This window comes from Pseudomonas sp. MS19, from assembly GCF_013277615.1.
Classification (GTDB): Bacteria; Pseudomonadota; Gammaproteobacteria; order Pseudomonadales; family Pseudomonadaceae; genus Aquipseudomonas; species Aquipseudomonas marincola.
Window position 1 is genome coordinate 1 of record NZ_VBTO01000004.1, and the last position, 112,193, is coordinate 112,193.

Genomic DNA, 112,193 nt, shown 5'->3' on the forward strand with positions numbered 1-112,193 from the left:
TTATTTCGTAGCCTGAAAACTGAATGGATACCGACCGTTGGCTACATGAGCGCTTCGCTGGCACAGCAAGATATAGGACGCTTTTTGATGCAGCGCTATAACTGGCAAAGGCCGCATCAATTCAACAGCGGGCTGGCGCCCGCTGTTGCTGAAGAAAAACTTAAAACCGTGTCCGGGATTAGTTGACCACTACACTGGAATTCAACACGCAGGCAAAGAAAGAGTGGAGCAAACTAGGTAAAACAATCCAACTACAGTTTGCTAAAAAGCTAAAAGAGCGTCTTCAAAACCCCCGTGTCGAGGCTGACAAGCTTCGGGATATGCCCAATTGCTACAAGATCAAGTTGCGTTCAATCGGTTACCGATTGGTATATGAGGTGATAGATAGTCGTCTGATTGTTAGCGTGATCGCCGTAGGTAAGCGGGAGCGAAGTAAAGTGTATGGGAGTGCCTCGGATCGGCGTAGCTAAGTCATAGAACTAGATTGTTTAGTAAACTTTATAAATCTGAAGGTTTGGTGATTGAGGCTCTTTCAGATATTGAGGGGCTAGTTGTTCGCTGTCACTCCTATCAGTCTAAGGCGGCGACCAGGGCGTTCGTTTCAAGGGGGGCACTGCTTTCGTTCAGGTGGTGAATCTGATTACGTGCTTGAGCTTTGCCTACGACTGGTCTCTAGGCAAAAACACGGCTTATGAAGATTTCGTCGAGAGCAAAACCAAGTGGTTCTTATACAACTTCGAAATGTTCGAGAAGACGCAGTGCCAGATAGAGGAGGGGCAGAAGGTTGCATCCCTTGGCGGTGGGCAGGTTCTTGTCGGAAGCAAGGAAGGGGATGAAATATCTTTTGTAGTACAGCGATGCTCACCGTTGGTAGGCGCGCTGTAGTCACTGGATTAATTATCGAGCGCACACAAAAAAGGGCTTACCTTTCGGTAAACCCTTGTTTTGTTTGGTGGCTACGCAGGGACTTGAACCCCGGACCCCAGCATTATGAATGCTATGCTCTAACCAGCTGAGCTACGTAGCCGAGTGGCGCGCATTATTCTAGTCTCGGGCTTCTGTGTCAAGCATGTTTTTATAAAATTATTGCGCATGATCAAGTGCTTACGCGCAAGGCGTGGTGCGACGGCGGGTTGGTGCGGGTTTCTTTGCCTTAGGCAAGGGGGCTTTGGGGGTGTACCTGATTGAATGATCAGGTTTTTTGCGCTGGCATGGCACAATGACCGGCGGGATGCTTATTCCTTATGACTTTCTCTATCCGGTTCTGGCCATGGGCGATGTGTTTGTTCGTCCGCAGTTTGGCTGGGTGTGTATCTATGGGGGTTCTAATGCTTGATTGGCGATCATTGAGTGCACTTAGGCAAGTGTGTGTTGCTTGCTTGGGCAGTTGTGGGTGCATGACTGCTGCGCGCATAAGGGGCGTTGGTCATGCATAAGGTTGAGCGCGTTGGCGTTGTGGGTTGGCTGTTGCTGGTTGCGCTGGGCCTTAACCTGCGGCCGATTCTGACTTCGATCAGTCCATTGCTTGACTTCATTCGCGTGGACACGGCCATGAGCTTTCAGGTTGCTGCGCTGCTGACCACCTTGCCGGTGATTTGCATCGGGCTGGTGGCTTTGTGTGGCGCGTGGGTGGAGGCGCGGTTGGGTGAGGGCAGAGGCATTGCGCTTGGCTTGCTGTGTATTCTGTTTGCCTGCCTGTCGCGAGGGCTGATCGCGGATGGCAACTTGTTGCTGATGTCGGCGCTGCTGGGTGGGTTGGGCATCGCGCTGATTCAGGTTTTGGTGCCCGGGATGATCAAGCGCCAGTTTGTGGGTGGCGTTGCGTTGGCGATGGGCGTGTACTCGGCTTCGTTGATGGGTGGCGGAGGCCTTGCTGCGTTGATCAGCCCGCGTCTGGCGCATTCTTTTGGCCATTGGCAGGTCGGGCTGTGGGTTTGGCTGATTCCGGCGCTGCTGGCGTTTGTGCTGTGGCTCAAGATGCCTTGGCATACACCGCATTCGTTGGCGCAAAAGCTCTCGTGGAAAACCTTTATCGGAAATCGTCGGGCATGGGCGCTGGCGGTTTATTTTGGTTTTTGCAATTGGGGCTTCATGACGGTCGTGGCGTGGCTGCCAGCTTATTATCAACAGCTTGGTTGGACGCAGCAGGCAAGCGGGGCGTTGTTGGCCTGGATGACTATTTTTCAGGTGACGGCAGCGCTGTCGATGCCGGTGTTGGCGCATCGCATACAAGATCGCCGGCCGCTGTTGGGCGTAAGTCTGCTTGCGCAGCTGATGGGTTTCTCGGGGTTGCTGTTTGTGCCGCTGCTGGCGCCTGCGGTGTGGGTCGGTTTGATCGGCTTTGGGTTGGGCGCCTGTTTTGTGCTGTGCCTGCTGCTGAGCATGGATCACTTGCATGAACCGCGATTGGCTGGGCAGTTGGCGGCCTTCGTGCAGGGCTTTGGTTTTCTGATCAATGCGCTGGCGCCATCGCTTGGCGGCTTGTTGCGTGAGGTCACGGGCAGCTTTCAAAGTACCTGGCAATTTACCGTGTTGAGTTTGCTGGCGATGCTGCTGATGACTCTGCGTTTCAGCCCGGCAAGTTATGCGCGTATCGGCTCGTTCACTGCGCTTTCGACCGCGCTCGGCGGCCAGCGCTGAGCTTTGTTTTCGGGCAATAAAAAGCCCCGCATCAGTGGCTGAGTGCGGGGCTTTTGGTCAGGCAGTGATGCTTACACATTAAAGCGGAAGTGCATGACGTCGCCGTCTTTAACGATGTATTCCTTGCCTTCAAGGCGCCACTTGCCGGCTTCTTTAGCGCCAGCTTCACCCTTGTATTGGATGAAGTCGTCATAGGCGATAACTTCGGCGCGGATGAAGCCTTTTTCGAAGTCGGTATGGATGGCGGCAGCCGACTGCGGTGCAGTTGCGCCGACCCGCACGGTCCATGCGCGCACTTCTTTAACGCCGGCTGTGAAGTAGGTCTGCAAGTTCAGCAGCTGGTAGCCTGCGCGAATTACGCGGTTCAGGCCCGGCTCTTCAAGGCCCAGTGCTTCGAGGAACATGTCCTTTTCTTCGCCGTCTTCCAGTTCGGCGATTTCAGCTTCGATCTTGTTGCAAACCGGCACAACGATCGCGCCTTCGGCATCAGCAATGCCTTGCACGATGTCGAGCAGCGGGTTGTTCTCGAAGCCGTCTTCAGAGACGTTGGCGATGTACATGACCGGCTTGCTGGTCAGCAGGTGGAAGCCGCGAATCAGCTGCTTCTCGTCGTCGCCAAGGTCTTTCATCAGCGTGCGGGCTGGTTTGCCTTCGGTGAAGTGCGGGATCAGTTTTTCCAGCAGGGCTTTCTGCGCGACCGCGTCTTTGTCACCGCCTTTGGCGTTACGCGAGGTCTTTTGCAGTTGCTTCTCGCAGCTGTCGAGGTCGGCGAAGATCAACTCAAGGTCGATAATCTCGATGTCGCGCTTGGGGTCGACGCTGTTCGATACGTGGATGACGTTATCATCTTCAAAGCAGCGCACAACGTGAGCAATCGCGTGGGTTTCGCGGATGTTGGCGAGGAACTTGTTGCCCAGACCTTCACCTTTCGAGGCGCCGGCCACCAGGCCTGCGATGTCGACGAATTCCATGGTGGTGGGAATCACGCGCTCGGGCTTGACGATTTCGGCCAAGGCTTCAAGGCGTGGATCGGGCATCGGCACGATACCGGTGTTCGGCTCGATTGTGCAGAAAGGGAAGTTCTCCGCAGCGATACCCGATTTGGTCAGGGCGTTGAACAAGGTGGACTTGCCGACGTTTGGCAGGCCGACGATGCCGCAGTTAAATCCCATGGTGTGTCCCTCGCGGAGATGAATCAGAAATTAAGTGGGGAGTTGAGCTTTTTTGCTGTGCAGCGCGTGCATGGCTTTCGACCAGTTACCGGCGAGCATGTCGGGAAGCGATTCGAGCGCATAATCGATGCTGCTATCGAGTAACTCCTGTTCGCTGCGCGGTGCGCGGCCCAGTACAAAATTGGAAACCATGCTGCTGTGTCCCGGATGGCCGATACCCAGGCGCAAGCGGTAAAACTCATTGTTATTGCCAAGCTGGGCGATGATGTCGCGCAGCCCATTATGCCCGCCGTGCCCGCCACCCTTTTTGAGTTTGGCGACGCCTGGCGGCATATCGAGTTCGTCGTGGGCCACGAGTATGGCTTCTGGCGGAATTCGGAAAAAATTCGCCAGCGCGGCGACGGACTGGCCGCTGCGGTTCATAAACGTGGTGGGTATTAGCAGGCGAACATCGCGGCCTTGATGGTTGAATTTGCCCACCAAGCCAAAATACTTGCGATCAGCACTCAGGCTGACGCGCTGGCTGTCTGCCAGTCTTTCAACGAAAAGAGCCCCTGCATTATGCCGGGTCTGGTCGTATTCAGGGCCGGGATTACCCAGGCCAACGATCAGTTGTACGGCGGTCATATCAGGGGCCCTCTAAAACTACAGTGCTGGATATTGCTTGGTTAAAAAGCGTCTCAAGGTGCGGCTTACTCATGTAAACGGCGCTTTCATCGCTTTTTGTCTTGCACGCCCAGCGCTTGCTACGTTTTAAAAGCCTCTTTATCGGAGGCCCTTTCGTAGAAACAGCCCAGACGCGAATGCGGCTAGGCTGTTATCAAGCGAGTCGAGTAATTACTCGGCAGCAGGAGCTTCGCTCTCGCCTTCGCTGGTGTCTTCTTTAGCAACGCGCGAAGCGTGGATGTTAGCCACAGCCAGGTCGTTACCGTGAGACAGTGCAACCAGTTCAATGCCTTTTGGCAGAGTCAGGTCGGACAGGTGCAGGGTAGTACCCAGTTCAACTTTAGCCATGTCGACTTCGATGAACTCAGGCAGGTCTTTCGGCAAGCAGCTAACTTCTACTTCAACCAGGGTGTGCGAAACTTCGCCACCTTGCTGCTTAACGCCAACCGAAGTTTCCTGGTTAACGAAGTGCAGCGGTACGTGTGCAACCAGCTTCTGGCCAGCAACAACGCGGATGAAGTCTGCGTGCAGAACGAAACCCTTGGCTGGGTGGCGCTGCAGAGCCTTGATCAGTACAGATTCTTTCTTGCCGGCAACGTCGAGCGTCAGCACGTGGCTGAAAGCAGCTTCGTTGTTCAGCAGCTTAGCCAGTTCGTTGGCCAGCAGGCTGATCGATTGCGGGGCAGCTTCGCCACCGTAAATTACAGCTGGAACCAGGTTGGCGTTACGACGCAGGCGGCGGCTCGCACCTTTCCCCAGGTCAGAACGCACTTCAGCATTCAGGGCAAATTCAGTCATTTCATTTCTCCAAGATAGCCATGCCGTGATCAACGCTTGCGACCAGCGATCCTACGGTTAGGCAAAAAAGCCCCGCAGCACAGAAAGCATGAAACCCGAGTGGCCGAAGCTACCGGGTTTCATCACGCCTGTTTGGCGGGGCGTATTTCGTCAGGCAGTGTTCCGAATTAACGGAACATCGCGCTGATCGATTCTTCATTGCTGATGCGGCGAACCGCTTCAGCGACAATCGGGCCAATATCCAGCTGGCGAATACGCGGGCAGGATTGGGCGCTGGCAGAAAGCGGGATGGTGTTAGTCACCACCAGCTCATCCAGTACCGAGTTTTCGATGTTCTCGATTGCTCGGCCCGACAGAACAGCGTGAGTCGCGTAGGCGTAAACCTTGGCGGCACCGTGTTCTTTCAAAGCTTTGGCGCCGTGGCAGAGTGTGCCAGCGGTATCGACCATATCGTCAACCAGGATGCACGTGCGACCTTCCACATCACCGATGATATGCATCACCTCTGAGTGGTTGGCTTTTTCGCGACGCTTATCAATGATTGCCAGATCAACCCCGAGGGATTTGGCGACAGCACGCGCACGCACTACACCACCGATATCCGGGGAGACAATCATCAGGTTTTCGAAGCGCTGATCTTCAATGTCATCCACCAAAACTGGGGAGCCGTAGATGTTATCTACCGGAATATCGAAGAAGCCCTGGATCTGATCCGCGTGCAGATCAACCGTGAGAACACGGTCAATGCCGACGACAGTTAGCATGTCAGCCACGACCTTGGCGCTGATTGCAACGCGAGCGGAACGCGGACGGCGATCCTGGCGTGCATAGCCAAAGTAGGGGATAACAGCTGTGATTCGGGTTGCTGACGAACGACGGAAGGCATCTGCCATCACGACCAGTTCCATCAGATTATCGTTTGTTGGCGCGCACGTCGGTTGGATCAGGAATACGTCTTTACCACGAACGTTTTCATTGATCTCGATGCTAATTTCGCCGTCGGAAAATTTTCCGACTGAAGCATCGCCGAGGGGGATGTGCAGCTGACGTACAATACGTCGCGCCAGGTCGGGGTTTGCATTCCCCGTAAAGACCATCATCTTGGACACGCGCAGTACCTGCCGGCTGAGGGTATACCTGGATGAGTATAGAAAATGGCAGGGGCGGCTGGATTCGAACCAACGCATGGCAGGATCAAAACCTGCTGCCTTACCGCTTGGCGACGCCCCTGTATCGTGTTTTGTACTGAATGCTTCGGTTTGTAATACACCTACCTATAGGTGTAATGGCAGGGGCGGCTGGATTCGAACCAACGCATGGCAGGATCAAAACCTGCTGCCTTACCGCTTGGCGACGCCCCTAAATATTACAAACTAGTGTTACGCATTCACTTCCCGGCCAATGTTTCCAGCTTTCGGTGCAACATCGAGATGTTACGACCTTGAGCCACAAAGCTTGGCAAAGTGACTGGAAGTTGGCGGGCGACTTTATCAGCATCTGCCCGATTTGGGAAGCTCCCAAATACACAAGCTCCAGTGCCAGTTAGTTTTGCTTGAACAAATTTGTTCAGCAAGATCAAAGCGTTATGTACTTCTGGATAACGTTTTTGAACCACTGGCTGGCAGTCATTACGACCACCCCCCTCAAGAAGGCTGCGAACTTTAATGGGCGGAGAATCGCGTGTCAACTCAGGGTCAGAGAAAATTTCTGCAGTTGACACAAGTACTTGCGGAATTACGACGAGAAACCAGGGTTCCTCAAGCTCAATTGGGGTGAGTTTTTCACCCACACCTTCTGCAAAAGCAGCATGGCCGCGCACGAATACCGGCACGTCTGCGCCGAGCTTCAGGCCCAGTTCGGCGAGCTGATCTGCGCTCAAGCCCAGTTGCCACAAGTGATTGAGGCCAAGCAGGGTGGTAGCCGCATCGGAGCTGCCGCCGCCAATACCGCCGCCCATCGGTAATTTTTTATCGATCCAGAGATCGGCACCCAGTGTGCAGCCGGTTAATTGCTGCAACTGTTTGGCAGCGCGCACGATCAGGTTGCTATCGTGGGGCACACCAGCAATTTCTGTGTGCAAACGAATTTCGCCATCTTCACGCAGGGCAAAACCCAGCTCGTCGGCATAATCGAGAAATTGAAAAAGCGTCTGCAGTTCGTGATACCCGTCGGGGCGACGATTAAGGATGTGCAGCATCAGGTTGAGTTTGGCCGGCGCCGGCAGGGTTAATGTAGCGCCGTTCATTGCTGGCCAAGCTGGCGCGGTTGCCAGTCCTTGATCACCACTGTGACCTGGAGATCGTAACCGGTGATTTTCAGGCGCTCGGGCAGGGTGAAGCCGGCCTGATCAACGTAGCGCAAGTAGTCGACCTGCCAGCCATCCTGCTCCAGTTGGGCAAGGTAGCTGTCGGTATCGAGTTTGATCCGGCTTTTGCTGTCTGGCGCTGGCAGGCCGCGAATCCACCACAGCAGGTGCGAAACCGGAAGGTTGAGGTGTAGTTGGTCCTGCAACAGTTCTTCTGCCGAGCTGGCGGTATAGGTGCCACGGCTGGCGGCTTCGAGTTTAACTTCACCCGGTCGCCCGGTCAGGCGGGCGGCGCCGCGGCCCAGTGGGCCCGACAGGCGAATGTCGAAATAATCCTGACGTTGCAGCCAGTACAGCGTGGCGCTGCCTGAGTCTTTAGGCGCGCGAATGCCGACTTTGCCGTTGATTTCCCAGCCATCAAGCTCGGTGAGCTGTTGCTTGTGAGCTTTCCAGAGGGCGGGGTCGCCGCCGCCCTCGATCGATTCGCGTGAGGTCAGCCCGGCACAACCTGCAAGCAGGGTGATCAGGCTGATGACAACTAGGTTTCGCCACAGCATTACAGGTTCTCGGCTCCGGTCAGGCGCAATATCGTGCTGCGCAGGGGTTCGCTATCAGGATGGTTTTCCAGCGCCTCTGCCCACACTTTGCGGGCGTCGCGCTGCTTGCCTTGTGCCCACAATACTTCGCCAAGGTGAGCGGCGACTTCGTGGTCAGGAAAGTTCTGCAAGGCTTTGCGCAGGTACTTCTCGGCTTCATCGAGACGGTTCTGGCGATAGTTGATCCAGCCCATGCTGTCGAGAATCGCCGGGTCTTCGGGGTTGAGCCGGTAGGCCTGCTCGATCAGTTTGCGCGCCTCGCTGTAGCGCGTGGTGCGATCGGCCAATGTGTAGCCCAGGGCATTCAGCGCCATCGAATTTTCAGGATCGCGCTCAAGGATCTGGCGTAAATCGCTTTCGAGCTGGCCCAGGTCATCGCGTGACTCGGCCATCATGGCGCGGGCGTAGAGCAGGTTAAGGTCGTCGGGATTATCCTTGACCGCCTGCTGAATAACTTGCCAGGCGCGTTCAGGCTGCTGGTTGCTGCTCAGCGCTTCGGACTCGATCAGATAGAGCTGGGTCGCGTAATCCGGCTGTTCGTCGCGGGCCTTGGCCAGTAACTGGGTTGCTTCGGTGCCGCGCTTCTCGGCGAACAACAGTTCGGTTTGCGCTGCCTGTGCCGGCAGGTATTCATTGCCGGGGCCGACTTGCGCGTACTCGGTCAGTGCGCTTTCCGGCTCGTCGAGGTGCTCATAGGCACGCGCCAGATTGTAGTGCGCTGCGTCGACATGGCTGCCGCGCTCGACCAGCTCTTCAAGGTAGACGATGGCCTCTTTCCAGGCCTCGCCTTCCAGATACACCAGTGCCAGCGAGAAACGCAGGTCGTCGTCTTCCGGATATTGTTGGACCAGCGCCGAGAACTCGCTCTGCGCATCTTCGATTCTGCCTTGCTCAACCAGCATCCGCGCATAGGTTAGGCGTAGACGCTTGTCTTCCGGGTACAGCTTGATGCCCTGTTTGAGCAGGGGCATGGCTTCATCGCCGCGCTTGAGGCTTTGCAGCAGGCGCACGTGCAACAGCAGTGGAATGACTTCGCTGTCGATATTGGGAGAATCTTCGAGCAGCTGCAGGGCTTCTTCCGACTGGCCGTCTTCCTGTAACAGCAGGGCTTTACCGAAGGCCAGCTGAGTGTTGTCGGGGTACTTTGCCAGCAGGCGGTCAAAACTTTGCAGCAGCCCGGCGCGGGTTTGCTCGTCAGTTTCGGCGGCTGACAGCGCGAGGAAGTCGAAGTGGGTGTTGCCGTGCCCCTGCAGGACTTTCTCCATGTACGTCATGGCTTCGTCATGGCGACCGGCGCGGGCCAGCTGGATGGCTGCAGAGCGCTGCGCGTCGAGGTCATCCGGGGCGTTTTTGGCCCAGATCAGTGCGGTGTCGAGCGCCGCCTGATCAGCGCCCAGGTATTCGGCAATGCGAAAGCCGCGCTCGGCGACGCCAGCGTCCTGGGTCGCATTGGCTTGCTGCACGTAATTGCCCAGCGCGATGTCGAAGCGGTCGCGTTGCCCGGCCAGTTCAGCCGTAAGCAGGGCCAGCAGGGTTTCCCGGCTGAACGATGCATATTGCTCAGGCTCAGTCTTTTTCGCGATGACAGAGACATCCTCGACTGGCGGCGTGCCGTCAGTCGACGTGCTGGAGAGTGCTTGGCAGCCACTCAGAAATGCCACGGCTGCCAATGCGATATAAGTTCTATTCATAGGGGAAAAGACGACTAACCTGCGGTCTGATCATCATGACACAAGCCGCAGAGCAAGCCCATGGGGCTTGGCTTAATCGCAGGCGTGTGGCGTGGGAGATTAAAATGGGCTGATGCCTCGCAGCATAATGGATTCAATTGTGCGACAAAATGTCTTAGCCCGTCACGCGAGCCATACTGGGTTAGTCAGGGCCGCTTCTGCAAGGTTCCATCGGCAGCTTTGAGCAAGGTTGGCGCTGGTTTCGGTGCCGATTCTGACCGGTCAGTTGTCGACAATATAAAGGGGAGGTTGTTCTCAGTCGGTTGAAGTAGGACAATTGCCGGCTCCTTTTCTTGTCAGCGACGTTGCATGGCCTTTATTGCCCTCGGTATCAACCATAAAACTGCTTCGGTGGATGTACGCGAGCGCGTGGCGTTTACTCCTGAGCGTTTGGTTGAGGCGCTGCAATTGCTCTGCCAGACCACGGTGAGCCGTGAGGCGGCGATTCTTTCGACCTGCAATCGCAGCGAACTGTATCTCGAACAGGACGCCTTGAGTGTCGATGAAGTGCTCGCCTGGCTTGCCGGTTATCACCAGCTGAATATCGAAGACCTGCGGGCTTGCGCTTACGTTTATCAGGAAGCCGATGCGGTGCGCCACATGATGCGAGTCGCCTGCGGGCTCGACTCGATGGTGTTGGGCGAGCCGCAAATTCTCGGCCAGATGAAGTCGGCGTTTGCCGTGGCGCGTGAAGCCGGCACGATGGGGCCATTGCTCGGCCGCCTGTTCCAGGCCACCTTCAATACCGCCAAACAGGTGCGCACGGATACCGCGATTGGCGAGAACCCGGTGTCGGTCGCCTTTGCCGCCGTCAGCCTGGCGAAACAAATTTTCAGTGACTTGCACCGCAGTCAGGCGTTGTTGATCGGCGCCGGTGAGACCATCGGTCTGGTTGCGCGTCATCTTCACGATCAGGGCATTAAGCGCATTGTGGTCGCCAACCGTACACTGGAGCGGGCGAGCACGCTGGCCGAACAGTTTGGCGCGCATGCGGTGCTGCTGTCGGATATTCCGGCGGAGTTGGCCAAGAGCGACATCGTGATCAGTTCGACTGCCAGCCAGTTGCCGATTCTGGGCAAGGGTGCGGTCGAAAGCGCTCTCAAGCAGCGCAAGCACAAACCGATTTTCATGGTCGATATCGCCGTTCCGCGTGATATTGAGCCCGAGGTCGGCGAACTCGACGACGTTTACCTGTACACCGTCGATGATTTGCATGAAGTCATCGCCGAGAATCTCAAGAGCCGCCAAGGCGCTGCGCAGGCCGCCGAAGACTTGGTGTCGAATGGCGCCGATGACTTTATGGCGCGGCTGCGTGAGCTGGCCGCGGTGGATGTGCTCAAGGCTTATCGTCAACAGGCTGAACGGCTGCGTGACGAGGAGCTTGGCAAGGCATTGCGCGCACTTAACAATGGCGTTGCCGCTGAAGACGTTATGGCGCAACTGGCGCGCGGCCTGACCAACAAATTGCTGCATGCACCCAGTGTGCAAATGAAAAAACTATCCGCGGACGGGCGCATCGATGCGCTGACAGTTGCTCAGGAACTCTTTGCCCTCAATGAGGGTGCGTCGTCCAACAAAGGCCTGTAATGAAAGCTTCGCTTACGAAAAAACTTGAGTTGCTACAGGATCGCTTTGAAGAGCTGACTGCCATGCTGGGTGATGCTGAGGTGATCAGCGATCAGACCCAGTTCCGCGCTCTTTCAAAGGAATATGCCGAAATAGAGCCGGTGTATCAGGCCTTTACCGAACTGCAAAAAGTGCAGGGCGACCTCGAAGGCGCTCAGGCGTTGCTTAAAGACAGCGACCCCGAGATGCGTGAGATGGCTGAAGAGGAAGTCGACGAGGCGAAAACTCGCCTGATCGAACTCGAAGACAATCTGCAGCGCATGCTCCTGCCAAAAGACCCGAACGACGGTCGCAGCGTGTTTCTGGAAGTGCGTGCTGGCACCGGCGGTGACGAGGCGGCCATTTTCTCCGGTGATCTGTTCCGTATGTATTCGCGCTACGCCGAGCGTCGTGGCTGGCGGGTCGAAGTATTGTCGGCCAACGAAGGCGAGCATGGTGGCTTCAAGGAAGTCATCGCACGCATCGAAGGCGATAACGTATTCGGCAAGCTCAAGTTCGAGTCCGGCGCGCACCGCGTTCAGCGCGTGCCAGAGACCGAGTCGCAAGGCCGCATTCACACCTCGGCCTGCACGGTTGCAGTGTTGCCGGAGCCTGACGAGCAAGCGGCTATCGAGATCAATCCTGCTGATCTGCGGGTTGATACCTATCGCTCATCCGGCGCGGGTGGTCAGCACGTAAACACCACCGATTCCGCCATCCGCATTACCCACATCCCGACGGGCACTGTGGTTGAGTGTCAGGAAGAGCGTTCGCAGCACAAGAACCGCGCCAAGGCGATGGCCTGGCTCGGCGCCAAACTGAAAGACCAACAGGAAGCCGCGGCGCACAAGGAAATCTCCGATACCCGCCGCTTGCTGGTAGGCTCTGGCGATCGCTCCGAGCGCATCCGCACCTACAACTTCCCGCAAGGCCGGGTCACCGATCACCGTATCAACCTGACCCTGTATTCACTTAACGAGGTGATGGCAGGCGGTGTTGAGGCGGTTATCGAGCCATTGTTGGCCGAGTATCAAGCTGACCAGTTGGCATCGCTGGGCGACTGATACGCAGCGTGGCTAGCTGCGGGCGACAGTTGCTGATGTGATGTGGATTGATGCTGAGGAACCTCTGAATAGGTAGTGTGCCCCAATGGCAACCATCGAATCGCTGCTCAATGGCGCTGTTCTGGCCGACTCGCCCAGCCCGCAACTCGACGCCGAACTGCTCCTTGCGGCGGTGCTTGGCAAGTCGCGCAGTTATCTGCGGACCTGGCCCGAGCGAGAAGTCGAGGCGCCGATGGCCGAGCGCTTTCTCGCTAATCTGGCGCGGCGTCAGCAGGGCGAGCCGGTTGCCTACATTCTGGGGCATCAGGGCTTCTGGAGCCTCGACCTCGAAGTGGCGCCGCACACCCTGATTCCCCGGCCAGACACCGAATTGCTGGTCGAAACCGCGCTGACGACAATCCCTGCAACCTCTGCTGCTGTGCTTGATCTTGGTACGGGCACCGGTGCGATTGCGTTGGCGTTGGCCTCAGAGCGTCCCGCCTGGCAGGTTGTTGGCGTTGACCGGGTTGATGAGGCTGTGGCGCTGGCTACGCGTAATCAGCAGCGCCTGAAACTTGCCAATGTGCGTTTTCATGCAAGCCACTGGTTCAGCCAGTTGGCCGGGCAGCGCTTTCAGCTGATTGTCAGTAACCCGCCGTATATCGCCAGCGATGACCGCCATCTGGGCGAGGGCGATGTACGTTTCGAACCCAGCAGTGCGCTGGTCGCGGGTGCCGACGGGCTGGATGATATCCGTCTGATCATCGCCAATGCCGGGGACTATTTGCAGGCGGGCGGCTGGTTATTGCTTGAGCACGGCTATGATCAGGCGCACGCCGTGCGTGATCTCTTGACGGCAAACGGGTTTAGCGCAGTAGAAAGTCGCCGTGACCTTGGCGGTCATGAGCGCATCAGTTTTGGACAATGCACGCATGAGTGACGCAAACATGCTCAGTGATGAAGAGCTGCTGCGCTATAGCCGGCAGATCCTGTTGCAACAAATTGATGTCGACGGCCAGCTCCGGCTCAAGCAGCGCAGCGCGCTGATAATCGGGCTCGGCGGCTTGGGCTCGCCGGTGGCGCTGTATCTGGCTGCAGCCGGAGTCGGCACTCTGCATCTGGCCGATTTTGATACGGTCGATCTGACCAACTTGCAACGCCAGATTGCCCACGACACCACCAGCATCGGCGTGGCCAAGGTCGATTCGGCGGCGGCCCGGCTCAAGGCGATCAATCCGCATTTGAACATCCGCACTTATCCGCAAGGGCTGGATGCTGACTCGTTGGCCGCTGCGGTGGCAGCGGTTGATGTGGTGCTGGATTGCTCAGACAACTTCTCGACCCGTGAGTCGGTTAACGCTGCCTGCGTCGCAGCAGTAAAACCGTTGGTGAGTGGCGCGGCAATTCGCCTGGAAGGCCAGCTCTCAGTGTTCGATCCGCGCATGCCAAGCAGCCCTTGCTACCACTGCCTTTACGGGCACGGCAGTGAAGCTGAACTGACCTGCAGTGAGGCCGGTGTCGTCGGGCCGTTAGTCGGTATGGTCGGCAGCATGCAAGCACTCGAGGCGCTTAAACTGCTGGCCGAGTTCGGTGAGCCGCTGGTAGGCCGGTTGCTGTTGATCGACGCGTTAAGCAGCAAGTTTCGCGAGCTGCGAGTAAAGCGCGATCCGGCGTGCAGTGTGTGCGGAACCGCACATGACTAACAGCCAGGCCATCGGTGTATTCGACTCCGGTGTGGGCGGCGTCTCGGTATTGCGCGAGATTCGCACGCTGTTGCCGCAAGAGTCTCTGCTGTACATAGCCGACAGCGCCCATGTGCCGTATGGCGAGAAATCTCCCGAATACATTCGCGAGCGCTGCCGGCTGATTGCCGCGTTTTTGCTGGAGCAGGGCGCCAAGGCGCTGGTGCTGGCCTGCAATACCGCAACCGTGGCGGCGGTTGCCGAACTGCGCGAGTTGTACCCGCAATTGCCGATTGTGGGCATGGAGCCTGCGGTAAAGCCTGCGGTTGCCGCAACGCGCAGTGGTGTGGTCGGTGTGCTGGCGACTACCGGCACCCTGAAAAGTGCCAAGTTCGCCGCCCTGCTGGATCGTGTCGCCAGCGACGTAAAAGTAATTACCCAGCCGTGTCCCGGTTTGGTCGAGCAGATCGAAGCCGGTGAATTGCAGTCGTCACGCACCCGCGAATTGCTCGACGGTTTCGTGCAGCCATTGCTGGCGCAGGGTTGCGATACGCTGATTCTGGGCTGCACCCATTACCCGTTCATTAAGCCGTTATTGAACGACTTGGTCCCGGCCAATGTCAGTTTAATCGACACCGGCGCTGCAGTTGCCAGACAACTGCAGCGCTTGCTGCGTGAGCGCGATCTGTTGGCGTCTGGGCCTGCGCGAGCTGCGCAGTTCTGGAGCAGCGGCGAGGCGCAGAAATTGCTGGCGGTATTGCCAACCTTATGGGGTGAAAGCCAGGAAGTCTTGCAGTTCTGACAAGGCGGATGATTGGCCCCCTGCTTTGGTTGGATGGCGTTTTGCCGCTAGAAAATATAATCAAGCCTCAGGTGCATTTGTGGGAATGCACGGCTGTATATTAAAAATAAGGAAGTGGTATGCACAAGTTGGTTGCGGCAGTTTTGAGTGTGGCTGCACTGGGGGCAGCGAGCACGACTCAGGCCGCGAATATAAGCCTTTCGGTCGGACAGACCGGAGATTCCGCGCAGACCTACCGACTAGGTATGCAATTCGATTTCAACAAACGCTGGCTGGAAAGTGAGGTGGGCCATCTCGGCGGATACTGGGATGCGGCTTACACCTATTGGGACGCGGATGACACCAGTGGCAATAACAGCATCTCGCTGGCGCCTGTGCTGGTCTATGAGTTCAATGGCGACACGATCCGCCCTTACGCTGAAGCCGGTATCGGCGGGGCGTTCTTCTCGCAGACTGAAATTGACGACAGTGCAATGTCGACCTCTTTTCAGTTCGAGAGCCACATCGGCGCCGGCATTCGTTTCAGCGGGCAGGAGATTGGCGTGCGGGCGTACCACTATTCCAACGCCAGCATCAAACAGCCAAACGATGGCGTTGAGAACTACGCGCTGCATTATCGCTTGAGCTTCTGATGGTTCTGGCGCTGCTATAGCGCTTGCGGCTTTCTCGGTCGCGGTCACTCGCACGCTTGTCGCTTGCTGCGCTTACAGCAGGGCAAGCCGGGAGCGGGTGAGGCCAGAGCCGCGGCTTCTCTTATTTAACGCGCATAAAAAAACCGGCGTCTGTGCAAACAGCGCCGGTTTTGCGTTTCTGGGGCTGGCCGTTCAGGCCGCTTCTGCGTAGAGCTCAGGCAGGCTGAAGCCCGTGGTCGAGTCGATGTCCGGGAGGTCGTAATGCTCGTGGCCGCCCATCGTGCAATAGATCAGCCAGTGATAGTCCTGAACGTTGAAGGAGAGCTCGTCAATCACAGCGTCCACTTCGTCCAGCGAGTCGATTTGATAATCGTGATCTGCAGCTTGTGGGTTCAGCATGATGGTGTCCTCTACGTATGGAATAGAGCACTCCCGGCGACAATTGCCGGGTGCCTGATAAGAGAGGTATCAAACATTAGGCCAACAATATGACGATCTTAAGAAGTTTTTTTGATCAAATCGTCGCTCGTCGGATTGGAAACGCATATGGCTTTTCTCGCAGTAAAATAACCGCTCTATTCAGCGCGTTTTGGTCTCACCGCCTCTTTTGGGGCGCTGGCGAATCGGCTTTTTTCTCTGCTTGTCCCCGCAAAACTTGGCTTTTCTACCCCGCTCAGGCGGTATTTTTCGATCCTTTTCCGCGCTGGCAATGCACGGTTTTTTCCCTTTCATGGTGCACGGCGTCCGCACATGCACCAACTTGTAGTGGAGGTTGCGGATGAGTCTGCAAGCGTTTTGGTCCCTCGTATACAGCGATCCCGCGCAGTCTTTGAACGGGCTGGCGTTGTTTTTTGCCGCCGCAGGAGGCTGGTTGTTGGTTGCCACGCGCTATCGTCAGCAACGTGCGCTGGCGCGCTTGCTGGTGCAGTCAGAGTGCGTTGAGGGCAAGGTGACTGCTGGATTTGCAGAGACACCTACACAGCGGATCAATCGCTTCTTCTATTGCTTTGGCTTCGCCAGTCTGGCACTGGCGTTGGCCGTCTCCTGGGCCAGCACTCAGTTCTGAGCGTGCAGCCGAAGCAGGGCGGCTACACAGCTCATCTGATTAATCGCGGATTCATCTCATGCGTGCGCCGCTGCAAAGACATGGCCGCCCGCTTGGGCAGCCAATTGCTGGCGGATGTAGGCCGGATTAAAGCGGCAGGCCCGCTTTGACCCGGTACTGGTTACGTACCGGATTGGCGTACTGCACGATCAGGTAAGGACGTTGCTCTTGCGGGCATAACTCGAGCCGACGCTGCCATTCGACTTTGGCCACGGCCAACTCTGCGCCGGTGAACAGCAAATCAGCCTCTGGCACATTCAGTTCCGGTTCGCGCTCGTTCCACATGGCGTAAGCCAGATAGTGCACGGGGAACAGGCGGTAGCCCGTGAGGATGTGCTTGTCGACCTCGGTCGCCAGTTGCTTGCTGTCGTCCAGATTCTCAGTGATCGGCGTGCCGAAGTGCACATGCACGCGACCTTTGTATCCGGTAATGCCCAGGCCAATGCTCTGGTCATCTTCACCTTTGGCTTTCTCGTATGTGCCGGTGGTGGCGCGGATATAAAGCTCGCGTGCCTTGGCCTGATCGCAGGGATCGTATTCATAGCTGATCGAGACCGGCGTCAGATTGAGCGAGCTGATCACGTCCGCAAACGGCTCATCCTTGCGGCTCATATGAAACATTTTCAGGATCGCTGAGTCAGTACGATCATCACCGTCTTTTGCCCGGCCTTCGGCCTGAGCGATCCAGATGGACTGGCAATCGTTGCGGATCGAGTGATTGATGTACGCCGAAAGCAGCTGATAAGCCGCCAGGCGTTCACGGCGGCCGGTAAGCGAGCGGTGCACGATGAAGCTTTTGTTCAGGCGCATCAGATCGCTGACAAAAGGTTTCTGCAGCAGGTTGTCGCCAATGGCAATGCGCGGTGTGGGCAGGCCCGCGTGGTAAACCGCGTAATTGACGAATGCCGGGTCCATCACGATGTCGCGGTGGTTGGCCAGCAACAAATAGGCGCTGCCGTTCTTCAGATGCTCGACACCGGTGTAGGTAACACCGTCGGTAGCCTGCTCAATGCTATGGTCAACATAAAGCTCGACTTTGTCTTGCAGGGTCGAGACGCAAGTGACGTCTTTGAACTCTTTACGCAGCCGATGGGCTATAAGTGGTTTAAGCAACCAGCCAAATGCTTTGGCCAATTTCGGGAAGCGAAACTGGGTAAGTACGTCGAGAAACATATCGTCAGCCAGCAGGCGTGACAGCACGGCTGGCACTTCGGCGTCGGAATAGGGTCGGATGGCATCAAATTCGCCCATCATGATCTCTTGGTCTTGGCCGGCAAGGAGCTAACCGGCTGGGTAAAAAGTTTTAGCCCCGATAGAGGCTAGCAATAGACCGGCGATTATACGCGTAAGTCACACGGAGTCTTAAATGCTCGAAAACCAGATGATTCATTGCCCCTATTGTGGTGAACCGATTGAGGTTCTGGTTGATCTCTCTGCGGGCGATCAACAATACATCGAAGACTGCCAGGTTTGCTGCCGGCCGATTGTCTTCGATCTGGCTACAAACGGTGAAGAGTGGACGCTTGACGTGCGAGCGGAGGATGAATGATGCAAAGGATCTACGAGCCGCGAGACTTGATGGAAGCCGAATTGCTCTTGAGTATGCTCAATAGTGAAGGCATCGAAGCGCACCTGACCGGGCAACATTTGGCCGGTGCCGTCGGAGAATTGCCGACCAGCGGTCTGCTTGGACTGATGGTAAATAATCAACAGGCGGCGCGGGCACACCAATTGATCGGCGAGTACAATGCCGCCCAACCCCTGCCGGGCGATGAGCCTGAGAGTTATCAAGGCGAGTTGCTCTGCTAGCGCCGTATTGAATATGCCGCGCTGAAAAAGCACTGCTTTGCCGCGTGCAGGCAGACGGCGGATTGCGCCGTTTAAGCCGTGCGGTGAATCGCGCTGCCACGTATTGGTAGCCAATTTATCTGTTTATCGAGTTACCCATGTGTGGACGTTTTGCCTTTTTCCGCTGGAATGCAGCATTCGCAGGCTTGCCGGGTTTCCCGGATGACCAGCAGCCGCATTGGAGTATTTCGCCGCATGCGCAAGTGTTACTGCTGCGCGAGATAGAAGGTCAGCGCCAACTCAGCCGAGTGCGTTGGGGGCTCACTCCGCCGTGGCTCAAGGACTTATCGAAAACCCCCGCACAAGCGCGCGCGGAAACGCTGGCCGATCAGCCAATGTTTCGCGATGCGTTTCGCCTGCGTCGCGGTCTGCTCCCGGCCAATGGCTTTTACGAGTGGCGAGGCTCGGCGCGCAAGCGCCCCTACTGGCTGACTGCAGATGCATCGCCGCTGTATTTTGCCGCGATCTGGGAAGCGTATCCGGTTGAAGGGCATGTTTACCTGAGCGCTGCCGTGGTGACCCAGGCTGCCAGCAACCAACGCCGGCCGTTGATTCTTGATGAGCAAGGCCAGGCACTTTGGCTGGACCCGCAAACCCCTGTCGAACAATTGCGCGAGTTGCTGATTGCGCCGCAGCCGCAACTGCGCGAGCGAGTGCTGGCCAATCTGGTCAACGATCCCAAACTGGACGCCCCCGAGTGCCTGACGCCAGCGTAAGTCGCATGCAAATTAGCCGCGCTCAATGTGACTTCGTCGGCTGATTGATACGCAATCAAGTTGCTCAACTTGCAGTGTCGGCCTAGCATAGCCAGCCTAACGATATGGAGTTTGAACATGAGTAAGTTGTTGTCTTTGTCTGCGTTGGCTGCAGCGTTGGTTCTGGCGGGATGTCAGGCTGTCAACACCACCAGCGGCGGTGCCGTCGGCATTGATCGCAAGCAATACATGTTCAGCATGCTGTCGACCGATCAGGTCAATCAGTCCTATGCGCAGTCTTATCAGGAGACCGTCTCGGCGGCCTCGAGCAAAGGCAAGCTGGAAAAAAGCACTCCACAAGCCAAACGCCTGCAAGCCGTTGCCGATCGTCTGATCAAGCAGGCGCCGGTATTCCGTCCAGACTCCGCACAATGGGCGTGGGAAGTTAACCTTATCGACAGCCCCGAGCTGAACGCCAACTGCGGCCCCGGCGGCAAGATCATTTTCTATACCGGCCTGATCGACGAACTGAAACTGACCGACGATGAAATTGCCGCGGTCATGGGGCACGAAATCGCGCATGCCCTGCGCGAACACGGCCGTGAAGCCATGTCCAAAGCCTATGGGATCGAATTGGCCAAGCAAGGCGCGGGCGCGCTGCTTGGCGTCGGCCAGGACACCATGGCGTTGGCCGACTATGCAGTTCAGTACGGTATGACTCTGCCTAATAGTCGCAGCAACGAAAACGAGGCCGATCTGATTGGTCTGGAGTTGTCGGCCCGTGCGGGTTTCGACCCCAATGCTGCGATCAGCCTGTGGACCAAAATGGCCAAGGCCAGTGAAGGCGCACCGCCTGAGTTCATGAGCACTCACCCGGCCTCAAGCAGCCGGATTGCCTCTCTGCAGGCTGCTATTCCAAAAGTCATGCCGCTCTACGAGCAAGCCAAAGCTTCGCGATGATGTCGCCCCAGCGTGCGGTTGCTCATGCTGAGTAACTGCACGTTGCCCTGTTGTTTTGTCAGCAAGGAGACGCTGTGAAAATTGCTGTTTTTGGCGCCACTGGTTTGCTTGGCCATCACACGGCCCGGGCCATCAAGGCGGCGGGTCATGAGCTGATTCTTATTCATCGCCCTTCATCGCGGATTCAACGGCTGGCCTATCTGGGCGCCGAAACCCGTGCCGCCGAGATACTCGACGTCAGCCAGATGACCAAGGCCATGCGCGATGTCGATGGCGTGGTGTTCTGTGCGGGTTATTACCCAAGCAAACCGCGGCGTTGGCAGGATGACGTTTCCAACGCCCTCAATCAGACCAATCACTTCTACGCAGCGTGCGTTGCGGCCAAGGTCGCGCGCATTGTTTATGTCGGGGCGGCTATCGCGCTGCCCAAGCATCCAGAAGGCAAGCTGGGCCACGAAGGGTTGTTCTACGAAGGGATGCCGAACTGGCGTAATCCGTATCTGTTGTGCAAATGGGCGCTGGATGAACAGGCGCGCGAACAGGCGCGCAACGGTTTGCCGGTGATGATTGGTATTCCCGGGATGTCGATCGGCGAGCTTGATGTCGGCCCAAGCACCGGACGGATAATTACCGCGATCGCTTCCGGGCAGATGAGCCGCTATGTGCCTGGCGCCCGTAACGTAATCGACGCTGCCGAGGCTGGCCGTGGCTTGCTGCGGGTGCTGGAAAAGGGGCGTCAGGGCGAGCGTTATCTGCTGACTGGCGAGAATATTCAGCTGGCTGAATTGACGGCGCAAATCGCCAGTTTGCTGGGTAAACCGGCACCCACGCCGGTTTCGCTCAAGGTCGTGAAGGGGCTGGCCGTAATAGGGCGCATGCGTTATCGCCTGACCGGCCAACAACCATTACTGAATGACACCAGCATTGCGGTGATGAGTGGCGGTCAGTTTCTCGATGGCAGCAAAGCGCGCGAAGAGCTGGGTTTCGTCAGCGAACAGTCACTGGATGACACGTTGCGCCGCACCATCAGTTGGTTCCGCGACAACGGTTATATCCAGTAGCCGCGATAGACCGGCGCTCGGCTGAGCGCCGGTCTACTCTGACAAGCCCAATTGACTCAGCTGGTTGTGGCTTAAATGAAGCCGCTCAGTTGCAGTGCCTTGTAGGCGGCATAAATGCCCAACACGGCGAACGAAGCCGCGGCAATTCGGCGTATCAAGTCCAGCGGCAAGCGCTCGGCGGCAAAGTTGCCCGCCAATACCACCGGCACGTTGGCGATCAGCATGCCCAATGTGGTGCCAATCACCACCAGTGTCAGGCTCGGGTATTGCGCCGCCAGCATCACGGTGGCGACCTGTGTCTTGTCGCCCATCTCGGCCAGAAAGAAGGCGATGAGCGTGGTCAGAAACGGCCCGTAACGCTTGAGGCTTGAGGCTTCGTCGTCATCGAGTTTGTCGGGCACCAGTGTCCACAACGCCACGGCCATGAACGAGGCGGCCAGCACCCAGCTGAGCGTGGCAGGGGAGAAGAAACCGGCGACGTAGTTGCCCACCGCGCCAGCGGCAAAGTGGTTGGCCAGTGTGGCGACGATAATGCCTGCAATGATTGGCCAGGGTTTGCGAAAGCGAGCTGCGAGGAGCAAGGCCAGCAATTGGGTCTTGTCGCCAATTTCTGCAAGCGCAACGATCAGGGTCGGGACTGTCAGGGATTCAAGCATTGAGGTTCCTCGGGGCGGGTCGACATGGCTATGACACGAACAACCTTCCCGCCCCGGGTGAGGTGTACGTGCCATAGGTCTTGTCAAACCCTGCTGGCGGCTTGCGCTCAGCGAGCCCAATGGTTGGGCTTCGGGTCGCACGCGCCATGGTCTGTTGACCAAGTATGTTGACGCGTGCCGGGTGAATGCGGGCATTCACGGGAGACTACTCCCCTAGGACGCGCGCATTCTGCCGAATTTTTTCGAGTTCGGCAAATTTGCATCAACGTTTTTGGGTGTGGCTGGCGGACTCAGGCTTTGTCGGCGCGATAGATCCTGAATCCGTTGGCGTCTGCGAGTGTCTGGCAAGAGCCCAGATGCTGTTCGATCAGCGGCGGGTATTTCAGAAAGCTGTTGGCCACGAGGCGCAGTTGCCCACTGCATTGCAAATGCTGCGCGGCCTGGCGCAATAAATGCTCGGTGGCTTGATAATGCGTATGCACACCCTGATGGAACGGCGGGTTGCTGATAATCGCGGCGAGATTGTCGGGGGCTGCATCAATCCCGTCACCGATGATGACCTCAGCCTGCAGATTATTGGCTGCAAGCGTGAGCCGGCTGCTGGTGACTGCAAAGGCATCGACATCGAGCAGGGTCAGGCGGCTTTGCGGATAGCGGCGTTTGATGCTCGCACCGATGACGCCGGCACCGCAGCCAAAATCCAGAATATGGCCATTCGGCAGGTTGTCCAGGTGTTCAAGCAGCAAGGCGCTGCCAACATCCAGGCGACCATGGCTGAACACGCCGGGCAAGGTAACGACCTTGAGTGGTCCGTCTGCTAGTTCCAGCGAGTAATGCTGAGCCAGTTCTTCGAGTTGCGGTTGCGCCGGCGCCTGCTCGACGTGGATCTGCCAGAGCTGGCAATGCCGTGCACTGTCGATTTTGCGCGCCTTGCCGAACTCAGCCAGTTGCTTGGCTGCGCGCTCGACTCCGGCACGTTTTTCACCGACTAAGAACAGCTCGCCACCTTGCAGGCTGGCGGCGAGTGCGTGCAGCAGATACGCCGTCAGCTCGCGGGACTTAGGCAGAAACAGCACCGCAGACGAATAGTCGCCTGCGGCTGGGCTGACCCCTAAATAGGTGCGGTCTGGGAAGCGTTGCTCAAGCAGTTGCTGGTCGCCGGCATGCCAGCACCAGCCTTGTGCATCGGGCAGTTGCCCGAGCAAGTCGTCGGCGGGTAAGCCTGCGAGGAGCAATGGCCCTTTGAACAGCTCGGCTTGACGCAGGAGTACTTCGCTTCGCGGGTCCATCATCGCTCCTCAAAAAAGTCGCGCAGCTTAGCTGACTACGCGAATCGCTGCACCGTTGAAAAATCCCTGAGCATTCTCGGTCATCTGGCCGACAATGCGCTGGCGAGCTTCTTTACTGCCCCAGGCGCTGTGCGGCGTGATGATCAGACGTGGGATGTCTGCGCTGAGCAGCGGGTTGCCGTTCACCGGCGGTTCTTGCACCAGAACGTCGGTTGCAGCGCCGCCCAGATGGCCGCGACGTAAGGTGTCGGCCAGTGCCTGTTCGTTGATCAAGCCACCGCGCGCGGTGTTGATGATGTAAGCGCCGGGTTTCATCAGGTTGAGTTCGCGTTCGCCGAGCATGTTTTCAGTGTGCTCATTTAGCGGGCAATGCAGGGTCAGCGCGTCGACTTGCGGCAGTAACTCATCCAACGGCAGGCGGTCCGGGCGGGCAGGGCGGCCGGGGATTTGTCCCAGCAATACGCGCATGCCAAAGGCTTCGGCCAGTTTTGCAACAGCGCCGCCGAGTTCACCGTGTCCCAACATGCCCAGGGTTTTGCCTTCGAGTTCGACAATCGGGTAATCGAGCAGGCAGAACTGTTTGGCGGTTTGCCACTTCCCAGCAGCAACATCGCGATGATAGTCCGGTAAGCGTGTAGCCAGCGCGAGTAGCAACATCAGTGTGTGCTGCGCGACCGAAGGCGTGCCATAACCCTGACAGTTGCTGACGGTAACGCCATGCTCGCGAGCGGCCTTGAGGTCGATGTTGTTGGTGCCCGTGGCGGCTACCAGCACCAATTTCAAGTCCGGGCAGGCCGCCAGCGTGGCTGCGGTGATAGGTGTTTTGTTGGTGATGGCAACACGGGCGCCCTGCAGGCGCTCGGCAACTTGCTCCGGGGTGCTGGCCGGGTAGAGTTCGAGCTCGTCAAAAACCTGCTTCAGCGGCTGCATGTCGAGATCGCCGAGGTCGAGCGAGTTGTGATCGAGGAAAACCGCGCGATTACTGTTACTCATTATCTGTACCTTTAATCCACTGGGCAGTTGGCTTATTGTGGCGAGCGAAATTTGCGACTGGCAGCCTCTCATAAGCAGGCCTGTAAAAGAGCTGCGCTCTCAACCGGCTCATGCATTGAGCAAGATGAGAACAGCGACTCTCTTACAAACGGTGCTGATTGCGAGGGGCCACAGGCGCATTATTTCTGGGTGCTGCAACCACGGGGTTGGCAAAGCCTAACAGAATCATCAGGTTTTCACGGAGGCGACAATGTATTGGGCAGAGTTTTTTACGGTGGCGCTGATTCACCTGCTGGCGGTGGCAAGCCCTGGGCCGGACTTCGCAATTGTCGTGCGTGAAAGTGTCGGAGCAGGGCGTCGTGCAGGCATTTTTACAGCCCTGGGTGTAGGCTGCGGCATCTTCGTACACGTCACCTATTCGTTGCTGGGTATCGGCCTGATCGTGTCGCAGTCGATTGTTTTGTTCAACGCGCTGAAATGGCTGGCCGCTGCCTACCTGTTGTATATCGGCTTCAAGGCCCTGCGCGCCAAACCGGCTGCGGCGAATACGAGCGACAGCGAACAGCCGCGTCTTGAACGTTCACCCCGGGCTGCGTTCATGACCGGTTTCGTGACCAATGGCTTGAATCCCAAGGCCACCTTGTTCTTCCTGTCGTTGTTTACTGTGGTGATCAATCCGCACACGCCGTTGCTGGTTCAGGCGGGTTACGGGGTTTATCTGGCGGCCGCTACATCAGTTTGGTTTTGTCTTGTGGCAATGCTGTTCAGCCAGCAGCGAGTGCGCGCCGGCTTCGCCCGCTTGGGTCACTGGTTTGACCGGGCGATGGGTGTGGTGCTGGTAGGGTTGGGGATCAAGCTGGCACTGACTGAAATGCATTGAGGCATGATTGTTGGAAGGCTGATTGCAGCCTTCCAGTCAAAAGCCACCGCGCTCGCAAGCAAGGCTGCGCGGTGGTCTTGAGTCGGCTTAGATCAGCTCGATGGCCACTGCAGTGGCTTCGCCGCCGCCGATGCACAACGAGGCAATACCGCGCTTGCCGCCGGTGTTTTTCAGCGCGTTGATCAGCGTGATGATAATGCGCGAACCTGTCGAACCAACGGGATGGCCCTGAGCGCAAGCGCCGCCATAGATGTTGACCTTGGCGTGATCCAGACCGTGCTCACGCATGGCCAGCATGGTTACCATGGCGAAGGCTTCGTTGATCTCGAACAGATCAACTTCATCTTTGTTCCAGCCGGTTTTCTTCAGCAGATTTGTCATCGCACCAATCGGCGCCAGGGTGAACTCGCTCGGGTCCTGGCTCTGCGTTGCGTGGGCAACCACTTTCGCCAGTGGCTTGAGGCCACGCTTGGCCGCTTCATCCGCGGTCATCATGACCAGAGCCGAAGCGCCGTCTGAGATCGAGCTGGCGTTGGCTGCGGTGATGGTGCCATCTTTCTTGAAAGCAGGACGCAAGCCTGGAATCTTGTCGATGTTGGCGTTGTGCGGTTGCTCGTCATCCTTAACCACCACGTCGCCTTTGCGCGAGCTGACGGTGATTGGCACGATCTCGGCATTCAGTGAACCGCTCTCGATTGCCGTTTGCGCACGCTTCAGAGACTCGATGGCGTAGGCGTCCATTTCTTCGCGGCTGATGCCGTATTTGTCGGCTGTGTCTTGCGCGAAAGAGCCCATCAAACGGCCGGTACGGGCGTCTTCCAAACCATCAAGGAACATGTGATCCTTGATTTCTCCGTGGCCCATACGCAGGCCAGTACGGGCTTTTTCAATCACGTAAGGGGCGTTGGACATACTCTCCATGCCACCTGCAATCATCACCGCGTTGCTGCCGGCTTTGAGCTGGTCATGCGCAAACATTACGGCTTTCATGCCGGAACCACACAGCTTGTTGATAGTGGTGCAGCCCGAAGAAGCCGGCAGGCCAGCGTTCAGCGCCGCCTGACGCGCAGGGCCTTGCTTAAGACCCGCTGGCAGAACGCAACCCATTACCACTTCTTCGACATCGGCAGCTTCAATGCCGGCACGCGTGATGGCTTCGCGAATGGCAGCTGCTCCCAGGTCTACGGCAGAAACGGTTGAAAGGCTGCCCTGAAAACCGCCCATTGGAGTACGGGCGCCGCTGACAATAACGATCTCGGACATGTCGCTAACCTCTTGCTGTTTATTCTAGGTTTGTGAATAAGGTGATCGAGTAATTCTACATCGTGACTGGAAGTGGCCATAGGGTCACGTTCAAATCATTCTTTTGGCTGATTTGTTCAGTACGTCCGATGACTAAAGTCGATCAATGATGAACTGACGACATTCATTCCTACAGGTGCCAGCAATGCTACAAACAAAAATAATTCCGGCAGTGGCTAATGCCCATCAAAATCCACTTTTGGTCAAGAGCCTGCTTCTGTCTGGGGCGCGCTACGAGAAAACCCGTGAAATCGTCTACCGTGATCAGGTGCGCTACAGCTACGCGACCCTCAATGAGCGGGTTGCCCGTTTGGCTGGCGCGCTCACAGCGGCAGGCGTGAAAGCGGGTGATACCGTGGCGGTGATGGATTGGGACAGCCATCGCTACCTTGAATGCATGTTTGCAATTCCCATGCTCGGCGCGGTGCTGCATACGATCAATATTCGTTTGTCGTCCGAACAGATTCTTTACACCATGAACCACGCCGAAGATAAGTTCGTGCTGGTTAATACCGAGTTTGTCGATCTCTATAACGGCCTGGCCGATCAACTGACCACGGTCGAAAAGACCGTGTTACTGACGGATACCGACACCAAAACAGCCAACCTGCCGGGCTTGGTGGGCGAGTACGAGGAATTGTTGGCCGCTGCCAGCCCGACTTACCCGTTTGAAGATTTTGACGAGAACTCGGTGGCAACCACGTTCTATACCACCGGCACCACCGGTAATCCCAAAGGCGTATTTTTCTCCCATCGCCAACTGGTTCTGCACACCATGTCGATGGCCAGCACAGTGTCCAGCCTCGACAGCATTCGTCTGCTCGGCAATGACGATGTGTATATGCCCATCACCCCGATGTTCCATGTGCACGCGTGGGGCGTGCCGTACGTGGCGACCATGCTTGGGGTCAAACAGGTTTATCCGGGGCGTTACGAGCCGGAGATGCTCTGCAAGCTGATTCGCGACGAGAAGGTCACGTTCTCTCACAGCGTGCCGACCATTCTGCAAATGCTGCTTAATACCCCAAGCGCCAAGGATTATGATTTTGGCGGCATGAAAATGATCATCGGCGGCAGTGCGCTTAACCGCTCGGTCTACGACGCCGCTAAAGCACAGGGCATTCAACTGACGGCTGCTTACGGCATGTCGGAAACCTGCCCGCTGATTTCGTGCAGCTATTTGAACAGTGAAATCCGCTCCGGCAGCGAAGACGAGCAGATCACCTATCGCATCAAAGCAGGTGTTCCAGTGCCGCTGGCCGAGGCGGCGCTTATGGACGGTAACGGTAACCTGTTACCGCATGACGGTGAGACCCAAGGCGAGCTGGTGTTGCGAGCGCCTTGGCTGACCCAGGGTTACTTCCGTGAGCCGGAGAAGGGCGAAGAGCTGTGGACGCATGGCTGGATGCACACCGGCGATGTGGCGACCATCGACGGCATGGGGTTTATCGACATCCGCGACCGAATCAAGGATGTGATCAAAACGGGTGGGGAGTGGCTGTCGTCGCTTGAGCTGGAAGACCTGATCAGTCGCCACCCGGCAGTCAGCGAAGTCGCAGTGGTCGGGATTCCTGATCCACAGTGGGGTGAGCGTCCGTTCGCCTTGCTGGTCCTGCGCGCAGGCAGTGAGCTGGATGCTAAAGGTCTTAAGGAGCACCTCAAGCCATTTGTGGAGCAAGGCCTCATTAACAAGTGGGCGATCCCGACGCAAATCGCGCTTGTTACCGAAGTACCCAAGACCAGTGTCGGCAAACTCGACAAAAAGCGCATTCGTGCCGATGTCGTCCAGTGGCAGGCGGCTGGAAGCAGCTTCCTTTCTACGCTCTAGATCACAATTACGGGCGATAAATCGAGCAATTACCAATTCAAACAAGCGTTTGGCTTGGTAATTGCTGTTTACTGGTAACACTCGTGCGGCTTTGGTGCTTTTTTATCCGTCGAAACACTTGAGCCAGAGTCTCTAAAGGGTCATAAATCACACTTTAGGGGGATCAATCCGCTGTACCCGCTGGATATAGTCACATCACTCATAACAAAAATATGTACATGGAGTAGCGTCGATGACAACAACAAATATGTTCTGGCGCCTGGCAAAACTGCCATTGGCTGTCAGCCTCGCATCTACTATGGCAAGCCCGGCCTTCGCCATTAACTTCAACATTGGTGAAATTGAAGGTCAGTTCGACTCCTCGCTCTCTGTGGGCGCTAGCTGGTCGACTGAAAGTGCCGACAAGAATCTGATTGGCGTGAACAATGGCGGTATGGGCCTTTCACAGACATCAGACGATGGTCGTCAAAACTTCAAGAGCGGCGAAACCTTCTCGAAAATCTTCAAGGGTATTCACGACCTTGAGCTGAAGTACGGCGATGCCGGTGTGTTCGTCCGCGGCAAGTACTGGTATGACTTTGAGCTGAAAGACGGTGACCGTCCGTTCAAAGACATCGACGACAGCAACGCCAAAGAAGCTGCCAAATCCGCAGGCGCACAATTCCTCGATGCCTTCGCTTACTACAACTACGCCATCGCAGACCAGCCAGGTACTGTGCGTTTGGGTAAGCAGGTGGTCAGTTGGGGTGAAAGTACCTTCATCCAGAACTCCATCAACTCGATCAACCCGGTCGACGTTTCTGCATTCCGTCGTCCAGGCGCCGAAATCAAGGAAGGTCTGATTCCGGTCAACATGTTCTATGTGGCTCAAAGCCTCACTGAGAACCTGTCGATGGAAACCTTCTATCAGTTGGAGTGGGATCAGACCGTTATTGATAACTGCGGTACGTTCTTCTCCCAGCCAGACGTAGTGGCTGATGGCTGCGACGGCAACCTGGCGGTACTCAACCCTGCGTTGGCTGGTGTGCAAGGCTTCTCCGCAGCCAACGGTGGCGGCTACACCACTACCTCTGAAGGTGTGATCGTTCCACGTGGTGGTGACCGTGATGCACGTGATGACGGCCAATGGGGCTTGTCATTCCGTTACTTCGCGCCTGAGCTTGATACCGAGTTCGGTGCTTATGCCATGAACTACCACAGCCGCAACCCGATCTTCAGCGGCGGCGCAGCTACACCGCAAACCTTCGCAGCCGCGCAGGGTGCAGTTGGCAGCTTGGCCTCAGCCTCTATCCAGCAGGCGTGTGCGGCGACTGGTGCATGTACCAGTGCGGCAGGTTTGGCGGCGGTGCAGCAGCAAGTGCTCAGTTCCCCAGGTTTTCAAACCGCTTCGCAGGGCTTGGCCTTCGCGACAGTTGCTGGCGCAAGTAACTACTTTATTGAATATCCGGAAGATATCCGTCTGTACGGCTTGAGCTTCGCCACCACTCTGCCTACGGGCACAGCTTGGAGCGGTGAGTTCAGCTACCGTCCAAACGCGCCGGTTCAGCTCAACACTACCGATATTCTTTACGGCGGTATTACTCCGCTGAGCCCGAGCCTCTCGGTGATCCAGGCCCAACCAGGGCAGGAGACTCCAGGCTACAAGCGTAAAGAAATCAGCCAACTGCAGACAACCTTCACCCACTTCTTTGATCAGGTAATGGGCGCAAGCCGCCTGGCGGTTGTTGGTGAAGTAGGCTGGACCCACGTTGGCGGTCTGGAAAGCACCAGTGAACTGCGTTACGGCCGCGACCCGTCTTTCGGTCCTGGTCCATTGCCAGGTGGCACTTGCGAGACGCTTAACGCCAGCACTATTGGCACCTCCGGCTCGAACAACGGTTCGCGCTACTGCGAAAACGACGGTTTCACCACTACCGATTCGTGGGGCTACCGCATCAAAGCCATCTGGGATTACAACGACGTATTTGCGGGTGTAAACCTCAAGCCAAGCGTTGCCTGGTCACATGACGTCGATGGCTACTCGCCAGGCCCAGGCGGTAACTTTGAAGAAGGTCGTAAGGCTGTCAGCCTGGGGCTGGGCGCTGAATACCAGAACACTTACACCGCCGACCTGTCCTACGCCAGTTTCTTTGACGGCAAGTACAGCACCCAGTCTGACCGCGACTTCGTTGCGCTCAGCTTCGGTATGAACTTCTAAGTAGTCAGGAATAGAGGGAAATATTATTCATGAAAACAAAAACTAATTTACTTAAGAACAGTGCGATCGCACTGACGTTAAGCTTGCTCGCAAGCGGCGTAATGGCTGCCGTATCTCCTGACGAAGCGGCCAAGCTGGGCACTACTTTAACGCCGCTGGGCGCCGAAATGGCGGGTAACGCCGACGGCAGTATTCCAGCTTGGACAGGTGGTCTGCCGGTTAATGCAGGTAAGGCCGATGACAAAGGTTTTCTGCCTAACCCGTTTGCGGGTGAAAAGCCACTGTTCACCATCACCCCGCAGAACCTGGATCAGTACAAAGCCAAGCTGACTCCTGGCCAGTTGGCGATGTTCAAGCGTTACCCAGAAACGTTCAAGATGCCGGTGTACACCACGCATCGTTCGGCTACTGTGCCAGCGAATGTTATCGCTGCGACGAAAAAAAACGCCACCAGCACCACGATGGTTGAAGGCGGTAACGGTCTGGAAAACTTTGAGATCGCCAACCCGTTCCCGATTCCGAAGAATGGTCTGGAAGTTATCTGGAACCATATCACCCGTTACCGTGGTGGCAGCTTGAAGCGTCAGGTCGGTCAGGCCACGCCGCAGGCTAATGGTTCGTACTCCATGGTTTACTTCCAGGACGAATTTACCTTCCGTGACTCGCTGGCGGATTATGACCCAAGCAAGCAGAGCAACGTGCTGTTTTACTTCAAGCAGCGTGTGACCGCGCCTTCGCGCTTGGCAGGTAACGTACTGCTGGTGCACGAAACCCTGAACCAGGTAAAAGAGCCGCGTCTGGCGTGGCTGTACAACGCCGGTCAGCGCCGTGTTCGTCGTGCCCCGCAGGTGTCTTATGACGGTCCGGGTACTGCGGCTGATGGTCTGCGCACCTCGGATAACTTCGATATGTTCAACGGCGCTCCCGATCGCTATGACTGGAAGCTGGTTGGCAAAGAAGAGAAGTACATTCCTTACAACGCTTACGAGCTTGACTCGCCGAAGCTTAAGTACGATGAAATCATCAAGGCAGGTCACATCAATCAGGACCTGACGCGTTATGAGCTGCACCGCGTATGGCACGTAACGGCGACCCTGAAATCAGGCGAGCGTCACATCTACGCCAAGCGTGACTTCTTCATCGATGAAGACACCTGGCAAGCAGCGACCATCGACCATTACGATGGCCGTGGCCAACTGTGGCGCGTAGCTGAGGCTCACTCGCAGTACTACTATGATCACCAGGTACCGTGGTACACCCTGGAAACCCTGTATGACTTGGTTTCTGGTCGTTACCTGGCCCTGGGTATGAAGAACGAAGAGCGTCAAGCTTACGAGTTCGACTACAAGGCCTCGGAAAGCGATTACACCCCTGCAGCACTGCGTCAGTCTGGCGTACGTTAATCTGCTGAGAGCGCGGTCAGGTGCATAGCGCCTGATTTGCGCTGTTGATCAAGAAGAAACCTGCCTTGCAAGAGGCAGGTTTTTTTTCGTCTGCTGATTGGCTGCTTTTACTCCTTGTTACATCTGCAACGCCGCCGTTAAGGGGTTTCACTCAATGGCTTAGGCGAACGAAGCTTACGGCGTTCTGGTGGTTATTTGCGTCGATAACCGGCAATTGTGCGTTTAGGTTACGGGTTATCACTGCGGCGGGCTCTTCATTTAATCCTGGCAAATAGGTAGGCTGGTGCTGGCATCGTGTACGCTGGTTAATAAAGCTCCTAATAAAACGGCCAATGACTGACTTTTCCGACACCTTATTCCCTGTCCAACTGCCCTCGAAGACGGACGCTGCCCGATTTTATCGGCCGCCGCTGCCAGACGGGCATGTTGCGCGTGCGCATCTTTGCGAGCGTCTGCAGGAAGGTTTATCGGGGCGTTTGTTGTTGGTCTCGGCGCCGGCCGGATTTGGTAAGAGTTCGCTGGCCATCGAGTTTTGCGAGGCGTTGCCTGAGCGATGGCAGAGCCTCTGGCTGGGCCTGAGTCACCGTGATGTTGATCCGGGGCGATTCCTTGAGCGCCTGCTGCAAGGGCTGCGTCAGTTGTATCCGTCGATCGGTCGTGATGCGCTAAACGTTATGAAAATGCGCCAGCGTCATCAGCCGTTTCCTTTCGATGAATGGCTCGACAGCGTGTTGGATGAGCTGGCTGGTGCGCTCGATAGCGAGCAACCGTTGCTTATCGTGCTGGATGATTATCATCTGGCCCAAGGCGCGGTTCTGGATCACTGTTTACAATTTTTCCTCAGTCATATGCCGGGTGGCGTGGTGGTTTTGGTTACCAGTCGCCAGCGTCCGGATTGGCACTTGGCACGTCTGCGCCTGTCGCGCCAGATGCTTGAACTCGATGAGCAGGACTTGCGCCTGAGTCCGACTGAAATCAGTCAGCTGCTAGGCAGTCATGGCGCGTGCCTGCCACCTGAAACCATGAATTCGATTGTGCAGCGCAGCGAAGGCTGGGTTGCTGGGTTACGCCTGTGGTTGCTGGCCGCGAGCGAGCATGCAGGCAACGAGGCTTATGAGCACGCGCCCGATGGCGGCCAGGGCCTGATTCGGGACTACTTGCTTGAAGAAGTTATCGAGAGCCAGCCCGCTGAAATTCAGGCGTTCCTGTACGACACCGCCAGCCAGGAGCGTTTCAGCGCAGCGCTTTGCGATGCCTTGCGCGAGTCCCACGACAGCGCCCGGATTATTGATTACCTGAAAGCCCATCAGGTGTTTCTGGTGCCACTGGATGATCAGGGCCAGTGGTATCGGTACCACCATTTGTTCTCGGATTTGCTGCGTGCACGTTCGATGACCAGCCCCGGTGTTTCCCCGTCGAGCCTGCATTTGCGTGCCTGCCGTTGGTTTAGCGGTCAGGGCTTGCTGGATGACGCCATCGAGCAGGCATTACGTGCCGGCAACCCGGATGTTGCCGCGAGTCTGGTGCAAAGCTTGTCTGAGGAACAAATGCTCGGCGAGCAGAATGTTGCCATGTTACTGCGCTGGAAAATGGACTTGCCCGAGTCGCTGCTGGTCAGCTCGCCGCGATTGATTGTGTTGTATGGCTGGGCGCTGGCGTTGGGCTGCCAGCTGGAAGCTGCGCAAGAGTTGGCAGATAAGCTGAGCCGGTTCTTGCCGGCTGAAAATGCCCAGCAGCAAAAAAGTCTGCTGGCACAGTGGTTGGCTTTGAACGGCATCATCGCCCGTGGACGCGGCGAAGTACCCGTGGCGATGGCCTATCTCGGTGAGGCTCTGCAAACGCTCGAAGCAGAACGCTACGGCCAGCGTCTGCTGTGTCAGTCGGTGCAGGCCAATCTGCTGATTATTACCGGTGACTTGTGGCAGGCGCGGGCACTCAATCGCGAGGCGCTTGAACTCGCTCAACGCGTCGATAAGCCCCTGTTTGAAGCGCTTATCCGATACGACCGGGTGCGCATGCTGCAAGCACGTGGCGAAATATTGCGAGCCCTTGATGAGGCCCACGATGGCTTGCACTTGCTCACGCGCATGCCTGCCAAGCGCCGTTATGCCGTGCGTGGCCGGTTGAAAATCTTCGAAGGTTTTTTGCTGCTGCTCAGGCTTGAGTGCGAGCAAGGCGTGAGCTGTATACGCGAAGGCATTGCCGAGGCCAGTGCCTGCCGGGACATGGGCGTGTTGATTGGTTACTGCGCGCTGGCCAATTTGTACGGTCGCCAGAACAAAGTGGCCGAGGCCTTCGCACTGCTGGCTGAAGCCGAACGCTTGATGCACATCTGGGATATTCCGCCGATCTACTATCTGGCCATGATCACGCTGATCAAGTGCGAGTTGTGGTTAAAGCAGGGTCAGACTGAGCTTGCCGAGTCGTGGTTGCTGCGTATGGCACAAACCTACAGCCGTGAAGGCGGTGCCACGCCGCCTGAATATCATCCGCAGTTACCGATGCATGTCGAGTTTCACCTGGCGTCACTTGAACGTATCCAAGGAAAGGTTGATGCCGCGCAGAAACGTTTGCGTCAGTTGATCCTTACCGCTCCAGAGATGGGGGGGCATTTGCTCAGTCTATTTGCCCAGGGCCAGTTGACGCTGTTGCTGCGTATGTCTGGTCAGGAGTTTGAAGCGCAGGCGCAGCTACGTGAATGTGTGGAGCAGTCCGCGGGTGGCGGTTTGTTGGCATTCAGCGAGCTACTCGTGCATCAGCCCAACTGGCTGCGTAAGCAATTGCTGCAGCTTGCAGAGTGCCCGGTGCGTGATGCGCTGCTGGCGCGAATTCCCCAAGGCGAGGAGCGGGTGAATCATGAGCAGGGTTCTGTCGAGACATTAAGCTCGCGCGAGCAAGCGGTGCTGCAATTGATTGCTCAGGGTTGCTCGAATCAGGAAATTAGCGAGCGTCTGTTTATTTCGGTGCACACAGTCAAAACTCATGCCCGGCATATCAACAGCAAGCTGGGGGTTGAGCGGCGCACCCAGGCGGTGGCGTGCGCGAAAAGTCTCGGCTTGCTCGACTAGTTGAACACCTGCAGACAGCCCAGTAACCCCTTCAATTCAGCCATCTGAAAGTCGTGCCGTATACCGTAATGATTACCGGTTGGCATTTCTATTGCCGTGCAGTCGCTGGTCTGAACCTAGGTTAGGTTCAACTTGGCATGGCGCAATGCTCTGATTAGTCGATGTGCAGCGATTGATTACGCTGACGATCATTCAGAGGTGCTTGCATGTCCGCTTCCAGTCTCTCGCCGGTGTCACCTTTGGCGACTGGCATAACCCGTTTGGGCTTTGGCGCCTTGTCGCTGGATGAGCTCATACGGTGTTACGGCAGTGCAGAAGACGGCTCGCAATACGTAGAACTGGATGGCTTCAATGTGCATTTCCGTGATCAGGGCGATCCGCAAAAGCCGCCGTTGGTATTGATCCACGGCGTTGCTTCATCGCTGCATGCATGGAATGACTGGCTGACTGAGTTGGCCAGCGATTATCGGGTTATTCGCTTTGACCTGCCAGGCTTTGGCCTAACCGGCCCGGCCAAGGATGGTGAGTATTCGGCTGAGCGGGTGCATCACATGCTTGGGCTGCTGCTCGATTACCTCAATGTCGAGCGCGCCTCGATTGCCGGCAGTTCATTGGGCGGGTACATCGCCTGGACCTTTGCAGTGCAGCACCCCGGGCGAGTCAACAAGTTGATACTGATCGATCCGGTCGGGTATCACATCGACAAAGTCCCGCGCCTCATGGCTGCTGCCAACATTCCCGGTTCACCCTTGTTGATGCCGGTATGGATGCCAAAAGCACTGATTGTGCAGGGGGTTCGCGAGCTTTACGGCGAGCCGGAAAAGATCAAGCCAGGCACCCTCGAGCGCGTCTACAACCTCTCTCGGCGCCCCGGCAATCGGCGTGCAATGATTGATGTATTCAGGTTGTTCATTCACGCCAATCGCGTGGAATTTCTCGACGTCTCTGAACGTATTAGCACGATCAAGGCACCAGTCCTGCTGATGTGGGGTGCACAGGATCGCTGGGTGTCAGCCAATCACGTGTCGTGCTGGCAGAAAGACTTGCCGGATATTCAGGTGATTATCTATGCCGGAGTCGGGCATGTGGCCATGGAAGAAATCCCGCAACAAAGCGCTGCCGATGCGCAGCGATTTCTCAGCGAATAATTCGTGTACCGCTATTTAGTACGATCACGTTTTACTGACAGGCCTTGCGCGCTGACAGTCGGCAACATGTGATCGTGCTTTGCCTTGAAAGCCCCCTGAATAGCCCTTTTGAGAGTAACTAAGCAGCGAATCCGCAACGGTTTCGTGTATCGACTGCGGCTCTTTCTCATCGCAGCCCAGCACGCGAATTCCGTACCGCTGCACAGGGAGTTTATTGCTTGAGTCCACGCGCTGGTGCCCAAGCTCAAGCCCTAAAAGCAGGCGCAGAGCGTTGGTTGAGTGTGGTTGCCAGCCCATGCGCTGTTGGTGACACTGTGTAAAATAAGCCGTCACTTATACAGGAACCCCTCATGCAAACCGCGAAATCTGCGCTTATCCGCGAAACCTTCCCCGTCGGCCCTTTGCAGTGCAACTGCACGATTATCGGTGACCCCGTGAGCAAGAAGGCCATCGTGGTTGATCCGGGCGGCAACCCTGACGCGATCATGGCGCGGCTTGATGCGCACGGTTTGAAGGTGGTGAGCATTATTCACACTCACGCCCATCTTGATCATTTTCTAGCATCCGGGCAGATGAAAGAGCTGACCGGCGCAACGCTGCACCTGCACAAGGAAGATCAGTTTCTCTGGGACAATCTGGAGATGCAGTGTTCGATGTTCGGTGTGCCTTACCGGCCAGTGCCAGCGCCGGATCAATGGCTGACGGATGATCAGGCGCTCGACTGCGGCTGTGGTGTGGCGCTGCACACGCCAGGCCATACACCAGGTTCGATGAGCTTCTGGTTTCCTGAGGCCAAGCTGTTGATTGCCGGAGACACCCTGTTTCGTCGCGGCATTGGCCGGACCGATTTGTGGGGCGGTGATTCGGCGACAATTGAGCGCTCGATCAAGCAGCGGCTTTATACTCTGGACGAAGAGGCAACCGTTGTAACCGGTCACGGGCCGGATACCCGCCTGGGCGATGAGATGCGTGAAAACCCCTTTGTGCGTGCATGAGGTTAGCGCTTCACAGTTTGTTCGAAGGCTTTCTGATAGGCTCGGCGTCAGAACTTTAATGGCGTTTTGGAATCGACATGTTCAGGTCTTAGACCTGAAATAACACGTAAACAAAGGAACTACCGATGAACAAGTGGCGAAATCTGGCGATCTTAACAGCCGGAGTTACTATGCTGGCGGCGTGCACCAACAACCCTTACACCGGCGAAAGCGAAGCCGGAAAATCCGGTATCTACGGCGGCATTGGCGCTGTAACAGGGGCTGTTATTGGCGCGGCGACCTCAAGCAAGAAAGACCGCGGCAAAGGCGCATTGATCGGCGCAGCCGTCGGTGGCGCTGCGGGTGGTGGTTATGGCTACTACGTGGACAAGCAAGAAGCTCAACTGCGTCAGCGCCTGGTAGGCACTGGTGTTCAGGTGCAGCGTAATGGCGACCAGCTGACGTTGATCATGCCGGGTAACATTACCTTTGCGACCAACTCTTCAGACATTTCCAGCAGCTTCTATCCAACGCTGAACTCACTGGTTACGGTTTTCAAAGAGTTCGATAAGAGCGGCATCAATATTGTCGGCCACACCGACAGCACCGGCTCGCTGGCGTTGAACCAGAACCTCTCCAATGCGCGTGCGCAGAGTGTTGCCTCGTACCTGTCTTCCAATGGCGTGGCGGGTAACCGCATTTCTGCCTACGGTGCCGGCCCTAATCAGCCGATCGCGAGCAACGCGACTGAACAAGGTCGTGCGCAAAACCGTCGTGTGGAAATTACCCTGCAACAAATGCAATAAGCGTATTGGCGCAGAAGAAAAGCTCCCGACGGGAGCTTTTTTTGGCCTTGACTTTTCGATAGTGGCACTGTGCTATTTTTGTCGCAGGGCCAGTTGAAGTTGGGACTGGCGTTCAAGGTCTGCGCGCTGATGCCGATAGACAAAAATAGCCAATCATTTTTGCAGTGAGCGCGACAAATCGGTTTGGGGGAGGCATGCATATCACGCGTTTGGAAGCTGGGTCTGGTAGTCAATTGATTCTGGTTGTGGATGACCAGCAGGATAACCTTGATGGCGTGAGCGAGTTGCTGGACGACGGCCCCTGGCGGATTGTCTGCGCCAATTCCGGCGCTGGGGCTTTGCGAATCCTGCAAACGCAGGATGTCAGTCTGGTGTTGCTGGATGTGCAAATGCCCGGGATGGACGGTTTCGAAGTCGCCCGGCTTATGCGCGAAGATCCGCGCAGCCGTTACACCCCCATCATCTTTCTTTCCGGTCTGGAGCAAAGCCACTCCATTCTCGCCAAGGGTTACTCTCAGGGCGCGATTGATTTCATCAAAAAGCCCTTCGATCCCGTGGTGCTGCCCCATAAGGTCGAGTCGCTGCTTGAGCATGCCAGGCACCGCCGCGAATTGTTGGCGTTGAGCCAGCAACTGGAGAGCGAGCGCGCCTTCAATGCCTCTATTTTGACCAGTGCCGCTGAAGGCATCATGGTGATCGAGGCTGACGGCGTGATCCGCTTTGCCAACCCAATCATTGCCGCCATGCTCAAGACCTCGGTTGAGGCTTTGCAAGGCGCTCATTTCATGGGCTACATCAAACAACCTGAACAGCCGACTGGCTGGTTGCAATCGGTTATTTACAGCCAATGGCAAACCAATAAGAATTTTCGCCTGACCGACTTCATGTTGCGTTCACGCATGGGTGAAAGCGTGCCGGTAACATTGTCCTGCGCGCCGTTACCGGGGCCGCGCGGCGCGTTGGTGTTGATGGCGCTTGATATGACAGTGGAGCGCCATCTGCGCAGCCAACTGGAGTCGCTGACAATTACAGATGCGCTGACGGGGCTGCTCAATCGCCGCGGTTTTTACCAGTCGATGGAACTAGCGCTGGCGCGCATCGAGCGCACTCAAAAGTCGATGTCGTTGCTGTTTCTCGACCTGGATGGTTTCAAGAAAATCAACGATACGTTGGGCCACGACGCCGGTGATCTTTTACTGCGCCGCGTGAGTGAGATGTTGCAAGGCTGCCTGCGCCCTTACGATACGCTGGCGCGCCTGGGCGGGGATGAATTCACCGTATTACTCGATAGCCTCAATACGCCCGAAGATGCCGGCCGCGTGGCGCAAAAACTGATAGATGTGGTTTCAACTCCGCAGAGCATAGACGGCGTCGAGTTCAGTCTGGGCGTCAGCATCGGTGTTGCCTCGATGCCTGAGTGCGGGCAAACAGTGGAGGAGTTACTGCGCGCCGCTGACATTGCGATGTATGAAGCCAAGCGTAGCGGTCGCCGGCAATTCAAGTATTTCTGCAGCGCCATGCAGACGCGCGATATTTTGCTCTCGCCGTGTGACAAGCAGCCGGCACTTGGTTTTAGCGAGGCGCTGCGCTCCACGTTGAGCTAACCACGCAACGGCCAGCTCACCGGTTATGGTGCTGGCTGTTGAGTAGTGGAGCGGGGTTATTGGCCGGTGTAATGACCTTGCTTGAGCGCGCTCAACTCGGCGTCCTTTTTCTCCCACAAGGCATTCACCCACTGTTGAAAAGCCAGGCGATAGCTTTCGTCCTGATCGTAGCTCTTGCCGAGAAATTCCTGCGGAATTGGCAACGCCTCGAAGCGCACAACCACATCATTCACCTTGCCGGTCAGCAAGTCCCAGAAACCGAGGTTACCCTGCGGATAGTAAATGGTCGAGTTGACGATCTTGTGCATCTGCTCGCCCATCGCATCCAATACAAACGCGACGCCGCCAGCCTTGGGTTTGAGCAAGTTGTTGAAGGGAGATTGCTGCTGCGCATGCTTGCTCGGATTGAAGCGCGTGCCTTCTAAAAAGTTGAAAATGGCCACAGGGCTGCCGCGAAACTTGTCGCAGGTTTTGCGGGTTGTCTCCAGGTCCTTGCCCTGTTTTTCCGGGTGCTTGGCCAGATAGGCTTTGGAGTAGCGCTTCATGAACGGAAACTCCAGCGCCCACCAGCACAAGCCAATCACCGGCACCCAGATCAGCTCCTGTTTGAGGAAGAATTTGAGCGGGCGGACGTGGCGATTCAGCAGGTATTGCAACACCAGAATGTCGACCCAGCTCTGGTGGTTACTGGTGACCAGATACGTGTGCTGATAGTCGAGCGCCTGCAAGCCATCCACGTTCCAGCGAATATTACACAGCAGTTTCATCCAGGCTTTATTGCAGCTAATCCAGCCTTCCTGAATGAAGTTCATCGCCCAGTTGCAAGCGCGCCGTGCGCCTTTGAAAGGCAGGCAAATTTTCAGCAGGGTTACAGTGAACAGCGGAATACACCAGAACAGGGTGTTAACAGCCAACAGGCTGGCGCTGAGTACGCCGCGCGAAGGGGCAGGGAGAAAGTGCAGCATGCGGGTAGGTGCCTCCATGGAAAGGGCGTTCCCGGTTTATTTATTGCCGCAATCAGGCGCGGCTCTTGGGGTGCGCAGATTACCTTGAAGCCTGCAGACTTAAAATATCGAACTTCGCTGAATTTTTGCTTAATTGGCTGACAATACCGCCATGTTTGCCGCTGTTTGGCCTGGAAGGCTCAGGCCAGACGGCTACTGGGGCAGGTTGGCGGCCTGGATGGCGGTGAGGGCGATGGTGTAGACGATGTCATCGACCAATGCCCCGCGCGACAAGTCATTCACAGGCTTGCGCAAACCCTGCAGCATCGGCCCGACACTGATGCAGTCCGCGCTGCGTTGCACAGCTTTGTAGGTGGTATTGCCGGTGTTCAAGTCGGGGAAGATAAACACCGTGGCCCGCCCTGCGACAGGGCTGTTCGGCGCTTTCTGCCGGCCAACGCTCTCGATAGCCGCCGCGTCGTATTGCAGCGGGCCATCGACAAGTAATGCAGGGTCCGCCAGTTTGGCCAGCCGAGTGGCTTCGCGCACCTTTTCGACTTCCTCACCCGTACCCGAGTCGCCGGTTGAGTAACTAAGCATTGCCACCCGTGGCGGAATCCCGAAGGCCAGAGCCGAGTTCGCGCTCTGCAGGGCGATCTCGGCCAGATCCGGCGCGCTCGGGTCCGGGTTGACTGCGCAGTCGCCGTAGACCACGACCTGATCGGGCAGCAGCATGAAAAACACCGAGGAAACCAGCTTGTAGCCAGGCGCCGTCTTGATCAATTGCAGCGCCGGGCGAATGGTGTTTGCAGTGGTGTGCACGGCGCCAGATACCAAGCCGTCCACCTCATCCAGAGCCAGCATCATGGTGCCCAGCACGACCGTGTCTTCCAGTTGAGCGCTGGCCATGGGCGCGTTCAGCCCCTTGCCTTTGCGCAGTTCAACCATGGGCTCGACATAACGCTCGCGAATCAGGTCCGGGTCGAGAATTTCCAGATCGTCCGGCAGCTCGATACCTTGCGCCTTGGCAACGCTGTAGACCTCTTCGGGCTTGGCCAGCAACACGCAGCGGGCAATGCCGCGTGCCTGACAAATAGCCGCTGCCTGAATCGTGCGTGGCTCGTTACCTTCCGGCAGCACAATGCGTTTATTCGCAGCTTTGGCGCGCTGTACCAACTGATAGCGAAAGGCCGGCGGCGACAAACGCAACTCACGGGGCGTGCCGCAGCGGGTGCTCAACCAGTCGTGATTAATATGGTTGGCCACAAAGTCGGCGACTTTCTCGGCGCGTTCTTTATCGTCTACCGGAATCTCGCGGTTGAGTCGATTGAGGTTGGTCGCGGTATCGTATGAGCCGGTGCTCACGGCCATTACCGGCAGGCCGCTTTGCAGCGCGGTGTGGCACAACTCGATGATTCGCGGGTCCGGGCTGAAGTCGCTGCACAGCAGCAAACCTGCCAGCGGTACACCATTCATGGCGGCCAGGCTGGCGGCGAGAATGATGTCGTCGCGGTCGCCTGGCGTTACTACCAAAGTGCCGGGCGTAAGCAGCTGCACGGTGTTGGCCACCGCGCGTGCGCACAGAACTATCTTGAGCATGCGCCGCTGCTCGTAATCACCGGCATTGAGAACTCTGGCGCCGAGCAGGTCGGCAATGTCGCGCGTGCGCGGAGCGTTCAATTCCGGTTCCCAAGGGATGCAGCCGAGCAGGCGAAAATCATCGCTGCGAAACAGCGGCGAGATTTCCTGCAAACGTTCGACAAAGGCATCCATACCCGCATCGTGGCGCACCTTGTTGAGGATTACCCCGAGCACTTTCGGGTCTTTCGGGCCACCAAATAACTGCGCCTGAATCTCCACCCGGTCGCACAGTTCATGCAGGCTTTCCTGATCCGGTGCAGAGACCAGAATCACATCGGCATCAAGGCTTTTGGCCAGATGAAAATTGATACGTGCGGCGTAACTGGCCTGACGAGTGGGGACCATGCCTTCGACAATGACCACATCCTTGCCTTCGGCCGCTTGCTGATAGAGGCTGATGATCTCTTCCAGCAGCTCATCCAGTTGACCGTCACCGAGAATTCTTTCGACATGAGCAAGGCCCAGCGGTTTTGGCGAGTTGAGGCCGTGGGTGCGGGCAATCAACTCACTCGAGCGTTCGGGGCCGGCGTCGCCCTGATGCGGTTGCGCGATTGGCTTGAAGAAGCCGACCTTGAGGCCAGCGCGCTCCAGCGCACCGACCAGTCCGAGGCTGATCGAGGTCAGGCCGACACCAAATCCGGTTGGGGCTACAAAAAAGGTGTGCATGCGGTTTCCTGTCGAGTGCGCGGTAGCGCGTGGTCAGTAATTACTGGTTGCCAGTGTGCAAGACTGCTTACGTCAGTTAAGCAGAGCCAGCGTGTCGAGGGCGATCTGGCGTTCTTCGTTGGTCGCCACAACCAGCACGCGTGGATGATCTTTAGCGTTAATCGGCCCGCTGACACCTCGGATCATTCGGGCGTTGGCTTCCTTATCCAGGACCAGGCCAAATAGTTTCAGGTGGGCGACTGTCATCGTGCGAATCAGCGGTGAGTTTTCACCAATGCCGCCGGTGAAAATCAGCCCGTCGAATTGCGGCAGTGCGCAACTCAAAGCAGCCAGAGATTTGGCCAGCCGGTAGCAAAACACTTCTATAGCCAGCGTGGCTCCGGCATGGCCTTGCTCACGAGCCTGCTCAAGCGTGCGCATATCGTTCGACAACCCAGACAACCCAAGCAAGCCACTTTCGCGGTTGAGCATATGATCGACTTGTTCCAGATCCCAGCCCAGTGTGCGCGCCAAGTGGCTGTGCAGATTGGGGTCGACATCGCCGCTGCGTGTACCCATCACCAAGCCTTCCAAGGGCGTCAAACCCATGCTGGTGTCGCGGCTCTGGCCATTGACGATGGCGCAGGTAGAGCAACCGTTTCCAAGGTGTGCGACCAACCAACTGCTGTCACCCACTGAAAGCTCGCAAAGCTCGGCGGCGTGGCGGCTGACAAAACGGTGGCTGGTGCCATGAAAACCGTAACGGCGCACGCCGTGCTCACGATACAGCGACTCGGGCAGTGCATAGCGATAAGCATGCTGGGGCAGCGTTTGATGGAACGCCGTATCGAACACGGCCACTTGCGGCAATTTGGGGAAGAGCTTCATTGCCACGTCAATGCCCAGCAAGTTCGCCGGGTTGTGCAGCGGCGCGAGCGGGGAGGTGGCTTTAATGGCGTTGAGGGTTGCCTGATTAAGCCGGCTCGCCGTGGTGAATTTTTCTCCGCCGTGTACCACGCGGTGGCCAATGCCGTGGAGCTTGCCATTGGCGGCGGCCTGCACTTTTGGCATCAGCTCGGCGAGTGCAGCCTGATGATCGCCGAAAGCCATCATCGCGCTGTGCTTTTTGTCGCCGAGCTGCCAATGCAACACGGCATCCGGGCTGCCGAGTCGCTCGGCGATGCCACTGATGGCAAAGGACTGCTGTGCCTCATTGACTAGAGCAAACTTGATCGATGAGCTGCCGCAATTGATTACCAGAATGTTACGTGCCGACATTGAATAGTCCTTGGCTTAGAGCCACCGGGTAAATGACTATCGCTTTTCAGCAGCAGTCTCGCTTGCACACCAGCCACAGGCAAATGGCTGGCCAATATGGCGTTGCCGCAATTGCGCATCCAGTACCCATGCACGGTTCTGCCATGGCGGTTGATGACGCAAGTGCTGGGTGTGGCCACATGACAAGACTGCCACCCAATCACCGTGCTCGTCCTGACGAAAGTCAAGCACGTGAGAGCTTGTACTATCTTTCCGTCTGTCAGCGGTGGGTTCGCTTTCGGGCGTTGGCTTGGTTAAACTTGTCCGTTCTTTAAACTTCTGCAAAAGGTCTCGCCCCATGCTGATCGCTGCCAATAAAGCTGTCTCTATCGACTATACCCTGACCAATGATGCCGGTGAGGTTATCGACAGCTCGGCTGGCGGTGCTCCGCTTGCCTACCTGCACGGTGCCGGTAACATCATCGCTGGTCTGGAAAAAGCCCTGCTGGGCAAACAAGCTGGCGACGAGCTGGACGTCTCCGTTGAGCCAGAAGATGCTTACGGTGAATATAGCGCTGAATTGGTCGCTACTCTGAACCGTTCGATGTTCGAAGGCGTCGACGAGCTGGAAGTCGGCATGCAGTTTCACGCCTCGGGTCCTGATGGCGGCATGCAGATCGTGACTATCCGTGAGCTGGATGGCGACGACGTTATCGTCGACGGCAACCACCCATTGGCTGGCCAGCGTCTGAACTTCAAAGTTAAAGTTGTTAACGTGCGTGACGCCAGCGAAGAAGAAGTGGCTCACGGCCACATCCACGGCGAAGGTGGTCACCAGCACTAATTACTCAAAGCAGGCTGGGCGTGTGTTTATCGCAGTTGCGCGACGCTTGAATGCGTGGCTCAACAGGACGTGATAATGACCGACGTTCTCAAGGCGACTTATGGTTCTGTCATCTGCGCTCAGCACTGCTAATATGAGTAAACCAAAGGCGCCTTCTGGCGCCTTTTTGCCCTCTGCCGTACCCCGCAAACGCTCTCCAGGAGTTGATGAATGAGTGCCTTCCACGACATTAATTTGCGAGCACTGGACGGTCAGGATTTACCGCTGGCCCCTTTTAAAGGCCAAGTCGTGCTGGTTGTTAACGTCGCCTCGCAATGCGGGCTTACCCCGCAATACAGCGGACTCGAGCAGCTGTATCAAACCTACCGCGAGCAAGGCTTTACGGTGTTGGGTTTGCCGTGCAATCAATTTGCCGGGCAGGAGCCGGACAGCGAAGAACATATTCGCGAGTTCTGCACCACGCAATACGGCGTGACGTTTCCATTGGGCAGCAAGATGGATGTTAACGGGGCGGGTCGCCATCCGTTATACCGCCTGCTGGCGGGCGAGGGCGCTGAGTTTCCTGGCGATATCACCTGGAATTTCGAGAAGTTTCTGGTCGGTCAGGATGGCCGCGTTCTGGCGCGTTTCTCGCCGCGCACAACACCTGATGATCCGGCACTGATTGCCGCCATCGAGAAGTCTCTCGGCTAGCTTGCAAGCTGGCCACAGGCTAATTCGCTCAGCGGATAAACGATTGCCGGCTCGTTAGCGGGCCGGCAGTCAATCCACCTCGCCTAACTCACCTGTATCAATGCGCCAGTTATGCCAACTCAGCGGGCACAACGGCGACATGGCTTGTCCGAACGCCATGATCACTGCTTAATCGGTGCAATCGCCGAGGAGCTTGTGATGAGTGAAGAACCCGTAACATCAGCATCGCCCGAGGCACTGCGTGCGCTGATTGAAAGTCGCCGCTCGGTCCGTCGTTTCAACTCCGAGCCGGTTCCCGATGAGTTGATCCGGGACTGTCTGCAAATGGCCGTGCTGGCGCCCAATTCCTGCAATCTGCAACCGTGGAGCTTTCAGGTTATCCGCGACCCGCAATTGCTCGCGCGTCTGCATCCGGTTTGCATGAGCCAGAACGCTGCCAAGGCGCCATTGATCATTGCCGTGTTGGCGCGACCGGATACATGGCGCCGAGCGTGTGAAAATATTATTGAGTACTGGCCAGAGCCAGAAGTGCCGGGGCGAATTCGTCACTTCTATCGCAAGACCGCGCCGTTTCAATACAACCAGGGGCCGTTGGGGATACTCGGTTTCTGCAAGCGGCAGATGCTGCGCATTGCCGCCTTGCGCAAACCGTTGATGAGAACCCCGAACAGCAAGGCACAGATGCGCATCTGGGCGGTCAAGTCGACGGCGCTCGCGGCGCAGAACCTGATGCTGGCCTTTCAAAGTCATGGCTATGCAACGTGCCCCATGGAAGGCTTTGACGAGGTGCGCTTGCGCAAAACGCTGGATATCCCGCGTGCAGCGCTGCCGATAATGCTGCTGGCAGTCGGTAAGCAAGGCGAGAAGGGCGTGTACAACCCGCGCCTGCGTTTCCCGCTTGAGCAGCACGTGACCTGGCTGTAGCAACGACGCCCAGTACTGCTGCCGCGTGGCTGCACTGGGCGTCTGCTGTTGGATAGTTAATCACTAAAATCAATAGTGCTGGGAAACCGAGACGACCGGTCATATTGTGCGCGACATGAATCGTTCAATACGTCTCGACAAGCGCGACCTTATTCTCGCCAAAGGTACTGAGGTGATGACCCTCCGGGGTTATCACGGCGCCGGCGTGCAGGAAATCGTCCAGGCTGCGGGGGTGCCCAAAGGCTCCTTCTATCACTATTTCGCCAGCAAGGAAGACTTCGCCCAGCAGGCGTTGGAGTACCTGTACGCGCCGCGCTTGCAGCGCTATGCATTGGCGCTGGCCAATGCCGAACAGACCCCGCGCGCCAGAATTCTCGATTATTACCAGGACCTGGTTGAGCATTTCGCTGCGCAGGAGAAGCTTGAGTATCACTGCTTCATCGCCAGTCTCGGCTTTGAGATGGCCGAGCTTGCGCCCTCGATCGGCCAGCAGGTTGAACAGATTTTTCAACGCTCCGCCGAGATTCTCCAAGCCTGCCTTGAAGAGGCGCAGCAGATGGGCGAAATCGGCGCGGATGAAGACTGCGCCAACCTGGCCATGTTTATCACCAACGCCTGGCAAGGGGCGTTAACCCGGCTCAAAGTTTCTGCCAGTACAGAGGCGCTAGCCGCCTTCACTCATCGCTTGCGGCTGTTGCTGCAACCCTGAATTTATAGACCTTGAACGAGCCACAATGGCTGCAGGAGTAATTATGAACGCCCCGGTAAATGCACTGTTTCAACCTTTCTCGCTCGGCGCTCTTGAGCTGCCGAGCCGCGTGGTCATGGCGCCAATGACACGCTCGTTTTCTCCGGGCGGCGTGCCCAACAGCAAAGTCATCGAATACTACCGTCGCCGCGCTGCTTCGGGTGTTGGCCTGATCATCACCGAAGGCACAACCGTCGGCCACAAAGCCGCCAACGGTTATCCCAATGTGCCGCGCTTCTTTGGCGAAGATGCACTGGCAGGATGGCAGAAAGTGGTTGAGGCCGTGCACGCTGAAGGCGGCAAGATTGTCCCGCAACTCTGGCATGTCGGCAGCATCCGTCGCGCCGGTACCGAGCCGGACGCCAGCGTTCCGGGTTACGGCCCGAGCGAGAAGGTCAAAGACGGCAATGTCGTGGTTCACGGCATGACTCAGGAAGACATTGATGAGGTCATTCAAGCCTTCACTCAGGCCGCTGTCGATGCGCAGCGTATCGGCATGGATGGCGTGGAAATCCATGGCGCACACGGTTATCTGATCGACCAGTTCTTCTGGGAAACCAGCAACCAGCGCACCGATGGTTACGGTGGTGATCTGGCTCAGCGCTCGCGCTTTGCGATCGAGTTGATCAAGTCGATGCGTGCCGCCGTAAGGCCGGGCTTCCCGATCATTCTGCGTTTTTCGCAGTGGAAGCAGCAGGATTACACCGCGCGTCTGGTGCAGACCCCAGAAGAGTTGGGCGCATTCCTTAAGCCGCTGGCGGATGCTGGTGTGGACATTTTCCATTGCTCGACTCGCCGTTTCTGGGAGCCGGAGTTCGAAGGCTCAGACCTCAACCTCGCCGGCTGGACCCGTCAGTTGACCGGCAAGCCTACGATCACCGTCGGCAGCGTCGGGCTCGATGGTGAGTTTATGCAGTTCATGGTCAAGACCGACAAGGTAGCCCAGCCGGCCAGCCTGGATGATCTGCTGACCCGCCTGAATAATCAGGAGTTTGATCTGGTCGCCGTCGGCCGCGCGCTGCTGGTTGATCCGGATTGGCTGATCAAGGTCCGCGAAGGCCGCAATCAGGACATTCTGCCCTTCAGCCGCGATGCGTTGATGAGTCTGGTTTAAGCCCGCTCGTTAGCACGTATCCACAAGCCCCGATTATTCGGGGCTTGTCGTTTCAGCGCTGGGTTTGGCCAGCGGGTACTGGATCAGCCGCCTGCATGGCACTGCGCAGGTGCGACTCGAACTGCCCGGTAATATTCTCCCAGCCCTGACGCGCGGCATGTTTGCGCGCGTTGAGGCGGGTTCTGCGCAAATTTTCCGGGGCTTCCAGCAGCCAGCACGCTGCGTCGATAAAGCTCTGTTCATCGCCGGGTATGGCCAGCGCGCCGTTGTAACCGTGGCGAATGTGCTGCGCGGCGCCCGCACGATCAAACGCGACCACACCCAAGCCTGACGCCAGCGCTTCGAGCACTACATTGCCGAAGGTTTCCGACACGCTGGGAAACAGAAACAGATCTGCACTGGCGTAGTGACTGGCTAACGCTTCGCCCTGTTGCATACCGCAAAACATTGCATCGGGCAGTTGTTGCTGCAGGGCAGGGCGGAGCGGGCCATCGCCGACTATCACCAGTTTCAAACGTAAATGGGCAAAGCGTGTTTGGAGTTGAGTGAACGCCGTCGCCAGCAGTCCGAGGTTTTTCTCGGGGGCCATTCTGCCCACGTACATCACCGCAATCGAGTCTTCATCCACGCCCCAGGATTGGCGTAACAAGGCGCAGCGTCTGGCGGGATTGAACAACTGCCCGTCGACCCCGCGCGCCATTAGCTCGATGCGCTCGAAACTGTGCCGCAGCAACTCGGTTTTTTGGCCATTGCAAGGCACCAACGTCAGCTGCGAACGGTTATGAAACCAGCGCAGATAGTGGATCAGCGCCTGAGTCAGCAAGCCTGCGCCATAGTGCGCCGCGTAGTGGTGGAAGTTGGTGTGAAAGCCGCTGACCACAGGGATCTGCAAACGCCGGGCAGCACGCAAGGCGGACAAACCCAGCAAGCCCTCGGTGGCGATGTAAAGCACATCGGGGCGTTGTTTGCGCCAGCGATTAAGCAATTTGTGCAGCGCCGACTGGCCCCACTGCAAGCCGGGATAGCCCGGCAGCGGCCAGCCACGGGTCAGCACCAGTTGCTCGTCTTGCGAGGCGCCTTCATCGGTTGCCTGCCTTGGGCGTACGAGTTGTACTTGGTGTCCGCGCAGGCGCAGCCCCTCAACCAAATGGCCAAGCGTATTGGCGACGCCGTTGGTTTCCGGTGCAAAGGTTTCGCTGATCAGTGAGATGTACAGGGAGGGTGTGCTCATGACAGCAGTGTCGGCTGCTGCCATGTAGCCGATATGACGTTATGGTTGCTTTACCGTGACAACTGCATCGCCGCGTTCGCGCACCCAGAACAGCGTTGCTCCGGCAACCGCTGCCGGCATCATCACCAGATTGACCACAGGTACCAGCAAGGCCACGTATGTGATGCCGCCAAAACCAAGAGACTGCCAGCGCTTCTGGCGCAGCCAGGCAAGCATGTCCTGCCAGCTCATTTTGTTGTTATCCGCCGGGTAGTCGATGTATTGGATGGCCATCATCCAGATACCGAACAGCAGCCACAGTGGAGCGGCAACCAAGTTAATTACCGGAATGAATGAAAGGATGAACAGGCCGATCGCGCGCGGCAGAAAATAGCCCAGCTTGCGTAACTCGCGGCCAATAGTGCGCGGCACCATCGCCATGAACTCGGTCCAGCTGAAAGGCGGGAAGTTGTCTTCTCCGCGCACCACGATTTCGACTTTCTCCGAGAGAAAACCGTTAAACGGCGCGGCGATCATATTGGCGAGCATGGTGAAGGTGAAGAACACCATCAGCACAACCAGGGCGCCAAACAGGGGCCAGAGCACATACTCAAGAAAGCTCAGCCAGCTCGGCAGGTTTGGGATGAATGTTTCTACCCAGCCACTGAATTGCTGAATAGCAAAACCGACCAGCGCGATAAACAGAATCACGTTGATGGTCAGTGGCAGCAGCACGAACAGGCGCAAGCCGGGGCGCATGATCAGCCTGAAACCTTCGCTCAGGTATTGCGGGCCAGAAAGCACGGGGGCGGGCATAGCGTTCTCCAAGGGTACTTACAGGCGCGACCTTACCGGCTTTAGTGACGGGTGGAAAGGGCCGCCGTAACGGGTTGGCGCTGAATTTTCGTCACAAATTACGTGATAGCCAATGCCTATCTGACGCATTGGTAATCGGTATTTCCCCGCCTGTGATTGCCTGCGTAGTCTGCGCAGCATTCCAACCGTTTCGGATTTACCGTGGCTACCTTGTCCCGGGTATTGGGTAAATCCGCTTTTATCGCGCCGACAATGCGTCGGCAGGAGCTAGCAATGTCCGCACAACGTCATGCTCGTGTGATTATCCTCGGCTCCGGCCCTGCCGGTTATAGCGCTGCTGTCTACGCCGCCCGGGCCAATCTCAAGCCCTTGCTGATTACCGGCATGCAGGCTGGCGGCCAACTAACCACCACTACCGAAGTCGATAATTGGCCCGGTGACGTGCACGGTTTGACCGGCCCGGCCTTGATGCAGCGCATGCAAGAGCACGCCGAACGGTTCGAGACCGAAATCGTTTTCGACCATATCAACGCCGTCGATCTCGCTGGTGCACCATTCACCCTAGTTGGCGACAGCGCCACCTACAGCTGCGACGCGCTGATTATCGCGACCGGCGCGAGTGCCCGCTATCTGGGTTTGCCGAGTGAAGAGTTGTTCATGGGTAAAGGCGTTTCTGCCTGCGCCACCTGCGATGGATTCTTCTACCGCAACCGCGAGGTCGCTGTGGTTGGTGGCGGCAACACGGCGGTGGAAGAGGCATTGTACCTGGCCAATATCGCCAGCAAGGTGACGCTGGTGCATCGCCGCGAAACCTTCCGCGCCGAAAAAATCCTCCAGGACAAACTGCAGGCGCGAATCGCCGAAGGCAAGATCGAGTTACGCCTCAACGCGCAGGTGGATCAGGTGCTGGGTGATGACATGGGCGTAACAGGCGTGCGCTTGCTCAGCAACGATGGCAGCTATAGCGAGTTGAAAGTGGATGGTCTGTTTATGGCCATCGGGCACACGCCCAACACCTCATTGTTCGAGGGCCAGTTGGCACTGAAAGATGGATATCTGGTGGTCAATGGCGGACGCGATGGCAATGCAACAGCGACCAGCGTCGCGGGCGTGTTTGCCGCCGGTGATGTTGCCGATCACGTTTATCGTCAGGCGATTACCTCAGCAGGCGCCGGCTGTATGGCGGCGCTGGATGTAGAGCGTTATCTCGATAGCTTGTGAGGCAGATGCGCAAGCCCCGGCGTTGCCGGGCTTGCACTCGGCGATCAGGCGTTGCGCGTGATCGATTGCTGGCTGAACGATACGCCGGCCAAGCCTGTGGCCATCAATGCACGGATATTGCCGTGGTCGCTGCCATCTGGAGTGGCAACCACGCTGCGATAATGCTCGCCAAAGCACTTGAGCGCTTCTTCATCAGAAAACTTTTCAAGCACAGCCATGCCGAGGGTTTTGCACGAGCCTTCATTTTGCCCTGCAGCATTTTCTACCACGCCGTTGGTAAAGGCGCTGGGTTGATAGGTGTAATGCCCAGCAATGAATTGCAGTGTTTCTGCAAACATGAAGTCATCGCTTTGCAGGCGTGCACGAAAATCATTCAACGCGGTCATTGTTACTCGCTTTTACCGGTTTGCTGTTTGAAAGCGGCCTTCTGATCGGCAGACGCTTCCTTCTGATACTTCTCTTTCCACACCGCGTACGGCATGCCGTAAATCTCTTCACGTGCCTGATCCGGCGTCACATCCAGCCCAAGGTCATCACCCGCCGCCTTGTACCACTTAGACAGGCAATTACGACAGAAACCGGCCATGTTCATCAGGTCGATATTTTGTACATCCGGGCGGCTGCGCAGGTGTTGTACCAGGCTACGGAAGGCAGCAGCTTCGAGTTCGAGGCGTTCTTGCTCGGTCATATGCAGGCTCTCAAAAAACAGCGGGATGTGCTGAGGCGATGATAAAAGCCTCCTCGGCAGACAGCAATGCCTTGCATCAGCTAACCAAGGAGAAGCGAGTAAACGGTTACGCAGCCCGTATCCAAGGTTCGAGAAGCCAATGAATCCAGTCGCGCCCTGTTCCTCCTGCGGAGGAAAAATCGCAGAGAAACGTCGCGAGCGCGGGGAGTACAAGGCGGAACGCAACTCAAAAGCGCAATTTCAATCGAGCAAGCGAGATATCTTGTGATCTAACGCATTGAACCCAGTCGCGCCCTGTTCCTCCAGGCGGAGGAAAAATCGCAGTGAAACGTCGCTAGCGTAGGGAGTACAAGGCGCAGCGCGACTCATAAGCGCATTTTACATCGAGCAAGCGAGATATCTTCTGATCTAACGCTTCTAACCCAGCCGCGCCCTGTTCCTCCTGGCGGAGGAAAAATCGCAGAGAAACGTCGCGAGCGTAGGGAGTACAAGGCGCAGCGCGACTCAAAAGCGCAATTTACATCGAGTAAAGAGTGTTTTTGTTCTGCTCCAGTGCTTTTAACCCAGTCGCGCCCTGTTCCTCCTGTGGAGGAAAAATCACAGAGAAACGTCGCGAGCGCAGGGAGTACAAGGCGCAGCGCGACTCAAAAGCGCAATTTACATCGAGCAAGCGAGATATCTTGTGATCTAACGCTTCTAACCCAGCCGCGCCCTGTTCCTCCTGCGGAGGAAAAATCGCAGAGAAACGTCGCGAGCCCAAGGGTACAAAACGCAGCGCGACTCAAGAGCGCAATTTACATCGAGCAAGCGAGATATCTTGTGATCTAACGCTTTTAACCCAGTCGCGCCCTGTTCCTCCTGCGGAGGAAAAATCGCAGAGAAACGTCGCGAGCGCAGGGAGTACAAGGCGGAACGCGGCTCAAAAGCGCAATTTACATCAAGTAAATGAGCATTTTTAGTCGGGTTCCAACGCAGTAATCCCAAGCGCAGCAGTTTCTCTGTGATTTTTTTTAGCGATGGGCGGCCAGGGTTATCGACACCGATTCGGCGAAGCGCAGCGCATGCGGCTTGTCCACTTCTACCTCGGCGTAACGCACCGCCTGATTGGCCATCACCAGATCGAGAACTTCCTGAGTCAGGCGTTCGAGCAGCGTAAAGCGGTTGCCTTCCACGTGCTGGATGATCGCTTTGGTAATGGTGCGGTAGTTGAGGGCGTGGTCAATATCGTTGTCACGCACCGCCTCGACCGCCGGATACAGAATGGTCAGGTTGATCAACACGTCCTGCTTGTTGTTGATCTCCTCTTCCTTGATACCAATGAAAGTGCGCAGGCGCAGATCCTTGACGCGGATGCGGGCCATCCCGGGTTCCAGTCGCGGCATGCTTAGTTGCTCCGTCCAATCAATTGCAGAAATTCGTGACGAGTGTTGCACGATTCGCGGAAGGCGCCGAGCATCACTGAGGTATTCATCACTGAGTTCTGCTTCTCGACGCCGCGCATCATCATGCACATGTGCTTCGCTTCAATCACCACCGCTACACCGGCCGCGTTGGTAACCTGCTGAATTGCCTCGGCAATCTGGCGTGTGAGGTTTTCCTGAATCTGCAGACGCCTTGCGTACATATCGACTATGCGCGCAATTTTCGACAAGCCCAGCACCTTGCCGGTCGGAATATAAGCCACATGGGCTTTGCCGATAAAGGGCAGCAAGTGATGCTCGCAGAGTGAATACAGCTCGACATCCTTGACGATCACCATCTCGTCGTTGTCCGACGCGAAAAGTGCGCCGTTCACAACTTCCTCCAGGCTCTGCTGGTAGCCGTGACATAAATACTGCATGGCTTTGGCGGCGCGTTTTGGGGTGTCGAGCAAGCCCTCACGTTCAGGGTTTTCGCCGACGCCGAGCAAAATTTCGCGGTAGTTGCCGGTTAACAGGTCAGTCATTTCAAGAGTCCTCGCGGAGCGCCTTATTTAAGGTGGCGGCCGCCGTTTACAGTGAGGGTTGTGCCGGTTGTATAAGGGCTGTCGAGCAGATAGCGCAGGCTCTGGTAGATCACCTGCGGGCCGGGCTCGATTGCCATTACGGATTTGTTCAGGGTTTTCTTGCGATATTCCTCACTGTCCCCGGGATTGAACATGATGAGTGCGGGGGCAATGCAGTTGACCTTGATGTCCGGTGCCAGGCTTGCGGCAAATGACAGCGTCAGATTCTCCGACCCCGCCTTGCTGGCGCAGTAGGCCGGGCGATTGGCGCTGCCTTTGCGCGTGACATCGTCACTGATGTGAATAATGTCGGCAGGCGTAGATTTGCGCAGCAAGTCGGCGCAGTGCAGGTTGATCAGGTAGGGCGCGAGCATGTGCACGGTGAACATCTGGCTGAACGCCTCGGCCTCATTGCCAGGTTCTTCCTTGCGCCACATCGAGGCGTTATGGACAATCGCCCGCAGAGAGTCAGTGTGTTGCTTGAGTGTCGCAATGAACTCAAGAATCGACGATTTTGAGTTGAAGTCGGCGTGCAAAGCGATGGCGCCACGCTCGCGTAGTCGCGCGAGGCTTTCATGCTCGGAGCGGTAAGTGATGATCACAGGTTGGCCTTCATCGAGCAGACGCTCAGCGCAGTACAGGCCCACTCGCTGAGTAGCGCCGGTGATCAGGATGGGGGCACGGTTAGCAGTCATCATCTACTCGATTGTTAAAGTGGCGTGGCACGCTGCTGATGCTATGGCGCTCGGAAAGCTGTGATTAAAGTTATACCAACTGCAATAGTTGTACAAGGATTTGTGGCGGGATAGTTTTGAATAAATGCCCTGTTTTGCCTAAATTTCAGGCGTGTGCAGCGCTGCCAGGCCTTTCTGGCTCACATTCGTCACCCTAATTATTTGTACATTGTTTTTTAGTGTATAGGTTTTGCATCGTTTGCTGTCGAAGATTGCAGCTGCACTGAATAGCCGGGCTTGGTGCCTTTCGATGTTCTCATGCCAGTGAGCGTCGAACGGCTCAACCGTGTTTGGCTGGCAACAGTTGCCTGCTGGACCGTACCTTCCGGTAATTGCGAGCGATTTAAGAGGGCATGTCGCCGCGATGACATCGGCGCGGCTGCTTGGGCAAACGTAGGATTCAGCAGCTCTGTGCGAGGTATTTGCCAGGGCGGCAAATACCTCGCGACAGTAGGGCGGCGATTATTTCAGCGCAATTTTGCAGCGCTCGACGCAATGCCCGCTTGCGGGCGAGTTACTTCACGCGCCTGCAGCCAGGGCGCGAGCAGGCGCGTCGACAGCGGAATGAACAGATAGGTCATCAGCGGCGTCAGCGCGAGTGTGCTGAGCAACACGCGGGTAATCAGCGAGAAATCTGCCAGCAGGCCGCCAAACAGCAGGTTGAAGGCCAGCGAGACAGGGAAGAACGCCAGCCATATGGCCACGCTTTGCTTCCAGCGCGGGGGCTGTTTGTTGGCCGGGCCAAACCATGAGGTAATTCCTGTGGCGCGCTGTTCGGTTGGCTGGGCAAACAAGCCAGCCCCGCGCGACAACCAGGCTTGGCGTGAGGCCGAATGCTCCCATGAGGCGAGCGTTTGCTCATCAGCGAAGCGGAAGATAATTTGGAATTCGTCATCGCCTGGAGGCGGGGCGAGAACGCCGGAGCCCAAGTAGCCAGGAAAGTCAGTCGCCAGATGTTCGCCTTCATGCAGCCAGGCGATTAGGTCGTGATAGCGGCCGTTAGCAACACGGCGCGCCACCATCAGGGTGACGGGTTGTGCAGACATTGTGTATCTCCATTAAGCCTGAGTGCGCGCCAAGGGTGTAGGCGTGCATTACCGCGCTCGGGGTAATGAGCGCTGGTAAAAGACAGGCAAGGATTATTCCGTTTTTTGCAGAATTAGCCAGATCAATCTTTGCAGCGAGGCTTGCGGTTGTCGGCGTTGGCTAAATCGCAGCGTTTTGCACCATTCGGGTGCGGTAGCCAAGCCAGATGCGGGCGCATGAGACAGAACAGGCGGTAGCCGAACTCAATCAGCGGCCTCATGGCTTTCCAGCGCAGCATTGCCACCCAGTGGCCCAGCCCGGCGGCGCACCAACTCCAATAGGTCGCATCGACGCCTTTGACCCATTGGCCGTCGGCGAAGCGGGCGTGCAACAGGTCTTCCATGCTTTGCTGGCTCAGACCCAGCGCATTGGCATCGAATTGCGCGTCGTTGATATCAATGAACAGCAACTTGGCGGGATCAGCTTTTTGCTTGAGCAGGTTGATCTCTCTGGCGCACAGCGGGCAGTCGCCAGCGTAGTAAAGCGTCAGGGGCCAGGAGGGGGAATTGGCCATGATCATCTCCTTGTACATGTTTTGTACAAGGTATGCCGGTAATAGCTGAGTTACAATGCTCAGATCATCAAAAGCGAATGCCTCAGTCATGACCGATATTGTGGATGCGCCATCCCTTACATCGACTGCCCTCAAGGAAGAGGAGCTATTCCCAATCCGCGAAGTATGTCGCCTGACCGGTGTCAATCCGGTCACGCTGCGGGCTTGGGAGCGACGTTATGGTTTGATCCAGCCGGTGCGCACAGACAGCGGTCACCGCCTGTATTCGCTGGCGGATATCGAATCGGTCCGCAGTATTCTGGCGTGGATCGAGCGCGGTGTTACGGTGAGCAAGGTCGGCAAGATTCTGGCTAAAACCACCGCCGTCAAAGCCGCCAGCAGCAAAGGCTATGAGCAGATTACGGCGACTGAGTGGGAACAATGGCAAGCGCAACTGCGCCAAGCCGTGAGCCATTTCGATGAGCCCGCACTCGACCGGCTTTATGGCCAGGTATTTTCCACTTATCCACTGCCTGTCGTGTTTCAGGACGTGTTCATGCCGGTCTGGCAAGAGCTCCTGCTCAATCAGGACCAGTTCGGGCAGACCAGTGAGTGGTTGTTTCTCGATGGTTTTCTGCGTGCCAGAACCCTGCAACGCGCTCATCTGACGCAAGGTCAATACAACGCTAAAGTCCTTCTGGTGGCGCTGCCAGGTGCCTGCCGCGAGCTTGAATTGCTGGTGGCTAGCTTGTTGCTCAGCGGTGGTGACTTCGGCGTGACTGCGCTTGGTCTGGGGCAGCCGCTGAAAGAACTGACGCTGATCTGCGAGAAAACCCGGCCGCGTGGCGTGGTGGTGTTCAGCAACCAGCCGCCGGCTGATGATTTGCCAGCAACCCTCAAGCGTCTGGCGTTGGGTATCAATTGCCCATTGGCGTTTGCCGGCGATGGCGCCGACTTGGCCAGCGACAGCTTGGTTGGCAGCCCAATCGCTTGCCTGGGAAGTGAAGGGCGTTTGATGCAGCGCCGTCTGCAGCAGTTTTTGGCCGGGCATCTGGATACCTGATCAGCCTTACTCTCAAAAAATCTGCTTAGCGTGATCGGAGCAACCTGATTTCGCTGGGCTCGTTCGACCGTTCGGCGGAAATAGCTGTACAGATATTATGCAAATACTATTATTTGTACATGTTTTGGCGCTGCAGCAATCCGCATAACGCACTGCAAGTACGCTAACAGGCTGCGCAACCCGGCGACTCCGAGGCAGCACTATGAGTGGCCGGTTTTTTATTCGATGGTAAGGATTCAAGCCTTACAGATACAACAAACCCGCCAAGCAGGCGGGTTTGTTGTATCTGCGGATCGCTCAGACCTGATGGGCCTGAGGGAAGAGTTCGCGGTGTTTCTCGTAGATGTATTGCTGCAAGCGCTCCTTGCTCACATGGTCGAGCTGCTCAAGGCTGTAGGCGTGCATGCCTTTTTTGGTAGAGCGCACTCGGGTCGCGTGAATAGCGATTGGTTTATCGCCTGGCAACGGCAGCAACTTGTTCAAGGTTTTCGGAGCCGTGCGTTTGTGTCGCTGCTCTACCAGCAGGCCGTGCATGGAGATTTCATGCACCAATAATCCACTGGGTTTGCCATTGCTCAGCCTCAGCTCGACGGCTGGGGTTAATGGCAAGCGCCAGGAACGAGTTGAGTTGGTGTCATCAAAAATCTGCGGTGTGCCCAGTTCCAGGTGCTGTACATGCTGGTCGTCTTCAACCAGTTGCGGGGTGAAGGTCAGGCGCTGACCTTCGAAGTGGGCTTCAATCGTAAGCTGCGCCGTGTTCGCGTAGGCTGCAAGAAGCGTCTTAAGCGGGCCGTCACCATCCACCAAAATTTCTTTAGGGGCTTGATCTACCGGTTTGGCCGGTTTGTACAGGCGCTTGATAAACGCCATTTCGGCCTTGGTAAGAATGGCTTGCTCTTGCATGATTGAACTCGTGACTGCACGCGTGGGTAAACCTCTGACAGCAGAACAGAGTCTTAGTTCGATCTAGGACTGTGTTTTAGCCTCCTCCAATTGCGCTTGAAGTGTAGACAACTGTTTTTCAAGCTGCTTCACGCGCTCCAGAGCATGTACATGTTCTGTGACGTTCTTCTGAATTCCGATGAAGTAGGTCAGTTGATCATGCTCGTTGAATACGGGTGTGATTGACAGCTCATTCCAGAACGGAGTGCCATCTTTTCGATAATTGCGAATGATCTGACGGCAAGGTTCGCGCTTTCTCACAGCCTCACGGATCATGTCCAAGCCCGCCTGGTCACGGTCACCTGCCTGCAGGAAGCGGCAATCCTGGTAGAGGATTTCATCAGCGCTGTAACCGGTGAGCTTTTCGAACGCAGCGTTAGCGTAAATCAGAATATTGTCTTCGCCTTCTTGTTCGGCGACGACAATTCCGTCGTTCGATGCATTTATTACCAGTTGTAACAGTTTGGCGCTGATCATGTGTCTGCTCTCAAGGCTTATTGCCTAATTCTAAAATATCCGGCTGAAGAGTCCAGTTACGGCATAATAATCATCAATTACCTAATGTTTGGAGCTGTTTCTATGAAAGTCGCGATCTTCTCCGGTTCAGTCTATGGCACCGCAGAGGAAGTTGCTCGCCATGCGGCCAAGTTGCTGCAGGCCGCAGGTCTGGGAGCATGGCACAACCCGCGTGCCACTTTAAACGAGGTTCAGGCATTTAATCCGCAGGCGTTTCTGTGTGTGACCTCGACCACCGGCATGGGTGAACTGCCGGATAACCTGCAGCCACTTTATTACGCTATTCGCGACCACCTGCCAGCGTGGTCTGGTTTGCCGGGCGGGGTGATCGCACTCGGCGATTCGAGTTATGGCGACACCTTCTGTGGCGGTGGCGAGCTGGTTCGCGAACTCTATGCCGAGTTGGGCATTAATGAGGCGCTGCCAATGTTGCGGCTGGACTCCAGCGAAAGCGTAACGCCCGAGACTGATGCCGAGCCGTGGTTGGCCGAGTTCATCGCCTTGCTCAAGGCCTGATAATTGTATTGTCCAAGCAAAGCCTGCGTGATGTGACCCGCAAGGTCATTAAGCTGGCTGCTTGGGCAACTAGGCATCGGCGCAGCAGTCGCTAGACTCCAGAGTACTGATAACAATTACTCACAGTACCGAGGTGACCGCGATGACTGCTGCCCAAGCTATTCCCGACGTGAATATCAAAGATCAGGTGTCTGCCGCTGAATGGCAAACCCGAGTAGACCTCGCCGCGTGTTACCGGCTGATTGCGCTGTACGGTTGGGACGACCTGATTTTCACCCACATTTCGGCGAAGATTCCCGGTGTTGATGAGTTTTTAATCAACCCGTTCGGCCTGATGTTCCATGAAATAACCGCCTCCAGCTTGGTGAAAATCGACATCAGCGGCAAAAAGCTGATGGACAGCCCGTATGAGATCAACCCGGCGGGCTACACCATCCACAGCGCCGTGCACGAAGTGCGTCACGACGTAGGATGCGTGGTGCATATCCACACCCCGGCGGGGATTGCCGTTTCGGCGCAGAAGCAAGGGTTGTTGCCGTTGTCTCAGCAGTCGCTGTTCGTGCTGTCGAGTCTGGCGTATCACGGCTACGAAGGCGTGGCTTTGCATCATGAAGAAAAGGCACGCTTGCAGGCGGATTTGGGCGACAAGAACTTCATGATCCTGCCCAACCACGGCCTGCTCACGGCTTCGGCAACTATCGCCGACACCTTCCTGATGATGTTCACCCTGCAGCGCGCCTGCGAAGCGCAGATTATGGCGCAAAGTGGCGGTGGCGAACTTATCCACATCCCGCAGCAAATCCTCGATGGCGCCAAGGCGATGATCGCTGGCGTGATGAAAAGTGCCCAAGGTATGGGCGGCACGCTGGCCTGGCCAGCCCTGCTGCGTAAGCTCGATCAGCAAATGCCGGGCTACGCCAACTAATGGCTCTGGCAGGTATTGCGCTGAGTGATTGGCGCTCTCAGGCGCAGCACTTCAGCTTTAAGGGTCACACCATTGCCTATTGGCAGAGCAGCAACGACTTGAGTCTTCAGCCGTTGCTGCTGATCCATGGTTTCCCGACGGCAAGCTGGGACTGGCACTATCTCTGGCAGCCTCTGGCGCAGCGATTCCGTGTGATCGCCTGCGACATGCTCGGCTTCGGCGACACCGCCAAGCCGCGTGGCCATGCATACAGCCTGCTCGAACAGGCAGATTTACAGCAGGCATTGCTGGCGCATCTGCAAGTCAGCCAGCCTGTGCATATTCTCGCCCATGATTACGGCGACAGCGTGGCGCAGGAGTTGTTGGCGCGTCACGTGGCCGGTAGCTGTGCGCTGGCCAGTTGCGTATTCCTCAATGGCGGGCTGTTTCCTGAAACCCATCATCCGGTGCTGGTGCAGAAACTGTTGCTCAGCCCGCTCGGCGCGTTGTTTGGTAAGCTGTTCTCGAAGAGCGCCCTGGACAAGAGTTTCGCCAGAATATTTGGTGCCAACACCCAGCCAACAGCCGCCGAGCTGGACGACTTCTGGACGCTGATCAGCCAGAGCGATGGCCCCGGCATCATGCATCTGCTGATTCGCTACATGCCCGAGCGCAAGGCGCACCGGGATCGCTGGCTGGCAGCCATGCAAGCGCCGGGCGTGCCATTGCGTTTGATTGATGGCGCGGTTGATCCGATATCGGGCGAGCATATGCTCAATCGTTATCGCCAACTGGTTCCCGATGCCGACACGGTTTTGCTGCCGGGCATTGGCCATTACCCGCAAACAGAGGCGCCCGAGCAGGTGCTTGAGCACTTTCTGGCCTTGCATGACCGGCTGGAAGAAAACTCCCGTCGCGCGTTCGCAAATTAAAGGACGGTAGACGCATGCCCGATAAGGCAGTGGTTATCCCGCTGCCTTATCGGGCACTATTCAGCGGCGGGCGACTTTGTTGTGAGTTGCCACCGGCTGAATGAAACTCGTCGCATTGTTGAAATTGCCCCGGAGTATTGTCATGAGCGCAGCGGTTAGTTTTCAGGATCAAGTAGTCATCGTTACAGGCGCCGGCGGCGGCCTGGGTCGGGCACACGCTTTGTTGTTCGCCAAACACGGCGCCAAGGTTGTGGTTAACGACTTGGGTGGCAGCACGCATGGCGAAGGCGCCAATGCATCGGCGGCGGACAAGGTTGTCGAGGAAATCCGCGCGGCGGGCGGTACTGCGATTGCCAACCATGACTCGGTGACCGACGGTGACAAGATTGTCGCTCACGCCATTGCCGAGTTTGGGCGCATTGATGTGGTGGTCAACAATGCCGGTATCCTGCGCGACAAGACCTTTCACAAGATGGAAGATGCCGACTGGGATCTGGTCTACAAGGTCCATGTCGAGGGTGCTTATAAAGTGACCCGCGCCGCCTGGCCGTATATGCGTGAGCAGGGCTATGGCCGGGTAATCTTCACTGCATCCACCTCAGGTATTTACGGCAACTTCGGCCAGTCCAACTACGGCATGGCCAAGCTGGGTCTTTATGGCTTGACCCGCACGCTCGCCATTGAAGGGCGCAAGAACAACATCATGGTCAACGCGATCGCGCCAACGGGTGGGACGCGCATGACCGAAGGCTTGATTCCGCCGCAGGTGTTCGAACAGCTCAAGCCGGAGCTGGTCAGCCCGCTGGTGGTGTATCTGGCCAGCAATGCCTGCACCGATACATCAGGTTTGTTCGAAGTGGGTGGCGGCTGGATCGGCAAAGTTCGTTGGGAGCGCAGCCTGGGCGCAGGCTTTGATCCGCGTGAAGGGTTCAGCCCTGAAGATGTCGCCGATCACTGGCAGCAGATTTGCGACTTTGAAGGCGCCGCGCATCCGGCTGACAATATCGAAGCACTGAAAGAGATGATGGCCAACTTGCAGAAGTATGCCATCTGACAGCGCGCGAAAGGTTTGACTGAAACGGGCCGCATGGCCCGTTTTTAGTTGCTCTTGCCGATTCCGTATTTGCGCAGGCGAATGGCGATTGCGCTGTGCGATGCGCTCAGCCGTGCGGCCAGCTGGCGGCTTGATGGGTGGCTGGGGTAGAGCTTTTCGAGCAAGGCTTTTTCGAAGCTGGCCACCGCCGCATCGAGGCTGCCGATCTCGCTGTCACTGTGCTGCTGGGCAATGGCTGTTCCGGCGATATCCAAGTCGTCTATCTGCACCAGATTGCTTTCGCAAATCGCCGCCGCACGGAAAATCACGTTCTGCAGTTGGCGCACATTTCCCGGCCAACGATTGCTCAACAGCGCCGGATAGGTTTCAGTCGCCAGACGGCAGACCGGACGCTGGATCTGCGCGCAAGCCTGGCGCATGAAATGGCGGGCCAGCAGCAGAATATCCTGATCGCGTTCGCGCAGCGGCGGCACTTCCAGATTGAGCACATTAAGCCGGTAGTAAAGGTCTTCACGGAAGCCGCCCTCACTGACCATCTGTTCCAGATCGCGGTGTGTGGCGCTGAGAATGCGCACATCAACCTTGACCTCACGCTCACCGCCAACCCGGCGAAAGGTGCCGTCGCTGAGGAAGCGCAACAACTTGGCCTGCAAATAAGGCGACATCTCGCCGATTTCATCGAGAAAAACCGTGCCGTGATTCGCCAGCTCAAGCAGGCCCGGCTTGCCGCCGCGCTGGGCGCCGGTAAACGCGCCTGGCGCGTAACCAAACAGCTCGCTTTCGGCAAGATTCTCCGGCAGGGCAGCGCAGTTGAGCGCCAGAAACGGCTCGTCGCGACGGGCACTGCTGGCATGACATGCACGGGCGACCAGCTCTTTACCGGTTCCGGTTTCGCCATGAATCAGCAGCGGCGCATCCAGTGTGGCAATGCGCTGAGCACGGGTTTTAAGTGTGCGAATCGGTACCGAGTCGCCGAGCAGCGAGTCAAAGCCCTCGGCATGGTCGTGGTGCAGCGCCGACAAGCGCGCGCCGATCCGGCTGGGCTCGTACAGCGTCAACAGCGCGCCAGCGACCTGTAACTGGTTGGGCTCGGCGGTCTCGCTGATCGGCATCGCATCGAGCAACAGTGCGTGGCTATTGAGTGTTACTTCGCGCAAAGGCAGGCGAAAATTCTGCTCCAGCAGCGCATCCAGTATTCCGGGGTCGGTAAATAGCTCAGCGAGTAACTGGCCTTCGGGCTCTTGTTCGCACAAGGCAATCAGCGCCGGGTTCGCCAACAGAATCCGGCCTTCGCCATCGACTGCCATAACCGGGTCTGTCATCGCCGCAAGCAACGCATCGAGCTGCAGACGGCGACGTTGCCCCGGCAAAATATCGACAATGGTGACGGCTTGAACGCCCTGTACATTGAACAGCGCATCACGCAACTCATCCAGCACAGCGGCGCTCAGCGTGGGCGCGTCGATATAGACGTTGGGCGGCACCATCTCGACCGCATCCAGATTCAGGTTGCGCCCACCCAGCAGTGCCAGCACTTCCTGAGTGATGCCAACGCGGTCAATGAAAGTTACGTGGATGCGCATACGGTCAACTGGCAGTAAGAATCAGGGCGTCAGTATGCCTTGTCCGTGGCGCTTAGTTAACCGCAGGTAATGCGGTCGATTACGTCAGCCTCGTCGGTGTCGATGTTCAGGCGGGTAGGGTTGTAGTCGAGGGTCATCGGGTCGCTTGGGCCGAGTACGCGAGAGGTTTTGGCGCCGCTGGCTGTGCGCATTTTCTTGACCAGTTCCGGGGTGACGCTTTTGCCGAGCATATTTTGCACCGCAGAGGCATCGCAGCGCCCGCCGAGGCTCGATGCCGGGGCGGCTTCATCCGTGCTGTCGACTGAGCTGCAAGCAGTAAGTACGGTCAGGCAAGCGAGGCCCACGAGATGTTTGAATTGCATGATGTTCTCCTCTTAATCGAATTCCTTGGTGAACAGACTGTTCAATTTTATCCGGCAAGGCAAGCGTAATGGGCCTGTGTATTGCCTTAAGACACTATCGGACTGCACTCTGCAGTCTGCGTTCCTTGTGCATTTAACCCGTATTCAATGATTTTGACGGTAGGTCAGCAGGACAATTGCGCTTATCACGATCAGCGCGCCGACCATCTGGATCGGGCTCAATACCTGACCCAATATCACCCAGCCGAGTATCAGCGTAGCTACAGGCTCGACGTTCATGACCGAGACATTCTTCGGCATGTCCAGGCGCGGCATGCTGATGAATAGAATTGAGAAGCCGCTGCTGTAAAGCACGCCGACAATTGCCAGCGCTATCCAGCCGGTGGCGGCGCTGGGCAACGCCAGGCCGTTCTCGATCAAGCCGCTGAAGCCGGCAATCAGGCTGCTGCTGAAAACGACGGCCATGGTCAGCATGCTGCGTACCGAACCGCGCACGCTTGAAAGTTTATGTTCGGTTAGCCACAGGGCGCAGGCGAAGGCACACGCCGCGCATAAGGCCAGGGCTATTCCCAATAGCCAGACCGTGCGTGGCAGTTCTGCTTCGCCGACGCTGCCCTGAAGGCGCGCTGGCACATCCAAGGCCAGTAGTAAGCCGAGCAAAATGACGCCCATCAGCACGGCGGTGCGCCGGGTAGGTGCCGGGCCACCCAATGCCCAGGTCAAAAGGGCCAGCACCATCGGAAAGGTGTTACCCACCAGTAATGCCAGTGCGACCGGAATGCGCGCCACTGCGCTGTACAAACATAAACTCTGGATGGCGATGCACAGGCCGAGCAGAGCTTGCCAGCGCCAGGCACCTTGGGGCATGGCGATGGGTTGGCGTTGATACAGCACCAGGCTGCCCAGAATCAGCAGGGTTACGCCGCTGCGGCAGAGCACCGCGAGCATGACGCCGGTGTCGTGATCAAACGCGACCCGGGCCGCCACATGGTTGGCGCCGAATGTACAGGCCAGCAGCGCCAGCATGGTGACGGCAATGTGCCGCGGAAATTGACTGGGTTGTGTGCTTTGGGTCGAGGGTGTCATAAACGACTACATTAATGGTTTGCAGCAGTGAAGGCCGGGCAGGTTAGCCTATTTAGAGCGCCGCGTGGGTCGCACTTTGGTCTATTCAATAAACGGCGGCGCGGTAAATGTGTGGTGTGCGTGCACCGGTTTATTTCCCTACAATCGTATTTTCCCCCGCAGATAAGGTGTTGCTGTGCAGCCGGTAATTTCGATTCAGCAACTGAGCAAGACATACGCGTCCGGCCATCCGGCGCTGAAAACCATCAATCTGGATATCCACAAGGGCGAGATATTTGCGCTGCTGGGCCCCAATGGCGCGGGTAAAACCACGCTGATCAGCATTATCTGCGGCATCGTTAATCCGGGTGGCGGCAAGGTGCTGGTTGACGGGCACGACATCATCAGTGATTACCGTGCGGCTCGCTCCAAGATAGGCCTGGTGCCACAAGAGTTGTTTAACGAGGGCTTCGAAAGCGTGCTGGCCACGGTCAAGTTCACGCGCGGCTTGTTCGGCAAGGCACCGGACCCGGCTTACCTCGAACAGCTGCTGCGCGATCTTTCTCTGTGGGACAAGCGCGATGCGCGGATTTTCGAGTTGTCCGGCGGCATGAAGCGCCGCGTGATGATTGCCAAGGCGCTGTCGCACCAACCGCAAATTCTGTTCCTCGATGAGCCGACCGCTGGTGTTGATGTGGAGCTGCGCCGCGATATGTGGAACATGGTGCGCGGGCTGCGTGAGCGCGGCGTGACGATCATTCTGACCACTCATTACATTGAGGAAGCCGAGGAAATGGCTGACCGGATCGGGGTGATCAGCCGCGGTGAAATCATTCTGGTCGAAGACAAACAAGCGCTGATGCATAAGCTGGGCAAGAAGCAGCTCACCCTGCAATTGCAGCAACCGCTGGCGAGCATTCCTGAGCAACTCAATCACTACACCCTTGAGCTTGTCGATGATGGACATGCGCTGGTTTACACCTTCGATACCCAGCGTGAGCACACCGGTATTGCCGAATTGCTGAAAGATCTGGCGCAACGCGGTATCGATTTTAAAGACCTGCAGTCCAGCCAGAGTTCGCTGGAAGAGATCTTTGTCAGCCTGGTGCATGGCCGATGAACAGCGCAGTCGCCACTTGCCAGTCAGACATTCGATTTTTGGGGAACCGTTCATGAACCTTTATGCAATTCGCTCGATTTACTTGTTCGAGCTGGCGCGCACCTGGCGCACCTTGCTGCAAAGCATTGCCACGCCGGTAATTTCGACGTCACTGTATTTTGTGGTGTTCGGTTCGGCAATTGGCGCAAGCATGACGCAGGTGCACGGTGTCAGTTATGGCGCATTCATCGTGCCGGGCCTGATGATGCTGGCCTTGCTCACCGAGAGTATTTCCAATGCCTCTTTCGGCATCTACATGCCCAAGTATTCGGGGACTATTTATGAGGTGCTGTCGGCGCCTGTCTCTTACCTGGAAATCTTGATCGGTTATGTCGGCGCGGCCGCGACCAAGTCGATCATCCTTGGCTTGATCATCCTCTTCACGGCGCAGTTCTTTGTCGATTTCGAGATACTCCACCCGTTCTGGATGGGGGCATTTCTGGTGCTCACCGCCGTTACCTTCAGCCTGTTCGGTTTCATCATCGGCGTGTGGGCGGATGGTTGGGAGAAGCTGCAAATCGTGCCAGCCCTGATCGTCACCCCTCTGACCTTTTTAGGCGGCAGTTTTTACTCGATCAGTATGTTGCCGGAGTTCTGGCAAACCGTGACCCTGTTCAATCCGGTGGTGTATCTGATCAGTGCGTTTCGCTGGAGCTTCTACGGCGTTTCAGACGTCAATGTGCTGGTTAGCGTGGGCATGATTCTCGGCTTTCTGGTGTTGTGCATCGCCACTGTCGGCTGGATATTCAAGACCGGTTATCGCCTGAAAAGCTAAGCGCTTTTTGTGATCTGCCAGCGTCGGTTTTATGGAGCCGACGCGAGAGGCAAATGGCTCGCCGATAAGGGAGATTGGCTACTGGCCACTACACGCGCTCTAGAAATGTAAAATTACGTGATGTTTATCACGTTTTCGATGTAGCCTACGTGCTGGAAGTTGGGCGTAGGAGATTGCTTAAATGGATGTAAGAGACAAACAGCTTGCTCAGCTCATGAGCCTGTATTCGCGCACCCTGACTCATCTGACCGCAGCCCTCGCCGACATGTCGTTCGAGCTGATGCGCAGCAGCGATGAAGTCGCCAAGCAGGCCGGTCAACGCATGATCAATCATGTCACCCAGATTGGGGCTGGCCTTGATCAGCAATGGCCATTGATTGCCGCCATCACCGGTGAGTCGGTCGAGGATGAGCCTGAACCACCCGTGACCGAAGTCCAACTGCTGGGCGTTGACGAAATCCAAACCTGAGCAAGCGATTCAGTGGGTAAACGCTATAGATATTAAAAAGCCCGACATGCATTTAGCAGTCGGGCTTTTGTGTTTGAAATAGAGGCAAACCTATTTCAGGGCTAAGCCGCCCAGCGCTTATTCGACGCTTTGCTCGTCGAGTTTCTTGCTGCGCCAGCCCTTGCCGCCTGGCAGTAGCAGGTTGAGCAGGATGGCGACAATCCCGCACAGCGAGATGCCTTTCAGGCTGACATCACCCGCGCCAATCACCATGCCGCCAATGCCGAACACCAGCGTTACGGCGACGATTACCAGGTTGCGTGCCTCGGACAGGTCAACCTGATGGCGAATCAGCGTGTTCAGGCCGACTACCGCAATCGAGCCGAACAGCAGGCACAGAATCCCGCCCATCACCGGCACCGGAATGCTCTGCAGCAGCACGCCGAACTTGCCAACAAAGGCCAGTACGATCGCAATCATAGCGGCCCACACCATGACCTTTGGATTGAAGTTCTTGGTCAGCATCACCGCGCCAGTCACCTCGGAGTAGGTGGTGTTGGGCGGGCCGCCGAGCATGCCAGCGGCCGAAGTGGCCAAGCCATCGCCCAGCAAGGTGCGATGCAGGCCGGGTTTTTTCAGGTAGTTTTTCCCCGTTACGGTGCTGATCGCCAGCACATCGCCAATGTGTTCGATGGCCGGGGCAATGGCGACCGGCAGCATGAACAATATTGCGCTCCAGTTCAGTTCAGGGGCGACGAATTTCGGAATGGCGAACCACGGCGCGGCGACAACGTTGCTGAAGTCGATTACGCCAAGAAACCAGGAAAGACTGAAACCCACGGCAACGCCCATCAGAATCGGCACCAGACGCAGAATGCCCGAGCCGATAACGGCGACAATCAGGGTGGTGACCAGTGCCGACATCGAGATAATCAACGCCGTATCGTTCGGGATAAGCTGGGCGCTGCCATCACCGGCTTTGCCCATCGCCATGTTGGCCGCAACCGGCGCCAGGCCAAGGCCGATAGACATGATTACCGGGCCGATGACCACGGGTGGCAGCAGGCGGTCGATGAAGCCGGTGCCGTTGAATTTAACCAGCGCGGACAGCAGCATGTAGACCATGCCGGCGGCGACCAAACCCCCGAGCGTGGCGGGTAGCCCGAAGTCAGCCTTGGAGGCCAGAATCGGTGCAATAAAGGCAAAGGACGAGGCCAGAAATACCGGCACCTGGTTCTTGGTAACAATATGGAAAATCAGCGTACCAATGCCGGCAGTGAACAGTGCAACGTTGGGGTCCATGCCGGTAATCAGCGGCATCAGCACCAGTGCGCCAAATGCTACGAAGAGCATTTGCGAACCGGCAAGCGCCTGACGCCACGTCGAGTCGCGAGTGTGATCGTCGAGCATGCTCAAGCGTCCTTCTGCTTGGTGCCGAAGATCTTGTCGCCCGCATCGCCGAGGCCCGGAATGATGTAGCCATGCTCGTTGAGTTTTTCATCGACGGAGGCGGTGTAGATCGTCACGTCCGGATGCGCATCCTGCACCGCCTTGATGCCTTCTGGTGCGGCAACCAGCACCATGGCGCGAATATTGGTGCTGCCAGCTTTCTTGAGCAGGTCGATGGTCGCCACCATGGAGCCGCCAGTAGCCAGCATCGGGTCGATGATCATGGCCATGCGCTCGTCGATTTCCGGTACCAGTTTTTCCAGATAGGTGTGCGCCTGCAGCGTTTCTTCATTACGCGCCACACCCACAGCACTCACCTTGGCGCCTGGAATCAGGCTAAGTACACCTTCGAGCATGCCAATGCCTGCACGCAAAATAGGGACTACAGTGATCTTCTTGCCGGAGATTTTTTCGACCTGAACCGGGCCACACCATCCCGGAATTTCGTAGTTTTCAAGCGGCAGGTCTTTGGTTGCTTCATAAGTCAGCAGGGCGCCGACTTCCTGTGCCAGTTCGCGAAAATTTTTGGTGCTGATATCGGCGCGGCGCATGAGGCCGAGTTTATGACGAATAAGCGGGTGACGAATTTCATGGACTGGCATGGCGGGTTCTCCGGCAAAACGGGCAAAAAGTGCGTTAGATTAAAGCATCGGCGAGCGTGTCGGGGGTTGTATGACGAGGAACAAACTTTCTAATAATAGAAGTGTGTGCGGGTCATGCAGTTGATTCGCGGCAATTGTCGCTTAGATTGCTGACATTTTCCGCAAATAGATCTTCGTTCGTCTATGAGGGCTTGCTCCTTGGCAGGCACATGCGTACCTTTGCCGGCTTTTATTTTGACCAACAATGCGTCAACCACGAGGAAATACCATGCCCGCTGATCTCGCGCACATCCGTCAAGTTATGGCTGAAGCCGACTGTATCTACACCGAGGCAGAGGTTGAGGCGTCCATCTGCCAGGTTGCAGATGCCATTAACAGCCAATTGGCTGACAGCAACCCAGTGGTTTTTTGCGTCATGAACGGCGGCCTGATTTTCTCTGGCAAGTTGGTGCCCAAGCTCAATTTCCCGTTGGAGCTTTCCTACCTGCACGCCACGCGTTATCGCAACCAAACCAGCGGCGGCGAACTGTTCTGGAAAGCCAAGCCGGAAATTTCGTTTATTGACCGCGATGTGTTGATCATTGATGACATTCTCGATGAAGGCCACACCCTGGGCGCGATCATCGACTTCTGTCACCACGCCGGTGCGCGCGCTGTGCACACTGCCGTGCTGATCGATAAAGACCACGACCGCAAGGCGCGTCCGGAACTCAAAGCCGACTTCGTGGGCTTGCCGTGCGTTGACCGTTACATCTTCGGTTACGGCATGGATTACAAAGGCTACTGGCGTAACGCACCGGGCATCTATGCCATTAAAGGCATGTAAACAGATGAGCACTCCGGCATTCATCGATCAGGCTCTGTTTGCTCAGCTTGCGGCCAACGCGGCACAAAGCCCGCGACAGCGCCAGCATCACAACTTCCACGAGATGAGCGACCCTTGTCATCGGTTGGCGGTTGGTTTGCAGCCCGATACATACATTGCGCCGCACCGGCATCTGAGTGCAGATAAAGCGGAAACCTTGCTGGTGCTCAAAGGCCGGCTGGGTTTGTTGCTGTTCAACACAGATGGCAGCCTGCAAGGTACGCGAGTTCTGGCGGCAAATGCCGATTGCGTCGGAGTTGATATTCCGCCCGGCGTGTTTCATGCGCTGATCGTGCTTGAGGCCGACAGCATTCTGTTTGAGTGCAAGGCCGGGCCTTACCGTGCGCTTGTCGAGGGCGAGATTGCTGCATGGGCGCCGGTTGAGGGAACGCCCGAAGTTGCCGCGTACCGAGACTGGATGCGCGCGCAATTCGCCTGAATCGGCGTTGAGCGCAGGACGCTGGCAGGGGTACACTGCCGGCCTCGTTTATAGCGGTGTAGCTGGAGTGAGTGATGCGTAAAGACAAGAAACAGGTGATTGGCGAAGAGATCAGCGACGACGCGATCAAGCTGTTCCTCGACGTGGAACCGGCAGATGAAACACCGGCGTCCCTGCATAAACTGATCAAGGCGTATCGCGGCCTGCGGATCGATGATTTCGAGCGTTTTGTCGGCTTCTTCGTCGAGCGCGGTTATGCGCTTGATGCCAAGGATGCGCAAGGCAATGACTTCATCGCGCTGATCGCGGATCAACGCAACGCTGAGCCCTACATCGAAGCGATCAAGGCTGCACGCGGCTGATACCCAGCGGCTTACAGCCCACAAAAAACCGCCTTTACCGGCGGTTTTTTATTGCACGTTTGGCGCTGGCGGCTGCTACAGATCGCCAGATTTTTTCCAGCCCAGATACCGATTGACCAGCTCCGGGCCCAGCTCGCTCGGGCGCGCGTCAAGCACGGTAACGCCGTGCGCCGTCAGGCGTTCATGCAGGCGATTGCGCGCATTCAGATAATCGACGGTGCCGCAGTAGGCCAGAGCCGAATCGTAAGTGCCAACCGGCACTTGGCGCACCTCATCGAGTATTTCTTCGCGCAAGCTGGCAACCAACACGCGGTGCTGCCGGCTGAGTTGTTTGACCGCGCCAAGCAGCTCGGCTTCATCTTCCTCGCGCAGATTACTTACCAGAACCACGAGTGCGCGCCGACGCTGACGCTTGAGCAGGGTTTGTACCGCTGCCGAATAATCAGCGGGGCGCTGGCTGCTTTGCAGGTCATACACGCTGTTGAGGATAACGTTGAGTTGAGCGGCGCCCTTGACCGGAGCCAGATAGCGCGGCGTTTCACTGGCAAACGCCGAAATGCCTACGGCATCGCCCTGGCGCAGGGCAATGTAGCTCAGGAGCAGGCTGGCATTAAGAGCATGATCAAAGTGGGCGAGATCTCCGTCCTGGCTGCGCATGCGTCGCCCGCAATCGAGCATGAACACCAATTGCTGGTCGCGCTCGTCCATATACTCGCGGGCAATTGGCGTGCGTTTCCGGGCTGTGGCTTTCCAGTCGATCTGGCGCACGCTGTCGCCTTCGCGAAACTCGCGCAATTGATGAAATTCCATGCCCAGGCCGCGTCTTGGCTTCTGGCGCACGCCAAGTTGGCTTAGCCAGTCGTCCACGGCCATGAGTTGCGCACTGTAGAGGCGGGCGAAGTCCGGATAAACCCGAGTCTGCGCAGGCAGCGCGACAAGACGACGGGCACGCCAGAGTTTCAGCGGGCTGGCCATGCCGATCTCGCAACGCTCGAAGGCGAAGAGGCCGCGTTGCCGTGGGCGTACCCGGTAAGTCAGCTGGGCCTGTTTACCCGCGGGCAATTCAAGGCTTTGCGGCAAGTCTTCGACGGTCATGGCCTCTGGCACATGGTCGATAATGTCGAATGTCAGCGTGCGCGCTTGGTTGTTACTGATATGGAGTTGCACCTGATTCCAGCGGCCAAGTGCCAGATTGCCGGGCAGGCTGCGGCTTATCTCGGGCGTGGCGATGCGTTGCAAGCGCAGTGCATCGACTGCCGCCGCGACCAGCAACGCCAGCAGCAGGCCCCAGCCGAGGGATTGCCAAAGCGCGGGCAGATTGATGCCCAGCGCTTGAATGCTGCCGACGATAACGCCCAGCACCAGCATCGCTGTGAGCATCCAGAGCAGTGTGCGCGAAGGCTTCATGCGTGATCTCTCACAAGCGCGGTGCCGGAACCTGATCAATCAATTGCTGCAGCACTTGATCAACCGACAGGCCTTCGATATCCAGCTCCGGTGATAAGCGCACGCGATGGCGCAAGACCGCCAGCGCACAGCCTTTTATGTCTTCCGGAAGCACGAACTCGCCGCTGCGCATCAAGGCGCGGGCGCGGGAGCAGCGCACCAGTGCAATCGATGCACGCGGGCCGGCACCGATGCTTAGGCCCGGCCAACTGCGCGTTGCACGCGCCAGGCGTACGGCGTACTCAAGCACTTGCTCGTCGATAGGCAGGTCGCTGGCGATTTTCTGCAGCGCCATGACATCTTTGGCCTGCAACAAACTGCGCAGCTGGGTGACTTCGAGCATGTCGGCTTTGCTGGAACGGCTGACCTGACGAACCATGTTCAGCTCTTCGCTTTGCTCCGGATAGTCCATGCGTAACTTGAGCATGAAGCGATCCAGCTCAGCTTCCGGCAGCGGGTAGGTGCCTTCCTGCTCAATCGGGTTTTGTGTCGCCAGCACCATGAAGGGCTGCGGTACGCCAAGTGCACGGCCTTCGAGGGTGACTTGGCGCTCCTGCATCACCTCCAGCAGCGCGGCCTGGGTTTTGGCCGGTGCCCGGTTGATTTCGTCCGCCAACAGTAAGTTGGTGAATACCGGCCCTTTGCGTAGTTTGAACTGTTCGGTTTGCAGGTCATAAACCGCGTGGCCGGTGACATCACTCGGCATCAGATCCGGGGTGAACTGGATACGTGCAAAGTCGCCACCGAAGCAGCGGGCGAGCGCCCGTACCAGCAGGGTTTTACCAAGGCCGGGCACGCCTTCAATGAGAATGTGGCCACCGGCAATCAGCGCGGTGAGCACATCATCGATCACCATGTTCTGGCCGATCAGCGCTTTTTTCAGCTCGGCGCGCAGCGCTTGCAGTAACTGGCTGGCGCGTTGGCGTTGCTGCGCTGCATTGTTCGCAGCAGCCGTTTGCGCGGGCTCGCCCGTGCTCACAGCTGGCGATTCGGGTGTTGGCTGATCCGGCGTTTGTTCGCTCATAGGGCATTCCTGAGAGTTTGCAGGTGGGCAACCTGACGGGTGAATTCACTGGCCGAGAGGCGTTCGTTTGGCAAAGGCCGCATGGCGCGACTAATCGCACTGGCGGGCATCCGGCTGAGGCGTCCGATAATGTGCCATTGCTGGGCCACATCGAGTTTGTCGAAGCCCGGATGACGACGGCGGGCGCGGCGCTGAATGTCGATCTGCAAGCCGCGCATCAATGCTTTCTGGCCATTGTGGCGGACAATAAATTCGGCGCTTGCGCGCAGGTGTTCAAGCAGTTGCCGGCGGCTATGGCTGGCCGGTTGCCGGATCGGGCCCTGACGCATGCCGAGATGCCAGACTGCAGCAATGATCAGCAGCAACAGTGCGCCAATCGCCAGCCGGTAATGGCGCCAAAGTAGCGTTGCCAGGCTGTCGTGTTCGGCGCGATAGAGCATGGTTACGCGGCTGTCCTGAGTTAAATACCAAAGCAGCCAGGCGTTGTCGTATCGGTCGATCTTATCGTTCTGCCAGATCCAGGCATCGGTCATCACCGTCACCAGACCTTCGCCATAATACAGTTGCAGCAAATGCGTGCTGTCGGCGCTATTGGCCCAGGCGTAGGCTTGATTCTTGGGGTCGGCGAGGTGGAACTCGGTATCGAAGCCGATGTAGGCCGGCGCTGTTTCGTTCTGCAGGTAGAGCTGGGTCAGCGTTGGATAATGATTCTTCTCAGTGTCGGCGGGGTGTTGCGCCGCAGCCGGTGAGTCCGCCTGTTCAGGTTCTGTTTCTGGCAGGTCAGCGCTCTCGTATTGCTCGATGCTCAGTGTGTCGAGAAGCAGGTCGCCACTTTTGCCTTGTTCCTTGTCCCACAGGCGCTCGGCCACCACGACCAAGTGCCCGCCTTGTGCGGTCCATGCCAGCAGCCGATCGGTTTGCTGGGGCGTCATGTTGTACCGGGAGCCTAAAAGCAGCAGGGTTTGTCCACGGCTGGGTAAGGTTTTCAGGCGGGCCAAACTGTCGGCACGCTCAACAGCGATGCCTTGTTTGCGCAGGAAATGTTCGGCTGCCAAATACCGGTTACTTCTGGCCTCCGGCGAGGGGCCATGCTTGATCACTTCTTCATACGGCTCGGCGCGCCCGAGCAAGTAACTGCCGAGCAAGCCGAGCGCAATCAGCAGAGCACCAATCAGCAGCAGTCCATTGCGTCTGCTCATGTGTGGCCCTCGCGCTCGAAGACCTGATCCCAGCCTGTGCATAGTTGCTGCTTGAGGCTGGCAGGCGGCAGGCGATGGCCATAGGCAAGGTTCTGCCAATGCTGAGTCAGCAGCTGGCTGAATTGATTAAGCGCAGGTTGTTCAAGGGTCTCGATACAGGCCAGTACTTCGCTTTCGGTGTGCGATGTTTTCAGCGCCAGCGCGTGATCATGCAGCAAGCGGCTGAGCATTGCCCGATAGAGCAGGCTGAGTGCCGCGCGCGGGTCTGTGTCCCAGAGACGCTGGGCTTCGGCGCTGATGTTGTCGGGCAAGCTTTGCGGGGTAACGGCAAGACCAAAAAGCTGCTCTTCAGGCTGGCGGCGTTGTTGCGGACGGGTGATTTTCAAGCGTTCGGAGAAGGTGCGTAGCCAATCCCGGTAACGCCATATCAGGGTGACGATCAGGCCCGCCAGCGCGGCCCACAGCAGAATCTCGAAAATCTGGTTGAGTACGCGCAGTGAGTCCCAGAACTTGGCCAGATTTTTATAACCTTTGATCAGTGTTTCCAGCCAGTCGGCGTTCTTGGCTTTATCCGACTCGTCGTTCGAGCTCAAGCGCCAGCCGGTAACCGTCTGGCGGTTCTCGAATGGCGGCTGATCCAACAGGTTATGAATGCTTTCCTGCGCTTGCTTGCTGTTGAGTGGCTGCTTGCCAAGCCGTTCAGCATCAGGCCCCAACGGATCAACTTGGGGGTGAGCGATGACGGTTTCACTTGTGGCAGCCACACCATTGGGTGCCACTGCTGTCTCGCCAGTGACCGAAGCAGCCATCGCCTGAGTGGGCAACTGGCTTAGCAGCAGCGCACAGCCGAGCAGCAATGCGGTTGCCGCGCCGCTGACACGCTGGCGAATCTGGCGGAATACCAACTCGAGATCCCACGCCTCGATCACCGTGCGACGGTTGAGGTACAGGCTGAATCCGCAGGCCACATAAATCGGTTCCCAGATGATCAATACCAGCACATAAATCAGGTTCGACAGGTGTTCAAGCCAGAGCCAGTCATGGCTAGTGGCTTCGAGCAAGTTCTGCCAGCTCCAGTCGGTTTCTATCTGGCCTGGCAACATGAGATAGAACAGGCTGATGCCGCCCAGATACAGCGCGGTTTCAATGTGCACGCCGACCAGCGTCAGCCAGGTAGCGGGGCGGGCATCACGTAGGCCCAGCACCGCAATTCGGTCGTTGCGGGCGCGCCCGGCAAGCCCTTCGAGTTGTTGCACTGGCATGTAGAAACTTCGGCGCATGCTCAGCCTGCGCCATGTCAGGCTGGCCAGCAGTTGCGGCCTGATCAGGCGCGGATACTCGCGCAGGGCCGCCTTCAATGTCAGTGTCTCGCCAAATACGCTGCGTGAAATGATATGCAGTGGCAGGCGCTCATAGACCGGTTTAAGCCACCAGAAAATCAATACCGCCCAACCCGGCGAATCCCAGAACAGCAGGCAGAGTACGGCAAAAACCGGCACGGTGATAATCGCCCAGCTGAGCATCAGCAGTGCGCCATGCTGGCGGGCCATCAAGGTGCCGAGGTCGAGCGCTTCCCATGCATTGCGCGGGCGGATGCTGACGCTGACATCACTCAGGCGCATGCGAACCTCGCCCGGCAAAGAGCAGATAAGCCAGAACCAGCAGCCACAATAGCGCGCCCACGGCATACTTGATGTGCGGGCTGGCGAACGTCATGGACGACCAATAGGCCTCGATAAAAGCCGCCAGCAACAGGAATACGATTACGCCGCCAATCAGCCGCACGCTGTCTTTGCCGGCAATTTTCAGCGCTTCCGCGCGAGGCAAGCGGCCAGGTGCCAGAAGCGCCCAGCCAAGCTTTAAACCGGCGGCGCCTGCAAGCGCGATGGCCGTTAGTTCGAATGCGCCATGGCCGACGACGAAAGACAAGAACGTCTCGCTGTAGCCAATTTGCAGCAAATGCCCGGCAACAGCGCCAATCATCAAACCGTTGAACAGCAGGTAAAACAGGCTGCCAAGCCCCAACAGCAGGCCGCTGGCGAAAGTCTGGAAGGCGATGCCGATATTATTCATGATGTAAAAGCCGAACATCATCCAGTCATCGCCCGAATCACGCTCGGCGAAACGGCCAAGGCGATGCGCTTCGGGGTCGTACATTTTCTCCATGCTGGCGACTTGGTCAGGCTCCATCAGGCTGTAAACCAACTCGGGCACGTTATAAACCAGCAGTGCCATCAGCAGCAGGCTGCCGAAGAAGATTGCACTGGCTGCGGCGACAAAACGCCACTGTGCGCGGACCAGCCGCGGGAAGCCGCTGAGCAGGAATCCGATCAGTTGTGCGCCAATCGGGCTGCGATGGCGATAGAACTGTTGATGACCGCGCATCACCAGTTGTTGCAGGTGAGCGACCAGATAATTGCTGTAGCCGCGGGCTTCGGCCAGTGAGAGATGCTGGCAAAGCCGTCGGTAGTTGGCGGCAAACTGCTGGCTGGCCTTATGGTCGGCTTTGCCGCGTTCGAGTCGGCCGAGTTCCTTGCTGAATGCTTGCCAGTCTTGCTGGTGCTGGTTTTCGAACTGGCTCTGTTTCATGTCGGCCCCATTAAGCCACGGGCAATGCCATGGATCTGCTTCTCGGCGTCCTCTGAACTGACCTTGAGGGGCTCGCTGAGAATCGCGGCAAGCTCCAGTCGCCGTTCTGCAGTGAGTTGCGCTGAGCGTTCGGCATAGCCAAGCAGCGCGCGTTGTTCGGCCAGGTTCAAGGCGAAGGGCGGGATGAGTATTTCTGCCTCGGGAATTTCGGGGGCAGCAAGTGGGATTTCGGCATACACCACCAGTGTTCCGGCGGCGATATCGCCGAGACGCTTGAAGGCCGGGTGAGTCAGGCAACTGATAATGCCCAGCGTGTAGGCGAATGGCAGCATGTCGACAAAGCGCAGCAGATTGCGCGTGAGCGAGGCGGCCCAGCCAACAGGCGTCCCGTCATCGTGAACGACCCGTAGCTTCATCAGTTGCTTGCCCGGCGAGCGGCCCTGATTCAATACCTCGAACAACACCATGTACCACCAGGTCACCAGAAAAAGCAGTATTGTCGCAAGGCCGGTGCCGAAGTCGCCCAGCAAACTAAGCAGCGAATACAGCGCGGTCAGCAGTACGCCACGCACCACTAAATCGATGATGAATGCCAGGGCGCGTGGAATCAGCCCGGCCGGTCGCAGGATCAGGTCGATGCCTTCCGGAGTTTCCACGTGGTAGCGGGTATCTAGAGCGGGGGCAGGCGCGCGCGGGGCGGTATTAACGGGCATGGGTTGCTTGTGCGAGGTAAACCACGATGCTAGCCAGCTGCCGACGTGTGCGCAACAGGGTTGTGTCAGCGTATTTGCAGGGTTGATGTTGCCGTGACTGGCCTGTTGGCAGTTGCAATAAAACGCACGGGTGCATGGCTGACATCCTTGTGAATATGACCACAGACGCGCAGTGTGGCGTCTTGCAAGCCTGCTCACAAGCCTCGGCGGCTGGATAACGGTTGGCTTGGCGATGATAAACTGGCCCCGCACTCGCCAAAGGACAATCAAGTGACTTCGAGCATTTTCTGGTACGACTACGAAACCACAGGTATTGACCCACGCCGCGACAGGCCGCTTCAGGTCGCCGGGGTGCGCACCGATGAAAACCTCAATGAAATCGGCGAGCCGCTGAATATCTACTGCCAGCCAAGCGACGATATTCTGCCGCATCCGGCAGCCTGCCTGGTTACCGGTATAACCCCGGCGGTGCTGGCGGAGAAAGGCATGAGCGAAGCCGAGTTCATGACGCGAACCCATGCCGAGCTGTCTTTGCCCGGCACGTGCGGGGCGGGCTACAACAGCTTGCGCTTCGATGACGAGGTCACGCGTTACAGTCTTTACCGCAATTTCTTCGATCCCTATGCCCGCGAGTGGCAAGGCGGCAACAGCCGCTGGGACTTGATCGATATGGTGCGCACCGCCTGTGCCCTGCGCCCAGAGGGAATCAACTGGCCACAGGAGGATGGCCGCGTCAGCCTCAAGCTGGAGCGGCTAACGGCGCAAAATGGCATCGATCATGGGCAGGCGCATGATGCACTGTCCGATGTACGGGCAACAATTGCGCTCGCGCGGTTGCTGCGCGACAGCCAACCTAAACTTTATGACTATCTGTATAAGCTGCGCAGCAAACAGCGAGTGCTTGATCAGGTGCAACTTTTAAAACCCGTGGTGCATGTATCAGGGCGTTTTGGCGCTGCACAGCATTACTTGTCGGTTGTATTGCCGCTGGCCTGGCATCCGCGTAATCGCAATGCGTTAATTGTTTGTGATTTACGCAACGATCCGGCACCGCTGCTTAATGAAACGGCCGAAACACTGCGCGAGCGACTTTATACCCGCCGCGATCAACTCAGTGCAGAGCAATTGCCCGTGCCGCTCAAGCTTATACACATTAATCGTTGCCCGGTTCTGGCGCCTCTGGGTGTGTTGCGCGAGCAGGATATTCAGCGCGTGCAATTAGACATGTCAGTCTGTGAGGCGCGTACAGCGTTGCTCAGTGACAACCGCACGCAGTGGCAGGAAAAGTTAGCGCTTATATATAGCGAGGAGAATTTCACGGCGACCAGCGATCCGGAGCAGCAGTTGTATGACGGTTTTATTGGAGACCGTGACCGGCGATTGTCTGAACAGGTGCGTAATGCCGATCCGGCTCATTTAGGCCAACAACAGTGGCCCTTCGATGATCAGCGGTTGCCTGAGTTGTTGTTTCGTTACCGCGCCCGAAATTTCCCGGACACGCTTAATGGTGAAGAATTGCAGCGTTGGCAACTATTCTGTCAGCAGCGTTTAACTGATCCCGAACAGGGCGCACCGAATACCCTGGCGGGTTTTAATGCGGCGGCAGACGAGTTGTCGTCTGGTGCCACTGCCGCTCAGTTACAAGTGCTGAAGGCGTGGCGTGAATATGCGGCGCAGTTGCAGGCTAAATTGGCGCTGTAGGGCTCTGGCGCGGCCTTTATCCTTAATTATAATAAGGTTATAAGGCAATGCAGGATTGTTATAACAATCTGCCACCTGCGTTGTACTTATTTAACGGTCATAAAAAACGCCAGCAAGGCTGGCGTTAATTTATTGCATCCGCTTTGAATCGGAATGCAGGGCTGTTCGCGAGGCTTAGCCCAGCAGGGTAGCCCAGCTCTCGACCACGTCGGAGCCCCACTTGGCTTTCCACTCTTTCAGCGTTTTGTGGTTGCCACCTTTGGTTTCGATGACATCACCGGTGTTCGGGTTTTTGTATTGCTTAACTTTACGAGCGCGCTTGGTCGTAGTGGTTTTAGCGCCGCGCTGCAGTTTGCCGACTTTAGCTTCCGGGTCGAGCAGGGCGATAATGTCACGCAGGGACTTGGAGTATTCGCCCATCAGGGTGCGCAATTTGCCTTCGAACTCGAGTTCCTTCTTCAGCTTGTCGTCTTGCGACATGTTCTTAAGGCGCTCTTGCAATTCTTTGATAGCTTCTTCTGTAGCGCGGTATTCGTTGATCAGCGACATGGGCTTACCTTGATAAGTAATGTGTAAGACAGCGGAGTATTAGTAATGATAGTCAGGCACTTTTCACAAGTAAACCTGTTTGTTTAAATATTCTTGGCCAAACTGAATTAAAGCTTAATTCACACTTATAAATTACTGATTTTGCATATTCAGGCGAGTTGCTTATTGCCTTGCAATGGCGCAACAGCTTTCAACAGGTTTAGTTCGGTTGGTCTTCGCAGGCTGTTTTCGACTAAATATTACAGCGCCGAGAAATATTCCCTGTCGCGCGGCTGCAAGGCTGTTTAGCGCAGGGGCCTGATGAATACTGCAGTTTTTCCCGAGAGTGGCTAAAATGGCCGACTTTGCCCAGCTCTGGAGTATTTCATGCGCACTTTTCGCCTCGTCATTGCTTGCCCGGACAGGGTGGGGATCGTGGCCAAGGTCAGTAACTTTCTTGCGACCTATAACGGTTGGATAACTGAGGCTAGCCATCACTCGGATAACCAGACCGGCTGGTTCTTCATGCGCCATGAAATTCGTGCCGACTCGTTGCCTTTCGATCTCGACGGCTTTCGTCAGGCTTTCGCGCCAATCGGGCGCGAGTTCTCGATGGAGTGGCGGGTTACCGACTCCGAGCAGAAGAAGCGCGTGGTCCTTATGGCCAGTCGCGAGTCGCATTGCCTCGCAGACTTGCTGCATCGCTGGCACAGCAACGAGTTGGATTGTGAGATTCCGTGCGTGATCTCCAACCACAACGACCTGCGCAGCATGGTTGAATGGCACGGCATCCCGTTTTTCCACGTGCCGGTTGATCCGCAGAATAAACAGCCGGCCTTTGATCAGGTTGCGCAGCTGGTTGCAGAGCATCAGGCGGATGTCATCGTGCTGGCGCGCTACATGCAAATTCTGCCGCCACAGCTGTGCAGCGACTATGCTCAGCGTGTGATCAACATTCATCACAGCTTCCTGCCATCGTTCGTCGGCGCCAAGCCATACCATCAGGCCTCGATGCGTGGCGTTAAGCTGATCGGTGCGACCTCGCACTATGTAACCGAGGAGCTCGATGCCGGGCCGATCATCGAACAGGATGTGGTACGTGTCAGCCATCGCGACAGCATCGAAGAGATGGTTCGCCTCGGCAAGGATGTTGAAAAAATGGTGCTTTCACGTGGTTTGCGCTACCACTTGGAAGATCGCGTTCTGGTTCACGACAACAAGACGGTAGTGTTCAACTAACTGTTCTGTCGTGCGCCGCCCAGGACGCCCGACAGAGGAGTCAGGCTATGTTGAAGTCAATCAAGGTGCGCGATTACATGACGCGCCATTTGGTGACCTTTCGTGCTGAAACGGATCTGTTCACCGCGATCAACCGCCTGCTTGAGCATCGCATTGCCGGCGCTCCGGTGGTCGATGCCAGCGGGCATCTGATCGGCATGTTGTCCGAGGGGGACTGCCTGCGGGCGATTCTCTCGGGCGCCTACTACGAGTCGATTGGTGGCACGGTGGGCGATCAGATGACGCGTGAGGTTGAAACGGTCTCGCCCGAGGTCGACGTCATCACCGTTTCCCAGCAGTTTCTCGAAGGGCGGCTGGGACGTTTGCCGGTCATTGCCGATGGCCGGCTGGTCGGCCAGATAAGCCGCAGCGACGTGCTGCGAGCAGTCAAAGAGTTTGCCCAGCATGAGCAGGGCACGGAATCTGTCGATTAGTTAGGGTGAGCAAACTGGAACTGTCGGCTACGTGTGCCAGTCTGCATACATAGCCATGGACATTTCGGCATGGCATCGCCGAGGGCAAACTATGAACGATCCATTTGAGAAAGCGGTATCCGTTGCACCTAAGACATTAGGCCAGGGATGCCTGAGCCGTTACGATATAGACGAGTTGAGCGCAGAGGACGGCGCCGATTTCAGTAAGGCCAAAGAGCTGCTGGGCGAGTTGCATGCGCAGGCCGGGCAATCCGCGCATCCGGCTCCCGAAAAAAGTCGCTAAGCCAGCGCAGCATTACAGCAATAAAAAGGGCGCCTGATTGGCGCCCTTGTCTTTACTCGCGTAAGTACCTCAGATGCGGAAGCTGTCGACCATGCTCTTCAAGCGGGTGGCCTGGCTCTCCAGCTCACTGCACGCGCGTAAAGTGGCCTGCAGGTTTTCTACGCCTTCCTGATTCAAGGTGTTGATTTCGGTGATGTCCATGTTCAGCGACTCGATGACCGATGTCTGCTCCTCGGTGGCGGTGGCAACGGACTGGTTCATGCCGTCAATGTCGCCGATTCGCAGCGTGACTGCGCCCAAACGCTGGCCTGCCTGATTGGCGATCACCACGCTTTCTTCGCTGTAACGCTGGCTTTCGGTCATGGTCAGAACCGACTCGCGTGAGCCGACTTGCAACTCTTCGATCATGCCTTCGATTTCCTGAGCCGACTCCTGAGTGCGATGCGCCAGGTTACGTACCTCGTCGGCGACCACGGCAAAGCCGCGGCCGGCTTCACCGGCGCGTGCTGCTTCAATGGCAGCGTTGAGCGCGAGCAGGTTGGTCTGCTGCGAAATGCTTTTGATCACCTCGAGAATCTGGCCGATGTTCACCGTTTTGCTGTTCAGCGCTTCGATATTGGTGCAAGAGGCGCTGATCTTGCTGGACAGATCATTCATCGCGGCGATGGTTTTCTCCACCACCTGACGGCCGTCTTCAGCTTGGCCGCGTGCATCCGAGGCCTGAGTTGAAGCATCCGCTGCGTTGCGGGCAATTTCTTGCGCGGCTGCGCCCAGCTCGTTGATAGCGGCGGCAACACTGTGTGTGCGATTACTCTGCTCATCGGAGTTGAGCATCGAGGAGTTCGAAGCACTCACAACCAACTTGGCCACTTCATTGACCTTGCTGGTGGCGGATGACACTTCACGGATCGAGCTGTGGATACGCTCGACGAACTGGTTGAAGGCGGTGGCCAGTTGAGCGAACTCGTCGTTGGATTCAATTTTCAGGCGTTGCGTCAGGTCACCTTCACCCTTGGCGATGTCCTGCATGGTGCTGGCCATGGTGTTAAGCGGGCGCATCAGCACTTTGATCAGCATGCTCAGCAGCAGAATGATCGCCACCACCGCAATCAGCGTGGCGATGATTGCGGATTGGCGGAACTCGCTGAGCATTGCATAGGCTTTGTCCTTGTCGATCGACAGGCCCAGATACCATTTAACGGACGGCAAACCAGTCACCGGAGTGAAGCTGAAAATGCGCGTTACGCCATCAAGGCTGGCTTCGCTGAAGTCCGCGTTGATCGCTGGTGTGTTGCTGGGGTACATCTCGCGCAGCGTCTGATTGACCCGGCTTTTGTCAGGGTGAACCAGAATTTTGCCGTCGGCGTTGACCAGAAAGGCGTAACCGATGCCGCCCAAATCCAGAGAATTGATCAGGTCGACCAGCACCGACATGTTCAGATCGCCACCAACTACGCCGCGGTTCAAGGCAGGCGTAGCAATCGTGATGATCATGCCGCCGGTTGCCGCATCAATGTAAGGCTCGGTGAGCGTGGTGCCGCCGGCTGCCTGAGCATCCATAAACCAGGGCCGGGTGCGCGGGTCGTAACCGTCGGGCATTTTGTCGTCGGGGCGCATGGTGAATGCGCCGTCATTGCCACCCAAATAAGTGAAGTCGAAGGTTGAAGCCAGTGCCTTCTGCTCAAGGCGGTTGACCAGCGCCTCCTGCCCCGAGTCAGTGCTGACCGATTGCGCGACGCTTTCCACCATCAGAATGCGGCCCGACAACCAGTTCTGGATATTGCTCGACGTGACCGCACCCATCTCACGCAGATAGCTTTGCAGGTCCTTGCGGATAGCATTGCGCTGTAAATAATCGTTATAAAGGGTGAACATCGTGAAGGTCGCAATGACCACCAGCGAGGCTGCGATGAGGATTTTGTGGCTGAACTTTAAGTTTTTGGTCATGGTTTCTTGCATCGGTTAGGTTCTGGAACCAGTCTTTAACAAGAATCGTGAAAGTCTGGCCACGTCAGGCGTATACAGCTATTTCGGCATGCGCATGACAAAGCTTTAACTCAGAGGACGAATGGATGCCTGCAGCAGAGCAATTTGTATTTGGCGCCGATTTAAAGGGCGAGCCCGTTGGCCAGGCATTGCGTCTCGCCAACCGTCACGGCTTGATCGCCGGCGCGACCGGAACCGGTAAAACCGTGACGTTGCAGCGTCTGGTTGAATGTTTCAGTGACGCCGGCGTGGCAGTCTTCGCTGCGGATATAAAGGGTGACTTGTGCGGCCTTGGCGCCGCTGGAAATCCCAGCGGCAAGATCGCCGAGCGGATTGCCAGCATGCCTTGGCTGAATCACTCCCCGCAGGCTTACCCTGTTACGTTATGGGATGTCGACGGTAAGAGCGGCCACCCGCTACGCACCACGCTGAGCGAAATGGGGCCTTTGCTGTTGGGCTCGCTGCTTGAGTTGACGGACAGCCAGCAGGCTTCGCTCTATGCAGCCTTCAAAGTGGCTGATCGCGAAGGTTTGTTGTTGCTGGACATCAAAGACCTGAAAGCCTTGTTGGCGCACCTCAAAGACAATCCCGAAGTTCTGGGGCAGGACAGTGCGCTGTTTACCAACACCTCTTCGCAGGCATTGTTGCGCCGGTTGTCGGCGTTGGAGCAGCAGGGCGCCGAAGCGCTATTTGGTGAGCCGGCACTGCAACTTGAAGATATTCTACAGAGCACTGCCGATGGCAAGGGGCGTGTGCACCTGATGGACGCCAGCCGTCTGGTGCATGAAGCGCCCAAGGTCTATGCCACTTTTCTGTTGTGGTTGCTGGCCGAGCTATTTGAGCAGCTGCCTGAACGCGGCGATGCCGACAAGCCAGTGCTCGCGCTGTTTTTTGACGAAGCGCATCTGCTGTTTGCCGACACGCCCAAGGCGCTGCAAGAACGGCTCGAACAGGTCGTGCGGCTGATTCGCTCGAAAGGTGTTGGCGTCTACTTTGTCACCCAGTCCCCAGCGGACTTGCCCGATGATGTGCTCGCCCAGTTGGGCTTGCGTATTCAGCATGGTTTGCGCGCTTTCACGGCCAAGGAGCAAAAGTCGCTCCGTGCAGTGGCAGACGGTTTCAGGCCCAACCCAGATTTCGACACGCTCAGTGTGCTGACCGAACTGGGTATCGGTGAAGCACTGGTGAGCACCATGGAAGAGAAGGGCACTCCGGCGATGGTCCGGCGAGTGGCAATTGCGCCGCCGCAGTCGCGAGTCGGGCCATTGAATGAGGGTGAGCGTGCTGCGCTGATCACCCAGTCGCCACTGCGCGGTCGCTACGATAAGCCGATTGATCGTGAGTCTGCCTACGAAATTCTCACTCAGCGGGCGAGTGAGGCCAAGGTGCAAGAGCCAGAATCTGGCGCGGCTGCTGAGAAGTCCACGGCGCCCAACAAGGGCGAGAAAGCCGAAAAGGGCTTTGCCGATGTGGCGTCTGAATTGTTGGATGGTTTTGCCAGCCAGGCCATGAAGACGGCCGTTCGCCAAGCCGCCAACCAGTTTGGTCGCGAATTGGTGCGGGGCTTTATGGGCTCTTTACTGGGAACCAGGAAAAAGCGCTGATCGCAGTCGCCCAGTCAGAGAATCAAAAGCTCTGACTGGGCGGCGTGAGTTATCAGGGTTTGGCGGCTTCTTTGCTTTGTAGATCTTTCTCGATTTTCTCCAGCTCTTTTTCAAAAGCTTCATCGAGTAAGTTGGACTTTTTCCGCCATGGCTTGCGTTCAGGGTCTGGCTGAGCTGCGTAGGTTGTAACTTCCCCGCCGTATACGTCCTTGTAACGCTTCGCCTGGCGCTCGAGTTCAGCGCGCAGTTCGTCTTTCGTCACGTGATATTCCAATTGTCTGTTAATAATGAAGTGCAGCAATGCTTAGCCGTGTGCATGGCTGCTAATTTCGTGGCAGTTGAAACTGCTCTGATGGTTCTACAGGTTAAATATTAACGAAGTGTGATCCAGTCGGAACACCGGCTAAGTGTTGGACTGAGTATTGCTGATAGCTATTGGCTAGCTTTTATTATTATCGTACCTGCAGCAGAAAAGTCTAGCGTTTGGGGCTATTTCCTCTGCTGAAGCACTCCGTTGAGTTCGGTAAATGACTCGTTGATCAGGCGTAATAGTTTGCTTTTCAAGGCGTCTGCGTCTTTCTCACAGCTGAACAGCAACCCGCTGTTGCCTGTAACAGAATATGTTCAAACAAGAGAACGGGACACATTAACTGCACAAAGCGATGAACGAGTCGACAAGAGTCATCATACCCTACATTCGGTTGGCCAAAATGGCTTTCATCGTACAACTGTCCCGTTATGATTTAACTTCAGTAGTCCGGACCTAGAGAACCTTTGACATGGAACGTCAGAAAATGCTCCCACGCCCACACCGCAAGTACCGCAGCCTGGCCCAGGAACTGGTCGCAGGCTTATCCCAACAAATTCGCGACGGCGAGATAAAACGCGGCGATAAATTACCCACCGAAGCAGTATTGATGGATGAAAATGGCGTAAGCCGTACTGTTGTTCGCGAAGCATTGTCGCGAATGCAGGCAAACGGCTTGGTCGAAACTTGTCATGGTGTTGGTACTTTCGTACTTAATACACCCAGCCCCAGCGGATTGAGAATTGATCCTGCCACTATTGTCAGTTTGCGCGATATGTTGGCCGTACTTGAATTGCGCAATGGCCTTGAAGTCGACTCGGCAGGATTAGCCGCACAACGACGAAACAAGCAACAATTAGAAGATATTCGTGATGCGCTGGATAACTTCAAAAAAAGCGCAAACCAGACCAGCGGAATTCAGGCGTCTGACTTCCAGTTTCACATGCGTATTTGTGAGGCGACTGGGAATAATTACTTCATCGACATCATGCAGCATATTGGTGCGTGTGTGATTCCACGGCTGCAACTTTATTCGGAAGACTTTCAGTTGCATGATCTGAAACTTTCGCTGATCAGCGAATATGATCAAGTTTACGATGCGATTATGCGCCAGGACGCTGAAGCGGCCAAAGCGGCCATGCGTTTGCACTTGATCAACAGCCGAACCCGCTTGCAGAAGGCTTTTGAGTCGAATGCAGAAATCAAGGCTGCAGAAACTGCCTGAGCTTGGCAGGTGATGCAATAACGCCGTGCTCTGAGCACGGCGTTATTGTTGGCCTTAGGGCAGTTTCTTCAGGGTTTCACAACTTTCGCTGTAGCGTGAGTTGCAGGCGCTCTGAAACAGCGCTTTAGCTTGTGTTGGGTCCCGCGGGACGCCAAAGTCGCCTTTCAGGTACAGCGTGCCGAGGATGTGTTGCGCCATCGGATTGTTGGCGGCTGCCGACTGATTCAGGTACTTGAGCATCTCTTTCTGGTTGGCCATTGCCGGGTCATCGCGGCCGGTGTAGAGGTAAGCCAGACTTACCGCTGCCATCGACTGACCTTTGTCGGCTGCCTGCTTCCACCAGTATTCGGCCTGTTTCAAATCCTTCACCGGCTTGCCGACAAAGTAGCTGCTGCCCAGCTGGAACTGGCTGTTGATGTCGCCCTGTTTGGCGCGCATTTGCAGCTGCTCGTATTCGTTCATCTGCTGCGTTGCCGGTGCGTCGCCAGTGGTTGGGGTTTCTGGCGTTTGCGGCTGGTCGCCCTTGCTGCTGCAGCCAGCAACGATCAACAGTGCGGCCACAAGGGCGGCCAGTTTGGCCAGAGGGCCGGTTGCGTATTTCATGTTCTTCCCCTTTCAGCGAGTGAGCGCGACCCGCGAGATGTGAGTGCTGTGTTAATGCGCGTTGAAGTCAGTGAGCATTGGCCGGTTTACAGCGCGCAGGCCATGAATCTACAGACACTGTAACTGACAATAAGTTGGTCGAAGGCGCTAGAACTTGGTTTGGTGAAATTTATTGTGTATTTTTTCATGGAAATAACGATATAAAATTTCAGGGTGGCCCATGTTCAAGCAATCAGCCCAGCATATCTGCAGCTACTACAGCGCGACTTATCCACAGCCCATTACGCTGCGTCCCTGCCTTGAAGGCGATGTGCGGGTGGATGTGGTAATTGTCGGTGGCGGCTTCAGCGGTTTGCACAGTGCATTGCGGCTGGCGCTGGCGGGCAAGCGTGTTGCATTGCTTGAGGCCAGTCGACTGGCTTGGGCTGCCTCGGGTCGCAATGGCGGGCAAGCATTGCTGGGTTGGTCATGTGATATGCCACCACTTGAGGCGGCGCTGGGTCTGGAGCGTTCCCGGCGTTTGTGGCAAAGCATGTGCTGGGCCGCCGAGGAGCTGCGCGAACTGCCTGCCCGTCATGGTTTTTCAGTGGACTATCAGCAGGGCAGTTTGTGGGCGGCGGTGCAACCGCGGCGGGTGTCACGGCTCGAAGATGCGCTGCACGAGGCTCAAGACAAATATGCCTGCCAGAGCCTGCAACTGATCCATCGTGATGAGTTGGCAGAATGGATCGGCAGTTCGCGCTATCAGGCTGCGCTGTATGACGCCCAAGGCGCTCATCTGAATCCGCTAAAGCTCGCGCAAGGTCTGGCAGGTGCAATCGAGCAGGCTGGCGGGCAGATTTTCGAGCAAAGTCATGTACTTGATTACCAGCAGGGTCCAACAGGTTACAGCGTGCGTACCGACAAGGGCCGGGTTGAGGCCGATGTTATGGTGCTGGCGTGCAATGCGTACATCGACCAGCTAGACCGCAATCTGTCGCGTCGGGTGCTGCCAGTCGGCTCTTATCAAGTCACCACGGCGCCGCTCGATGAGGCGCTTGCGCACTCGCTGCTGCCACGCAACAGCTGCGTGATCGATAATCAGTTTGTGCCGGACTACTTTCGCCTGACGCCGGATAATCGCCTGCTGTTCGGGGGCGGTTGCACCTACCTCGGCGGGATTCCCAAGGATGTCGCCGCGGCTACGCGACCTTATATGCAACGGGTATTTCCACAGTTGCAAGGCGTTGAGATCGACTATGCGTGGGGCGGGCATATTGACTGCACGCTCAAGCGCACGCCGGACATCGGCCGGGAGGGGCAGCGCTATTGGCTGCAGGGTTTCTCCGGCCACGGCATTTTGCCGACGCTGGCGGGCGCACGCGCAGTGACCGACGCGATTTTAGGCAACGATGAATTACTGGCGCTGTATCAGTCGCTGGATAACCCGGCGTTTCCGGGCGGTGGTTTTCTGGCTGCGCCCATCGAAGCGGCTGGCAAGGCGTGGTATCGCCTGCGTGATTTCTTTTGAATACGACGGGCGGCATTGAGGCCGGGAGGGCAGTGATGGATCAGCTGAATGAGACCGAAGAATTGGCGAAGCTGATTCGCGATCTGCGCAAACACAAGAACCTGACGATTGGCCAACTGGCAGCGAAAATTGACCGCTCGCTCGGCTTTGTCTCGCAAATAGAGCGTGGCCTTTCGCGACCGACCGTGGCTGACCTCACGGCGATCAGCGAGGCGCTGGGCGTACCAACAACTTATTTCTACAGCCCGGACAAACCCCGGGAATTGAGTTGGGTGACCAGACCGGATGAGCGGCGCACGCTGTATTACGCCGACGGCGTGACCGATGTTCTGGTCTCACCCTCAATCTCGGCAGGGTTCTCGATGCTTGAGAGCTTTCTTCAGCCGGGCGCGAGCAGTGGCGCCGAACACCTTGATGACAGTTCCGAGCAAGGCGGCTTCGTGTTGGAAGGCGAACTGAGCATCTGGCATAACGACAGCGTCCGGCCGGTGATTTTAAAACCTGGCGACAGCTTCCAGTTGCCGGCGCATAGCCGGTTTCGCTACGCCAATCAGACAGGCTCAGTCACCCGCGTGCTCTGGGTGTTCCGCTAGGTGGCGAGTATTGTCCGGGAGTGGGGTATATTTTAACCCTCTACGACTCACGCACGGTGCTGCTTGTCATCGTGGCCGACCATCCGGGGGCAGTATGCAAATCAGTTGTAATTTCGACAGCGGCAACATTGAGGTGATCAACGCCAGCAATCCGCAAGATGTGCAGCTGGCTATCCGCAAGGACCTCAATAGCCATCATTACCAATGGTTTCACTTCAAGGTCGAAGCGTTGCAGGTTGGCCTGGCGCATACATTCAACCTGACCAACGCCGGTGGCTCGGCTTATCCCCATGCCTGGGATGGCTATGACGCCGTTGCCTCATACGATCATATCAACTGGTTTCGGGTGCCCAGCCGGTTTGAGGGCGGCGCACTTAAGTTCGAGTTGACGCCTGCTCAGCCGCAGGTCTGGTTTGCCTATTTCGAGCCCTACAGCCGCGAGCGCCATGCCGCCCTTGTGTGCAAAGCGCTTGAGTTGCCGGGCGTTGAGCTTTGCGCCACGGGCCGCAGTATTGAGGGTCGCAATATCGAACTGTTGCGGGTCAGCCGCAATCCGCAGGCGCAGCGTTCGATCTGGATCATTGCCCAGCAGCATCCCGGCGAGCATATGGCCGAGTGGTTTATGCAGGGCATTATCGAGCGTCTGGGGCAGCGTGATGATGAAGTGCTTAATCAGCTGCTCGACCAGGCCAGTTTGTATCTGGTGCCGAACATGAATCCCGATGGCGCCTTTCGCGGGCATTTGCGCACCAACGCCGCCGGCACAGACCTCAATCGCGCCTGGCAATCGGCGAGCACCGAGAAAAGCCCCGAAGTGTTATTTGTGCAGCAGCACATGCGCAATATTGGCGTGGATATGTTTCTGGATATTCACGGCGATGAGGAAATCCCTCATGTGTTCACGGCGGGCTGCGAGGGCAATCCGGGCTACACCCCGCGCCTTGCAGAGCTGGAGAGCACCTTCCGCCAGCGCCTGATCGAGTGCGGGGCGGAGTTCCAAACTGTGCACGGTTATCCGCTCGACGAACCGGGCAAAGCCAACACTACGTTGGCTTGTAACGCGGTGGGACTGGCTTATGACTGCCTTTCGTTCACCATTGAAATGCCGTTCAAGGATCACCTCGACTCGCCCGATCCGCAGACCGGCTGGAATGGCCAGCGCTCGATGCAGTTGGGTAAAGACGTGCTGACTGTTGCGGCGTCGATGGTCGAGCAGTTGCGCTAGCCGCAAAGCTGCGGCGTTGCGGGAACCAATGCAGGTTATGCGGTTCTGAAGTGCTCAACTCGCCATTGTGCAGTTGCTTGGCCATTCGAAACTGCCGGTTGATCAAAAGGGAATTCAATGTTGAGTGTGAGTCTCGGGCCACTGACGTTAAGCGTGGCTCACTTGTTGATACTCGGCAGCCTGTTGCTGGCAGTTGTGATTGGCTGGTGGGTTGGGCGCAGCAGTGGCAGTAATCCAGAGAGCCAGCTGTTCAGCATCCTGCTTGTCGGATTATTGGTGGCTCGGCTGGCATTTGTGTTGCGCTATTTGCCGTTGTTCGCCGATGACCCGTGGGGCGTGCTGGATATTCGCGACGGCGGATTCATCGTCGAACCTGGCGCTTTGGCGGCGTTGGCATTCGGTGTGTGGATACTTTGGCGCAAGCCGAAACTGCGTAAACCGCTGGGCATCGGCATGAGCGTGGGTGTGTTGGTGTGGGCGATGGGCAGCATGATGCTCAGTGCATTCGAGCAGGGCACACGCATGCCCGAAGTCGCTTTGCGGGATGCATCGGGCGCGCCCGTGCAGCTACAGGATTACGTTGGCAAGCCGGTGGTGATCAATCTATGGGCGACCTGGTGTCCGCCGTGCAGGCGAGAAATGCCGGTGCTGGCTGAGGCGCAGGCGGCGAATTCTGAGATCACCTTCCTGTTCGTCAATCAGGGCGAAGGCGCTGAGGAAGTTCAGCGCTTTCTCGCGCATAGCAAGCTAGAACTAAATAACGTACTACTCGACAGCGGTGGTCGGCTGGGCCAAAGGGTTGGCTCGATGTCATTGCCTACTACCCTGTTTTACAGCGCGCAAGGACGCCAGCTTGGCAGTCACCTCGGAGAACTCTCCAAGGCGAGCCTGACCCAGGCATTGGAACATTTTGATAAGGACGTACAACCATGAATAACGCATTCACCCTCGCCAAATCGCTGGCCGCGATTGGCATTTTCACCCTCGGCGCCGGGGCTCTGCACGCCGAAGAATTACCGGCGGCAATCAAGGCGGTCGAGGCGCGTGGCGCTGAAGTCGTTGGACGCTTTGATGCGCCCGACGGCTTGCAGGGTTATGCCGCCAAGTACAACGGCCAGGGTCTGGCGTTGTACCTGACTAAAGACGGCAAGCACGTATTGCTCGGCACCCTGCTCGACGAGAACGGCCAGGACCTCAGCCAGGCGCCTCTGGAGAAGCTGGTCTACGAGCCGCTGGGCAAAGAGATGTGGGCGCGCATGGAGAAGAGCGAGTGGATTGCCGATGGCAAGGACTCGGCGCCGCGCATTATTTATATGTTCAGCGATGCCAATTGCCCGTACTGCAATATGTTCTGGAAACAGGCGCGGCCGTGGGTCGAATCGGGCAAAGTGCAGTTACGGCACATTATGGTCGGCGTAATTCATGAAGACAGCGAAGCCAAGGCCGCTACGCTGCTGACCTCCAAATCGCCGACAGAGGCGCTCAACCAGCACGAGAGTGCAGGCAAAGCCAGCACCCTGCAGGCGATGGAGGACATCCCAGCCGATATCAAGAAGCAGCTAGACGCCAATCTGGCGCTGATGGACGAAATGGGTGGCCAGGCCACGCCGGCGATTTTCTATCTCGACGACAAAGGCCGTCTGCAACAACAGCAAGGCGCCCCACGCCCCGATGCCCTGCAAAAAATCATGGGCCCCAAATAAACCCAACGGGTTTTGTGATTGCGGCCAAGGATTCACCACGCAATATGGAAACCAAATTGGTGTGATTTTCGATGCGGAGGATGGAACCCCCAACGGGGTTTCCGTCATCGCGATGTTGGGTCTGGCGCGGTGTGGCTTTTGAATCTTGCGTAACTCGGCAATCAACAACCTAACCGCGTATTACCGTTATGCCGTCATGACGGAAGCCGCTACGCGGATTCCATCCTCCAGCAAAGAGAAGCTCACAACGGTGTGATTTTCGATGCGGAGGATGGAACCCCCAACGGGGTTTCCGTCATCGCGATGTTGCGCCTGGCGTGTTGTGGCTTTTGAATCGTGCGTAACTTGCCAATCAACAGCCTAGCCGCGTAATACCGTTAGGCCGTCATGACGGAAGCCGCTGCGCGGATTCCATCCTCCAGCAAAGAGAAGCTCACAACGGCGTAATTTTCGGCGCCGGAGGATGGAACCCCCAACGGGGTTTCCGTCTTTGCGATGTTGGGGCGGGCGCGCGGTGTGGCTTTTGAATCTTGCGTAATTCGGCAATCAACAACCTAACCGCGTAATACCGTTAGGCCGTCATGACGGAAGCCGCTGCGCGGATTTCATCCTCCAGTGAACAGAAACCCAATAGGTGCGATTTTCGGCGTGCGGTGGATGGAACTCCCAACAACGGCGCGGTCGCGACAATCGCTAAACCGCGCACGCTCTTGGTTTTTATCAGCCGCGGTAATAGCGCTGTGGTACGAACGGGGTTTTGGCCACTTTCATAGCCACTTTCTTGCCGCGAACGATTGCCCAGACTTCGCTGTCTGCCGGTACATGGCTGGCTTTTACATAACCCATGGCAACCGGTGCGCCCAGTGTCGGGCCGAAGCCGCCGCTGCATACCGCGCCAATGATGGTGCCGTCGGCATCAACAATTTCTGCGCCTTCACGCACCGGAACGCGCTCTTGCGGCAACAGGCCCACGCGCTTGCTGTCAACGCCGGCTTGCTGCTGGGCGAAGATACGTTCAGCGCCAGGGAAACCACCGGCACGCGCACCGTCGGCACGGCGAGCCTTGGAGATGGCCCAGAGCAGGCTGGCTTCGATTGGCGTGCTGCTGGTGCTCATGTCGTGGCCATACAGGCACAGGCCGGCTTCGAGGCGCAGCGAGTCACGTGCGCCCAGGCCGATGGCCTCGACTTCCGGCTCGGCCAGCAGGCTGCGGGCGAGCATTTCGGCGCTTTCATTCGGCACTGAGATTTCATAACCGTCTTCGCCGGTGTAGCCCGAACGGCTGACGAAGCAATCAACCCCGAGCAGGCGCACTGGCGCGAACTGCATGAAGGTCATCTGCGCCACTTCCGGCGCCAGACGGCTGAGAACATCAACCGCTTTCGGGCCTTGCAGGGCCAGCAATGCACGCGTGTCGAACAGGCTTTCGATCTCGCACTGTGCGCCGATGTGCTTTTGCAAGTGGGCCAGATCCTGATCTTTGCAGGCAGCGTTAACCACCAGAAACAGGGTGTCATTGCCGAGGTTGGCAACCATAAGGTCGTCAAGAATGCCGCCGTTCTCGTCCGTGAACATCGCATAACGCTGCATGCCGACCGGCAGGTCGATGATGTCGACCGGTACCAGTGTTTCCAGCGCCTTGGCCGCGTCGGCGCCGCGCAGTATCAACTGGCCCATGTGCGAGACATCAAATAGACCGGCCTGATCGCGCGTGTGCAGATGCTCTTTCATCACACCCAGCGGGTATTGCACAGGCATGTCGAAGCCTGCGAACGGCACCATGCGTGCACCCAGTTCGAGGTGCAGGGCGTGCAGCGGGGTTTTTGCGAGTGTTTCGGTAGTCATGCGGGTCTCCTTGGTATTCTTTACGCCGCAGCGCGCTGGCTGCCACGTGTTTTCAGCATTCGATAATGTTTACAGCCAAACCGCCACGCGCGGTTTCCTTGTATTTGCTCTTCATGTCGGCGCCGGTCTGGCGCATGGTGCGGATCACTTTATCCAGCGAGATGAAGTGCTGGCCGTCGCCGCGCAGGGCCATGCGCACAGCGTTGATCGCCTTCACCGAGCCCATCGCGTTACGCTCGATGCACGGCACCTGAACCAGGCCGCCTACCGGATCGCAAGTCAGGCCAAGGTTGTGCTCCATACCAATTTCGGCCGCGTTCTCGACTTGTTCCACCGTGCCGCCCAGCACTTCACACAGCGCCCCGGCGGCCATCGAACACGCCACGCCAACCTCACCCTGACAGCCCACTTCGGCGCCCGAGATCGAGGCGTTCTCTTTGTAGAGAATGCCGATTGCCGCAGCGGTGAGCAGAAAGTTGATCACACCGTCATCGTTGGCGCCGCTGATGAAGCGCGTGTAGTAATGCAGCACGGCGGGAATGATGCCTGCCGCACCGTTAGTTGGCGCGGTAACCACGCGTCCGCCGCTGGCGTTTTCTTCGTTGACTGCCAAGGCGTACAGGTTCACCCAGTCAAGTACGCTCAGTGCATCGCGAATATTGGCTTCGGGGTGTTTGCACAGTTGCCGGTGCAGAGCGGCTGCGCGGCGTTTGACTTTGAGCCCGCCCGGCATGATGCCTTCGTTGTTGCAGCCGGCGTTGACGCAGTCCTGCATCACTTGCCAGATGTGCAGCAGGCGCTCGCGGGTTTCCGCTTCAGGTCGCCACGCCGCTTCATTGGCCAACATCACCTGGCTGATCGACAGCTTGTGTTCAGCGCAGTGGGCAAGCAGTTGCTTGGCCGTGGTAAAGGGGTAGGCCAGCTGGGTTTTGTCTTCGACAATGCGATCCGCCCCGGCGGCTTCATCGTCGACCACAAAACCGCCGCCAACCGAGTAGTACTCGCGGCTGCGGGTTTGCAAACCGGCTTCATCGAAGGCGCGGAAAATCATGCCATTGGGATGAAAGGGCAGTGGTTTGCGAATCATCGAAAGGTGTTCTTTCTCGACAAAACGGATGGTCTTTTCACCGAGCAACGGGATCTCGCCGGCTTTGCGAATCTCGCTCAGACGTTGCTCGATCGTCGTCGTATCGACGCTGTCCGGGTGCTCGCCGAGCAGGCCCAGCAGCACCGCTTTATCACTGCCGTGGCCTTTGCCGGTCGCGCCCAGTGAGCCGTAGAGTTCAACGCATACCTTGGCCGTCGATTGCAGCAGGTCGTCACGGCGCAGGCCTTCGGCAAAACGGGCAGCCGCGCGCATGGGGCCAACCGTATGCGAACTGGAAGGGCCGATGCCTATCTTGAACAAGTCAAAAACACTGAGTGACATATAACCTCGATTTATCCGCGACCAACGCCGGGCGCTGGTCGCATCAATGACTTAACCTGTGGTTTAGTCAGCGTAGACCGGGAAGGTTTCGCACAGCTGCGCGACCTGACCGCGTACACGTTCGATAACTGCCGGGTTATCCAGTTCATCGAGAATGTCGCAAATCCAACCAGCCAGTTCGCGGCACTCGCCTTCCTTGAAGCCGCGGGTGGTGACTGCTGGCGTGCCGATACGAATGCCCGAGGTCACGAACGGCGACTGCGGATCGTTGGGCACGGCGTTCTTGTTGACGGTGATGTGTGCATCGCCGAGCGCGGCATCGGCCGCTTTGCCGGTAAGACCCTGTTTGATCAGGCTGAGCAGGAACAGGTGGTTATCGGTACCGCCAGATACCACTTCATAGCCGCGACCCACAAACACTTCGGCCATGGCGCGGGCATTGTTGATCACTTGCTGCTGATAGGTTTTGAACGCAGGCTCCATCGCCTCTTTGAAGCACACCGCTTTACCCGCGATAACGTGCATCAACGGGCCGCCCTGGCCGCCTGGGAATACCGCCGAGTTGAGTTTCTTCTCGATCTCAGCGTTGGCTTTGGCCAGAATCAAGCCGCCGCGCGGGCCGCGCAGGGTCTTGTGGGTGGTGGTTGTGACCACGTCCGCGTACGGCAGCGGGTTCGGGTACAAACCAGCGGCAACCAGGCCGGCCACGTGGGCCATGTCGACGAACAGATAAGCGCCAACTTTATCGGCGATTTCACGGAAGCGCGGGAAGTCCAGCGTGCGCGAATAAGCCGAGAAACCAGCCACGATCATCTTCGGTTTGTGCTCGACAGCCAGTCGCTCAACCTCGGTATAATCAATCATGCCCTGATCATCAATGCCGTATTGCACCGCGTTATACAGCTTGCCGGATGAGCTGACTTTGGCGCCGTGAGTCAGGTGGCCGCCATGTGCCAGGCTCATGCCGAGAATGGTGTCGCCAGCTTGCAGCAGCGCCAGATAGACCGCCGAGTTGGCAGACGAGCCCGAGTGCGGCTGGACGTTGGCGTAGTCAGCGCCGAACAGTTGCTTGGCGCGCTCAATGGCCAGGCTTTCGACGATGTCCACATGCTCGCAGCCGCCGTAGTAACGCTTGCCCGGATAGCCTTCGGCGTACTTGTTGGTCAGGCCGGTGCCTTGCGCGGTCATTACCGCAGGGCTGGTGTAGTTTTCCGAGGCAATCAGCTCGATATGGTCTTCCTGACGCTGCTCTTCAGCAGCAATGGCGTGGGCCAGCGCAGGGTCGTAATCATTCAGAGTCAGGCTTTTGTAGAACATTGCGGTGTCCTTCAAGAAGGCGCGGGCGCTCATCGCCCGCGCAAGATGATTTAGCGTTGCAGGGATTCGACGCTGCGCTCAACGATGTTCGGGTTGAAATGATCGCGGGTCAGCTTGACTACGATCGGGCTCAGCAGCAGCAATGAAAGCAGGTTAGGCAGGGCCATCAAACCATTCAGCGTATCGGCCAGCAGCCAGGCGAAGTCGAGTTGGGCAATGGCGCCAAAAGGCACGGCCAGTACCCAGATAATCCGGAACGGCATGATTGCCTTGGTGCCGACCATGAACTCCCAGCACTTCTCGCCGAAATAGCTCCAGCCAAGAATGGTGGTGAACGCAAAGACCACCAGCGCGATGCTCAGGAATGCGCCGCCAAAGCCGGGCATGGCCGACTCGAATGCCGAGGCTGAAAGCGCCGCGCCACTCACGCCGCTGGTCCATACGCCGGAACAGATGATGGCCAGACCGGTCATGGTGCAGATGATCAGGGTGTCGATAAATGTGCCCAGCATCCCGATCATGCCTGAACGAACCGGGCTATTGGTGGTGCCCGCCGCTTGCGCGATACCGGCGGTGCCGAGGCCCGCTTCGTTGGAGAAAATGCCGCGGGCGACACCGAAACGAATCGCCGCCATCACCGCTGCACCGGCAAAACCACCCGTGGCGGCTGCTGGGCTGAAGGCGTGGGTGAAGATCAGGTTGAAGGCATTCGGGATCTGCTCGGCAAACACCACCAGCACCACAATCGAGGCGACGATGTAAGCGATGCACATGAACGGTACCAGTGCGGCTGCAACGACGCCGATGCGCTTGATGCCGCCGAGAATCACCAGACCCACGGCGACCATGCTGACCACGCCGGTTAGCCACAGGGGAATGTCGAAGGTGGTTTGCAGGGCGTGCGCCATGCTGTTGACTTGCACCATGTTGCCGATGCCGAAACCTGCAAGACCGCCGAAAATGGCGAATGCGGTGCCGAGCCACAGCCACTTCTTGCCCAGGCCGTTCTTGATTGCGTACATCGGCCCGCCGACATGTTCGCCGCGATCATCTTTCTCGCGGTAATGCACGGCCAGCACCACTTCGCAGTACTTGGTTGCCATGCCGACCAGCGCTGTGCACCACATCCAGAACAGCGCACCGGGGCCGCCGAGGAATATCGCCGTGGCCACGCCGGCAATGTTGCCGGTACCGACGGTTGCTGCGAGGCAGGTCATCAGTGCCTGGAACGGGCTGATCTCGCCGCTGGTTTCATCATCCTTCTTGCGGCCTTTCCACATCAGGCTGAAGCCAGCGCCGATCTTGCTCAGCGGCATGAACTTGAGGCGCAACATGAGGAACAGGCCCGTGCCGAGAATCGCCACCAACATGGGTGGGCCCCAGACGAGTCCGTTGATTGTGTTTACGAGGGTGTTGAGAAATTCCATATAACGCACCTTATTGTTGTTGTCAGCGTCAGGGGTTGCCTGTGCTGGTTAGGGGCTGTTTGCAGTTGTGTTGCAGGTGGAATTGTCGGTTGCCTCTGAACCACTCTGCGCCAACTTTGTTGCGTTGGCGTTGAACATTTTTTTCAGAAGCCCGAATACATCGTCAAACGGGTGAAACCAAGGTGTTGCATGACCGATTACCGGTGAGCAATCGGATATTGGTTGGCGCCACAGATCGAGGCGCCAATCCACACGGACCATCAGTTGATGAGCCGGGTATTCAATAAGCGGGGCGATGCCCCATAACAAACGCCTGCGGGTTGCGCAGGCGTTTGTCGGTGTTGCTTAGGCGTCTTGGTACGCTTCTATCGACGGGCAAGCGCAGATCAGGTTGCGGTCACCAAACACGTTGTCGACGCGACCCACGGGTGGCCAGTACTTACCGTCAATCAGCGAGGCGGTTGGGTAAACGGCCTGCTCGCGGCTGTAGCTGTGCGTCCACTCGCCAACCAGCTCAAGAGCGGTGTGCGGCGCGTTTTTCAGCGGGTTGTTGTCTTTGTCGAGATCGCCGCGTTCTACCGCACGAATCTCTTCGCGAATGGCGATCATGGCGTCGCAGAAACGATCCAGCTCTTCTTTCGATTCGCTTTCGGTCGGCTCGATCATCAAGGTGCCCGCTACCGGGAACGACATGGTCGGCGCGTGGAAACCGAAGTCGATCAGGCGCTTGGCGACGTCATCAACGCTGATGCCGCTGAGGTCCTTGATCGGGCGAATGTCGAGGATGCACTCATGCGCAACCAGACCGTTGGTGCCGGTGTAGAGCACTGGGTAATGCTCTTCGAGGCGACGGGCAATGTAGTTGGCATTGAGGATCGCCAGCTGCGATGCACGCTTGAGGCCTTCGCCGCCCATCATGCTGATGTACATCCAGGTGATCGGCAGAATGCTTGCGCTGCCGAACGGTGCCGCGCTGACCGCGCCTTCTTTGCGCGCCATGTTGGCGTGGCCTGGCAGAAATGGAATCAGGTGCGATTTAACCCCGATCGGGCCAACACCCGGACCACCGCCGCCGTGCGGAATGCAGAAGGTTTTGTGCAGGTTGAGGTGCGATACGTCGCCGCCGAACTGGCCGGGTGCGCACAGGCCAACCATGGCATTCATGTTGGCGCCGTCGATGTAAACCTGACCGCCGTTGTCGTGAACGATTTGCGCGATCTCGCGGATGCCTTCCTCAAACACGCCGTGGGTCGACGGGTAGGTGATCATCAGGGCAGCCAGACGATCTTTGTGCTCTTCAGCTTTTGCGCGCAGGTCTTCGATGTCGACGTTACCGCGAGCATCGCAGGCCGTTACCACAACGCGCATGCCAACCATGCTGGCAGTTGCCGGGTTGGTGCCGTGTGCCGATTGCGGGATCAGGCAGATATCGCGCTGATCGTCGCCACGGCTGATGTGGTAGGCACGAATTGCCAGCAGGCCCGCGTACTCGCCTTGCGAGCCGGCGTTTGGCTGCAGCGAAACACCGTCGTAACCGGTGGCAGCGCAGAGCATGGCCTCCAGTTCGTCGGTCAGTTGCTGGTAGCCAAGGCTCTGCTCAGCCGGTGCAAACGGGTGCAGGTTGCCGAACTCGGCCCAGGTCACTGGAATCATTTCGCTGGCGGCGTTGAGTTTCATGGTGCAAGAACCCAGCGGAATCATGCTGCGATCCAGCGCCAGGTCTTTGTCGGCCAGCTTGCGCAGGTAGCGCATCAGCTCGGTTTCGGAGTGATAACGGTTGAACACCGGATGGCTGAGAATCTCGGACTGACGCAGCAGTGCTTGCGGCAGGCGGTTGGCAACCGCTTTGGCCAGCTCGTCGAAACTTGGCAGGCTGTTGCCCGGCTCGGCGAAGACTTCCCAGAGGCTTTCAATGGCCGCCTGATCGGTGGTTTCGTCGAACGACACGCCAACACGTTGATCATCGACAACGCGCAGGTTGATCGACAGCTGATGCGCGTGCGCATGCAGTTTGGCCGTGCGTGCGCCGGTTGCGATGGTCAGAGTGTCGAAGAAGTTTTCCTGCTCGACAGCAAGGCCCAGCTTGGCCAGACCCTGAGCGAAGATTGCAGTCATCTGATGCACGCGCTTGGCGATGCGGGTCAGGCCTTGCGGGCCGTGATAAACCGCATACATGCTGGCGATGTTGGCCAGCAGAACCTGAGCTGTACAGATGTTGCTGGTGGCCTTCTCGCGGCGGATGTGTTGCTCGCGGGTTTGCATGGCAAGGCGCAGAGCCGGCTTGCCGAAGCGGTCAACCGAGACCCCGACCAGACGGCCCGGCATGTCGCGTTTGAAGGCATCGCGGGTGGCGAAGTAGGCCGCGTGCGGGCCACCAAAACCCAGTGGCACACCGAAACGCTGAGCGCTGCCCAAGGCAACGTCGGCGCCGAATTCACCTGGCGGCGTGAGCAGAGTCAGGGCGAGCAAGTCGGCAGACACTGCAACCAGCGCGTTGGCTGCGTGGAAACGCTCAACCAGTGCGCGGTAATCGAAGATATCGCCGTTGCTGGCCGGGTATTGCAGCAGGGCGCCGAAGTAGGCGCTGGCGTCGGTGATTTCGGCTTCATCGCCTACAACCACGTCAATGCCCAGCGGTTCGGCGCGGGTGCGCAGAACGTCGAGGGTTTGCGGGTGGCAATGCTGGGAGGCGAAGAAGCTGTTGCTGGCCTTGTTTTTCGACAGGCGCTTGCAGAACGTCATGGCTTCGGCGGCAGCAGTGGCTTCGTCGAGCAGCGAGGCGTTGGCGATTGGCAGGCCGGACAGGTCGCTGATCAGGGTCTGGAAGTTCAGCAGGGCTTCGAGGCGACCCTGGGAAATCTCAGGTTGATAAGGCGTGTAAGCCGTGTACCAGGCCGGATTTTCAAACAGGTTGCGCAGAATCGGTGACGGCGTGTGCGTGCCGTAGTAGCCCTGACCAATGAAGGTCTTGAACTGCTGGTTCTTGGCCGCGATGGTTTTGATTTTAGCCAGTGCATCGGCTTCGCTGAGGCCCGGCGTCTGGCCCAGTACGCTGGTGCCTTTGATGCTTTCCGGGATGACGCTGGCGCTCAGAGCTTCCAGCGAGTCATAGCCCAGCTGCGCGAGCATGGCTTCAATATCAGCGTCACGCGGGCCGATGTGGCGCGCGATAAATTCGTTTTGGGTCGTCAGGTCAGTCATCAGCAAACCTCAGGCGTCAGCGTTGGCGTTTAGCAGGCGATCGTACGCTGCTTGGTCAAGCAGGTCGGCGATGGCGCCTGGGTTGGCAGGGCGGAAGCGGAAGAACCAGCCTTTGCCCAGCGGGTCTTCGTTGACCAGCTCAGGGCTTGATTCTAGCTCTGCATTGATCTCAACGACTTCGCCGTCCAGCGGCATGGTGATATTGCTGGCTGCCTTGACGGATTCGAGCACGGCGACTTCAGCTTCGGCGCTGTAGGCTTGCGTGTCCGGCAATTGCACGAATACCACGTCACCCAGTGCTTCCTGGGCATAGGCGGTGATGCCCACAGTGATCAGGCCATCTGCTTCCTGACGCAGCCATTCGTGCTCGACGGTAAAACGCAATTCGCTCATGTGAACTCCTCAAGTGACAGGCTCGCCTGTTTCTGTTGCAGGCGATGGTCTGATGCTCGCGGTTGGGTCGCGAGCTATTAATCAAACAATCTAGCAAGGGCAGTGCCAGTGCCGGTTTGTTCAATAAAAACCAGTAAAATCAGTCGTTTGAGGGCTTTTCAAGGTTACAGCGAGAACCTTACGCGTATTGATTTCGATACGGATTTTCAGGGTTAAGGCCTATATCCAGGGCTTGGCCCGCTGAATGCTGGATCTGCGCCGTATGTATCGAATTAGATACGCTGTATTGAATAAGATACAGCTTGTGCGTGTCAGCAAGCCATTAATGGCCAGTTCCGGCTCAGTGAATAGCAGGCGATTGCTGAAGTTCGCGAAGGCGTTGCGCCAGTTGATAGCGCAGCGACTCATCTTCGGTCAGGAGCATGGCGCGCTGCAAATCGTAACGCGCCGCCTGCGGGCATTCCAATTGTTCAAGCAGATGCGCGCGCGCCAGATGGTCCGGCGCTGACGGCTCACCCAACTGCAACACCCGCTCGGCATCTTTCAGGGCGGCCAGATAATCATCGGCCTGGGTGTGCAGTTCGCGCAAATTGCGCGACAAGCGCTGGAGCATGTTCTGGTCGCTGGCCACCTGCAGGTACCCGGCCTGTAATTTGGCGTTCGCGCCTTGAGTGCGCAGCAGCAATTCACGTTGGTCTTGCGGGTACAAGCGCCGTCCGCTGCACGGGTCGAGCAGATGATCCGCGCCGGGAACCCGCAGCAGGAAGTAGCCGGGAAAATTAATCCCCTGCAGGGCTATTCCCAGACGTCGTGCCAGCTCCAAGGCAATGATCGCCAGTGATAACGGTTGGCCACAACGCCATTGCAGAACTCTGTGCAAAAGTGCGACGCGGGGCGTTAACAGCGGACTGTCGTCCTGACGAAAGCCCTGGTGACTGAGCTGTCTTAACAGCGGTTGCGCCAGTTCTTGTGGTGGCAGTGAGGGCAATGCCGCATCTATCTGGCGCTGCAATTCGCCGAACTGCTCAAGCACGAGGGCCGGTTGCAGCGTCGAATCATGCTCTGCGGCCAGCCACAACGCGGCCTCCAATAAGGCGCTGGGCTGGCGGGAGAGGCACTCGATGCACATGGCGCGTGGATTCATTGGCAAACCCTCTGATGCATCTGTTTTAGCTGGCCTTGAGCGCTGCGTCTAGTGTTTGAGTGCTGGCTGCAGAACGGTTTTATGCCGTAGCCGACAAAACGCTGGGGCATGGCAGTTTATCGCCTGCTTATGCGCAGAGTTACTCAGCAGCGGCTGGCTTATATCTGCTGGATAAGTCGGGACTCAGGGCGGGGCCTATACTCATCTGAGTGTTCAGCAAGGGGCGCACCATGTTCAGCATGATGTCGGCATCGCGTCTTGAGTCACTGCATATGACCCAGGACCCGGCCACAGGCCTGCGGGCCATTATTGCCATTCACAATACTCAACTCGGCCCGGCACTGGGCGGCTGCAGATTCCTGACCTATCCCGATGAACAAGCCGCCCTGCGCGATGCCCTGCGGCTAGCCCAGGGCATGAGTTACAAGGCCGCCCTGGCCGGGTTGGCGCAAGGGGGCGGCAAGGCGGTGATCATGCGCCCGCCGCACGTGAATGATCGTGCCGCCTTGTTCGAGGCATTTGGCCGGTTTATTGAAACGCTCAAGGGTCGTTACATCACCGCAATGGACAGCGGCACCACCAGTGCCGACATGGACTGTATCGCCCAATACACCCAGCACGTTACCAGCACCACTTCGGCGGGCGACCCGTCACCGCATACCGCAATGGGCGTGTATAGCGGGATTCGTGCGACCGCGATGGCGCGCTTCGGCTGCGATGAGCTTGAGGGCATCCGTGTTGCCATTCAGGGTTTGGGGCATGTTGGCTACGCGCTGGCGGCGCATCTGCATGCAGCCGGCGCCGAGTTGATTGTCAGTGATATCGATCAAGGGCGCGTGCAACTGGCGGTCGAAGAGTTCGGCGCCAAGGCGGTGCCGACTGATGAGCTGCTCTCAACGCCCTGCGAGATTCTGTCGCCTTGCGGGTTGGGCGGCGTGCTCAATACCGAAAGCGTGACCAGGCTGCGTTGCAGTGCAATCGCCGGCGCCGCCAATAACCAGTTGGCCAATCCTGAAATATCCGACGCCTTGCAAGCGCGGGGCATCCTTTATGCCCCCGATTATGTGATCAATGCCGGCGGCCTGATCTACGTCGCCTTGCAGCATCAGGGGCAGGAGCTGCCGGCGATTACTGCTCACCTGGCGCGGATCAGCCAGCGCCTCACGGAAATTTTTGCCCACGCGCAGGCCGACAAACGCCCACCGGCCCGTGTAGCAGACGCGCTGGCAGAGCGCCTGCTCTATCCAAAATAGGTCGCAACACTGAAGCCGCGGCCAAAAGCCAACGCATCGGCAGACGCCCATAAGGTGTCGGGGAGTTAAACATGCAGGACAGCTTGAATATCACCTTCAGCCAATTTCTGGCCACAGACGGTCAACTGCTCGAAGCCTTGCCGGCGTGGGCGGATGACCAGCAGTTGCTGATTGGCTTGTACCAGCAAATGGTTTTAACCCGCCTGTTTGATCAAAAGGCCGTCGCCCTGCAACGCACCGGGCGGATTGGCACCTATGCGCCCACGCTGGGCCAGGAGGCCGTTGGCGTGGGAATCGGCGCCGCGATGCATGCCGATGACGTGCTGGTGCCGTACTACCGCGACACGGCCGTGCAAGTGATGCGCGGCGTGAAGATGGAAGAAATTCTGCTCTATTGGGGCGGCGATGAGCGCGGCAGCGACTACGCCGATCCGGCTGTCGCACAGGACTTCCCGCTCTGCGTACCCATCGCCACGCAGGCTTTGCATGCGTGCGGCGTCGCCAGCGCGATGAAAATCCGTGGCGAGCATCGGGCCACGGTCACCACTTGCGGTGACGGCGCGACCAGCAAGGGCGATTTTCTCGAAGCATTGAACGTCGCCGGGGCCTGGCAATTGCCTGTGGTGTTCATCGTCAATAACAACCAGTGGGCGATCTCGGTGCCGCGCAAGATCCAGTGCGCTGCCGCCACGCTGGCGCAAAAGGCAATCGGTGCCGGTTTCAGTGGCGAACAGGTCGATGGCAACGATGTGCTGGCGGTTTATCACCGCACACGCCTTGCGCTGGAGCGAGCCCGGCAAGGTAAAGGCCCGACATTAATCGAGTGCATGAGTTATCGGCTGGGCGATCACACCACCGCCGACGATGCCAGCCGGTACCGGCCTGATGCCGAGGTCAAGCAAGCCTGGCTGAGTGAGCCGATCAAGCGCATGCAGGCATTTTTACGGGCGCAACAGTGCTGGGATGAGAGCCGCGAACAGGCGATGATCAAGACGTGTCAGGCTCAGGTGCAAGCGGCGGTCGATGCATTCGAGGGTGTCGATGCGGCGCCTGTCGAGGCGATTATCGACTACGTCTATGCGCAGTGGCCGCAGGCGCTCGCAGAACAACGTGAAGACTTGCTGGAACGCGCCAGTCGCAGGGAGGCCGAGCATGAATGAGCCAAGCAAATTAAGCCTGCTCGAGGCGGTGAATCTGGCGCTGCACCGGGCCATGAATGAAGACGAAAACGTGGTGGTGCTCGGCGAAGATGTTGGCGTAAACGGCGGTGTATTTCGCGCCACACAGGGTTTGCGCGATGCATTCGGGTTGAAGCGGGTGATCGACACACCGTTGGCGGAAACCATGATCAGCGGATTGGCGGTCGGCATGGCGGCGCAGGGGCTGAAACCGGTCATGGAAATCCAGTTCATGGGCTTTATCTACCCGGCGCTGGATCATCTGGTGTCGCATGCCAGCCGCATGCGCAATCGCACGCGTGGCCGGCTGACATGCCCGTTGGTGTTACGCACGCCAATGGGCGCCGGCATTCGCGCGCCGGAACATCACAGCGAAAGCACCGAAGCGATGTTTGCGCAGATTCCCGGCCTGCGCGTGGTCATTCCGTCATCGCCGGCCAGAGCATATGGGCTGTTACTCGCGGCCATCGACGACCCGGACCCGGTGGTGTTTCTGGAGCCGACGCGGCTGTACCGGATGAACCCGCAACCGCTGGTGAATGATGGCAAACGCTTGCCACTGGACACCTGCTTCACCTTGCGCGAGGGCGCAGACCTGACCCTCATCACTTGGGGCGCCAGCGTGCATGAAAGCCTGCTGGCGGCGGCTGCGCTGAGCGAGCAGGGCGTTTCGGTCGAAGTGATTGATGTGGCCTGCGTCAAACCACTGGACATGGACACGCTACAGGCTTCGGTGCGCAAAACCGGACGCTGCGTGATTGTTCACGAAGCGCCGAAAAGTTGCGCGGTTGGCAGTGAGATTGCCGCCGGTTTGTATGAGCGCGCATGGCTGGATTTGCAGGCGCCCATCGTCCGCGTAACCGCGCCGGATATTCCACCGCCTTTGTACCGGATGGAACAACTCTACATCCCCGCGGTGACAGACATTCTCAGTGCGTGCACTGAGGTGCTCGAATACGCCTGATAGCCAGCGCTCAACTGTGCAGGAGAGCCGTATGAAGAACTTCAAATTGCCCGATTTGGGTGAGGGGTTGCAGGAGGCAGAAATCGTTCAGTGGCATGTCGCTGCGGGCGATACGGTCAAGGCAGATCAGTTGCTGGTCTCGGTCGAAACCGCCAAGGCAATTGTCGATATTCCCGCGCCTTATGATGGCGTGGTGCTGAAAACCTTCGGCAACGAGGGCGACATTCTGCATGTCGGTGAGCCGCTGTTGGCGTATGAAGGCGAAGCGGATGCCGGTACCGTGGTCGGGCGCCTGGACGGCGGCAAAGCCGAGCAGGAAGATCACTTTTTCATCGGTGCAGCGCCGTCGACTCGTGAGCACTCGGCTGCGCGTGCGACACCTGCCGTGCGTCAGTTTGCGCGGCAGGTTGGCGTTGATCTCGACGGGCTCAGCGGCAGTGGCAGCAATGGCCTGATTACCAGGACGGATGTCGAGGCGGCAAGCCAGACGGCACGCGATAAATTCGGCGGGGAGAAACTGCGCGGGGTGCGCCGCAGCATGGCCATCAACATGGCGCGCTCGCATGCGCAAGTGGTGCCGGTGGTGATTGTCGGCGATGCCGATTTGCATCGCTGGAAGCAAGCGCGTGACCCGATGGTGCGGCTGGCTCAGGCAATCGCCCAGGCCTGTACAGTCGAGCCGGTACTCAATAGCTGGTTTGACGGTCAGTCACTGTCGATCAAGCAGCATCAGAACCTGGATCTTGGCATTGCGGTTGATAGCCCCGATGGCCTGTTTGTGCCGGTGCTGCGTGATGTTGGCGCGCGTAGCGCCGAGGACTTGAAAGAGGGCATGGCGCGATTGCGCGCGGATGTTAAGGCGCGCTCGATTCCGCCGCAGGAAATGATGGGCGCGACCATCACGCTGTCGAACTTCGGCACGCTGTTTGGCCGTTACGCCAACCCGATCATTGTCCCGCCGCAAGTGACCATCATCGGCGCCGGAGGCATCCGTGATGAACCCGTTGCGGTGGCCGGCAAGGTCGTGGTGCACCCGATTTTGCCGTTGTCGCTGACCTTCGATCACCGCGCCGTTACGGGAGGCGAGGCCGCGCGGTTTCTCAAGGCATTGGTCGATGCACTGGAGCAGCCCTGAATCGAAAACGGGCTCACCGTAGTGAGCCCGTTGGCAATTGCATGGTATCGCCTGGCTACTGACTGGCGCTGTAATCAGCGACCTGTATCGCGGGTCGCCAGCACCCTGTGGTTGTCAGTAGCCAAGCAGTCTGGGCAAGGTCAGGGTTATTGCGGGAACGCAGGCGATAATGAAGGTCGCGATGGTCAGGATGGCCACGAATGGCAATGCCCGTTTCGAGATGTCTTCAATGGCAGTTCCCGAAATACCCGAGGCAATGAACAGGTTCTCGCCCATGGGCGGCGTCATGAAGCCGATGCTCAGGCAGCAGATCAGAACGATGCCAAAGTGCACCGGATCGATCCCCAGCGTGTAGGTGATTGGCAGAATCACCGGTGTCAGAATCATGATCGCAGCCAGCGTTTCCATGAACATGCCGACAAACAGCAGGAACCCGATGATCAGTATCCAGATCAGGTAAATGTTGTTCGTCAGGCTCAGCATCGAGTCGGCCACCACCGCTGGAATCTGATTTTCAACCAACAAGCGGCCGAACACTGTGGCGGTAAACAGAATCACCAGCACCCTGCCGGTGATCCAGGTGGTGGTTTCCAGCGATTTGAAAATCTCCGGTAAGCGCAGTTCCTTGTGGATGAACAGGCCGACAAACAAGGTGTAGAAAATTGCTACGATGGCAGATTCGGTCGGCGTAAACAGCCCGGTGTAAATGCCGCCGAGAATCACGAATGGTGCCAGCATCGACCAGAAACCATCGCGCATGGCCTTGCGTATCTTGCTGCCTGACCAGCCATCGTTGCTGCCGGTGTAACCGAGCTTTTTGCAGCGAAAGTAATTCATGATCAGCAAGCCGCCCGCCAGCATCAAACCGGGCACCACACCTGCAATAAACAGTTTGGGAATCGACACGGTGTCAAAGGCGCCGTACTTCTCCACCGCAGCCGGCGGTGGCAGCATGCCCATGGCCGAGATCCCGAAGATCACCATTGGAATCGACGGCGGAATGATGATGCCAAGGCCGCCGGAAGAGGCCGTAACGGCCGACGCGTAACCTTTGGCGTAGCCGCGCTTGACCATCGCCGGAATCATCAGCATGCCGACGGCAGCCGTGGTCGCGGGGCCTGAGCCCGAGATTGCACCGAAGAACAGGCAAGCCAGTACGGCTGCGGCAGACATGCCACCGGTAATCGGCCCGGCAAAGCTTTCGGCCAGCGTTACCAGTCGCCTGGAAATGCCGGCCGCCTCCATGAGCGCGCCGGCGAGAATAAATGCCGGCAGTGCCATCAGTGGAAATGAGCCCACTGAGGTGAAGGCAATCTGGACGAACTTGATCGGGTTCTCACCCAGATAAAGAAACGAGGCCAGGGCCGATACTGCTAATGAAATGCTGATGGGCGTGCCTATCAGCAACAGCAGAATGAAGGAGCCGAAAAGGATATAGACGATCGTGGTATCAACCATGGACCCGCTCCTGAAACTGGTTTACTTCGCGGGTGTTTTTGGCTTGGGAGTCCTGAATGATCTTTTCCAGTTCCTGGGCTTCCGGGTCGCGAATATCGATGCCCTTGACCAGCTTGTAATAGTTGACCTGAAGGACGCGCAAGGTCATCAAGGTGAACGCAATTGGCAGAACCAGATACAGGTACTTCATCGGGATGCCCAGCGTCTGCGATTTCCAGAAGACATTGGCCTTCATGAAGAACATCACGCTGAGGTAGACGAAGTAGCAGTTGAAGCAGACCCAGATCAAATCCGACAGCGCTTCCAGCGCTACAGCAACCTTGCGTGGCATCAACTTGAACTGGAACGTAACGCGGTTGTGTGCGGCTAATTTGGCCGCGTAACTGGCGCCGAAGAATGCGAACCAGACAAACATGTAGGTAACCAATTCCTCGGTCCATGAAAGGGAGTGATTGAACAGGTTACGGCTGAGAATTTGCGCAAACAGGATAATTACAAACAAGGCCAACAGGACCCGGCAAATGTAATTCTCGAGGTTGTCGATGATTTTGAAGAAGCGGCTGGCAGGTTTCATGATCGCCTTCCTGAACGCTCGGCTTCAGGGTAGAAGCGGGCGTTGTGCTGCGTGAGCAATTAGCCCGCAGCGAACAGCAAGTTCGCCGCAGACCGTGACCAGGGAAAGGGGGAGCAGGTGCCGGGGTTGCCGGCACCTGACGGTTTAGATGGTGTCGCGACCCAGGGCCTTGAGCACGACATTGACCTGATCTTTACCGCCGATTTGCTCGTAGTACTTAGGCCACACCTTGCTGACTGCCAGATCGATCCATTCTTGCTCGCCATTGGCCGGGTCGGTGATTACCATGCCTTTGGCGGTCAGCTCTTGCTTGATCTTGTCTTCTTGCGCAACCAGCCACTTTTCACTGTGCAAGGTGGCAGCTTTGCCTGCATCCAGAATGATCTGCTGCATTTCCGGAGTCTGCTCTTCAAACATCGACTCGCTGACAATCAGCGGTTCAATGGAGAACAGGTAGCGCAGGTTGGTGACGTACTTCTGCACTTCGTCGAACTTCATCGCGTTCACAGTCAGGTACGGGTTGTCCTGACCATCGACCACTTTCAGTTGCAAGCCGGTAAACGTCTCCGACCAGGCCATTGGCGTTGGGTTAATTCCCCAGGCGCGATAGGTGTCGATCATGATTTCGTTTTTCGGTACGCGAATCTGCAAACCCTTGAGGTCGGCGACGGTGTTCACCGGCTTTTTCGAGTTGGTCAGTACCCGGAAACCCGAGTAAGCCCAGCCGATGATTCGCACACCGGCATCGCGCACGGTGTTGTCGATCAACTGCTTGCCGATGTCGCTTTGCGTCATGGCCACGGCATCATCCAGGCTCTGGATCATGTAGGGCATGGTCAGAATGCCAACGGACGGCGAGAACGGTGTGACGTTGTTGATCGCCAGAATCGAGAAGTCGAGGGTGCCCATTGCGGCGTTGCTGACGGTGTCTTCTTCGCTGCCAAGTTGGCCATTGAGAAATAGCTTGGCTTCATCCTTGCCGTTGGTACGGGCTTTCAGCTCCTCAGCAAACTTCAGGCCGAGTTCGTGTTGGGTGCCGCCGGCACCGTCGCCCACTGCAACACGGAAGGTCTTCGCGTGGGTCATGCTGCTGCCAAGCGCAGATGCCAGTAAGCACATGGCGAGGGCGAGCGGTCGGGTGAACTGTTTGCTGGTTGTCATAACTGCGTACTCCGTTCTAGTTGTTTTGGATTACGAAAGTGCAGGCCGAGCGGTTTCCAAAATCCTGGGACCAAACTCGAGCAAAACCGAAGAGACGTGTGTTGCATTGCAGTGCTGCTAATGTCTGCGATGCCGTATTATTTTCCCGTCTTTACGTTTGACCGGGACCAATAATCCGCCTGTGTTTGAGGTCTGTT

At 57.3% G+C, this 112,193-nt stretch carries 108 protein-coding genes, 3 tRNA genes, 1 pseudogene and 1 riboswitch; of the genes and pseudogenes, 56 read left to right on the forward strand and 56 right to left on the reverse strand.

Going from position 1 to position 112,193, the window contains the following annotated elements:
- Together FEZ62_RS01165 and FEZ62_RS01170 are read left to right on the forward strand one after the other, a co-directional pair.
- Nucleotides 1-186 (forward strand): annotated as a pseudogene (locus FEZ62_RS01165) (IS3 family transposase); the annotation flags it as partial.
- Nucleotides 183-470 (forward strand): type II toxin-antitoxin system RelE/ParE family toxin, encoded by a 288-nt coding sequence (locus FEZ62_RS01170; RefSeq protein ID WP_172926550.1) that lies wholly within the window; start codon nucleotides 183-185, stop codon nucleotides 468-470. The pseudogene FEZ62_RS01165 and the gene FEZ62_RS01170, both read left to right, overlap by 4 nt.
- A 480-nt stretch (nucleotides 471-950) precedes the next feature.
- Here FEZ62_RS01170 and FEZ62_RS01175 read toward each other — a convergent pair.
- Nucleotides 951-1,027, reverse strand: a tRNA-Met gene (locus tag FEZ62_RS01175).
- 401 nt (nucleotides 1,028-1,428) lie between these two features.
- On the opposite strand from FEZ62_RS01175, the gene FEZ62_RS01180 reads away from it, so the two are divergent.
- Entirely contained in the window at nucleotides 1,429-2,640 is a 1,212-nt protein-coding gene (locus tag FEZ62_RS01180; RefSeq protein ID WP_172926551.1) for a CynX/NimT family MFS transporter, read from the forward strand.
- A gap of 71 nt (nucleotides 2,641-2,711) precedes the next feature.
- Here the strand turns inward: FEZ62_RS01180 and ychF are convergent, their stop codons facing one another.
- The 9 genes from ychF to FEZ62_RS01225 form a co-directional block, all read right to left on the reverse strand.
- A complete protein-coding gene (gene ychF / locus FEZ62_RS01185) occupies nucleotides 2,712-3,812 on the reverse strand; it encodes a redox-regulated ATPase YchF (RefSeq protein WP_069902050.1) in 1,101 nt (366 codons plus the stop codon).
- Between the two features lie 30 nt (nucleotides 3,813-3,842).
- Nucleotides 3,843-4,439 (reverse strand): aminoacyl-tRNA hydrolase, encoded by a 597-nt coding sequence (gene pth / locus FEZ62_RS01190; protein WP_172926552.1) that lies wholly within the window; start codon nucleotides 4,437-4,439, stop codon nucleotides 3,843-3,845.
- 210 nt (nucleotides 4,440-4,649) lie between these two features.
- Nucleotides 4,650-5,276, reverse strand: coding sequence for a 50S ribosomal protein L25/general stress protein Ctc (locus tag FEZ62_RS01195; RefSeq protein ID WP_172926553.1), 627 nt, complete (start codon nucleotides 5,274-5,276; stop codon nucleotides 4,650-4,652).
- Between the two features lie 167 nt (nucleotides 5,277-5,443).
- Nucleotides 5,444-6,385, reverse strand: a complete 942-nt coding sequence (locus tag FEZ62_RS01200) for a ribose-phosphate pyrophosphokinase (RefSeq protein WP_069902053.1) — start codon at nucleotides 6,383-6,385, stop codon at nucleotides 5,444-5,446.
- Between the two features lie 46 nt (nucleotides 6,386-6,431).
- Nucleotides 6,432-6,506 (reverse strand) — tRNA-Gln (locus FEZ62_RS01205).
- 56 nt (nucleotides 6,507-6,562) lie between these two features.
- Nucleotides 6,563-6,637 (reverse strand) — tRNA-Gln (locus tag FEZ62_RS01210).
- Between the two features lie 26 nt (nucleotides 6,638-6,663).
- On the reverse strand, nucleotides 6,664-7,521 hold the full coding sequence (gene ispE / locus FEZ62_RS01215; protein ID WP_150548367.1) for a 4-(cytidine 5'-diphospho)-2-C-methyl-D-erythritol kinase: 858 nt from the start codon (nucleotides 7,519-7,521) through the stop codon (nucleotides 6,664-6,666).
- The gene (gene lolB, locus FEZ62_RS01220) at nucleotides 7,518-8,138 is read right to left on the reverse strand and encodes a lipoprotein insertase outer membrane protein LolB (RefSeq protein WP_172926554.1); all 621 of its coding nucleotides are present in this window, start codon (nucleotides 8,136-8,138) and stop codon (nucleotides 7,518-7,520) included. Before lolB ends, ispE begins: the two co-directional genes overlap by 4 nt.
- On the reverse strand, nucleotides 8,138-9,868 hold the full coding sequence (locus tag FEZ62_RS01225; RefSeq protein ID WP_172926555.1) for a tetratricopeptide repeat protein: 1,731 nt from the start codon (nucleotides 9,866-9,868) through the stop codon (nucleotides 8,138-8,140). The genes lolB and FEZ62_RS01225 overlap by 1 nt, the downstream gene beginning before the upstream one ends.
- Nucleotides 9,869-10,216: 348 nt before the next feature.
- On the opposite strand from FEZ62_RS01225, the gene hemA reads away from it, so the two are divergent.
- The 6 genes from hemA to FEZ62_RS01255 all read left to right on the forward strand — a co-directional run bounded on the left by hemA (nucleotide 10,217) and on the right by FEZ62_RS01255 (nucleotide 15,671).
- A complete protein-coding gene (hemA, locus tag FEZ62_RS01230) occupies nucleotides 10,217-11,494 on the forward strand; it encodes a glutamyl-tRNA reductase (protein WP_069902057.1) in 1,278 nt (425 codons plus the stop codon).
- A complete protein-coding gene (prfA, locus tag FEZ62_RS01235; RefSeq protein WP_069902058.1) occupies nucleotides 11,494-12,576 on the forward strand; it encodes a peptide chain release factor 1 in 1,083 nt (360 codons plus the stop codon). The genes hemA and prfA overlap by 1 nt, the downstream gene beginning before the upstream one ends.
- 85 nt (nucleotides 12,577-12,661) lie before the next feature.
- Nucleotides 12,662-13,495 (forward strand): peptide chain release factor N(5)-glutamine methyltransferase, encoded by an 834-nt coding sequence (gene prmC / locus FEZ62_RS01240; protein ID WP_172926556.1) that lies wholly within the window; start codon nucleotides 12,662-12,664, stop codon nucleotides 13,493-13,495.
- A 7-nt stretch (nucleotides 13,496-13,502) separates the two neighbouring features.
- Complete coding sequence (locus tag FEZ62_RS01245; RefSeq protein WP_172926686.1) at nucleotides 13,503-14,258, forward strand: molybdopterin-synthase adenylyltransferase MoeB; 756 nt, start codon at nucleotides 13,503-13,505, stop codon at nucleotides 14,256-14,258.
- Complete coding sequence (gene murI, locus FEZ62_RS01250; RefSeq protein WP_172926557.1) at nucleotides 14,251-15,039, forward strand: glutamate racemase; 789 nt, start codon at nucleotides 14,251-14,253, stop codon at nucleotides 15,037-15,039. The genes FEZ62_RS01245 and murI overlap by 8 nt, the downstream gene beginning before the upstream one ends.
- 119 nt (nucleotides 15,040-15,158) lie before the next feature.
- Nucleotides 15,159-15,671: an acyloxyacyl hydrolase gene (locus FEZ62_RS01255; protein WP_172926558.1), complete on the forward strand. Its 513-nt coding sequence runs from the start codon at nucleotides 15,159-15,161 to the stop codon at nucleotides 15,669-15,671.
- 192 nt (nucleotides 15,672-15,863) lie between these two features.
- Here the strand turns inward: FEZ62_RS01255 and FEZ62_RS01260 are convergent, their stop codons facing one another.
- On the reverse strand, nucleotides 15,864-16,070 hold the full coding sequence (locus tag FEZ62_RS01260; protein WP_069902062.1) for a hypothetical protein: 207 nt from the start codon (nucleotides 16,068-16,070) through the stop codon (nucleotides 15,864-15,866).
- 379 nt (nucleotides 16,071-16,449) lie between these two features.
- Between FEZ62_RS01260 and FEZ62_RS01265 the strand changes: the two genes are divergently transcribed.
- Nucleotides 16,450-16,737, forward strand: coding sequence for a hypothetical protein (locus FEZ62_RS01265; RefSeq protein WP_172926559.1), 288 nt, complete (start codon nucleotides 16,450-16,452; stop codon nucleotides 16,735-16,737).
- 126 nt (nucleotides 16,738-16,863) lie between these two features.
- Here FEZ62_RS01265 and FEZ62_RS01270 read toward each other — a convergent pair whose 3' ends face one another.
- A complete protein-coding gene (locus FEZ62_RS01270) occupies nucleotides 16,864-18,027 on the reverse strand; it encodes a 1-acyl-sn-glycerol-3-phosphate acyltransferase (protein ID WP_172926560.1) in 1,164 nt (387 codons plus the stop codon).
- 115 nt (nucleotides 18,028-18,142) lie between these two features.
- Here FEZ62_RS01270 and FEZ62_RS01275 point away from each other — a divergent pair, with 115 nt between their 5' ends.
- The 5 genes from FEZ62_RS01275 to FEZ62_RS01295 all read left to right on the forward strand — a co-directional run bounded on the left by FEZ62_RS01275 (nucleotide 18,143) and on the right by FEZ62_RS01295 (nucleotide 21,340).
- The gene (locus FEZ62_RS01275) at nucleotides 18,143-18,325 is read left to right on the forward strand and encodes a CPXCG motif-containing cysteine-rich protein (protein ID WP_069902065.1); all 183 of its coding nucleotides are present in this window, start codon (nucleotides 18,143-18,145) and stop codon (nucleotides 18,323-18,325) included.
- Entirely contained in the window at nucleotides 18,325-18,585 is a 261-nt protein-coding gene (locus FEZ62_RS01280; protein WP_069902154.1) for a DUF2007 domain-containing protein, read from the forward strand. Before FEZ62_RS01275 ends, FEZ62_RS01280 begins: the two co-directional genes overlap by 1 nt.
- Before the next feature lie 137 nt (nucleotides 18,586-18,722).
- Nucleotides 18,723-19,340: an SOS response-associated peptidase gene (locus FEZ62_RS01285; protein ID WP_172926561.1), complete on the forward strand. Its 618-nt coding sequence runs from the start codon at nucleotides 18,723-18,725 to the stop codon at nucleotides 19,338-19,340.
- 117 nt (nucleotides 19,341-19,457) lie between these two features.
- Entirely contained in the window at nucleotides 19,458-20,279 is an 822-nt protein-coding gene (locus FEZ62_RS01290) for a M48 family metallopeptidase (protein ID WP_069902067.1), read from the forward strand.
- Between the two features lie 74 nt (nucleotides 20,280-20,353).
- Nucleotides 20,354-21,340 carry an NAD-dependent epimerase/dehydratase family protein gene (locus FEZ62_RS01295; RefSeq protein ID WP_069902068.1) on the forward strand — a complete coding sequence of 329 codons (987 nt, stop codon included), beginning with the start codon at nucleotides 20,354-20,356 and terminating at the stop codon, nucleotides 21,338-21,340.
- 71 nt (nucleotides 21,341-21,411) lie between these two features.
- Here the strand turns inward: FEZ62_RS01295 and FEZ62_RS01300 are convergent, their stop codons facing one another.
- From FEZ62_RS01300 to FEZ62_RS01310, 3 genes are all read right to left on the reverse strand, one after another.
- Nucleotides 21,412-21,996, reverse strand: a complete 585-nt coding sequence (locus FEZ62_RS01300) for a TMEM165/GDT1 family protein (RefSeq protein ID WP_069902069.1) — start codon at nucleotides 21,994-21,996, stop codon at nucleotides 21,412-21,414.
- A gap of 113 nt (nucleotides 21,997-22,109) precedes the next feature.
- A riboswitch (yybP-ykoY riboswitch) is annotated at nucleotides 22,110-22,222 on the reverse strand.
- A gap of 64 nt (nucleotides 22,223-22,286) precedes the next feature.
- Nucleotides 22,287-23,285, reverse strand: a complete 999-nt coding sequence (locus FEZ62_RS01305) for a class I SAM-dependent methyltransferase (RefSeq protein WP_172926562.1) — start codon at nucleotides 23,283-23,285, stop codon at nucleotides 22,287-22,289.
- Nucleotides 23,286-23,312: 27 nt separating this feature from the next.
- The gene (locus FEZ62_RS01310; RefSeq protein WP_172926563.1) at nucleotides 23,313-24,278 is read right to left on the reverse strand and encodes a 2-hydroxyacid dehydrogenase; all 966 of its coding nucleotides are present in this window, start codon (nucleotides 24,276-24,278) and stop codon (nucleotides 23,313-23,315) included.
- 250 nt (nucleotides 24,279-24,528) lie between these two features.
- On the opposite strand from FEZ62_RS01310, the gene FEZ62_RS01315 reads away from it, so the two are divergent.
- On the forward strand, nucleotides 24,529-25,158 hold the full coding sequence (locus FEZ62_RS01315; protein ID WP_172926564.1) for a LysE family transporter: 630 nt from the start codon (nucleotides 24,529-24,531) through the stop codon (nucleotides 25,156-25,158).
- Between the two features lie 87 nt (nucleotides 25,159-25,245).
- On the opposite strand, the gene FEZ62_RS01320 is transcribed toward FEZ62_RS01315, so the two are convergent.
- Complete coding sequence (locus tag FEZ62_RS01320; protein ID WP_172926565.1) at nucleotides 25,246-26,421, reverse strand: acetyl-CoA C-acyltransferase; 1,176 nt, start codon at nucleotides 26,419-26,421, stop codon at nucleotides 25,246-25,248.
- Between the two features lie 184 nt (nucleotides 26,422-26,605).
- Between FEZ62_RS01320 and FEZ62_RS01325 the strand changes: the two genes are divergently transcribed.
- From FEZ62_RS01325 to FEZ62_RS01360, 8 genes are all read left to right on the forward strand, one after another.
- A complete protein-coding gene (locus FEZ62_RS01325; protein ID WP_172926566.1) occupies nucleotides 26,606-28,288 on the forward strand; it encodes a fatty acid--CoA ligase in 1,683 nt (560 codons plus the stop codon).
- A gap of 232 nt (nucleotides 28,289-28,520) precedes the next feature.
- Nucleotides 28,521-30,485 (forward strand): DUF1302 domain-containing protein, encoded by a 1,965-nt coding sequence (locus FEZ62_RS01330; protein WP_172926567.1) that lies wholly within the window; start codon nucleotides 28,521-28,523, stop codon nucleotides 30,483-30,485.
- Between the two features lie 29 nt (nucleotides 30,486-30,514).
- Nucleotides 30,515-31,888, forward strand: coding sequence for a DUF1329 domain-containing protein (locus FEZ62_RS01335; RefSeq protein WP_172926568.1), 1,374 nt, complete (start codon nucleotides 30,515-30,517; stop codon nucleotides 31,886-31,888).
- 332 nt (nucleotides 31,889-32,220) lie between these two features.
- Entirely contained in the window at nucleotides 32,221-34,956 is a 2,736-nt protein-coding gene (locus FEZ62_RS01340; protein WP_172926569.1) for a LuxR C-terminal-related transcriptional regulator, read from the forward strand.
- 206 nt (nucleotides 34,957-35,162) lie between these two features.
- Nucleotides 35,163-36,104, forward strand: a complete 942-nt coding sequence (locus tag FEZ62_RS01345; RefSeq protein WP_172926570.1) for an alpha/beta hydrolase — start codon at nucleotides 35,163-35,165, stop codon at nucleotides 36,102-36,104.
- Between the two features lie 350 nt (nucleotides 36,105-36,454).
- A complete protein-coding gene (locus tag FEZ62_RS01350; RefSeq protein ID WP_172926571.1) occupies nucleotides 36,455-37,099 on the forward strand; it encodes an MBL fold metallo-hydrolase in 645 nt (214 codons plus the stop codon).
- 125 nt (nucleotides 37,100-37,224) lie between these two features.
- Complete coding sequence (locus FEZ62_RS01355; RefSeq protein ID WP_069902080.1) at nucleotides 37,225-37,884, forward strand: OmpA family protein; 660 nt, start codon at nucleotides 37,225-37,227, stop codon at nucleotides 37,882-37,884.
- A gap of 194 nt (nucleotides 37,885-38,078) precedes the next feature.
- Complete coding sequence (locus FEZ62_RS01360) at nucleotides 38,079-39,488, forward strand: diguanylate cyclase (RefSeq protein ID WP_172926572.1); 1,410 nt, start codon at nucleotides 38,079-38,081, stop codon at nucleotides 39,486-39,488.
- Nucleotides 39,489-39,544: 56 nt separating this feature from the next.
- Here the strand turns inward: FEZ62_RS01360 and FEZ62_RS01365 are convergent, their stop codons facing one another.
- The 4 genes from FEZ62_RS01365 to FEZ62_RS01380 form a co-directional block, all read right to left on the reverse strand.
- On the reverse strand, nucleotides 39,545-40,450 hold the full coding sequence (locus FEZ62_RS01365) for an acyltransferase (protein WP_172926687.1): 906 nt from the start codon (nucleotides 40,448-40,450) through the stop codon (nucleotides 39,545-39,547).
- Between the two features lie 195 nt (nucleotides 40,451-40,645).
- The gene (gene pta / locus FEZ62_RS01370; RefSeq protein WP_172926573.1) at nucleotides 40,646-42,739 is read right to left on the reverse strand and encodes a phosphate acetyltransferase; all 2,094 of its coding nucleotides are present in this window, start codon (nucleotides 42,737-42,739) and stop codon (nucleotides 40,646-40,648) included.
- Nucleotides 42,740-42,811: 72 nt separating this feature from the next.
- Nucleotides 42,812-43,996, reverse strand: coding sequence for an acetate kinase (locus FEZ62_RS01375; protein WP_172926574.1), 1,185 nt, complete (start codon nucleotides 43,994-43,996; stop codon nucleotides 42,812-42,814).
- Between the two features lie 36 nt (nucleotides 43,997-44,032).
- A complete protein-coding gene (locus FEZ62_RS01380; protein WP_075723387.1) occupies nucleotides 44,033-44,365 on the reverse strand; it encodes a DUF3565 domain-containing protein in 333 nt (110 codons plus the stop codon).
- Here FEZ62_RS01380 and FEZ62_RS01385 point away from each other — a divergent pair.
- The 5 genes from FEZ62_RS01385 to FEZ62_RS01405 all read left to right on the forward strand — a co-directional run bounded on the left by FEZ62_RS01385 (nucleotide 44,334) and on the right by FEZ62_RS01405 (nucleotide 48,298).
- Nucleotides 44,334-44,819, forward strand: a complete 486-nt coding sequence (locus FEZ62_RS01385) for a peptidylprolyl isomerase (protein ID WP_069902084.1) — start codon at nucleotides 44,334-44,336, stop codon at nucleotides 44,817-44,819. The two genes, FEZ62_RS01380 and FEZ62_RS01385, sit on opposite strands and share 32 nt — an antisense overlap.
- Nucleotides 44,820-45,029: 210 nt before the next feature.
- Entirely contained in the window at nucleotides 45,030-45,512 is a 483-nt protein-coding gene (locus tag FEZ62_RS01390; RefSeq protein ID WP_172926575.1) for a glutathione peroxidase, read from the forward strand.
- A gap of 198 nt (nucleotides 45,513-45,710) precedes the next feature.
- Complete coding sequence (locus tag FEZ62_RS01395; protein WP_172926576.1) at nucleotides 45,711-46,436, forward strand: nitroreductase family protein; 726 nt, start codon at nucleotides 45,711-45,713, stop codon at nucleotides 46,434-46,436.
- Nucleotides 46,437-46,551: 115 nt separating this feature from the next.
- Nucleotides 46,552-47,145, forward strand: coding sequence for a TetR/AcrR family transcriptional regulator (locus FEZ62_RS01400; RefSeq protein WP_172926577.1), 594 nt, complete (start codon nucleotides 46,552-46,554; stop codon nucleotides 47,143-47,145).
- 43 nt (nucleotides 47,146-47,188) lie between these two features.
- Nucleotides 47,189-48,298, forward strand: a complete 1,110-nt coding sequence (locus FEZ62_RS01405; RefSeq protein ID WP_172926578.1) for an NADH:flavin oxidoreductase — start codon at nucleotides 47,189-47,191, stop codon at nucleotides 48,296-48,298.
- Nucleotides 48,299-48,350: 52 nt separating this feature from the next.
- Here FEZ62_RS01405 and FEZ62_RS01410 read toward each other — a convergent pair whose 3' ends face one another.
- Nucleotides 48,351-49,553, reverse strand: a complete 1,203-nt coding sequence (locus FEZ62_RS01410) for a glycosyltransferase family 1 protein (RefSeq protein ID WP_172926579.1) — start codon at nucleotides 49,551-49,553, stop codon at nucleotides 48,351-48,353.
- Between the two features lie 15 nt (nucleotides 49,554-49,568).
- A complete protein-coding gene (gene cysZ, locus FEZ62_RS01415) occupies nucleotides 49,569-50,324 on the reverse strand; it encodes a sulfate transporter CysZ (protein ID WP_069902089.1) in 756 nt (251 codons plus the stop codon).
- Nucleotides 50,325-50,597: 273 nt separating this feature from the next.
- Here cysZ and trxB point away from each other — a divergent pair, with 273 nt between their 5' ends.
- Nucleotides 50,598-51,545 (forward strand): thioredoxin-disulfide reductase, encoded by a 948-nt coding sequence (trxB, locus tag FEZ62_RS01420; RefSeq protein WP_172926580.1) that lies wholly within the window; start codon nucleotides 50,598-50,600, stop codon nucleotides 51,543-51,545.
- Nucleotides 51,546-51,589: 44 nt separating this feature from the next.
- Here trxB and FEZ62_RS01425 read toward each other — a convergent pair whose 3' ends face one another.
- From FEZ62_RS01425 to FEZ62_RS01455, 7 genes are all read right to left on the reverse strand, one after another.
- The gene (locus tag FEZ62_RS01425) at nucleotides 51,590-51,931 is read right to left on the reverse strand and encodes a HopJ type III effector protein (protein WP_172926581.1); all 342 of its coding nucleotides are present in this window, start codon (nucleotides 51,929-51,931) and stop codon (nucleotides 51,590-51,592) included.
- 2 nt (nucleotides 51,932-51,933) lie between these two features.
- Nucleotides 51,934-52,233 carry a DUF1244 domain-containing protein gene (locus tag FEZ62_RS01430; protein WP_069902092.1) on the reverse strand — a complete coding sequence of 100 codons (300 nt, stop codon included), beginning with the start codon at nucleotides 52,231-52,233 and terminating at the stop codon, nucleotides 51,934-51,936.
- Between the two features lie 1,010 nt (nucleotides 52,234-53,243).
- On the reverse strand, nucleotides 53,244-53,615 hold the full coding sequence (gene folX, locus FEZ62_RS01435; protein ID WP_172926582.1) for a dihydroneopterin triphosphate 2'-epimerase: 372 nt from the start codon (nucleotides 53,613-53,615) through the stop codon (nucleotides 53,244-53,246).
- Between the two features lie 2 nt (nucleotides 53,616-53,617).
- Nucleotides 53,618-54,178: a GTP cyclohydrolase I FolE gene (gene folE, locus FEZ62_RS01440; protein ID WP_069902094.1), complete on the reverse strand. Its 561-nt coding sequence runs from the start codon at nucleotides 54,176-54,178 to the stop codon at nucleotides 53,618-53,620.
- A 23-nt stretch (nucleotides 54,179-54,201) separates the two neighbouring features.
- Nucleotides 54,202-54,912, reverse strand: a complete 711-nt coding sequence (gene folM, locus FEZ62_RS01445; RefSeq protein WP_172926583.1) for a dihydromonapterin reductase — start codon at nucleotides 54,910-54,912, stop codon at nucleotides 54,202-54,204.
- Nucleotides 54,913-55,418: 506 nt separating this feature from the next.
- Nucleotides 55,419-55,997: an antibiotic biosynthesis monooxygenase gene (locus FEZ62_RS01450; protein WP_172926584.1), complete on the reverse strand. Its 579-nt coding sequence runs from the start codon at nucleotides 55,995-55,997 to the stop codon at nucleotides 55,419-55,421.
- 122 nt (nucleotides 55,998-56,119) lie between these two features.
- Nucleotides 56,120-56,551, reverse strand: a complete 432-nt coding sequence (locus tag FEZ62_RS01455; RefSeq protein WP_242454860.1) for a DUF393 domain-containing protein — start codon at nucleotides 56,549-56,551, stop codon at nucleotides 56,120-56,122.
- 88 nt (nucleotides 56,552-56,639) lie between these two features.
- Here FEZ62_RS01455 and FEZ62_RS01460 point away from each other — a divergent pair, with 88 nt between their 5' ends.
- Nucleotides 56,640-57,593, forward strand: a complete 954-nt coding sequence (locus FEZ62_RS01460; RefSeq protein WP_090515156.1) for a MerR family transcriptional regulator — start codon at nucleotides 56,640-56,642, stop codon at nucleotides 57,591-57,593.
- 297 nt (nucleotides 57,594-57,890) lie between these two features.
- On the opposite strand, the gene FEZ62_RS01465 is transcribed toward FEZ62_RS01460, so the two are convergent.
- Nucleotides 57,891-58,496, reverse strand: a complete 606-nt coding sequence (locus FEZ62_RS01465) for a hypothetical protein (RefSeq protein ID WP_172926585.1) — start codon at nucleotides 58,494-58,496, stop codon at nucleotides 57,891-57,893.
- Nucleotides 58,497-58,559: 63 nt separating this feature from the next.
- Complete coding sequence (locus FEZ62_RS01470) at nucleotides 58,560-59,012, reverse strand: PAS domain-containing protein (protein ID WP_090515151.1); 453 nt, start codon at nucleotides 59,010-59,012, stop codon at nucleotides 58,560-58,562.
- A 102-nt stretch (nucleotides 59,013-59,114) separates the two neighbouring features.
- Here FEZ62_RS01470 and FEZ62_RS01475 point away from each other — a divergent pair, with 102 nt between their 5' ends.
- From FEZ62_RS01475 to FEZ62_RS01490, 4 genes are all read left to right on the forward strand, one after another.
- A complete protein-coding gene (locus FEZ62_RS01475) occupies nucleotides 59,115-59,567 on the forward strand; it encodes a flavodoxin (protein ID WP_172926586.1) in 453 nt (150 codons plus the stop codon).
- A gap of 142 nt (nucleotides 59,568-59,709) precedes the next feature.
- Nucleotides 59,710-60,492 (forward strand): class II aldolase/adducin family protein, encoded by a 783-nt coding sequence (locus FEZ62_RS01480; protein ID WP_150548394.1) that lies wholly within the window; start codon nucleotides 59,710-59,712, stop codon nucleotides 60,490-60,492.
- Entirely contained in the window at nucleotides 60,492-61,403 is a 912-nt protein-coding gene (locus FEZ62_RS01485; protein ID WP_172926587.1) for an alpha/beta hydrolase, read from the forward strand. Before FEZ62_RS01480 ends, FEZ62_RS01485 begins: the two co-directional genes overlap by 1 nt.
- A 142-nt stretch (nucleotides 61,404-61,545) precedes the next feature.
- A complete protein-coding gene (locus tag FEZ62_RS01490) occupies nucleotides 61,546-62,457 on the forward strand; it encodes an SDR family oxidoreductase (protein WP_069902103.1) in 912 nt (303 codons plus the stop codon).
- 44 nt (nucleotides 62,458-62,501) lie between these two features.
- On the opposite strand, the gene FEZ62_RS01495 is transcribed toward FEZ62_RS01490, so the two are convergent.
- The 3 genes from FEZ62_RS01495 to FEZ62_RS01505 form a co-directional block, all read right to left on the reverse strand.
- The gene (locus tag FEZ62_RS01495; RefSeq protein WP_069902104.1) at nucleotides 62,502-64,040 is read right to left on the reverse strand and encodes a sigma-54-dependent transcriptional regulator; all 1,539 of its coding nucleotides are present in this window, start codon (nucleotides 64,038-64,040) and stop codon (nucleotides 62,502-62,504) included.
- A gap of 56 nt (nucleotides 64,041-64,096) precedes the next feature.
- Entirely contained in the window at nucleotides 64,097-64,402 is a 306-nt protein-coding gene (locus tag FEZ62_RS01500) for an I78 family peptidase inhibitor (RefSeq protein WP_069902115.1), read from the reverse strand.
- A 144-nt stretch (nucleotides 64,403-64,546) separates the two neighbouring features.
- Nucleotides 64,547-65,488 (reverse strand): DMT family transporter, encoded by a 942-nt coding sequence (locus FEZ62_RS01505; RefSeq protein ID WP_172926588.1) that lies wholly within the window; start codon nucleotides 65,486-65,488, stop codon nucleotides 64,547-64,549.
- Nucleotides 65,489-65,663: 175 nt separating this feature from the next.
- On the opposite strand from FEZ62_RS01505, the gene FEZ62_RS01510 reads away from it, so the two are divergent.
- From FEZ62_RS01510 to FEZ62_RS01520, 3 genes are all read left to right on the forward strand, one after another.
- Entirely contained in the window at nucleotides 65,664-66,587 is a 924-nt protein-coding gene (locus FEZ62_RS01510) for an ABC transporter ATP-binding protein (protein WP_069902117.1), read from the forward strand.
- Nucleotides 66,588-66,639: 52 nt separating this feature from the next.
- Nucleotides 66,640-67,401, forward strand: a complete 762-nt coding sequence (locus FEZ62_RS01515) for an ABC transporter permease (RefSeq protein WP_069902158.1) — start codon at nucleotides 66,640-66,642, stop codon at nucleotides 67,399-67,401.
- 181 nt (nucleotides 67,402-67,582) lie between these two features.
- On the forward strand, nucleotides 67,583-67,870 hold the full coding sequence (locus FEZ62_RS01520) for a hypothetical protein (RefSeq protein WP_172926589.1): 288 nt from the start codon (nucleotides 67,583-67,585) through the stop codon (nucleotides 67,868-67,870).
- 117 nt (nucleotides 67,871-67,987) lie between these two features.
- On the opposite strand, the gene FEZ62_RS01525 is transcribed toward FEZ62_RS01520, so the two are convergent.
- Together FEZ62_RS01525 and upp are read right to left on the reverse strand one after the other, a co-directional pair.
- Entirely contained in the window at nucleotides 67,988-69,259 is a 1,272-nt protein-coding gene (locus FEZ62_RS01525) for a uracil-xanthine permease family protein (RefSeq protein WP_172926590.1), read from the reverse strand.
- Between the two features lie 2 nt (nucleotides 69,260-69,261).
- Entirely contained in the window at nucleotides 69,262-69,900 is a 639-nt protein-coding gene (upp, locus tag FEZ62_RS01530; RefSeq protein WP_069902120.1) for a uracil phosphoribosyltransferase, read from the reverse strand.
- Between the two features lie 268 nt (nucleotides 69,901-70,168).
- Here upp and FEZ62_RS01535 point away from each other — a divergent pair, with 268 nt between their 5' ends.
- From FEZ62_RS01535 to FEZ62_RS01545, 3 genes are all read left to right on the forward strand, one after another.
- Nucleotides 70,169-70,726, forward strand: coding sequence for a hypoxanthine-guanine phosphoribosyltransferase (locus FEZ62_RS01535; RefSeq protein WP_069902121.1), 558 nt, complete (start codon nucleotides 70,169-70,171; stop codon nucleotides 70,724-70,726).
- A gap of 4 nt (nucleotides 70,727-70,730) precedes the next feature.
- The gene (locus FEZ62_RS01540) at nucleotides 70,731-71,204 is read left to right on the forward strand and encodes a WbuC family cupin fold metalloprotein (protein ID WP_172926591.1); all 474 of its coding nucleotides are present in this window, start codon (nucleotides 70,731-70,733) and stop codon (nucleotides 71,202-71,204) included.
- Between the two features lie 74 nt (nucleotides 71,205-71,278).
- Entirely contained in the window at nucleotides 71,279-71,566 is a 288-nt protein-coding gene (locus FEZ62_RS01545; RefSeq protein ID WP_090515121.1) for a PA4642 family protein, read from the forward strand.
- A 75-nt stretch (nucleotides 71,567-71,641) separates the two neighbouring features.
- Here FEZ62_RS01545 and FEZ62_RS01550 read toward each other — a convergent pair whose 3' ends face one another.
- The 6 genes from FEZ62_RS01550 to FEZ62_RS01575 are packed head-to-tail and all read right to left on the reverse strand — an operon-like array spanning nucleotide 71,642 to nucleotide 78,537.
- A complete protein-coding gene (locus FEZ62_RS01550; RefSeq protein ID WP_172926592.1) occupies nucleotides 71,642-72,973 on the reverse strand; it encodes a DUF58 domain-containing protein in 1,332 nt (443 codons plus the stop codon).
- A gap of 10 nt (nucleotides 72,974-72,983) precedes the next feature.
- Nucleotides 72,984-74,036, reverse strand: coding sequence for a MoxR family ATPase (locus tag FEZ62_RS01555; protein ID WP_172926593.1), 1,053 nt, complete (start codon nucleotides 74,034-74,036; stop codon nucleotides 72,984-72,986).
- Nucleotides 74,033-75,235 (reverse strand): DUF4350 domain-containing protein, encoded by a 1,203-nt coding sequence (locus FEZ62_RS01560; protein ID WP_172926594.1) that lies wholly within the window; start codon nucleotides 75,233-75,235, stop codon nucleotides 74,033-74,035. Before FEZ62_RS01560 ends, FEZ62_RS01555 begins: the two co-directional genes overlap by 4 nt.
- Nucleotides 75,232-76,857 carry a DUF4129 domain-containing protein gene (locus FEZ62_RS01565; RefSeq protein WP_172926595.1) on the reverse strand — a complete coding sequence of 542 codons (1,626 nt, stop codon included), beginning with the start codon at nucleotides 76,855-76,857 and terminating at the stop codon, nucleotides 75,232-75,234. Before FEZ62_RS01565 ends, FEZ62_RS01560 begins: the two co-directional genes overlap by 4 nt.
- Nucleotides 76,844-77,824, reverse strand: a complete 981-nt coding sequence (locus FEZ62_RS01570; protein WP_172926596.1) for a stage II sporulation protein M — start codon at nucleotides 77,822-77,824, stop codon at nucleotides 76,844-76,846. The genes FEZ62_RS01565 and FEZ62_RS01570 overlap by 14 nt, the downstream gene beginning before the upstream one ends.
- Entirely contained in the window at nucleotides 77,821-78,537 is a 717-nt protein-coding gene (locus FEZ62_RS01575) for an RDD family protein (protein ID WP_069902129.1), read from the reverse strand. Before FEZ62_RS01575 ends, FEZ62_RS01570 begins: the two co-directional genes overlap by 4 nt.
- 270 nt (nucleotides 78,538-78,807) lie before the next feature.
- On the opposite strand from FEZ62_RS01575, the gene sbcB reads away from it, so the two are divergent.
- The gene (gene sbcB / locus FEZ62_RS01580) at nucleotides 78,808-80,238 is read left to right on the forward strand and encodes an exodeoxyribonuclease I (protein WP_172926597.1); all 1,431 of its coding nucleotides are present in this window, start codon (nucleotides 78,808-78,810) and stop codon (nucleotides 80,236-80,238) included.
- Between the two features lie 174 nt (nucleotides 80,239-80,412).
- Here the strand turns inward: sbcB and mvaT are convergent, their stop codons facing one another.
- Entirely contained in the window at nucleotides 80,413-80,787 is a 375-nt protein-coding gene (gene mvaT, locus FEZ62_RS01585; protein ID WP_069902130.1) for a histone-like nucleoid-structuring protein MvaT, read from the reverse strand.
- Between the two features lie 366 nt (nucleotides 80,788-81,153).
- On the opposite strand from mvaT, the gene purU reads away from it, so the two are divergent.
- The 3 genes from purU (at nucleotide 81,154) to FEZ62_RS01600 (ending at nucleotide 82,761) form a co-directional block, all read left to right on the forward strand.
- Entirely contained in the window at nucleotides 81,154-82,005 is an 852-nt protein-coding gene (purU, locus tag FEZ62_RS01590) for a formyltetrahydrofolate deformylase (RefSeq protein WP_150548404.1), read from the forward strand.
- A gap of 47 nt (nucleotides 82,006-82,052) precedes the next feature.
- Entirely contained in the window at nucleotides 82,053-82,478 is a 426-nt protein-coding gene (locus tag FEZ62_RS01595; protein WP_069902132.1) for a CBS domain-containing protein, read from the forward strand.
- Between the two features lie 91 nt (nucleotides 82,479-82,569).
- Nucleotides 82,570-82,761, forward strand: coding sequence for a hypothetical protein (locus FEZ62_RS01600; protein ID WP_172926598.1), 192 nt, complete (start codon nucleotides 82,570-82,572; stop codon nucleotides 82,759-82,761).
- 69 nt (nucleotides 82,762-82,830) lie between these two features.
- Here the strand turns inward: FEZ62_RS01600 and FEZ62_RS01605 are convergent, their stop codons facing one another.
- Nucleotides 82,831-84,708 (reverse strand): methyl-accepting chemotaxis protein, encoded by a 1,878-nt coding sequence (locus tag FEZ62_RS01605; protein WP_172926599.1) that lies wholly within the window; start codon nucleotides 84,706-84,708, stop codon nucleotides 82,831-82,833.
- 125 nt (nucleotides 84,709-84,833) lie between these two features.
- Here FEZ62_RS01605 and FEZ62_RS01610 point away from each other — a divergent pair, with 125 nt between their 5' ends.
- Nucleotides 84,834-86,351 carry a helicase HerA-like domain-containing protein gene (locus FEZ62_RS01610; protein WP_172926600.1) on the forward strand — a complete coding sequence of 506 codons (1,518 nt, stop codon included), beginning with the start codon at nucleotides 84,834-84,836 and terminating at the stop codon, nucleotides 86,349-86,351.
- A 52-nt stretch (nucleotides 86,352-86,403) separates the two neighbouring features.
- On the opposite strand, the gene FEZ62_RS01615 is transcribed toward FEZ62_RS01610, so the two are convergent.
- The gene (locus FEZ62_RS01615; protein ID WP_090515096.1) at nucleotides 86,404-86,613 is read right to left on the reverse strand and encodes a hypothetical protein; all 210 of its coding nucleotides are present in this window, start codon (nucleotides 86,611-86,613) and stop codon (nucleotides 86,404-86,406) included.
- A gap of 517 nt (nucleotides 86,614-87,130) precedes the next feature.
- Between FEZ62_RS01615 and FEZ62_RS01620 the strand changes: the two genes are divergently transcribed.
- On the forward strand, nucleotides 87,131-87,883 hold the full coding sequence (locus FEZ62_RS01620; protein ID WP_069902136.1) for a FadR/GntR family transcriptional regulator: 753 nt from the start codon (nucleotides 87,131-87,133) through the stop codon (nucleotides 87,881-87,883).
- Nucleotides 87,884-87,937: 54 nt separating this feature from the next.
- On the opposite strand, the gene FEZ62_RS01625 is transcribed toward FEZ62_RS01620, so the two are convergent.
- A complete protein-coding gene (locus FEZ62_RS01625) occupies nucleotides 87,938-88,486 on the reverse strand; it encodes a tetratricopeptide repeat protein (protein ID WP_172926601.1) in 549 nt (182 codons plus the stop codon).
- A 220-nt stretch (nucleotides 88,487-88,706) separates the two neighbouring features.
- On the opposite strand from FEZ62_RS01625, the gene FEZ62_RS01630 reads away from it, so the two are divergent.
- The 5 genes from FEZ62_RS01630 (at nucleotide 88,707) to dsbG (ending at nucleotide 93,517) form a co-directional block, all read left to right on the forward strand.
- Nucleotides 88,707-89,996, forward strand: coding sequence for an FAD-binding oxidoreductase (locus FEZ62_RS01630; protein WP_172926602.1), 1,290 nt, complete (start codon nucleotides 88,707-88,709; stop codon nucleotides 89,994-89,996).
- 35 nt (nucleotides 89,997-90,031) lie between these two features.
- Nucleotides 90,032-90,589: an XRE family transcriptional regulator gene (locus FEZ62_RS01635; protein ID WP_172926603.1), complete on the forward strand. Its 558-nt coding sequence runs from the start codon at nucleotides 90,032-90,034 to the stop codon at nucleotides 90,587-90,589.
- 94 nt (nucleotides 90,590-90,683) lie between these two features.
- Nucleotides 90,684-91,814, forward strand: coding sequence for a carboxypeptidase family protein (locus tag FEZ62_RS01640; RefSeq protein ID WP_172926604.1), 1,131 nt, complete (start codon nucleotides 90,684-90,686; stop codon nucleotides 91,812-91,814).
- Between the two features lie 117 nt (nucleotides 91,815-91,931).
- Nucleotides 91,932-92,747 carry a TlpA disulfide reductase family protein gene (locus FEZ62_RS01645; RefSeq protein ID WP_172926605.1) on the forward strand — a complete coding sequence of 272 codons (816 nt, stop codon included), beginning with the start codon at nucleotides 91,932-91,934 and terminating at the stop codon, nucleotides 92,745-92,747.
- A complete protein-coding gene (dsbG, locus tag FEZ62_RS01650; RefSeq protein ID WP_172926606.1) occupies nucleotides 92,744-93,517 on the forward strand; it encodes a thiol:disulfide interchange protein DsbG in 774 nt (257 codons plus the stop codon). Before FEZ62_RS01645 ends, dsbG begins: the two co-directional genes overlap by 4 nt.
- 720 nt (nucleotides 93,518-94,237) lie before the next feature.
- Here the strand turns inward: dsbG and gcvT are convergent.
- The 7 genes from gcvT to FEZ62_RS01685 all read right to left on the reverse strand — a co-directional run bounded on the left by gcvT (nucleotide 94,238) and on the right by FEZ62_RS01685 (nucleotide 104,273).
- Complete coding sequence (gene gcvT / locus FEZ62_RS01655) at nucleotides 94,238-95,362, reverse strand: glycine cleavage system aminomethyltransferase GcvT (protein ID WP_172926607.1); 1,125 nt, start codon at nucleotides 95,360-95,362, stop codon at nucleotides 94,238-94,240.
- Between the two features lie 52 nt (nucleotides 95,363-95,414).
- Nucleotides 95,415-96,791 (reverse strand): L-serine ammonia-lyase, encoded by a 1,377-nt coding sequence (locus FEZ62_RS01660; protein WP_172926608.1) that lies wholly within the window; start codon nucleotides 96,789-96,791, stop codon nucleotides 95,415-95,417.
- Nucleotides 96,792-96,854: 63 nt separating this feature from the next.
- Nucleotides 96,855-98,108 carry a serine hydroxymethyltransferase gene (gene glyA, locus FEZ62_RS01665; protein ID WP_172926609.1) on the reverse strand — a complete coding sequence of 418 codons (1,254 nt, stop codon included), beginning with the start codon at nucleotides 98,106-98,108 and terminating at the stop codon, nucleotides 96,855-96,857.
- Nucleotides 98,109-98,158: 50 nt separating this feature from the next.
- Nucleotides 98,159-99,535 carry a sodium:alanine symporter family protein gene (locus tag FEZ62_RS01670; RefSeq protein ID WP_069901069.1) on the reverse strand — a complete coding sequence of 459 codons (1,377 nt, stop codon included), beginning with the start codon at nucleotides 99,533-99,535 and terminating at the stop codon, nucleotides 98,159-98,161.
- A gap of 345 nt (nucleotides 99,536-99,880) precedes the next feature.
- On the reverse strand, nucleotides 99,881-102,736 hold the full coding sequence (gene gcvP / locus FEZ62_RS01675; protein WP_172926610.1) for an aminomethyl-transferring glycine dehydrogenase: 2,856 nt from the start codon (nucleotides 102,734-102,736) through the stop codon (nucleotides 99,881-99,883).
- A 9-nt stretch (nucleotides 102,737-102,745) separates the two neighbouring features.
- Nucleotides 102,746-103,129: a glycine cleavage system protein GcvH gene (gene gcvH, locus FEZ62_RS01680; RefSeq protein WP_090514183.1), complete on the reverse strand. Its 384-nt coding sequence runs from the start codon at nucleotides 103,127-103,129 to the stop codon at nucleotides 102,746-102,748.
- Nucleotides 103,130-103,469: 340 nt separating this feature from the next.
- Nucleotides 103,470-104,273 (reverse strand): transglutaminase family protein, encoded by an 804-nt coding sequence (locus FEZ62_RS01685; RefSeq protein WP_172926611.1) that lies wholly within the window; start codon nucleotides 104,271-104,273, stop codon nucleotides 103,470-103,472.
- A 230-nt stretch (nucleotides 104,274-104,503) separates the two neighbouring features.
- Between FEZ62_RS01685 and FEZ62_RS01690 the strand changes: the two genes are divergently transcribed.
- From FEZ62_RS01690 to FEZ62_RS01705, 4 genes are all read left to right on the forward strand, one after another.
- Complete coding sequence (locus tag FEZ62_RS01690) at nucleotides 104,504-105,526, forward strand: Glu/Leu/Phe/Val dehydrogenase dimerization domain-containing protein (protein WP_069901077.1); 1,023 nt, start codon at nucleotides 104,504-104,506, stop codon at nucleotides 105,524-105,526.
- Between the two features lie 71 nt (nucleotides 105,527-105,597).
- Nucleotides 105,598-106,686, forward strand: a complete 1,089-nt coding sequence (gene pdhA, locus FEZ62_RS01695) for a pyruvate dehydrogenase (acetyl-transferring) E1 component subunit alpha (protein WP_172926612.1) — start codon at nucleotides 105,598-105,600, stop codon at nucleotides 106,684-106,686.
- Nucleotides 106,679-107,668 carry an alpha-ketoacid dehydrogenase subunit beta gene (locus FEZ62_RS01700; RefSeq protein WP_172926613.1) on the forward strand — a complete coding sequence of 330 codons (990 nt, stop codon included), beginning with the start codon at nucleotides 106,679-106,681 and terminating at the stop codon, nucleotides 107,666-107,668. Before pdhA ends, FEZ62_RS01700 begins: the two co-directional genes overlap by 8 nt.
- Before the next feature lie 31 nt (nucleotides 107,669-107,699).
- Nucleotides 107,700-108,803 carry a dihydrolipoamide acetyltransferase family protein gene (locus tag FEZ62_RS01705; RefSeq protein WP_069901083.1) on the forward strand — a complete coding sequence of 368 codons (1,104 nt, stop codon included), beginning with the start codon at nucleotides 107,700-107,702 and terminating at the stop codon, nucleotides 108,801-108,803.
- Between the two features lie 114 nt (nucleotides 108,804-108,917).
- On the opposite strand, the gene FEZ62_RS01710 is transcribed toward FEZ62_RS01705, so the two are convergent.
- From FEZ62_RS01710 to FEZ62_RS01720, 3 genes are all read right to left on the reverse strand, one after another.
- The gene (locus tag FEZ62_RS01710) at nucleotides 108,918-110,261 is read right to left on the reverse strand and encodes a TRAP transporter large permease (protein ID WP_172926614.1); all 1,344 of its coding nucleotides are present in this window, start codon (nucleotides 110,259-110,261) and stop codon (nucleotides 108,918-108,920) included.
- Nucleotides 110,254-110,835, reverse strand: a complete 582-nt coding sequence (locus tag FEZ62_RS01715) for a TRAP transporter small permease (protein WP_150548418.1) — start codon at nucleotides 110,833-110,835, stop codon at nucleotides 110,254-110,256. The genes FEZ62_RS01710 and FEZ62_RS01715 overlap by 8 nt, the downstream gene beginning before the upstream one ends.
- Before the next feature lie 144 nt (nucleotides 110,836-110,979).
- Complete coding sequence (locus tag FEZ62_RS01720) at nucleotides 110,980-111,996, reverse strand: TRAP transporter substrate-binding protein (RefSeq protein ID WP_172926615.1); 1,017 nt, start codon at nucleotides 111,994-111,996, stop codon at nucleotides 110,980-110,982.
- Between the last annotated feature and the right edge of the window lie 197 nt (nucleotides 111,997-112,193).

Coding starts and splice junctions, on each gene's coding strand:
- FEZ62_RS01330 (WP_172926567.1), top strand. CDS start 28,521: ATGACAACAACAAATATGTTCTGGCGCCTGGCAAAACTGCCATTGGCT.
- FEZ62_RS01685 (WP_172926611.1), bottom strand. CDS start 104,273: ATGAATCCACGCGCCATGTGCATCGAGTGCCTCTCCCGCCAGCCCAGC.
- folM (WP_172926583.1), bottom strand. CDS start 54,912: ATGACTGCTAACCGTGCCCCCATCCTGATCACCGGCGCTACTCAGCGA.
- FEZ62_RS01505 (WP_172926588.1), bottom strand. CDS start 65,488: ATGACACCCTCGACCCAAAGCACACAACCCAGTCAATTTCCGCGGCAC.
- FEZ62_RS01480 (WP_150548394.1), top strand. CDS start 59,710: ATGACTGCTGCCCAAGCTATTCCCGACGTGAATATCAAAGATCAGGTG.
- FEZ62_RS01310 (WP_172926563.1), bottom strand. CDS start 24,278: ATGAGTAACAGTAATCGCGCGGTTTTCCTCGATCACAACTCGCTCGAC.
- FEZ62_RS01520 (WP_172926589.1), top strand. CDS start 67,583: ATGGATGTAAGAGACAAACAGCTTGCTCAGCTCATGAGCCTGTATTCG.
- purU (WP_150548404.1), top strand. CDS start 81,154: ATGCGCACTTTTCGCCTCGTCATTGCTTGCCCGGACAGGGTGGGGATC.
- FEZ62_RS01280 (WP_069902154.1), top strand. CDS start 18,325: ATGCAAAGGATCTACGAGCCGCGAGACTTGATGGAAGCCGAATTGCTC.
- FEZ62_RS01355 (WP_069902080.1), top strand. CDS start 37,225: ATGAACAAGTGGCGAAATCTGGCGATCTTAACAGCCGGAGTTACTATG.
- FEZ62_RS01400 (WP_172926577.1), top strand. CDS start 46,552: ATGAATCGTTCAATACGTCTCGACAAGCGCGACCTTATTCTCGCCAAA.
- FEZ62_RS01260 (WP_069902062.1), bottom strand. CDS start 16,070: ATGCTGAACCCACAAGCTGCAGATCACGATTATCAAATCGACTCGCTG.
- FEZ62_RS01700 (WP_172926613.1), top strand. CDS start 106,679: ATGAATGAGCCAAGCAAATTAAGCCTGCTCGAGGCGGTGAATCTGGCG.
- FEZ62_RS01715 (WP_150548418.1), bottom strand. CDS start 110,835: ATGAAACCTGCCAGCCGCTTCTTCAAAATCATCGACAACCTCGAGAAT.
- FEZ62_RS01690 (WP_069901077.1), top strand. CDS start 104,504: ATGTTCAGCATGATGTCGGCATCGCGTCTTGAGTCACTGCATATGACC.
- FEZ62_RS01245 (WP_172926686.1), top strand. CDS start 13,503: ATGCTCAGTGATGAAGAGCTGCTGCGCTATAGCCGGCAGATCCTGTTG.
- glyA (WP_172926609.1), bottom strand. CDS start 98,108: ATGTTCTACAAAAGCCTGACTCTGAATGATTACGACCCTGCGCTGGCC.
- FEZ62_RS01470 (WP_090515151.1), bottom strand. CDS start 59,012: ATGATCAGCGCCAAACTGTTACAACTGGTAATAAATGCATCGAACGAC.
- FEZ62_RS01410 (WP_172926579.1), bottom strand. CDS start 49,553: ATGGCAGCAGCCGACACTGCTGTCATGAGCACACCCTCCCTGTACATC.
- FEZ62_RS01660 (WP_172926608.1), bottom strand. CDS start 96,791: ATGTCACTCAGTGTTTTTGACTTGTTCAAGATAGGCATCGGCCCTTCC.
- FEZ62_RS01705 (WP_069901083.1), top strand. CDS start 107,700: ATGAAGAACTTCAAATTGCCCGATTTGGGTGAGGGGTTGCAGGAGGCA.
- FEZ62_RS01345 (WP_172926570.1), top strand. CDS start 35,163: ATGTCCGCTTCCAGTCTCTCGCCGGTGTCACCTTTGGCGACTGGCATA.
- gcvH (WP_090514183.1), bottom strand. CDS start 103,129: ATGAGCGAATTGCGTTTTACCGTCGAGCACGAATGGCTGCGTCAGGAA.
- trxB (WP_172926580.1), top strand. CDS start 50,598: ATGTCCGCACAACGTCATGCTCGTGTGATTATCCTCGGCTCCGGCCCT.
- FEZ62_RS01485 (WP_172926587.1), top strand. CDS start 60,492: ATGGCTCTGGCAGGTATTGCGCTGAGTGATTGGCGCTCTCAGGCGCAG.
- FEZ62_RS01430 (WP_069902092.1), bottom strand. CDS start 52,233: ATGACCGAGCAAGAACGCCTCGAACTCGAAGCTGCTGCCTTCCGTAGC.
- ispE (WP_150548367.1), bottom strand. CDS start 7,521: ATGAACGGCGCTACATTAACCCTGCCGGCGCCGGCCAAACTCAACCTG.
- hemA (WP_069902057.1), top strand. CDS start 10,217: ATGGCCTTTATTGCCCTCGGTATCAACCATAAAACTGCTTCGGTGGAT.
- FEZ62_RS01300 (WP_069902069.1), bottom strand. CDS start 21,996: ATGCTTGAATCCCTGACAGTCCCGACCCTGATCGTTGCGCTTGCAGAA.
- FEZ62_RS01620 (WP_069902136.1), top strand. CDS start 87,131: ATGGAACGTCAGAAAATGCTCCCACGCCCACACCGCAAGTACCGCAGC.
- FEZ62_RS01575 (WP_069902129.1), bottom strand. CDS start 78,537: ATGCCCGTTAATACCGCCCCGCGCGCGCCTGCCCCCGCTCTAGATACC.
- FEZ62_RS01335 (WP_172926568.1), top strand. CDS start 30,515: ATGAAAACAAAAACTAATTTACTTAAGAACAGTGCGATCGCACTGACG.
- FEZ62_RS01265 (WP_172926559.1), top strand. CDS start 16,450: ATGAGTCTGCAAGCGTTTTGGTCCCTCGTATACAGCGATCCCGCGCAG.
- FEZ62_RS01465 (WP_172926585.1), bottom strand. CDS start 58,496: ATGCAAGAGCAAGCCATTCTTACCAAGGCCGAAATGGCGTTTATCAAG.
- FEZ62_RS01320 (WP_172926565.1), bottom strand. CDS start 26,421: ATGTCCGAGATCGTTATTGTCAGCGGCGCCCGTACTCCAATGGGCGGT.
- lolB (WP_172926554.1), bottom strand. CDS start 8,138: ATGCTGTGGCGAAACCTAGTTGTCATCAGCCTGATCACCCTGCTTGCA.
- gcvT (WP_172926607.1), bottom strand. CDS start 95,362: ATGACTACCGAAACACTCGCAAAAACCCCGCTGCACGCCCTGCACCTC.
- FEZ62_RS01350 (WP_172926571.1), top strand. CDS start 36,455: ATGCAAACCGCGAAATCTGCGCTTATCCGCGAAACCTTCCCCGTCGGC.
- upp (WP_069902120.1), bottom strand. CDS start 69,900: ATGCCAGTCCATGAAATTCGTCACCCGCTTATTCGTCATAAACTCGGC.
- FEZ62_RS01720 (WP_172926615.1), bottom strand. CDS start 111,996: ATGACAACCAGCAAACAGTTCACCCGACCGCTCGCCCTCGCCATGTGC.
- FEZ62_RS01375 (WP_172926574.1), bottom strand. CDS start 43,996: ATGTCGGCACGTAACATTCTGGTAATCAATTGCGGCAGCTCATCGATC.
- FEZ62_RS01710 (WP_172926614.1), bottom strand. CDS start 110,261: ATGGTTGATACCACGATCGTCTATATCCTTTTCGGCTCCTTCATTCTG.
- FEZ62_RS01290 (WP_069902067.1), top strand. CDS start 19,458: ATGAGTAAGTTGTTGTCTTTGTCTGCGTTGGCTGCAGCGTTGGTTCTG.
- FEZ62_RS01560 (WP_172926594.1), bottom strand. CDS start 75,235: ATGAGCAGACGCAATGGACTGCTGCTGATTGGTGCTCTGCTGATTGCG.
- pth (WP_172926552.1), bottom strand. CDS start 4,439: ATGACCGCCGTACAACTGATCGTTGGCCTGGGTAATCCCGGCCCTGAA.
- folE (WP_069902094.1), bottom strand. CDS start 54,178: ATGACTGACCTGTTAACCGGCAACTACCGCGAAATTTTGCTCGGCGTC.
- FEZ62_RS01270 (WP_172926560.1), bottom strand. CDS start 18,027: ATGGGCGAATTTGATGCCATCCGACCCTATTCCGACGCCGAAGTGCCA.
- FEZ62_RS01405 (WP_172926578.1), top strand. CDS start 47,189: ATGAACGCCCCGGTAAATGCACTGTTTCAACCTTTCTCGCTCGGCGCT.
- FEZ62_RS01625 (WP_172926601.1), bottom strand. CDS start 88,486: ATGAAATACGCAACCGGCCCTCTGGCCAAACTGGCCGCCCTTGTGGCC.
- FEZ62_RS01425 (WP_172926581.1), bottom strand. CDS start 51,931: ATGACCGCGTTGAATGATTTTCGTGCACGCCTGCAAAGCGATGACTTC.
- FEZ62_RS01640 (WP_172926604.1), top strand. CDS start 90,684: ATGCAAATCAGTTGTAATTTCGACAGCGGCAACATTGAGGTGATCAAC.
- FEZ62_RS01555 (WP_172926593.1), bottom strand. CDS start 74,036: ATGAGCGAACAAACGCCGGATCAGCCAACACCCGAATCGCCAGCTGTG.
- prfA (WP_069902058.1), top strand. CDS start 11,494: ATGAAAGCTTCGCTTACGAAAAAACTTGAGTTGCTACAGGATCGCTTT.
- prmC (WP_172926556.1), top strand. CDS start 12,662: ATGGCAACCATCGAATCGCTGCTCAATGGCGCTGTTCTGGCCGACTCG.
- FEZ62_RS01670 (WP_069901069.1), bottom strand. CDS start 99,535: ATGGAATTTCTCAACACCCTCGTAAACACAATCAACGGACTCGTCTGG.
- FEZ62_RS01360 (WP_172926572.1), top strand. CDS start 38,079: ATGCATATCACGCGTTTGGAAGCTGGGTCTGGTAGTCAATTGATTCTG.
- FEZ62_RS01305 (WP_172926562.1), bottom strand. CDS start 23,285: ATGGACCCGCGAAGCGAAGTACTCCTGCGTCAAGCCGAGCTGTTCAAA.
- FEZ62_RS01630 (WP_172926602.1), top strand. CDS start 88,707: ATGTTCAAGCAATCAGCCCAGCATATCTGCAGCTACTACAGCGCGACT.
- FEZ62_RS01450 (WP_172926584.1), bottom strand. CDS start 55,997: ATGTCTGCACAACCCGTCACCCTGATGGTGGCGCGCCGTGTTGCTAAC.
- FEZ62_RS01460 (WP_090515156.1), top strand. CDS start 56,640: ATGACCGATATTGTGGATGCGCCATCCCTTACATCGACTGCCCTCAAG.
- FEZ62_RS01340 (WP_172926569.1), top strand. CDS start 32,221: ATGACTGACTTTTCCGACACCTTATTCCCTGTCCAACTGCCCTCGAAG.
- FEZ62_RS01495 (WP_069902104.1), bottom strand. CDS start 64,040: ATGCGCATCCACGTAACTTTCATTGACCGCGTTGGCATCACTCAGGAA.
- FEZ62_RS01325 (WP_172926566.1), top strand. CDS start 26,606: ATGCTACAAACAAAAATAATTCCGGCAGTGGCTAATGCCCATCAAAAT.
- FEZ62_RS01605 (WP_172926599.1), bottom strand. CDS start 84,708: ATGACCAAAAACTTAAAGTTCAGCCACAAAATCCTCATCGCAGCCTCG.
- FEZ62_RS01595 (WP_069902132.1), top strand. CDS start 82,053: ATGTTGAAGTCAATCAAGGTGCGCGATTACATGACGCGCCATTTGGTG.
- FEZ62_RS01395 (WP_172926576.1), top strand. CDS start 45,711: ATGAGTGAAGAACCCGTAACATCAGCATCGCCCGAGGCACTGCGTGCG.
- FEZ62_RS01600 (WP_172926598.1), top strand. CDS start 82,570: ATGAACGATCCATTTGAGAAAGCGGTATCCGTTGCACCTAAGACATTA.
- gcvP (WP_172926610.1), bottom strand. CDS start 102,736: ATGACTGACCTGACGACCCAAAACGAATTTATCGCGCGCCACATCGGC.
- FEZ62_RS01385 (WP_069902084.1), top strand. CDS start 44,334: ATGCTGATCGCTGCCAATAAAGCTGTCTCTATCGACTATACCCTGACC.
- FEZ62_RS01475 (WP_172926586.1), top strand. CDS start 59,115: ATGAAAGTCGCGATCTTCTCCGGTTCAGTCTATGGCACCGCAGAGGAA.
- FEZ62_RS01285 (WP_172926561.1), top strand. CDS start 18,723: ATGTGTGGACGTTTTGCCTTTTTCCGCTGGAATGCAGCATTCGCAGGC.
- FEZ62_RS01565 (WP_172926595.1), bottom strand. CDS start 76,857: ATGCGCCTGAGTGATGTCAGCGTCAGCATCCGCCCGCGCAATGCATGG.
- FEZ62_RS01500 (WP_069902115.1), bottom strand. CDS start 64,402: ATGCAATTCAAACATCTCGTGGGCCTCGCTTGCCTGACCGTACTTACT.
- FEZ62_RS01195 (WP_172926553.1), bottom strand. CDS start 5,276: ATGACTGAATTTGCCCTGAATGCTGAAGTGCGTTCTGACCTGGGGAAA.
- FEZ62_RS01455 (WP_242454860.1), bottom strand. CDS start 56,551: ATGGCCAATTCCCCCTCCTGGCCCCTGACGCTTTACTACGCTGGCGAC.
- folX (WP_172926582.1), bottom strand. CDS start 53,615: ATGCCGCGACTGGAACCCGGGATGGCCCGCATCCGCGTCAAGGATCTG.
- pta (WP_172926573.1), bottom strand. CDS start 42,739: ATGCACACCTTTTTTGTAGCCCCAACCGGATTTGGTGTCGGCCTGACC.
- FEZ62_RS01525 (WP_172926590.1), bottom strand. CDS start 69,259: ATGCTCGACGATCACACTCGCGACTCGACGTGGCGTCAGGCGCTTGCC.
- pdhA (WP_172926612.1), top strand. CDS start 105,598: ATGCAGGACAGCTTGAATATCACCTTCAGCCAATTTCTGGCCACAGAC.
- FEZ62_RS01635 (WP_172926603.1), top strand. CDS start 90,032: ATGGATCAGCTGAATGAGACCGAAGAATTGGCGAAGCTGATTCGCGAT.
- FEZ62_RS01610 (WP_172926600.1), top strand. CDS start 84,834: ATGCCTGCAGCAGAGCAATTTGTATTTGGCGCCGATTTAAAGGGCGAG.
- FEZ62_RS01180 (WP_172926551.1), top strand. CDS start 1,429: ATGCATAAGGTTGAGCGCGTTGGCGTTGTGGGTTGGCTGTTGCTGGTT.
- FEZ62_RS01540 (WP_172926591.1), top strand. CDS start 70,731: ATGAGCACTCCGGCATTCATCGATCAGGCTCTGTTTGCTCAGCTTGCG.
- FEZ62_RS01490 (WP_069902103.1), top strand. CDS start 61,546: ATGAGCGCAGCGGTTAGTTTTCAGGATCAAGTAGTCATCGTTACAGGC.
- FEZ62_RS01645 (WP_172926605.1), top strand. CDS start 91,932: ATGTTGAGTGTGAGTCTCGGGCCACTGACGTTAAGCGTGGCTCACTTG.
- FEZ62_RS01570 (WP_172926596.1), bottom strand. CDS start 77,824: ATGAAACAGAGCCAGTTCGAAAACCAGCACCAGCAAGACTGGCAAGCA.
- FEZ62_RS01535 (WP_069902121.1), top strand. CDS start 70,169: ATGCCCGCTGATCTCGCGCACATCCGTCAAGTTATGGCTGAAGCCGAC.
- FEZ62_RS01255 (WP_172926558.1), top strand. CDS start 15,159: ATGCACAAGTTGGTTGCGGCAGTTTTGAGTGTGGCTGCACTGGGGGCA.
- FEZ62_RS01315 (WP_172926564.1), top strand. CDS start 24,529: ATGTATTGGGCAGAGTTTTTTACGGTGGCGCTGATTCACCTGCTGGCG.
- FEZ62_RS01545 (WP_090515121.1), top strand. CDS start 71,279: ATGCGTAAAGACAAGAAACAGGTGATTGGCGAAGAGATCAGCGACGAC.
- FEZ62_RS01275 (WP_069902065.1), top strand. CDS start 18,143: ATGCTCGAAAACCAGATGATTCATTGCCCCTATTGTGGTGAACCGATT.
- FEZ62_RS01550 (WP_172926592.1), bottom strand. CDS start 72,973: ATGAAGCCTTCGCGCACACTGCTCTGGATGCTCACAGCGATGCTGGTG.
- ychF (WP_069902050.1), bottom strand. CDS start 3,812: ATGGGATTTAACTGCGGCATCGTCGGCCTGCCAAACGTCGGCAAGTCC.
- cysZ (WP_069902089.1), bottom strand. CDS start 50,324: ATGCCCGCCCCCGTGCTTTCTGGCCCGCAATACCTGAGCGAAGGTTTC.
- mvaT (WP_069902130.1), bottom strand. CDS start 80,787: ATGTCGCTGATCAACGAATACCGCGCTACAGAAGAAGCTATCAAAGAA.
- dsbG (WP_172926606.1), top strand. CDS start 92,744: ATGAATAACGCATTCACCCTCGCCAAATCGCTGGCCGCGATTGGCATT.
- FEZ62_RS01390 (WP_172926575.1), top strand. CDS start 45,030: ATGAGTGCCTTCCACGACATTAATTTGCGAGCACTGGACGGTCAGGAT.
- FEZ62_RS01225 (WP_172926555.1), bottom strand. CDS start 9,868: ATGAATAGAACTTATATCGCATTGGCAGCCGTGGCATTTCTGAGTGGC.
- FEZ62_RS01515 (WP_069902158.1), top strand. CDS start 66,640: ATGAACCTTTATGCAATTCGCTCGATTTACTTGTTCGAGCTGGCGCGC.
- murI (WP_172926557.1), top strand. CDS start 14,251: ATGACTAACAGCCAGGCCATCGGTGTATTCGACTCCGGTGTGGGCGGC.